The organism is Bradyrhizobium sp. Ghvi, assembly GCF_900115265.1.
Lineage (GTDB): Bacteria > Pseudomonadota > Alphaproteobacteria > Rhizobiales > Xanthobacteraceae > Bradyrhizobium.
The window spans coordinates 505,653-617,699 of record NZ_FOVU01000002.1 but is presented as its reverse complement, the minus strand read 5'-3'; the positions used below and the strand labels follow the sequence as shown (position 1 = coordinate 617,699).

The following is a 112,047-nucleotide window of genomic DNA, read 5'->3' as shown; positions in this document are numbered from 1 at the left end:
CCGGGGCGGTTGAAGACGATCTCGGTCAGGACCGAATTGCCGATGAGGATGCCGACATAGAGACCGACCACGGTGACCACGGGAATCAGGGCGTTGCCCAAGCCGTGGCGCCAGATGATGCCGCGCCGCGACACGCCCTTTGCGCGCGCGGTGCGGATATAATCCTCGCCGAGAACCTGAAGCATCGAGCTGCGCGTGACGCGGACGACATAGGCGGCCATCACGATACCAAGGGTGATAGCCGGCAGGACGAGCTTGTGCAGACCGTCGACCCAATCGCCCGGCCGCGGATTGCCGATCACCGGGAACAGGTGAAGCTGCAGCGCGAACACGATCAGCAGAAAAATGCCCGACACAAATACTGGGAAGGACAGCCCGAGCAACGACAGCAGGCGCGTCAGCACGTCGATCGTGCCGTTGCGATGAAGGGCAGCCCAAACGCCGGAGGGAATGCCGATCAGGCAGCCGATCGCCATCGCCGCCAGTGTCAATACGATGGTGTGCGGCAAGGCTTCGGCAATTTCGGTCCAGACCGCACGATGCGTGACCATGCTGGTGCCGAGATCGCCACGCAGGGCATGACCGAGGAACTCGAAATATTGCGTGCCGATCCAGCGATCGAGCCCGAGTTCGGCACGCAGGGCCGCGAGCGTTTCCGGGGTCGCCCGATCGCCGAGAATGGCGATTGCGGGGTCGCCTGGAACCACGCGCACCAGCAGAAAGACCAGCGTCAACACCGCCAGTAGGGTCGGTATCGAAGTCAGCAATCTCCGGACAACGAAGACAATCACTGGACGATCCCTTGGCTCGGTCGCGCCGACCTCATTTGAAGTGCGTGGCTTCGGTCAGGAGTGGTCCGAGCGACAACGACGCCTTCAAATCGTAGCCATAGTCGAGGTCGGTGCGATGTGCCCAAATCTGCAGGGCTTCGGCGAGCGGAACGGCGCAAACGGCTGCAACGATCTTCTTCTGGGCCTCCACCCAGAGCGCGACCTGCTTCTCGGTATCGGTCTCGGCCTTGGCGGCGTCGATCTCCTTGTCTGCCACGTCGCAGTGGCTGAAATTGGTGACCGCCGTCGGCTTTCCGACGATGCTGGCCGAATGGAAGAACTGAGTGAGGTAGATGTCCGCCACGGGGAAGCGCGCCGCGGCGTAGTAGACGATTGGACTGAGATCCTTGCGGATTTGCTGATGGAAGGTGGCGTGATCGACGACCTGGATGTCGAGATTGATGCCAGCCTTGCGCAGCTGTGCCTGCACGACCTGCATGCTGCCCAGCATCTGCGGCAATTGGGTGTGGATGATCTTGATCGTGACGCCATCGGGATAGCCTGCCTCCTTGAGCAGCGCCTTCGCCTTGGCGATGTCGGTATTGACGAGACCGACATCGTTGGAGGATCCGAGGTAGCCAGCCGGAATCACGCTCTGGCCGGGACGCGCGGTGTCGGCGCCCTGCCACTTCACGAGCTCGGGCCGGTTGACGGCGTAGGCGATCGCCTGCCGCACGCGGATATCGTCGAGCGGTTTCGCCGTGATGTTGAGGTTGAGATTGGCGAGCTCACCCGGCTCGAACACGTCGACCACCGAGTTCGGCAAGGCGCGGATACGGTTGATCCAGGCTTGATCCTGCTTGCCGTAGATGAGGTCGATTTCGCCGTTCTGGAAAGCAAGGTCGCGTGAGGAGTCGGAGGGGATGTAGCGATAGCTCACATGCTCGAGTTTCGGCTTGCCCCGGAAATATCCGTCGAACGCCGCAAGCTCGAGCGACTGGTTCGGAGTGTCGGAGACGAAGGCAAAGGGACCGGTGCCGACCGGATTGCGTGTGAAGTCCGCGCCATATTTCTCGACCGCCTTGCGGCTGACGATGTAGCCGCCGGAGTAGTTGGTGAGGAGCCCAAGCAGGCTTGGCACCTGCCGGGCGAGGACAATGTGGACCGTGTAGGGATCCGTTGCCTCGATGGTCTTGAACGCGGCGAAGTCGGCGGAGAAGGCCGACGTCTTGGCGTCGCTGGCTCTCTTGAGGCTGAAGACGACGTCATCGGCCGTCAGGTCGCCGAAATCGCCGTGAAACTTGACGCCGTGACGCAGATGAAACGTCCAGTCGAGCTTGTCCGAGCTCGAGTCCCACTTCTCCGCGAGATCCGGCTCGATCTGCTTGGGATCCATCGTCCCCGGTTTGAATCGCACGAGGCCGTTGTATATCCAGGCCACGACGGTGCGGTCGATCGTGCTGACCGCGCGGTGTGGATCGAGCTGGCCAACATCCTGGGCCGCCATACCGACCTTCAGGTCGGTCTTCGGTGCCGCCGAAGCAGGCATCGCAACGAGGGTGGCAGCCGCGAGTGCCGCACTAAGCGTGATGCGAAGCGTCATGTGTCTGTCCCTGCTGGTTGATTGATTGGTCCGCTGCGAAACGATCGATACGGAATGGCTCGAGCGGGACATCCGTGTGTCCGTCGAGCACGAGCTCGGTCATGATTGCCCCGATCGCCGGGCCGAGCTGGAAGCCGTGACCCGAGAATCCAAACGCATGAAGCAGGCCGGGCGTCGTGCGGCTCGGCCCGATGACCGGAATATCGTCCGGCATCTCGCCGTCGATCCCGGTCCAGCTGCGGATCACCTGAACGCCCGAAAGCTGCGGGACGAGCTGCAGCGCCTTGGCCATGACGGAATAGCTAGCCTTGGGCGAGGGCCGCGATGATGGAATGTCCGGGTCCGAGTGCCCGCGGCCTCCGCCGAAAATCACGTTGCCGCGTCGGATCTGACGCAGGTAGACGTCGCCGCCGACGACGCCCAGATTTGGCGTGATGAAATAGGGCAGGGGCTCGGTCACGAGCATGTTGGGATTGAGCGGGGACACAGGAACCTGCTCGCCGAATGCGCCTGCAACCGCACCGCCCCAATAACCGGCCGTATTGACGAGATATCGCGCGCGAAATTCGTGCTCGCCCGATGTCACGATGAACTGGGCACCGTCGTGAGCAAACCTGTCGACGGGCATGAACTCGCGGATATCGGCACCAGCATCGCGTGCGGCGCGCGCCAGAGCCGGGCTCAACAGGCGCGGGTTCGCGGCGCCGTCGTCGGGCGCGAACGAGCCAGCCACGACGTCAGGGCCGAGCCACGGATATTGCTGATGGATGGCGTTGCCGCCGATCATGATGAGGGGAAGGCCGTTGGCCTTGGCGACATCGAGATAGGCAACGAGGTCGGCTTCCTCGGTCTTGTTGCGCGCGAGCTTCAGGTGTCCCGTGACCTCGAACTCGCAGTCGGTGCCGATCAGCTCCGGCAGCCTGGTCCAGATCTCGCGGGAGCGTCGGGCGAGCGGCAGTTCCGCCGGATGCCGGCCTTGCTGGCGCACGCCGCCGTAGTTGACGCCGCTGGCCTGTCCGCCAATTTGGCCGCGCTCGAGCAGGATGCATCGCGCACCGCGTTTTGCGAGATGAAGTGCCGTGGAGCAGCCGGCCCCGCCGCCGCCGACGATCAGGACATCGGTCGCCGTCGCACTCATGCGGCCTCCGCGGGTAGGATAGGGATTGGCTTGACCGGTGGCTGTCCACGCAAGCGTCCAACCTCTTCGACCGGGCAGGACAGGGTCGATGCCAGTACTTCGGCTGCGGCCGCGCCGCAGACGCGGCCTTGGCAGCGCCCCATGCCGACTCGGGTCAGGGCTTTCGCCCGATTGACCTCCGGCGGCGGAAGCGTCGCCAGCGTCTCGTTCGCGGCTGCGCGCAATTCACCCGCCGTGATCGCCTCGCAGCGGCAAAGGATCGTATCGTCGGCCATACCGGCGGCGAGCTTTGCCGGAAATGGAAACGCGCGCTCCAATGCGGCGCGGAAGGCGGCGCCGGCTGCAAGCTGCGCATCGAGACGCGCCACGGCGCCGGCGTCAACCGCCAGTCCGCGTGCTGCCAGCACACTCCAGGCGGCGCGCGCGCCAGCCGCCTCGGCGAGATCGGCTCCCCGAATGCCGCTGCCGTCGCCGGCAAGGAACACACCTGCGACGGGGGTTTTCCCGCTCGGATCTTTGCGCGGCACCCAGTTGTGCTGCACGGGATCGAAGTCGAACGGCACACCAGCGAGATCGGCGAGCTGGGCCTCCGGCCTCAATCCAAAACCGAGTGCAACGGCATCGACCGCGACCTCATGCGTGGTGCCGCGCGCATCACGCCAGCTCACGGATTGAACCTGGCCCTCGCCCCCGATTGCGAGAGGCGTCACGCTCTCGGCTATGGGAACACCGTGCGCGCGCAGCCAGGCGATGTAGTAGAGGCCCTTGACGAAAGTCGCGCCGCCGCGCGCCAGCCCGAATGCCTGCGCAGCCTTCCGGGCGAACGCCGTCGTGTCCAGCACGGCCGCGACGTGGGCCCCGGCGCGGGCATATTGGTAGGCGACGAGATAGAGCAGAGGACCTGTTCCAAGAAAGGCGACACGCGCACCGATAGCGCAGCCCTGCGCCTTTAATGAAATCTGTGCTCCACCGAGCGTGAAGACACCGGGCAGCGTCCAGCCGGGCAGCGGGATGACCCGATCCATTGCGCCGGTGCAAAGGATGGTCTGCGCGAAGGGTATTGCTCGCGCCTTGCCGTCGCAGATCGTGTCGATCAGGCCAGGCCGCAAATTCCAGGCGAGCGTTCGCGGGCGGAAGTCGATCGACGCGCGCAGCCGGTCGAAAGTCTCGTGGATGGCACGTGCCTTGTCGGCCTCAAATCCGTAGAGAACACGCGCAACGCGGTGAAACCCGGCCGGTTGGCGCTGATAGATGCGCCCGCCGTTGTCCGGCGCTTCATCGATTACGGTTGGGCGTAGGCCCGCGCCGATGAGGACCTCCGCTGCGCGGGTGCCGGCCGGGCCGGCGCCGACAATCACGACGCTCATGGCTGCACCGTCCCGCGCGACACGCGCATGCCTTCGGTTATCGGGGTGCTGCAGGCGCGCACGCGACCGCTGCCTTCGACGCTGACCCAGCAGTCCTGGCATGCCCCCATCAGACAGAAGCCCGCACGCCGGCCGTCGCCGAATTCGTTCGTCCGGAGATAGGTGTCTTCCGTGAGGATCGCCGTGAGCAGGCTGTCGCCCTCGAGCGCGGCCATGGGGCGACCGTCGAGCGTGAAAGACACCGCGGGGCGATCCGTCTCCGCCAGACGTTGCAATCTCATAGCATGTCCTCCAGCCGGCAATTGACCAGCAGTTCGGCGATGGTGGCGCTGTTGGGCAGCCGCAGGACCGTCGTGATCAGTTCGGCGATGTCGTGCGGATCGCTCATGTTCTCGCGCGGCCATTTGGTGACATTCGCGGTCAGGTCGGTCGCGACGAAACTCGGGCAAATCGCGGTCGCACGAATGCCGTGGTCCCAGCCGTATTGCCGCACGGCATGCGTGAGCGCGACGAGCGCAAACTTGCTCATCGCGTAACCGACGTTGGGATTGCGGACCCGCTTGCCCGACATCGAGGCGATGTTGATCACGCGTCCTTCGCCGCCCTTGGCCAGGTGCGGCAGCGCGAGGCGAATGAGCCGCATCGGCGCCTTGACGTTGATCAGCATCATGGCATCGAGCGCCGTTTCGTCGGGATCGGTGAGGTCGGCTTCCGGATTGATTCCGGCCGCGTTGATCAGTCCGTCGAGCCGGTGGAAACGATTGATCGTCGCTGCAATCCATGCTTCCGCCGAGGGCAGCGACTCCGCATCATAGCGGTGCAGCATCAGCCGATCGGACGCGGCAAGCCCGCGTGCATCGCGTACACCGGCCGAGACGAAATAGCCGCCATCAACCAGGCGCTCCACCACCGCGCGGCCGATCCCGCGCGAGGCACCGGAGACCATTACGACCCGGCCAGAGGCGTCAAGCACGGGCATACTCCTTTGCAAAAGTGTTGGTTGCGACATGGCAACGCGCCAGATGCCCTGGGGCGGCGGCCGCCAGAACCTGTGGCGCCTCGCACCCATCGCGTCGTAACGGGCAACGTGGCGCGAAACGGCACCCTTTCGGCATGTCGTTGAGGGGCGGAACGCGGCCGGGAATGGCGGCGAGGGACTGCTCCGCACGATCCATGCGCGGGATCGCCGAGAATAGCGCGCGCGTATAAGGATGAGCGGGATTCGCGAACACCGCGTGCACCGGCGCTTCTTCCACGATCTGGCCCGCATACATGACCGCAACGCGATCGGCGATCTGTGCGACGACGCCGAGATTATGCGTGATGAACAGCATCGCCATGCCATGGCGGCCCTTCAGGTCGGACAACAGCCCAAGCACCTGCGCCTGGATCGTCACATCGAGGGCGGTCGTCGGTTCGTCGGCGAGCAGCAGGGTCGGTTCGCACGCAAGCGCCATCGCGATCATCACGCGCTGGCGCATGCCGCCCGAGAATTGATGAGGATAATCGTGGAAGCGGTGCCTGGCGGACGGAATTTTCACTTCCTCGAGAACCGCCAGCGCCTTCGCCTGCGCATCCGCCCGCGATAGCCCCCGATGGACGCGGAGCGCCTCGGCAACCTGCGCGCCGACGCTCATCACCGGGTTCAGGCTCGTCATCGGCTCCTGGAAGATCATTGTCATGCGGTCGCCGCGCAGCGCTTCGAGCTTCGTCTCATCGAGCGTTCGCAGATCGGTTCCGTCGAGGAGGATACGGTCCGCCGACACGCGACCTTGCGGCTCCGGGACGAGGCCCATGATGGAGAGCGCGGTGACCGACTTTCCGCAGCCGGATTCGCCGACCAGCGCCAGCGTCTGGTTGCGCTCGAGGGTGAAGGATGCGCCGTCGACGGCCGGGTACCACTCCGCACGAACGCGAAATTCGACTCGAAGATTCTCGACACGCAAGACCGGTTCGCGCATGGGGCTGGACTGCCGGAGCGAGGACGTCACCCGCTATTCAGGTCTTTGCTCCGCGGCGTGTCAATGCAATATTCCAATATGCGCAAACGTGACGAGCAGTTTTTCCGGTATTTGTAATTGGGTGCCGTCATTCAGTGGAGTATTTTCAACTGATGGATGATGTTGGCGCAGGGCCTTCCGGGAGTCTGCCGCGCGCGGTGGCCTTGCTGCGCGTGCTGGCCGCGAGCGGCGGCGAGGGGATGCGGCTGACGGATGCGGCCGAGAGAGCCGGCGTGACGCCGGCTTCGGCGCACAGATTGCTGCGCATGCTGATCGATGAAGGCTTGGTGGAGCAGGACGCGCGCAACAAGCACTATCGGCTCGGCATCGAGTTTTTTTCGCTTGCCGCCCGTGCCGGGAACCCCGGCAATCTGCGCGAAGTTTGTCGACCCGGGCTGTTACGGCTATCGGCGGCGCTCGGCGATACGGCCTTCTTGCTGGTGCGCAGCGGATATGACGCGGTCTGTCTCGATCGCTGTGAGGGACCGGTGCCGATCCGTTCCTTCACCGGAGATATCGGAGGCAGAGTGATCCTCGGGGTCGGGCAGGCCAGCATGGCGATTCTGGCCCACCTGCCGGAAGCGGAACGTGACGAGGTGATCCGCTTCAACCTGCCGCGTCTGCTCAATTTCGGTCCATTCGACGAGGTGTTCTTCCGCAAGGGAATCGAGCAGGTGAGGGAAACCGGCTACGCTGCGCGTGGCAGCGGGCTGCTGCCCGGCATGGCCGGTGTCGCCGTTGCGGTCCTTGATCGCGAAGGGCGACCGCTCGCCGCCATCAGCATTGGCACCACAGTCGAACGGCTGAATGCCGAGCGTTTGCCGACAGTGGTCCAGGTGCTAAGGCGCGAGGCAGAGGCGCTGGCGGCGAAGATCAACCCGTTCGACGCCGCCTTGCGCAAGCCGGGGCATTATGCCGGATCCTATTGAGATGTCCCGAGAGCGGAAAGCGTCGACCGGCGCCGTGTGATGCGTGCTGCAGAGCGAGGCTTTTGTAGCCGCCGCAGCTCGAGCCTATGCCGAAAGCTCCAATGCACCGATGATGCCCGCGAAGCGCGGCTTGAGGATTTGCGCCAAGAAGGGCGAACGATCCGGTGAAGCTGCGCCGCGAGTGTATGTCCGTGATCGTCGTGCGGGCCAAGTTGGCCCACCGGCTTGACTCGCCATCTCATGAAATTCATAGTTACCATGATGCGATTGAATTAATCGTATTGCGATTACGTCAAGAGCGGCAGGGCCATCGTCGGTCCTCCAGGGGAGGCTGGTCGGATGGCACTGATCGAGGCGTTCAAGCGGTTGCTGGGCGACACGGCCGTGCTGACGCGCGAGGAGGACCTCGCTGCCGTCACCGAAGATTGGCGCGGCCGTTTTCGCGCGCCCGCGCTCTGCGCCGTCCTTCCATCCAACACTGAGCAGGTCGCGGCCGTTGTTCGTCTCTGCGTCGAGAGCGGCGTGCCGGTGCTGCCGCAGGGCGGCAACACCAGCCTTTGCGGCGGTGCGACGCCGTCCGACGAAGGCGAGCGCCCCGTCATCGTTCTTCTGACGCGCATGCGCCGGATCCGCTCGCGCGATCCCGTCAACAACACCATCATCGTCGATGCAGGTTGTGTGCTCGCGAGCATCCAGGAAGCCGCCGCAGCCGTGGAACGACTCTATCCCGTCAGCCTGGGCGCCGAAGGATCCTGTCAGATAGGCGGCAATATCGCGACCAATGCGGGCGGCACCGGCGTGCTGCGTTACGGCAACACGCGCGACAACGTGCTCGGTCTCGAGGTCGTGCTGCCGGATGGCTCGATCTGGGACGGGCTCTATGCGCTGCGCAAGAACAACACGGGCTACGACCTCAAGCACCTCTTTATCGGCTCGGAAGGGACGCTGGGCATCATCACGGGGGCGGTGCTGAAGCTGCATCCGCTGCCGACGGCGGAAGCTGTCGCCTGGCTCGCGGTCGAAAATCCGCAAACGGCGCTCGACGTGCTCGGCCTGTTCCAGGCCTCCTGCAATTCACGCCTGTCGGCGTTCGAATTGATGAATGGCGAACAGATTCGACTCGTGCTGGAGCAGGTGCCGGGTCGGCGCTGCCCGTTTGCCGAGATCGATACCTGGCACGTCCTGGTCGAGCTCTCCGACACCGGCGAGCCCGGCGCATTGGCAGCGGCCATGCAAGGCGTGCTCGAGCGCGCGCTCGAAGCCGGCATCATCCGCGACGCCGTCCTGGCGTCGAGCGAAGCGCAGCGCAAAGCGATGTGGCTGGTTCGGCACAGCGTATCGGAAGCCAACAAGAAGGCCGGCGTGGGCCTTACGTCAGATTGCGCGGTACCGGTCTCCGCGGTGCCCGCCTTCATCGACCAGGCGATGGCGTCGGTGCAAGCCATCATCGCAGATGTTCGGTTCGTGATCGTCGGCCACCTCGGCGACGGCAACGTTCACTTCATTCCGTTCTTCAGCTTTGCCCAATGGGACGCGCTGCCGGATCGCGACGCGGTCGCTCAGCGCATCCGCCGTGCCATGAACGAGGTCGCAAGCTCCTTGCGAGGCACTTTCAGCGCCGAGCACGGCGTCGGGCGCACGCTGATCGGCGAGATGACCCGCTACAAGCCGCAGGCCGAGCTGGCCTTGATGCGTGCCGTGAAACATGCGTTCGACCCGAAGGGGCTGTTCAATCCCGGCCGCGTTCTGCCGCCGTCACCGAGTGCCACGCCAAACATCGCAACATCGCAAAGAGGGGACTGAAGACATGAGCCAGCTTCCGAAGATCATCACCTCCCGTCGCCGCCTGCTGCTTGGTGCCGGCGCCGTCGCGCTCGCCGCACCGGCCGTCTGGTCACCGTCACGCGCCGCAGGCAAGCGCATCGTCGTGCGCGACGACGGCGGCATCTACACCAAGGCCTATAGCGCGGTATTCTACCGTCCCTTTACCGAAGCGACCGGGATCGAGGTCGTCGGCGTTCAGGCCAATGCCGAGCCCGTCGCCCAGATCAAGACCATGGTCGACACCAAGAACTACACATGGGACATGGCCAAAATCAGCTGGCCCGCGATCTTGCTGCTGACGACCGGCAACAAGCTTTATCTCGAGAAGCACGGCCTCGAATCCGAGCCGGTGGTCAAATCGATTCCGGCCGAATACATGTCGCCCTACGGCGTCGGCACCAACGTCTACACCACCGTGCTGGCCTATCGCACCGACGCCTTCAAGGGCCGGAAGGCGCCGCAATCCTGGGCGGACTTCTGGAATGTGAACGAGTTCCCGGGCCGCCGCGCTGTGCGTAAATACGCGTTCGACACAATCGAGGAGGCGCTGATGGGCGCGGGCGTGCCGACCGCGCAGGTGTATCCGTGCGATCTCGACAAGGCCTTTGCCTCGCTCGACAAGATCAAGCCGCACGTCGCTGTGTGGTGGACGAGCGGTGCGCAGGTCGAGCAAATGCTGACGTCGGGCGAGATCGACCTGCTGCCAACCTGGGTGTCCCGCCCGCAGGCGGCCCAAGCGGCCGGCGCGCCCGTCGAGATCGTCTGGAGCCAGGGCATTTGGGGCGGCGACAACTGGTCGATCCTCGCAGGCACGCCAAATGCGGACGCCTGTCGCGAGTTCATCAAGTTCGCCTCTGACCCGAAGCGACAGGCGGCACTGACGGAATATTTCCCCGCCGGCCTCACCCAGCCGGAGGCCTTCAATTACGTCAAGCCAGAGATCGCGAAGAATTGCCCGACCTATCCGGACAACATCAAAGTCGGCTTGAAGATCGATGCGAAATACTGGCTCGAGAACCAGGCGGCTGTGATCGAGCGCTTCAATAGCTGGGTGCTGAGCTAATCCGTGCTGCCGCAATCGGAGCTGTCCATGGTCCCGTCGAGCCTGCGCATTTCGAAACTGTCAAAGCGCTTTGGCGACTTCGTCGCACTGGCGCCGACCAGTCTCGACGTCGGCAAGGGAGAGTTCCTCACGCTGCTTGGCCCCTCCGGGTCCGGCAAGACGACGCTGCTCAGCCTGATCGCCGGCCTTGCCCGTCCGGACGAGGGGCGGATCCTGATCGACGACGCGGATGTGACGCATAGCCCTGCCTATGAGCGTGACATCGGTGTGGTGTTCCAGAACTACGCGCTGTTTCCGCACATGAGCGTGGAGGACAACATCGCATTTCCGCTGAAGATGCGGAAGATGAGTGATGCCGAGGCGCGCAAGCGGACGATGGAGGCGCTGGAGACGGTGCGCCTGCCGCACGTCGCAAAGCGCTATCCGCGCGAGCTCTCCGGCGGCCAGCAGCAGCGCATCGCGCTGGCGCGTTGCATCGTCTATCGACCCGCAATCATCCTGATGGACGAGCCGCTCGGCGCGCTCGACAAGAAGCTGCGCGACCAGATGCAACTTGAAATCAAGCGCATCCATCGCGAGCTGCGCACCACGATCGTCTACGTTACCCACGACCAGGAAGAAGCGATGACGATGTCGGATCGCATCTGCCTGATGAATTCAGGCACGATCGAGCAGCTCGGCACGCCCGAGGATCTCTACTTCCGTCCCCGTTCGGTGTTCGTCGCGGACTTCCTCGGTGAGTCCAACCTGCTCAGCGCCACCGTGCGGGATGTCGATGCAGATGGGCTCGACATCGTCCTGACCCATCAACAAGCCGGCTCGCGCGCCGTCGGCAATGGGGCGCGCTTTACCGCCGGCGAGCCGATCAAGGTCATGGTGCGGCCGCAGAACCTGCATGTCGAGTCGGCCACGACCGGCGCGGGCGGTCTGACCGGCAGGCTCGTCGACGTGATGATCAGTGGCAGCCTCACCAGACTCTACATCGCACCGGAGACGGCCGGGCTGCCGCAGCTGGTTGCGGCCTATCCGACCCGCTCGAGCCTGGTCCCTCATGAAATCGGACAGCTCGTGTCGGTGGGCTGGAATCCGTCGGACGCGGTTGCGATCGGCGATAGCGGAGGGCATTGACGTCATGGCGTCTGCCAAATCGCGCGCGTTGCCGCAAGGCCAGGTATGGAGCTGGATCGCCATGGGCGGGCCGCTCGCGCTGCTGCTCGTGTGTTTCCTGGTCTATCCTGTCGGCCAGCTGCTGCTGCTCAGCGTGCAGAACGACAGCGGCTTTACGCTGGCGCAGTATCGTCAGCTCTTCGCGTCCTCCGTCTATGTCGATGTCCTGCTCATCACCTTGAAGATCTCGCTGGTCACGACGCTGGTTTGTGTCGTCACCGGCTATCCCATCGCCTATCTGATCTCGATCGTCGGCAAAGACCGGAAGGCAAGGTTGCTGTTCTTCGTGCTGCTGTCGTTCTGGACGAGCTTTCTGGTGCGCGCCTTTGCCTGGGTTGTGTTGCTCGGGCGCAACGGCGTCATCAACAAGCTGCTATTGTCGCTCGGGATCGTCTCGACGCCGGCGAGCCTGCTTTACAATTTCGGTAGCGTTCTCGTCGGCATGGTCAATGCGCTCCTGCCGCTCGCCGTTCTCACGATGTTGTCGGTCATGGAGAACATCGATCGCAACTTGCCGCGCGCGGCGGCGACGCTCGGGGCAGGGCCGGGCATGGCGTTTTGGAAGATCTATTTTCCGCTCTCGCTGCCGGGCGTCGCTGCTGCCGGCATCATGGTGTTCGTCACGGCCATCGGCTTCTTCATCGTGCCGGCGCTGCTCGGCGGCCGCCGCGAGACCATGATCACGCAGCTCATCATCGACCAGATCCAACAGACCATGAATTGGGGCTTTGCCGGCGCTATTTCGGTGTTGCTCCTGCTCGTCGTGCTGGTCGTGTTCGCCGCCTACGACCGGCTGCTGGGGTTGTCGACCATGACGGGAGCGGCCACCGCACGGAAGGCAGTGCCGTCGCGCCTGAGCGGACCGATCCAGAAGGGCGGCGATACGCTCCTGACGCTGCTCGGCTCGCTGTTCGATGGCATTATCGACCTGCTGCCCTCGCGCAAGCGCGATCGCAATCCGGATCAGCCAGGTCTCGGTCTGCAGATGTTCGTCTGGGCCATGCTCCTCGTCATCAGTCTGCCGACGCTCCTGATGATCCCGCTGTCGTTCGGCAATGGCGGTCTCAATTGGCCGCCGCAGGGCTTTACGCTGCATTGGTACGAGACCGTGCTGGTCTCGCCGCTGTGGACGCAGGCGCTGCTGCGGTCGCTGATGGTCGGCATCGGAACCGGGCTGCTGGCGATGCTGGTCGGCACGCCGGCCGCCTTCTTGCTGGTGCGGAGCGAGATCCCGGGCAAGGCTGCCTGGCTCGCTTTCATCCTGTCGCCGATCGTCGTGCCACGCATGATCATCGCGGTCGGCCTGTTCTACGTGTTCGCACGCATCGGTCTCGTCGGCAGCGCCTTCGGTCTCATCCTCGGGCATACCGTCGTGGCCGTGCCTTATGTCGTGATGACCATGATGGCGGTGCTGCGCAATTATGACACCCGACTTGATCTCGCGGCGCAGAGCCTCGGTGCGAGGCCGTTCGCCACGTTGCGTCATATCACCTTTCCGATCCTCGGCGCCGGCATGATGTCATCGTTTCTGTTCGCCTTCGCGACGTCGTTCGATGAGCTGACCATCGCGCTATTTGCGACCGGCGGCCTCAATGCCACGCTGCCGAAGCAGTTCTGGGACGAGGTCACGCTGCAGGTTTCGCCGGTGATCGCCGCCGTCTCCACCTGCCTGTTCGTCTTCATGGGACTATTGATCTTCGTTGCCGAACATCTGCGTCGGCGCGCTGCCGCAAGATAGCCGTCCCACTCTCTCAGGAAGAGGTTCTCTCATGCTTACTGCATCTCGTCTTCGCGGTCTGTTTCCCGCGATTCCGACCCCGGTCAAGGCCGACGACACCATCGACGCCGCTGCCGTGTCAGCGTTGTTCGCCTGGCTCACCAAACAGGGCATCGATGGCGTGGTGCCGCTCGGCGGCACCGGCGAATATGGCGCGCTGGCACGCTCCGAGCGTATCAGGATGGCTGGCCTGTCGGTGAAGGCCATGAACGGCAAGGGCCCGGTGATTGCCGGCGTGCTGGACGCCGGCTCCCACGATGCGCTGCAGGCCGGCCGCGAATTCGCCGCCGAAGGCGTGGACGGCCTCCTGGTTCTTACGCCATATTATACCAACCCGACTCAAATCGGCATTCGCGACTATTTCCTGCGCTATGCCGATGCCTCGCCCGTGCCTGTCCTGATCTACGAGATTCCCTACCGTACCCGGATCGCGATCGAGCCCAGGATCCTGCATGAGCTCTCCAGGCATCCGAACATCATCGGCATGAAGGCCTGCAATCTCGACATGTATCATTTCCTGCAAGTGGTCGCGGGTGTCGACGAGAATTTCGCGGTGCTGAGTGGCGAGGACAGCCTATTTCCGCTGCATCTGGCGGCCGGCGCCAAGGGCGGCATCATTGTGACCGCGTGCCTGTTGCCGCGCGCCTGGCGGCAGATTTTCGAGACGGCCGTCGCCGGGCGCACCGCAGAAGCGCTGAACCTGCATCGCCGGCTGATCCCGCTCATGAATATGGCATTCGCCGAGACCAACCCGGGTCCGATGAAGGCGGTGATGGATCTCATCGGCGTGGATGCCCCGCACATGCTGGCGCCGCTTGTGCAGCCGGCGCAAGGGCTGGCATCCGCGCTTCGGGTCGAGTTCGGCAAGCAGCTCGCGATTTCCGAGGACGTCGGGTGACAGAGGGACGGAGACATGGCGCGCAGTAGCCGAGGCGGATCAAAGAAATCCGGAAAGGCCATGAGCCCGAAGCGGGCTCGTGCTGAGACGAGCACGGAAAGAAGCGCCGAGCCGACGCGCTCGTCCCTGTTCGTCGGCTCGACCGAGAAGGCCTTCCAGGTTCTGCATGCCTTCGATGGGCCGCGCCGTTTCATGACGCTCGCCGATATCGCGCGCACGGCCAATCTCGATCGCAGTGCCACTCAGCGCCTGGTCTATACGCTCGAAAGGCTCGGCTATCTCAAGCGCATTGAGGGCACGCGCAACTACGGACTGACCTCGAAGGTGCTGCAATTCTCCCACAGCTATCTCAAGGCCAACGAGCTCATCGACAAGGCGTCGCCCTATCTTCTCGACATGAGCCGCAATCTCGGCGAGACGTGCAACCTGCATGAGCTTGACGGCCATGAGGTCGTGTTCGTGGCGCGCTTTCCCGGCCGGCACCTCATTCATATCGATTTCGTGATCGGAAGCCGGCTGCCGGCCTATTTCACGGCGTCCGGCATCGCCATCCTGTCGGCTCTTCCCGACGACGAGCGGCGACAACTCCTGACGCTTACGCGACTCGAGCCGCTCACGCCGCATACGATCACGGATCCCGAGAAGCTCCTGGAGCAGGTTCATATCGCGGCCAAGCGCGGCTATTCGATCCAGATCAATCAAAGCGTCATGGGCGACATCTCCGTCGCCGCGCCGATCATCGACGAGCACGGGCGGGCCGTGGCCGCCGTCAACATCTCCGTGCCCACGACGCGGTGGACCACGGAACGTGCCGAGGCCGAGTTGGTGCAGCATGTTCACGTCGCCGCAACCTCGATCTCGAAGTCCAAGTTCAAACGCTACGCGGCCTGACGCGCCGATGCCGATCCTGCTCAATGCCAGCGACTATCGCGAGCGTGCGCGCCAGTTCCTGCCGCGCGGACTGTTCGAGTACATCGATCGCGGCACGGAAGACGAGGCCGCGCTGCGGCGCCTGCGCGCCTCGCTCGACGCCATTACGCTGCTGCCCGCGGTGCTGACAGGGCATGAAAGCCGCGATCTCGATACAACGCTTCTTGGCCGACAGATGGCCGCGCCGCTCGCCGTCGCACCGACGGCGCTCGCCGGCCTCGTTGCCCATGATGGGGAGACCAAGCTCGCGCGCGCGGCCTCCCGCGTCGGCATTCCCGTCTGCATCTCGACGCAATCGGTCACGACCGTGGAGACTGTCCGGCGCGGCGCGCCGGATGCCTTGCTCTGGTTCCAGCTCTATGTCTGGCGCGATCGCGCCTTGACCGGGCGCCTCCTGGAGCGCGCGAGCGCTTGCGGCTGCGACAATCTGCTCGTCACAGTCGATACGCCGGTATCGCCGAACCGGGAGTATAATGAACGCAACGGTTTCGGGATTCCCTTCAAGCCGCGGCCGCGCAGCGTGGTCGATGTGGCGCTGCATCCCAGATGGGTGTTTGGGGTCCTTGCGCGTTATCTCGTCGGCGAGGGCATGCCGACTTACGGCCACTATCCGGAGGCGTTCCGCACCGCCATTACTCGCGCCGATATTGCGGAGGCTGTCCGGCTCGAACCGCGCCTGAGCTGGGACGACATGCGCTGGCTGCGCGAGATCTGGCCGGGCAAGCTCACCATCAAGGGCGTACTCGCAGTGGAGGATGCGGAAAAGGCGGTCGAGATCGGCGCTGATGGCATCGTGGTCTCGGTCCATGGTGGACGCAATCTGGACTGTCTGCCTGTGCCTGCAGACTGCATTCCGGCGATTGTCGATGCCGTGAAGGGCCGCCTGGCGATTCTGGCCGACAGCGGCGTCAGGCGCGGCACCGACGTCCTGAAATATCTTGCGTTAGGCGCGGAAGCCGTGCTTCTCGGACGTTTGCCGCTGTGGGGTCTTGCGGCCGGGGGAGAGGCGGGCGCCGAAGCCGTCCTGCGCATGGTCCTGCGCGAGATGGATACCGCCATGGCCTTCCTGGGAGCGCATCGCGTTCCGGCCTTGCGGGAAGTGCGCGTGAACGAACGGAACTGAGATCCACTCCAACATTTGGAAAATTACCATGTCCGTCAAGTCCGCACCGACCATTCATACCGCCAATCCCGATCTTGCCGGCGAAGTCGACAGGCTCCTCGCCGCGCTCGGCGCCCGCCGCTCCGAATATACCGAGGGTGCCATCGTGGTTCGTACGCCGATCACTGGCGAGATCATCGGCCGGGTTACGGCGATCGGCGCGGCCGAGGCCGCCGGCGTGATCGAACAGGCGCACGCGGCGTTCCTTGCCTGGAGGTTGGTGCCGCCGCCAAAGCGCGGCGAGTTCGTGCGCCTGTTCGGCGAGGAGCTGCGCGCCAGCAAGGAAGCTTTGGGCCGACTGGTGTCGATCGAGGTTGGCAAGATCGTCTCCGAGGGGCTGGGTGAGGTTCAGGAAATGATCGACATTTGCGATTTCGCAGTCGGTCTGTCTCGCCAGCTCTACGGCCTGACGATCGCGACCGAGCGTGGCGAGCATCGCATGATGGAAAGCTGGCATCCGCTCGGGGTCACCGGCATCATCTCGGCGTTCAATTTTCCGGTCGCCGTATGGGCTTGGAACGCAGCCCTGGCGCTCGTGTGCGGCAACAGTCTCGTCTGGAAGCCGTCGGAGAAGACGCCGCTGACCGCGCTTGCAACGCACGCTCTGTTCGAGCGCGCGCTCGAGCGCTTCAATGAGGCCGGTGGCGGCGCGCCGCAGGGGCTTGCAGCGGTGCTGCTCGGTGGCCGCGAGGTGGGGGAGGCGCTCGTCGATCATCCCAAGGTCCCGCTGGTCTCGGCCACCGGCTCGACGGCGATGGGCCGCGCGGTCGGTCCGAGACTCGCCAAGCGCTTCGCGCGCGCACTGCTCGAGCTCGGTGGCAACAACGCCGCGATCATCGCGCCAACGGCGGACCTCGACTTGACGCTGCGGGGCGTTGCCTTTGCCGCGATGGGAACGGCCGGGCAGCGCTGCACCACGTTGCGCCGTCTCTTTGTCCACGAAAGCGTGTATGACAGCTTCATGCCACGGCTCAAGCAGGCCTATGCATCCGTGACCATCGGTTCGCCGCTGGAGACCGGTACGCTGGTGGGTCCGTTGATCGATGCCGGGGCCTATGGCGCGATGCAGAATGCACTCGAAGCCGCTAGGGCGGCTGGTGGAAAAGTCCATGGCGGCGAACGGATCGTCGTCGAAGGCGCCTCCAATGCTCACTACGTCAGACCTGCTTTGATCGAGATGCCGGCGCAGACAGGACCCGTCGAGCACGAGACCTTCGCGCCGATCCTTTACGTGATGAAATATCGCGATTTCGATTCCGTGCTCGAGCTGCACAATGCCGTCCCGCAGGGACTGTCGTCCTCGATCTTCACCAACGACCTTCGCGAGGCGGAAACTTTTCTGTCGGCCCGTGGCTCCGACTGCGGCATTGCCAACGTCAACATTGGCCCATCCGGCGCGGAGATTGGGGGCGCATTCGGCGGCGAGAAGGAGACCGGCGGCGGACGCGAGTCCGGCTCCGATGCCTGGAAGGCCTACATGCGGCGCGTGACCAACACCATCAATTACGGTCGCACCCTCCCGCTGGCACAGGGTGTCAAGTTCGACGTGCTGTGACGAATTAGGGCTGGCGCGCGCAGCGAGCGAAGGAGGGATCAGATGAGCTCTACTGCGAAGGTCATCCGGCGCGAATGGCTCGACTGGCCGTTCTTCGAGCCGCGCCATCAAGCGATCGGCGCGGCGCTCGACCGCTTCGTGCAATCGGGCGCTCTCGACGAGGCCGATCACAACGATGTCGACGGCACCTGCCGCAAGCTGGTGCGCGCGATGGGCAGGGCGGGGCTGCTCGATTGCGCGGTCGCGGCGCCCGATGGCGATGCGGCGACGATCGATTCCCGCTCGATCTGCCTGTCGCGGGAATCGCTTGCCTATGCCGACGGCCTTGCCGATTTCGCTTTCGCCATGCAGGGGCTCGGCTCCGGCGCGATCGCGCTCGGCGGATCCGCGGAGCTGCGCCAGGCGGTGCTGCCGAAAGTTCGCTCCGGCGAATGGCTCGCAGCCTTCGCGTTGTCCGAGAAGGAAGCAGGATCGGACGTGGCGGCGATGTCTTGTACGGCACGGGCCGACGGCGACGACTACGTCATCGACGGCGAGAAGACCTGGATATCGAACGGCGGCATTGCCGACGTCTATACGCTGTTTGTACGAACCGGCGAGGCGCCCGGCGCGCGTGGCATCTCGGCCTTCGTCATCTTTCCCGATGATCCCGGCTTCAGCATTGCCGAGCGCATCGATGTCGTCGCTCCGCATCCGCTGGCGACGCTGCGTTTCACGAGCTGCCGCATTCCGGCAAGCCGCCGCCTCGGCGCACCCGGTGGCGGGTTCAAGCTCGCGATGCAGACGCTGGACATCTTTCGTGCGTCGGTCGCCGCGGCCGCCCTTGGCTTTGCCCGGCGCGCACTTGACGAAGCGTTGTGGCATGCGAAGAGCCGGCACATGTTCGGGGCGACCTTGAGCGATCTTCAGCTGACCCAGGCCGCGCTTGGCGACATGGCGACTGAGGTCGACGCCGCTGCATTGCTGACTTACCGCGCTGCCTGGCGCCGCGATGTCCAGAAACTGCCGACGACGCGTGAGGCTGCCATGGCGAAGCTGACTGCAACTGAGACCGCACAGCGCGTCATCGACCGCGCCGTGCAGATGTTCGGCGGTCGCGGCGTACGCAAGGGTGAAATCGTCGAAAGCCTCTATCGCGAAATCCGCGCACTCCGCATTTACGAGGGCGCGACCGAGGTCCAGAAGCTGATCGTGGCGCGTGAGCTGCTAAAACCGCGCTGATTGCAGACAGCTTTGGCACAATGAGACAAGCGGAACTGCCTGCCGCAGCCGATGGTCTGCGGGTGCTTCAACCCGGCGGCTGGCCGCAGCCCTAGGCCAACGGCGACTTGACGTTCCTCTGACCCAAACTGCGCTTGCAATGTTTAGTAAATCGTGCATTACTAAACAAATCGAGCCTGCCGGGCCTATAGAATCCGGGTGGCGCGAGGAAACGCTAGTTTAGTTATTCAGCTCGTCACGGACTGTGTCGCTCTGCTCGAAGCATTCGGGCGGGTAGGAACGCCGCGCCATGTCGATGGCCGGTCCACTCGGAGGGAACGTGCAATGAAACGGACAATGAAGACGCTTGTAGTGGCTTGCGGGGCCGTCAGCGCCGCGCTCGGTGTCGGAGCGGGCATCACTCCCGCGCAGGCACAGGGCAAGACCATCACGCTGTGCTGGGCCGCATGGGACCCGGCCAACGCGCTGGTCGAATTGTCGAAGGACTTCACCGCCAAATCGGGTATCGGTATGAAGTTCGAATTCGTGCCGTGGACCAATTACGCCGATCGCTTCCTGAACGAACTCAATTCGCACGGGTCGTTGTGCGATCTCATCATCGGCGATTCACAATGGATCGGCGGTGCCGCGGAGAACGGCCAGTACGTCAAGCTCAACGATTTCTTCAAGAAGGAAGGAATCAGCATGGACGACTACATGCCGGCGACGGTGGTCGGCTATTCCGAGTGGCCGAAGAACACGCCGAACTATTGGGCGCTGCCGGCAATGGGCGATGCGGTGGGCTGGACCTATCGCAAGGACTGGTTCGCGCGACCGGACGTGCAGAAGGACTTCAAGGCCAAGTACGGCCGCGATATCGCGGTGCCGAAGACGCTCGATGAGCTCAAGGACATCGCGCAATTCTTCCAGGGCCGCGAGATCGACGGCAAGAAGGTCTATGGCGCCTCGATCTATACCGAGCGTGGTTCCGAAGGCATCACCATGGGTGTCTCGAACTATCTCTACGACTACGGCTTCAAGTACGATGATCCGAAGAAGCCCTATGCGATGGACGGGTTCGTGAACTCAGCCAGCGCGGTGAAGGGGCTCGAGGCTTACAAGGAGCTCTACAAGTGCTGCACGCCGCCTGGCGCCTCCAATTCCTACATGTCGGAGGGGCTTGACGCCTTCAAGTCCGGCCAGGTCGCGTTGCAGATGAACTTCTTCGCCTTCTTCCCGGGCCTCTACAAGGACCCGAATGTCGGCGGCGACAAGATCGGCTTCTTCGTCAATCCGGCAGGTCCCGCCGCACAGGCGACGCAGCTGGGCGGGCAGGGCATATCGGTGGTCTCCTACTCGAAGAACCAGGCCGAAGCGCTGCAATACATCAAGTGGTTCTCCGGCGGCGACGTCCAGAAGAAGTGGTGGGCGCTCGGCGGCTATTCCTGCGCCAAGTCCGTGCTGAACGACCCGAGCTTCCCTGGTAGCGCGCCCTTCGCCAAGGAGTTCCTGCAGTCGATGGGAATGGTCGTCGACTTCTGGGCCGAGCCGTCCTACGCCCAGCTGCTGCAAGCCGAGCAGAAGCGCGTGCATGACTATGTGGTGGCCGATAAGGGCACCGCCCAGGAAGCGCTGGACGGTCTGGTGAAGGACTGGAAGGCGATCTTCAAGGAAGAAGGCAAGAAGTTCTGATGTGAGCTGCCTGGAGCGCGTGCGCTCGCGCTCCAGGCTTTCCTTCGAGATGACCGGGATCTGTCGCCAGGCGACGGCCCGGGTGCCAGGATCGGCCAGAGCAATGAACGAATTGAGTGCCTCTTCGCGCATCACTTATCGAGCCGTCATGGTCCGGCCAGGCGTCGCGCGTCGTATCCGGGGCCTGTCGGACAGGGCGCTCGCCTGGCTCTTCATCACGCCGACGATCGTGCTGCTGCTGGCGATCAACATCTTCCCGTTGCTCTGGACGATCTATCTGTCGTTCACCAACTACCGTGCCAACCGGGCCAACGTCCCGATGATCTGGCTGGGCGCCGACTGGTACCAGTCGATCCTGACTGACCCGGACATCTGGGCGGCGATGCAGGTGACCGCGCATTTCGTCATCTGGACGGTGGTGATCGAGACCGTGCTCGGATTTGGCCTAGCCTATCTCATCGACAAGAAGTTCCGCGGCCACGGCATGTGGACCACGATCATCCTGCTGCCCATGATGCTGTCGCCCGCCGTCGTCGGCAATTTCTGGACGTTCCTGTACCAGCCCCAGATCGGACTGTTCAATTACGTCGTCGCCTTCTTCACCGGGCGTCCCGCGTCTTCCTTCCAGATGCTGGGCGACGTCACGCTGAGCCCCTGGGCCATCGTCATCGTCGATGCCTGGATGTGGACTCCTTACGTGATGCTGATTTGTCTGGCCGGCCTGCGTTCGATCCCTGATTACATCTACGAGGCGGCAGAGGTCGATCGCGCATCGAAGTGGCGGCAGTTCTGGTCGATCACGCTGCCGATGGCGCTGCCGTTCATCATGTTGGCGGTACTGTTTCGCGGCATCGAGAATTTCAAGATGTTCGACATGGTCAACCTGCTCACCGGCGGCGGGCCGGGATCGACCACGGAAGTTGCCTCGATCACGCTCAAGCGCGCGGCGTTCGAAAGCTGGCGCACCGGATATTCCTCGGCCTTCGCGATCATCCTGTTCGTGACGGTCTTTGGCCTCGCCAACATCTATGTGAAGGCGCTGAACAAGGTGAAAAGCCGATGACCTCAGCCACCACAGCCCATTCGGTCGTCGAACCGTCGGCAACGACACGGCGCTTTGCCGGCTCCCTGGTCGTGCTCTACGCCATCATCACCATGATCCCGCTGGTCTGGATCATGCTCACCGCGTTCAAGTCGCCTGACGATGCGATCTCCTATCCGCCCAAGGTGATGTTCAAGCCGTCGCTCGAAGGCTTCTGCAACCTGTTCACGACGCGCTCGCGCCAGACGCCGGAATTCATCCGCTCGCTGGGACCGCCGCAAGGTCTCTGCGACAGCATCGCGCGCGAACGCAACATGGTGGTCGCAGGTCCCTCGAACTATGTGCCGCGCTTCGTCAATTCGTTGATCATCGCGTTCGGCTCGACCGTGCTCGCCGTCGCGCTTGGCACCCTGTCGGCCTACGGATTCTCGCGCTTCCGCGTGCCGCTGAAGGACGACCTGCTGTTCTTCATTCTATCGACCAGGATGATGCCGCCGATCGCGGTCGCGATTCCGATCTATCTGATGTACCGCACGATCGGCCTGTCGGACACAAGGCTCGGGATGATCCTGCTCTACACCTCGGTCAACGTCTCGCTCGCGGTCTGGCTGCTGAAGGGATTCATCGACGAAATCCCGCGCGAGTACGAGGAAGCGGCGATGATCGACGGCTATACTCGCTTCCAGGCCTTCGTGAAGGTGGTGCTGCCGCAGGCGACGACGGGAATCGCCGCGACGGCGATCTTCTGCCTGATCTTCGCCTGGAACGAATACGCCTTCGCGGTGCTTCTCACCTCCGGCAACGCCCAGACGGCGCCGCCCTTCATTCCGATTATCATCGGGGAGGGCGGACAGGACTGGCCGGCGGTAGCGGCCGGCACGACCCTGTTCCTGGTGCCGATCGTGGTGTTCACGGTCCTGCTTCGCAAGCACCTGCTGCGTGGCATCACCTTTGGAGCCGTCCGCAAATGAGCAATGACGCCACCCCATCCATCGCGCGTCCTGGTCTTGCCGACCGGCTACTGCGCCGCGGCCCGCTTGAGGCCACAGCAACGATGATCATCGCCGCCGGCGTGGTCATGCTCATGCAGCCGTTCTCGCTGACGCTGTATTCGTGGTCGTTTGCGACGACCCTGTTCGGCACGGTGATGTTCACCATCGTGTCCAAGGTCCGGGAGTAGCGCGCGATGGCACAGATCAGGGTCGAGGCGCTCGACAAGTCTTTCGGCGCGTTTCATGCGGTCAAGGCCGCCAGTTTCACGGTGGAAGACGGCCAGTTCCTTTGCCTCCTGGGGCCTTCCGGCTGCGGCAAGACCACGACGCTGCGTATGATCGCCGGCCTGGAGCTGCCGACGTCGGGCACCATCCGGCTCGACGGGGAGGACGTGACGATGAACCGCGCGTCGGCGCGCGATATCGCCTTCGTGTTCCAGCTTTTCGCGCTCTATCCGCACATGAATGTCCGGCGCAACATCGGCTTCCCCCTGAAATGCGAGGGCATCGGTGCGGCCGAGCGTGACCGGCGGGTGGTCGAAGCCGCGCGCATCCTGCGGATTTCTCACCTGCTCGACCGATCGGTGGCCGGCCTGGCGGGCGGCGACCGCCAGCGTGTCGCGCTGGGGCGCGCGATCGTGCGCAAGCCGAAGTGTTTCCTGATGGACGAGCCGCTCGGCGCGCTCGACACCGAGATGCGGGAGGCCATGATTCACGAGCTGCGGGCTCTGCACGACCGCCTGGGCGCGACGACCGTCTACGTCACGCATGACCAGCTCGAGGCCATGGCGATGGCGGACAGGATCGCGGTGATGAACAATGGCGTCGTCGAGCAGGTGGCGAGTCCGCGCGACATCTATGACCGGCCGGCATCGTTGTTCGTCGCCGACTTCATCGGCTCGCCGCCGATGAACTTCCTGCCGTTCCGTGGCGGCCTGCAGACGGGCGCAGAGGCGATCCGGCTCGGCGAACGCGATGTCGCCATTCCTGCCGCGCGGGAGGCGATGACCGACAGCGAGCTCGTGCTCGGGGTGCGGCCCGAGCACGTGCGCTTCACTGATCGCGGCATGGTGCGCGGCGAAGTCTATGGCACGGAATATCTGGGGACGACGCAGATCGTAACGGTGACGACGCACTACGGCGCGCTTAAAGCCCGCTCACCGAGCAGCAGATCCTTCCGGACCGGCGAGATTGTGGGGCTCGACTTCCGGCCCGATACGCTGTCGATCTTCGACAAGGCATCTGGCCGGGCTATACGCACCGCGCTGCACGAAGGAGCTGCGCATGGCTGAAGTCGAGATCATCTCCGTCTCCAAGGCGTTCGGCAAGACGCAAGCCTTGAGCGACCTGTCGTTGACCGTCGGTGACGGCGAGTTCGTCGCGTTGCTGGGGCCGACCGGCGCCGGCAAGACCACGGCGTTGCGCTTGATCGCCGGGCTGGAGCAGCCGGATCGCGGCTCGATCCGCATCGACGGGCGCGACGTGACCGGCGATGCGCCGGCCGATCGCGACGTTGCCTTTGTTTTCCAGCAATACTCGCTATATCCGCACCTCACCGTGTTCGAGAACATGGCATTCTCGTTGCGTGCGCCGACCCGCCGCGTGGCCGAAGCCGACATTCGCGCGAAGGTGCAGGAGGTGGCGCGTCTGCTTCACATCGAGACCAAGCTGGACAACAAGGCGACGCAGCTGTCGGGCGGGCAGATGCAACGCGTCGCGATTGGCCGGGCTCTGGTCCGTTCGCCTTCGATCTATCTGATGGACGAGCCGCTGTCCTCGCTCGATGCCAAGCTGCGCGGCGAGTTGCGGCTCGAGCTCAAGCGCATCCAGGTCGAGCTAGGCGCGACGATTCTCTACGTCACCCACGATCAGACCGAGGCGATGACCATGGCCTCGCGCATCGGCGTGATCGAAGGCGGGCGGCTGATGCAGATCGGATCGCCGCGCGAGATCTATGAGAATCCAATCAACGCGCATGTCGCGGCGCGGCTGGGCCAGCCGATGATCAATCTGCTGCCGGCGGCCCTGTTCGCCGGTGTACCTGACGGCGCCGAGACCATCGGCGCGCGGACCGAGCATCTGACGATTGCGCGCGACGGCGGCGACGTCTCGGCAATTGTCAAGCGGGTCGAACATCTCGGCGATCAGAGCCATCTCCATCTCGACCTCGCCGGCCGGCCGGTTGTAACACTGGCGGATCCCGAGGCGGCCTTCGGTGCCGGAGACATGGTGTCGCTTCGGCTGAACAAGCCGCTGTTTTTCGATGCGAAGGGCGAGAGGGTAGCGGCATGAGCCTTGATCGGATAGCCAGGGAAAGGTTGGTGCGAGCGCTGGCAGCGTCAGTGATCTCGCACGCGGACGAGTTGACGAGCCTCGACCAGGCGATTGGCGATGGGGATCATGGGCTGAACATGAAGCGCGGGTTCGAGGCGGTCCTCGCGGCACTGCCAGACCTTGCCGACAAGTCGCTCCCGGAAATGCTGAAGGCGATTGGAATGACGTTGGTCATGAAGGTCGGCGGTGCTTCTGGGCCGCTGGTCGGAACGTTCTTCATGGAACTGGGCAAGGCGCTTCCGGAGCGGCCGAGCCGGGCCGATCTGGTCGCGGCGACGGAGAAGGCGATCGAGGCCGTCAAGGCGCGGGGTCGCTCCGAAGAGGGGCAGAAGACGCTGCTGGATGTGCTGGTGCCGGTGCACGCCGTTCTCGCGGCAGGCGGCGATGCAAGGGCGATCGCAGCGGAGGCTGTGCAGGCCGCCGATCGCACCACGCCGATGCAGGCGATCCGCGGCCGGGCATCGTTCCTGGGCGAGCGTTCCATCGGTCACATGGATCCGGGCGCGCGCTCGGTGTCTCTTCTGATCGGTGCCGCAGTTGAGACACTGGCATTCGAGGTCAACACATGAGCAACGTCGGAATTGTCATCGTATCGCATTCGCGGAAGATCGCGGAAGGTGCGGCGGATATGGTGCGCCAGATGGTTGGAGACGCGGTGCCGCTGGCCTGGACCGGCGGCGATGTCGATGGCGGCCTGGGTACGAACGTTGCGGGGATTCTCGAAGCGATCGAAACCGCCTGGTCACCGGCAGGCGTAGCGATCCTGGTCGATCTCGGCGGTGCCGAGACCAATTCGGAGATGGCCGTCGAGATGCTCCCCGAAGATCGGCGTGCGCGCGTGCTGGTTTGCAATGCACCGGTGGTCGAGGGGGCTGTGATCGCCGCGACCGAATCTTCGGGCGGCTCATCGCTTGCCGCCGTCAAGCGCAGTGCGGAGGAATTCTATGCATGATGCCAACGTCAACCGGGCGGCCCCCACGTTTGCGCCGCTGACCGCCTCGGCGGTCCTCGTCAATCCGGTGGGCCTGCACGCGCGGCCATCGGTGAAGCTCACGCAATGTGCGAAAGGATTTACCGCAAAGATCGAAATTGCGCTTGCTGCCGAGGGCCCCTGGACGGACGCCAAGAGCCCCGTGAAAGTGATGCGTGTGAAGGCGCCGCAAGGCGCAACGTTGCATTTCCGCGTCGCCGGTCCCGACGGCGAGGCGGCGCTCGCGGCCATGCTGGCGCTGGTGCATGACGGTTTCGGCGAGGCGTAGAATCGTGGGCGAGATCCATCTCACCGGTCATCCCGCCTCGCCAGGCCTCGCCATCGGCCCGGTCGCCGTGCTGACGCATGCTGTGGCGAGCAGGGCGGCGAAGGGCGATCCCGCGCAGGAAGCCGCGGCGCTGAAGGCTGCGATCGAAGGAGCAGCAGTGGAGCTCGCCGATCTGATCGCGACGGTCCATGGCGAGGCTGCGGAGATCCTGGAGTTCCAGGTTGCGATGCTCGGTGACGATGCTCTTTCGGAAGGGGCTTACGAAGCCATAGCGGGCGGTGCTGCTGCCGACGAGGCCTGGCGCGCTGCGCTCGACGTCGAGATCGCGGGCTATCGCGCGGCGGACGAGGAATATTTCCGGGCGCGGGCCGCGGACCTCGTCGATATCCGCGATCGCGTGGTCGCAGGGCTAAATGGCGCGGATGCGATCGCAAAAATCTCCGGCGATTCCGTCGTCACGGGTGATGATATTTCGCCATCGACATTCCTCGCCGTCGACTGGACCCGCGGCGGTGCCATTGCGCTCGCAAGCGGATCGCCTTCGTCGCATGTGGCGATGCTCGCGCGATCGCGCGGCGCTCCCATGGTGGTTGGATTGGGTCCACTACCCTGGAACGGACAGCCACCGTCACTGGCCTTGGTCGATGGCGACGCCGGGACCGTGATCTTCGATCCCCAGCCCGAAACGCGCCGCCTGTTCGAGCACCGCATGGCGGCCGCGAATGCCGCACAGATCGCCGCCGAGGCCGGCCGCTTCAAACCGGCCCTGACGGCTAATGGCCGGCGTATTTCCGTTCTTCTCAATGTTGCCGCGCCCGAAGACGTCGAAGGCCTCGACCCCGCTATCTGCGATGGCGTCGGCCTGGTGCGGACGGAGTTTCTGTTCGAGGGTTCGAGAGGCTTACCCGGCGAGGATGCGCAATATGCGGTCTACCGGCGTATTCTCGAATGGGCCGCAGGACGGCCGGTGACGATCCGCACGCTCGATGCCGGCGGCGACAAGCCGATCCCCGGCGTGACGGTCGATGGCGAGCGAAATCCATTCCTGGGCTTGCGCGGGATCCGCCTGTCGCTGGCGCGGCCGGAGGTGTTTCGCGTGCAATTGCGAGCGCTGTGCCGCGCGGCCGTGCATGGGCCGCTGAAGGTGATGCTGCCGATGATCGCGGTGCCCTCCGAGCTGGACCGCGCCAAGTCCATGCTGGACGCGGAGTTTGCAGCGCTCACGGCAGAGGGCATCGCCTGCGCCCGGCCGCCACTCGGCATCATGGTCGAGGTCCCCTCGGCCGCACTCTGCGCCGAGGATTTTGGCGCGGCGTTCTATTCCATCGGGTCGAATGACCTGACCCAATACACGATGGCTGCGGCGCGCGACGTCGGTGATGTCGCCGATCTCAATGATGCCGGCCATCCGGCGGTGCTGGCGCTGATCGCGCGGACGGTCGAGGCCGGACGCAAGCGCGGCGTCGAGGTTTCGCTCTGCGGCGACGCCGCGGCCGACACGCGCTTGACGAAGGCGTTGCTCGCGACGGGGCTGACGACCCTCTCGGTCTCGCCGATTGCGGTGGCCCGGCTCAAGGCCGCCATCGCCGGGATGACTGCATGAGCGATGATAAAGACGAAGACCCGAGCCGGCCAGGCGACAGCAATGTCGCGGACTACAAGCTCATCTTACGGCGGGCTCTCGACAACCGGCCATCCGGGACGCGGCTGAAGCTCGCCGCGGCGCTCGGCAAGAACCGCTCCTTTGTCAGCCAGATCACCAATCCCGCGTATCTGGTGCCGATCCCGGCGAAGCATGTCGCGATCATCTTCGAGGTCTGCCATCTCTCCGGTACCGAACGGGCGGCGTTCCTCGAAGCCTATGGTCGCGCGCACCCGGGACGGCTGCGCGGCGCCCATCGCGAGGCGCGCACGCGTGTTGTTACGGTGACGGTGCCTGATCTTGGCGAGGACAAGAAGAACCGCGCGCTCGAGCAGCTGATCGTCGACTTTGCGGCTCAGCTCGCGCGCTACGCCGAGAGCATTGGCTGACGAATTCGAAACTGCAAAAAGATAACCGGGAGGACGCCATGAAAAAGCTGATCAACAGCGCCGACACGGTGCTCGAAGAGAGTCTCGACGGGTTGGCGGCCGCGCATGCCGATATCCTGCTACTTGGCGCCGAGCGCAAATTCGTGCGCCGCCGGACCCTGAAGCCGGGCAAAGTCGCGCTCATCTCAGGCGGCGGCTCCGGCCATGAACCGCTGCATGCGGGCTTCGTCGGTCTCGGCATGCTCGATGCCGCTTGCCCAGGGCAGGTCTTCACGTCGCCGACGCCCGATCAGATGATCGAGGCGGCGGAGGCTGTCGACACCGGAGCCGGCGTGCTCTTCATCGTCAAGAATTACGAGGGCGATGTGATGAATTTCACCATGGCCGCCGAGATGGCCGGGCGCGAGGTCGCAAGCGTCGTGACCAACGACGACGTCGCGGTGGAGAAGTCGACCTACACGACGGGACGTCGGGGTGTCGCGGGTACGCTGATCGTGGAAAAGATGGTCGGTGCCGCGGCCGAAAAGGGCATGCCGCTCGGCGCGCTCAAGACACTCGGCGATGACATCAACAGCCGCACCCGCTCGATGGGCGTGGCACTGCTGCCGTGCACGGTTCCGGCGGCGGGTCGGCCGAATTTCACGCTGGCTGACAACGAAATGGAAATGGGCGTCGGCATTCATGGCGAGCCGGGGCGCCGCCGGGTGCCTCTGACCTCTGCCGATGCTATCGCCGCCGACATACTTGGCGCGATCCTGGATGATCTTGCGCCGAGCAAGGGCAGCGAAGTCCTGCTCCTGGTCAACGGATTCGGCGCAACGCCACTTATCGAACTCTATCTGATGGCCAACAGCGCCAAACGTATCCTGGATGAGGCGGGCATCACGGCGACACGTTTCCTGACCGGCTCTTACGTGACGTCGCTCGACATGGCAGGCGCCTCGATCACCGTCTCCGTGCTCGACAGCCAGTCAAAGGAATTGTGGGACGCCCCAGTGCATACCGCAGCGCTCCGCTGGGGAGTCTGATGGTCATAGCGAAAGGGCGCTTCATGATGAAGCAACTTGTGGCGGCGGGGAGGGCTGCGAGACATGGGTTTCGTTTCTTCTAGACGCCCGCGCTCTTGCGGAGCATTACATATCGGCGCCTGTAAGTGCCGTGATCCACATCAGCATCCGCGATTTGCAGAAGAGTTCTGGCGAGGCGATCGACGCGTTGCCCGGGCCTACGCGTAGCGCAGCCGGCTATCCCAAACCGCAAGATCGGTCGAGCACGCCACGGCCATTCCGGCCTAACTCAAGCCGCCACGGAGGAGGGACGATGACGGCGGCACTGCAAAACTATCAGGCCCGGATGCGGCGGGTGCTGGATCATATCGACCGGCACCTCGATGCTGATCTGGACCTGGACGCGGTGAGCGCCGTTGCGGCCTTCTCGAAATTCCATTTCCACCGGCAGTTCACGGCGACCTTCGGCCTGTCAGTGCATCGCTATGTCCAGCTCGCCCGCATGAAGCGCGCCTCGTATCAGCTGGCCCATATGGATGCTCTCGATGTCACCGAGATCGCGATGGATGCCGGTTACGACGCACCGGACGCTTTCGCCCGCGCCTTTCGGCAACGGTTCGGGCAATCGCCGTCATCGTTCCGGAAGTCGCCGGATTGGGAGCCGTGGTTTGCGGCCTTCGGGCCTCTCGATAGCGCGAGGAGCAAGCTCATGAGAACCTTTAACAGTGACGACGTGACGATCCGCGAGGTGCCCACCACACGGGTGGCGATCATGGAACATCGGGGAAGCCCGGCGACGCTCGGGGCCACCATTCAGCGCTTCATCGCCTGGCGCAAAGCGCGCGGCCTGCACCCCGGCATAAGCCCGACCTTCAATGTCTGGCGCTCCGAGCGCAATCCCGCATCGCCTGCCGATTACAGCACGGACCTCTGCGTCGGCACCGACCAGCCGATCACGGGATCCGACGGCGACGTCAAGGCCGGCGAGATCCCCGGCGGCCGCTGCGCCGTGCTGCGCGTCGTCGGCTACACCGACAATCTCGAGCCCGCCGCGCTGTTTCTTTACCGCGAATGGCTTCCAGCCAGCGGCGAGGAAGCGCGCGACTTCCCGATCTATTGCCAGCGGCTGAGCTTCTTCCCTGACGTGCCGGAGCATGAGACGGTCGCGGAGCTTTTCCTGCCGCTGAAGTAGTGCGTGGCATGGCGCGCACCAAGGTATGGCTGCCGGCAAGAGAGCCTGACCGCCGCGGATCCAGAACCCGCGGCAAGGGTTCTCGATCCCGGCTGCCATTGCGGCAGCTGTGGGACCAGCCCGGGCTCATTTCTCCAGATCGAACTGTGGAGACAGCTCAAACAAGCGCGATCCGGACAGCAATTCAACCACGTCCCATCTTCTCGAATTTCTTCACCAGCCGCTCCCGCTTCAGCCGCGACAGCCGCTGGATCCAGAACATCCCGTCGAGCTGGTCGATCTCGTGCTGATGGCAGACCGCGCGCAAGCCGTCGGAGTCCTCGCTCTGCGTGGTGCCGTCGAGATCCTGATAGCTGATCCGGACCCGGGCATGGCGCTGCACCTCGTCGGTGACGCCGGGCATCGAGACGCTGCCCTCCTTGTGCAGGATCATCTCGGGTGAGGCCCATTCGATGTGGGGATTGACGTAGGTCTGCGGACCCGCGGCGGCATCGAACTCGAGCACAACGAGCCGCAGGGGTACGCCGATATGCGGCGCCGTGATGCCGATCCCCGGCGCGGCGCGCATGGTCTCCAGCAAATCGGCCGCAAGCTCGCGCAAGCTGTCATCGAAGCCGGTGACGGGGCGGGCCGGCATGGCGAGCCGGCGGTCGGGGTAGCGGACGATAGGGCGGATGGTCATTCGAGCCTCCTAGCACTCACGGAAGGTTGGTGCATCCATCCTTTTTCGCCTGCGAACCCGCACATTTTGACGCGTCGGCGAGGCGCGTCGGAACACTCGCACCCGAACGCCTTTCCACAGCGCGAAGCGGATTTGCTGCTACAAGGCTCGCGTGGAAGCAGCTATGCTGCGAGCCGGAAGCTAAGCGTCGAATATCTCGTGGAATGGCAAGTGCTTTCGGACGTTCTCAAGCGCAAGGACATCTATAGCTACTTCAGCCGATCGGCGATGGAGAAGGCGCACGTCTACCAGGCCCAGGGGCGCGTCTCGGCGCTGGACGTCAGCGAGGACTTGACCAGCATTGGTTCCAGGATGCGAGGCAGCGAGTCCCAGCAATACCGCGTCGACATCCAGTTGAAATTTGACCACGGCAATCTCGCGGACCTTGATGGCGATTGCACGTGTCCGATGGCCGTAAACTGCAAGCATGTCGCGGCGACCCTGCTCGAAGCGTTGAGCGACAAGGAATCGCCGGGGCGGCCGGCGGCAACCTCCATCAAGGCGCAAACGCCCTTGGCCCCGCCGGTTCTGGGTTTCGAGGTCAACGCCTGGATCGACGATGTCGGCCGCGCGGTCGCGATCAGGGACGCTGTTGGGGACGAAACTCAGAAGCTATTGTACTGCCTGCAGCCGTCGGAGAACCCGATGCCTTGTCTGGTGGTGTCGCTGCGATCGGTTCGCCTTCGCAAGGATGGCAGCTACACCGGCAATTTCACCAGTCCAAGTCCCTACGAGTTCAAGCCGGAGCGGGCACCGAAATATTTTCGCGATGTCGACATCGACATCATGACCGCGGTGAAGGCCCGCGTTCGCGGCTATTCCGATCAGGGACCGCATACGGAACAAGTGTTGCGCCGCATTGTCGAGACCGGCCGGGCGTTCTGGCGCGACCACGAGCGGCCGCCGCTGCGCTGGGGCGAGCCGCGCGAGGGACGGATCGAATGGCGTCCCGTTGCGGCGCGCGGTGCATCACCGCAGCTCGTCGTGCAGGGGGGCGTCGGGCTCAATGCCGAGCCTCCGGTCTATGTCGACGAAGCCATCGGTGTGATCGGGCCTGTCCAGCTCGACTTGCCGCCGCGGCTCGCCTCCAAGTTCCTGTCCGCGCCCTCCATTCCCCGCGCACAGCTTGAAGAGGTGTCGCGTCGCCTGAGCCAACGATTGCCGGAGCTTCATCACGGCCTCCTTCCGTTGCCGCCGGTGCCCCCGGTACCTGTCGACGAGGATCCGCGTCCCGTGCTGCGGTTGAAGGGCGGACATGTCGGCGCGAGCTATTTTTACTATCACACCAAGAACGAAGCTCCTGGTCCCGTTGGGGTCGCCAGCCTCGGCTTCCGCTATGGCGGCTTCGACATCGATCCGGGCCAGCGCGGAAGTCCGCTGGAGCTGGTTCAAGGCGGGCTGGTCTATGCGATCACACGCCGCCCGGGCAAGGAGAAGCGGGCGCGCAAGCGCCTCGCGGAGGCGGGCCTCGTCGTGGCCAAGTCCGCGCTTCCGATGCTCGATCACCGTCATGTCGCGGATTATACGCTGAGCGACCAGCAAGGCTGGTTCGATTTTCTCGCGCTGCATGCCGGCAAATTGCGGTCGGACGGCTTCGAGATTCTGGTCGACGACGACTTTCCGTTCCGGCTGGCGGACTCGTCGGGGGATTTCGATGCGGTACTGGAGGCCAGCGGCATCGATTGGTTCGAGCTCTCGCTCGGCATCGAGATCGAAGGCGAGCGTCGCGATCTCGCGCCGCTTCTGGCCGCGCTGGTTTCGGCTCCCGGCTTCAACCCCCAATCCCTGGCGGCCCTCGCGGACAAGAGCGAGCGGTTCCTTCTGCCGCTTGCCGATGGCCGGCACGTCGCGTTGGCTGCCGATCGCTTCCTCCCGCTCGTGCTGGCGCTGCATGGCCTGCATGCGAGCGGCGCGTTCCAGGATGCGTCGAGCAAGATCAGGCTCTCTCGTGGGGAGGTGATTCCGCTGCTCGGCGTCGAGACCGAGAGCTTCGCCTTTCGGGGAGCGGACAATCTTCGCCACCTTGCAGGTCTGCTTCATGCGCGCGGGTTGGCCGGGCCGGAACTGCCGTCGACCTTTCGCGCCACGCTTCGGCCCTATCAGGCGCAAGGCGTTGCATGGCTCGACCTGCTCCGTGAAAGCGGGCTCGGCGGAATTCTTGCCGACGACATGGGGCTCGGCAAGACCGTCCAGGTTCCTGCCCTGATCGCGCTCAAGAAGGCGCGAGGTCATCTCGCTAATCCCGCGCTCGTCGTCGCCCCGACCAGCCTGATGACGAACTGGTCCGCCGAAGCGCAGAAGTTCGCGCCGGACCTCAAGGTGATCGTGCTGCATGGTCCAGATCGCAAGCACAAGTTTCCTGCCATCGCCGAGCACGACCTGGTTCTGACCACCTATCCGCTGATCGCAAGGGACCGCGACATTCTGCTGGCGCGCGAGTGGCACATGGCCGTGCTCGACGAGGCGCAAACGGTCAAGAATCCCGATGCCAGCACCACGCGATGGCTGCGGGACACCAAGGCGCAGCACCGCTTCTGTCTGACGGGCACGCCGATGGAAAATCACCTCGGCGAACTCTGGTCGATCATGAGTTTCGTCAATCCGGGCTATCTCGGCGACAAGACCGCCTTTTCGCGCCAGTGGCGCAACCCGATCGAAAAGCGCGCCGACCAGGCGCGAGCCAGGGCTCTGGCGCAGCGCGTCAAACCATTTCTGCTACGCCGGACCAAGACGGAAGTGGCGACCGAACTACCGCCCAAGGTCGAGGTCAAGGAGGCCATCGCGCTGGACGGACCGCAACGCGACCTCTACGATTCGATCCGGCTCGCGATGTCGCGCAAGGTTCGCGAGGCGATCGCAAAACGCGGTCTTGCCAAGAGCCACATCGTCGTGTTGGAGGCGCTGCTCCGAATGCGGCAGGCCTGTTGCGATCCCGCATTGCTGAAGCTGGACGACGGCGTCGAACGCCCGTCGGCGAAGCTCGATCGTCTCATCGAGATGGTGGAAGAGCTGCTGAGCGAGGGACGCAGGATCATCGTGTTCTCGCAGTTCACCTCCATGCTCGAATTGATCCGAAAGCGGTTGGACGCCGGAGGCTTGCGCTACAGCGTTCTCACCGGGCAGACCAAGGATCGAAAGCAGGCCATCGAGGCCTTTCAGGACGGCGGCGCCGGGATTTTCCTGGTCAGCCTCAAGGCAGGCGGAGTCGGCCTCAACCTGACTGCCGCCGACACCGTCATCATTTTCGATCCCTGGTGGAATCCCGCAGTCGAGGAACAGGCGATCGACCGCGCCTATCGCATCGGGCAGGACAAGGCCGTTTTCGTTTACAGGCTGGTGGCCGCCGGGACGATCGAAGAGAAGATGGACGAACTCAAAGCCAGAAAGCGCGCGCTCGCCGACGGCCTGTTTGATCGCGACGGCGCGATTGCGTCGGCCCTGACGGAGGCCGATGTCAATGCGTTGTTCGAGGGCTAGCCGGCCGCAGGGTGGGCTGCACCCGTGGCGACGACGGCTTTGGCGGGATGGTGACATTGTGCCGGTGTTTTGCCCGACGAGTCAAATCGCGGCTTGGAATCCCAAGCTCCCGGCATCGCGATTGCCTCCCGGATCGGAAGTCGTTGATTCCGCTGTGGGCGGCTACTGTGCATGGGGTTGTTTTCGGCTTTTGTGGCGAGGGCGCGAATTCGCGGTTCCCATTCGTCTTGCAGGTGAGACAGACCTGACGGGAGACAAAAATGCCTGCTTCCAGATATCGCTGGGTGATCGTCGCTGCTGGCGGCTTGCTTGGCTGCGTCGCCATCGGCGGCATGTTTTCGCTGCCGGTGTTCCTGCAGCCGATCGCCAAGGACACCGGCTGGTCGGTGACCGGCATCTCCAGCGCGATGACCATTGGCTTCCTGGCGATGGCTTTCACCAGCATGGCGTGGGGCACGCTGACGGACAAGTTCGGGCCGCTGCCCGTGGTGCTGACGGGATCGAGCGTGCTGGCGCTCAGCCTGTTCGCCGCGAGCCACGCGACCTCGCTGCTCGTGTTCCAGATCGTGTTCGGCCTTCTGGTCGGCGCCTCCTGCGCGGCGATCTTTGCGCCGATGATGGCGACGGTCACCGGCTGGTTCGACACCCATCGCGGCCTCGCGGTCTCGCTGGTGTCGGCGGGCATGGGCGTGGCGCCGATGACGATGGCGCCGTTCGCGGCCTGGCTGGTTTCGCATCATGACTGGCGCACCGCGATGCAGATCGTGGCGCTGGTCGTCGCAATCATCATGATCCCGGTCGCGTTGCTGGTCCGCCGCCCGCCGGCGCTTTCGCATCCGCCGGCCGCGGCGATGGGCGGGGGCGCCGCGCCTGCCGAGATGTCGCGGGGCGAAGCGCTGCGCTCGCCGCAATTCCTGATCCTGCTCGCCACCAATTTCTTCTGCTGCGCCACCCATTCCGGCCCGATCATCCACACGGTGAGCTATGCCGTGAGTTGCGGCATCCCGCTGATCTCGGCGGTGACGATCTACAGCGTCGAGGGCCTCGCCGGCCTCGGCGGCCGCATCGCCTTCGGCCTCACGGGCGATCGTCTCGGTGCCAAGCGCGTGCTGGTCTCGGGCCTGCTCGCACAAGCCTTCGGCGCGCTCGCTTACGCGTTCGCCCATCAGCTCACGACCTTTTATGCGGTCGCGGCGGTGTTTGGCTTCATCTATGCCGGGACCATGCCGCTCTATGCGGTGATCATCCGCGAGAACTTTCCGCTGCGCATGATGGGCACCGTGATCGGCGGCACGGCGATGGCCGGCAGCCTCGGCATGGCGACCGGTCCTCTCGCCGGCGGCCTGATCTACGACGCGTTCTCCAGCTACGCCTGGCTCTATATCGGCTCCTGGGCGATGGGTCTCGGCGCCTTCCTGATGGCGATGACGTTCCGGCCGTTCCCGAAGCCGCAAGGTGAGGCGGCGCCAGCACCGGTGGCGGCGTGATCCGCGCGAGGCGCAGCAGCTAGAGCTGCGCCTCGATCGCGGTCTTGTCGATCACCGACCACACCTGCCGGATCTTTCCGTCGTCGAACTCGTAGAACACGTTTTCGCAGAAGCGTACGCGCCGGCCGTTCACGGCGAGCCCAAGGAACGTGCCGGCCGGGGCGCAGTCGAATTTCAGCCGCGCTGCAATGCGCGGCGGCTCGGCGATCAGGAGTTCGATGTCAAAGTGCAGATCCGGAATCTCGCGAAAATCCCGCTCCAGCATCGCGCGATAGCCGGACAGTCCGAGCGGCCGCGCATTATGCGCGACCTCGCCATGCACGAACCGGCCGAGCGCAGGCCAATCTTGCCGGTTCAGGCAGGCGATGTAGTTGCGATAGATGCCGGCGAGTTCCTCCCGTGCCATGGCATGTTCCATCCGCGCCTCTGCAAATGCTCGACCAGCGCCCGTAGTTTCGGCGCAACGTTGCGGATAGTACAGATAGAAGCCGGCGAAGACGGGGCAATAGTCTTCGAGGATCGGCACCAGCTCGCCGCGAACGATCGCAGGGCGAAAGCTCGCCTCCATGCCGAACGTGATGCCGGCGCCGGCAATCGCCAGCTTGATCATCAGCGCCGTATCATTGGTCGTGATTTCGGGGGCGACCGCGACGCTGAACTCCTTGCCGCCGTCGGCGAACTCCCAGCGATAGGGCCTGAGCTTCGGCGCCGGCCTCCAGCCGATGCAGCGAAACGACGCGAGCTCGGACGGATGTGAGGGGACGCCGAAGCGGTCGCGAAACGACGGTGCGCAGACCGCGAGCTGGCGCTCGTCGCCGGCGATCGGCACCGCGATCATACCCTGCTCGATGACCTCGCCGAGGCGGACGCCGGCATCAAAGCCTGCGGCGACGATGTCGAATTCCGTGTCGGTTACGTGATGTCGAGTTGCACCTCCGGATTCGCTTCGGTGAAGGACGCAAGCAACGGCCCGAGAGAAAATGCTCGGCGATTGAAGAGACGGCGAGGCGCAGCAGTCCACCCAATGCCAGCGCTCCATGGCGATGAAGACACCGCGCCATGATCGTTTGCTGCATTTTCAGAGCCGCTTTTCGAAGAACAGATCCGGATACGGGTCGTCGTTGAAGCGCGGAATCTCGCGCCAGCCGGTGGTGCGATAGAGCTGACCCGCCTCCGGCAGGGCGCTGTTGGTATCCAGCCGCAACAGCGCGATGCCGAGCGAGCGTGCGGCCTCTTCGGCGTTGTCCATCAGGCGCCTTCCAAGCCCCAATCCGCGCGCGGAAGGGGCAACCCACAGCCGCTTGATCTCAGCGTAGCCGTGATCGGTGCCCTTCAGGCCGACGCAGCCGATCGGCAGCGTATCCGACATCGCGACGATGAAGCTGCCGCGCGGCCGGCGCATGTCCTTGGCGTCAGGATCGCGCGAGAGCGACACGTCAAAACCCTGTTTGAAGCGGCGGCCGAGCTCGGCGTAGTACTCAGCCAGGCAGTGGCGCGCCTCGTCGCTGCGAGGATCCATTTCGTTGAGCGCGATGCGATCGCGTGTCAGCGCGGAGGCGATCAGATCCATCGCCGCCAGCAGCACCTCGCGCTGCGAGTTGCGGGCAAGAAGACCTTCGGCCTGACTATTCGACAAGTCCTCATAGGCTGCGAACTCGCGCTTGCCCGCGCCCGTGAGGCTGGCCACGCGACGGCGCGCATCATCCTCATGCACCTGCGTCTCGATCAGGCCTTCGTCCTCAAGGCTGCGCAGCAGCCGGCTCATCAGCCCGGAATCAAGGCCGAGATAATCGCGGATCTCGCCGACGTCGGAGCGCCCATGTCCGATCGCATTGAGCACCCGTGCCGCCCCGAGTGGCCGCCCGCGCCCGAGGAAGGACGTGTCGAGCGCGCCGACGGCGGAGGTCACGGCACGGTTGAAGCGGCGGACGCGGGAGACGGGATCAAGCATTATCTGACTTTAGTCAGATATATTCCCCCGGTCAATCACCCCTTATTTTCCCAGCATCACGCGTCGCTGGCGCGGTAAGTGTCGGGGACGACGAACACCTCGTCGGCGCGGCCATAGCCGCCGTCGGGCGGAGGACCTCGCCAGCGGCACGCTGGTCGAGGTGCTCGCCGATCACCCGCCGTTGCCGACACCGCTCTTCGCGCTTTATCCGCAAAACCGCCAGCTAGCGCTGCGCCTGCGCGTGTTCCTCGACTGGATATCGGGAATTTTTGCCGGCACATCACCGCCGACGGAATGCAAGAGGCCGCCGATAAGCCAGTAACGCGTCAGTGAGTTGTCCGATCGTTCTCCTGATCGCCTACCACCTCCGGCGCCATCGCGGCCCAGGCACTGGACGCGAATTGCCGCCGCCAGGTCACCACCACCACGGCGGCTGTGGTCACGAACAGCACCCAGGGGCTGACGAACCAGCCGAGATAGCCGAGCGCGAAGAAGAAGGCGCGCTGGCCGCGGTTGAAATGGCGCCCAGCGGATTCGAACACGCGAGAGGTGCGGATCACATGGGCCTCGGCCTCCGGCGTGTCGCGCATGGAGGACGGCGGCATGCCTCCGAACAGGATGGCGACATAGTTGAACAGCCGATAGGCCCAGGCGAACTTGAAGAAGGCATAGACGCAGATCAGCACGAGGCCGACGCATTTCAGCTCCCACAGCGCCGGCGAGGGGCTGAGGTCGATCGGCAGCTTGCCCAGAATGGTGATGGCGTCGTTGGTCGCGTGCAGCAGCGCCAGCGCGCCGCCCAGCGCGAACAGGCTGGTGGAGGCGAAGAAGGCGGTGCCGTTCTGGAGCGAGGCCATGATCTGCATGTCGACCATGCGCGTCTCGCGGTCGAGCAGGCGGCGGACCCAGACCTCGCGATACCTGTTCATCCGCGCCGACAGACTGTCGCGGCCATAGGCGGAGTGCTCGAGCGTGGCGGCATAGGCCAGCCATTCGATGATGAAGAAGCCGACGGCGGCGATGTCGACCCAATGCCTGCTCATATCTCTCTCCTCGCGAGCCGCCACGATTGCCATGCTTGGTGGGGGGGCGGCAACGATTGATTGGCGGCAGGCAATGGCGCTAAAAGCAGCGCATCCAACAGACCTGCGGAAGGATCCGTGACATGGCAGCGCTCAAGCTCGCGATCGGCAACAAGAACTACTCGTCATGGTCGATGCGGCCCTGGCTCGCGCTCCGCGCCAACGATATTCCGTTCGTGGAGACCATGATTCCCCTCTACACGGAGAATCCTGCAGACAAGGAGCAGATCCTGTCCTTCAGCCGCGCGGGCAAGGTGCCGGTGTTGGTCGACGGCGACATCACGGTGTGGGATTCGCTAGCCATCATCGAGTACATCGCCGAGCGCTATCCTGAGAAGAAGCTGTGGCCCGATGACGTCGCCGCACGCGCGTTTGCCCGTTCGGTCTGCGCCGAGATGCATTCCGGCTTCATGGCGCTGCGCAATGAATGCGGCATGAACCTGCATCGTCCGGTTCGTCCCGTGACGCTGTCGGCGGACGCCAAGGCCAACATCGTGCGCGTGCAGGAGATCTGGCGCACCTGCCGGACCCGCTACGGCGCCGGCGGGCCGTTTCTGTTTGGCCGCTTCGGCGCGGCGGACGCGATGTATGCTCCGGTCATCCATCGTTTCCGCACCTATGCGATCGAGGTCACGCCGGAGACCCAGGCCTATATGGACACGATGATGGCGATGCCGGCGTTCCAGGAGTGGACCCGCGATGGGCTCGCCGAAACGCTTGTCATCGAAAAATTCGAGAACGTGTGAGCATGACCCGGAGAAGTGATTGGGCGCCGCTTGACGGTGTGCCGGCTCGCGGCGCTCAATCACGGGGACAACGAAGAGGGGATGGCTATGGGAATTCTGGACTCGCTGGAGAACAACCCCGCATTGCGCAGCGCGCTCGGTCAGCTCGGCGCCGCCGTGCTGCCTGCCGTGCTGGGCGAGGTGATGGGCAACAACAACCAGGGCGGCCTGAGTGCGATCGTTGCCAAGCTCCAGCAGGCGGGCTTTGGCGAGCAGGTCAAGTCATGGCTCGGCAACGGCCAGAACCTGCCGATTTCTGCCGACCAGCTCCGCGCGGTGCTCGGTAACGACACCGTCCGTCAGCTCGCTGCGCGCTACAATATCCCGGTCGACCAGCTCAGCGAGATCCTCGCCCAGGAGCTCCCGAAGGCCGTCGATCAGGCGAGTCCGAACGGCCACCTGCCTCATGGCGCCTGAGCCGGGCCGTTCCGGCGGTATCACGGGACCCCGGGTTCCCTGTCTATCACCCTGAAAACGTTGCGGGATTGGCGCATTTGCCGGGCCCGCATACTGCTGGCCAAAACGCCGCATCGCGTGCTATAGGTCACGCCGGGTTTCAGCCGGTCCGTCGCAGTGGGGACCCTGGGCACGGCCGGCGCTGTTTGAGTGATGGAGATGGGCGTTGAAGCATAAATTCCCCGTGGGATCGCGCGTATTGTTCACGGCCAGCAACGTCGCGCGTCCGGCTGCGAGTGGCTCATACGAGGTCATTCGTCTGCTGCCGACGGAAGGCGACGACTGCCAGTACCGGATCAAGAGCTCCACCGAAGCGTTCGAGCGGGTCGCCAAGGAAAGCCAGCTCGCGCTCTCGTAATGCGCTGACCGCCGCACCCACTGACATCGCGGACGAATTTACGCAGCCCGCCGTCAAAAGGCCCGCTTCGCCTCGGCAAGGTGCGGCCGGGGCAGTTGCCGGTTCGCGGTGCTCGCTTGACCATCAGCTCTTGGCTCGCGTGAGGGGACGTCGCGCATGAACTGGGCATGGGCCTCGTCGCTCGACCAAATCTGGCGGTCGCCGGCGTTTCCGATGTGGATGACGTTGGCAGCTGCCGGCTTCTTCGGCTTGATCCTGCTGATCACGCTCGTGCGCGCCGAGAAATCGGTCGCCAACGGCGCGCTGACTGTCATCACGCTGCTCTCGATCGGCATCGCCGTAGCTGCCACCATGCGCGTCTACGGACCGCTGGGGCACGAAACCTCCACTGCGGAAGCCCGCACCCAAGCCACGGTGACCGCGACGCTGCCGGCACTGGCCTGCCTCGATGATCTCGCCGGCGATGCCGTGGCCATCGGCTGCGAGAAGGCGCTGTTCGGTGCGCCGGACGCGGCGGCTGCGGCTGTCGCCTACACTGCTGCGCGGCTCGATCGGCTGACCGCACTCGGCGACGCCGCATCCGCCGAGAAGGGCCTGACGCTCGAGATGAAGGTGCTGCGCAAGGCGCTGGAGCGTGATCGCTATGGTCTCGTCGCTCAGGTGCTGGTTGCGCGCGACGGCTGTACCCAGTTCGATTGCGCCGCGTTCCGCTCGCTGACCGATCAGCAGCAGGTCGCTGCCAACATGGATACCCATCTCTATGATCAGCTGGTCGCGCGCTACGCGCCGACTTGGAGCGCGCCTGCTGCGGCGCCGGGCGCGTTGCCGCCTAATCCGATCGCCGCGTTGCCGCCGTCTATGCCGACGGGCAAGCCGACCAATGCAGAGTTCCCGAGCGCCTCGTCGACCCCGCCGGTGAGCATTATGAATCCGGAGCCGCCTACGGCTGCTACGCGCCAGGCACCCGCCAGTGCGGCGGCAGGGCCGGCGCTACGTGCCCCAGCTACAGCTCAGGCTGCCCCGTCTGCGGCCCCGGCTGCGAAGAAGCCGCCCGCGCCGAAGGCTGCGCGCGCAGCACCCGCCGCGCCGGTTCCGCTGGCGCCGCCGCCGGCCGTGGCTCCCGCGGCTGCGGATAACAACTAGTTCGGCTTTGAAAACCTGTGGCCGGCCCGCTAATGCTGGGCCATGCCACTCCATTTGATCAAGCTTGCCGTCGGCTGCGACTCCGTCAAGGAATTGAAGGAGTGGATCGCCGAACGGATGCAGACGGCCAAGAAAAAGGGCCTGCCGCAACACCACATCCACATCACCCGCATGGTGCCCAAGCGCGACGCCGAGATTCTGGCGGGCGGTTCGCTCTATTGGGTCATCAAGGGCGAGATCGCCGCGCGCGAGAAGATCATCGGCATCGAGCCGTTCCGCGACAAGGACGGCATCGGTCGCTGTCGAATCGTGATGCAGCCGAAGGTGATCTCGGTGTCGCCGCGGCCGATGCGCCCGTTCCAGGGCTGGCGCTATCTCACCGATGATTCCGTACCGCCCGATATCGGCAAGTCCGCCGCAGGCACCATCGCGGCTATGCCGGAGCCAATGCGGCGCGAGCTGCGCGATCTCGGTCTGCTGTAGCTAGACCGCGATATTGTCGATCAACCGCGTCGTGCCAAGCTTGGCCGCGACCAGAATCCGCAACGGCCCGTCCTTGCGCGAGGTGACCGGCGCCAACGTGTCGGCATGGCGGAGTTCGAAATAGTCGAGCGCGAAGCCGGCCGCCGTGATCGTCTTGGCGCCGTGGGCCATCGCGCTCGCAACGGCTTCGCCGGCCTGGATCCGGCGAGCGCTGTCCTTCATGGCGCGGTACAGGGTGGTGGCAGTCTGGCGCTCCTCGACCGAGAGGTAGACATTCCGCGAGGACATCGCGAGGCCATCGCGCTCCCGCACGGTGCGGGAGCCGATCACCTTCACGCCGAGATCGAGGTCGCGTGCCATCTGCGTCACCACGCGAAGCTGTTGGAAGTCCTTCTCGCCGAAGATTGCGACATCGGGCCGGCATTGCGTGAACAGCTTGCCCACGACGGTTGCGACCCCGCCGAAGAAGTGCGGCCGGAAGCGGTCCTCGAGGCCGGCCAGCGCCGGTCCTTCCGGGACGATGCGCGTCGCAAAGCCTTCCGGATACATCACCTCTACACCGGGGTGCCAGACGATGTCGACGTCCTCCGCCGCGAGCTTGGCGATGTCGGACTTCCAGGTCCGCGGATAGGCGCCGAAATCCTCTGATGGGGCGAACTGGGTTGGGTTGACAAAGATCGAGACCACGACGCGACTCGCGCGCTGCCTGGCGAGGCGCACCAGCGACACATGGCCGTCATGGAGTGCCCCCATGGTCGGAACCAGCGCGATCGTGGCCTTTCGCTTGCAAGGCTGTCGACGGCTCGTCGCAAGGCGGGCACCGTGCGGGCGATCAAAGGACTTGCTGACATCAGGACTCGGAAAGGTTGGGAGCGGGCGCGGCCGGCTAACCTTAACAAGCGACGCTCGTGGACGCCATGCATCGACGTCAGGCACAGAATCATCTGCAGCGAGCAAGTCGCGCCGTTGTGGGCTGGATCACAGACGCGACACGGCGAACGATTCATCAAGACCTATTGGCGCACTGTGATTTCGTCATCCTGTCACGCATTTCACTTGACCGAAGACGCCGTCGACTCGAAGATATTGTTCAGGGGTGTTGAGGATTGCCATGCTTGTGCAGGCCAGCCAAAGCCAATCCGGCTCGGCGCACGTCGTTGTGCTCGGCAATGAGAAGGGCGGCTCCGGCAAATCGACTACCGCTCTGCACATTGCGGTCGCGCTCCTGAAGGCCGGCCAGCGCGTCGCCACCATCGATCTCGACTGCCGCCAGCAGAGCTTCACCCGCTACATCAACAACCGTTCCGCTTGGGCGCGCCGCACCAAGCTCGATCTCGAACTGCCGGTGCATCGCTGCATCAAGCTCGGCGAGACCATGCAGATCGCCGAGAACGAGAATTCCGAGTTCCAGCAGTTTATGGAGGCAGTCTCGGCGGTCGAGAGCAGCTTCGACTTCATCGTGATCGATACTCCCGGCACCGACAGCTATCTGATGCGGCTGGCCCATTCGATGGCCGACACGCTCGTCACGCCGATCAATGACAGCTTCCTCGATTTCGATGTGCTCGGCACCGTCGATCCCGCCAACTACGCCGTGACGGGCGAGAGCCATTACGCGGAGATGGTGCGCGACGTCAGGCGGAAACGCCGCCAGCTCGACGGCTCGACCACCGACTGGATCGTCGTACGCAACCGCCTGTCGATGCTCGGCTCCCGCAACAAGCAGCTCGTTGCCGAGGGGCTGAAGGATCTGTCGCTCCGGCTCGGCTTTCGCTACGTCGACGGCTTCGCCGAACGCGTCGTTTACCGCGAGTTCTTCCCGCGCGGCCTGACGGCCCTTGACGAGATCGACGAGGCCACGCTCGGGATGCGGCCCAATCTCGGTCATCTCACTGCGCGCGAAGAGGTGACGAACCTGCTTCGTCAGCTCAAGCTGCCGCTCGACGAGCGCGGCCGGCGGCGTGCGGCAAATCGCGCCGAGTGGTTCAGCCAGGTGGATAAGCCGCTCGAGGTTCACGACATCCTCGGCGCCTAGCCAGTACGTCGCTAATCTGGTCGTTCATGGTGGCGGGTTCCTGTGGAACCGAGCGCACCCGAAGTCGTTTTCACCAAACATTCACCGTGAAAAAGAAGCTGAACATGACGGGTTGCGTCGGATGGTGCCCTGCATCCGGATGTAGCGGTATCAGAGCAGGGTGCTCCCGAAACGTGTGCGCCGCACAATGAAAGGGCTGTCGGATCACAATATTTAGCCTTCCTGTCACGCGCCTGTGACATATATTAGGGAATAGGCGCGAAGGGGCCGAAGAGCTCCTCGAACAACACGATTTTCAACAGGGATCAGGCCGCAAGGCCTGAGGCTGAGGACGAAAATGAAGCGTGGAATTGCCGTTCTGGTTTCTGTCGGAGCCCTTTGCGGTGTCGCCTATTTCACGGCGAGCAAGTGGGCCATCAAGCACGAGACCATCACTTTCTATGACGCTTCGCGCGACAATCGTCCCGTGCCTGTCGACATCGCGGTTCGTCGCGACAAGGAAATGCAGGCCGATGCCGGCATGATCACGCTGCCGGTCGCCGTCATCAATCACGGCAATACCGTCAAGAACACCGAGTACGGCTTCCTGGCCAACGTCTTTGCGGCGCGCGGTTATCTCGTGGTCAGCCCGCAGCATGATCTGCCGACCGATCCGCCGATGGTGACCAAGCCTGGGGAGCTTTATGTCGGCCGCCTGCCCCAGATCCTGCGTGGCGTCGCCAACATTCATCTTGCAATGCAGGAAATGAGGAAGGTTCAACCCAACGCGGATTACAGCCGGGTGACGATGGTCGGCCATTCCATGGGCGGCGACATCACAATGTATTTCGCCAAGCAGTATCCGGATGAGGTCAAGAAGGTCGTGACGCTGGATAATCTCCGCGTGCCGTTCGTGACCGCCGGCAAGTTCAAGATCCTGTCGTTCCGTTCTCATGATCCGCAGTTCAAGACCGATCCCGGTGTCCTCCCCACTGACGAGGAATGCGAGAAGGCCGGTATTCAGGTCGTGAAGACGGACTTTCAGCACAACGATATGCGCGACACCGGCCCGGACGACGCCAAGAACTCGATCCAGGGCATGCTCGATAAATTCCTGAGCGACACTGACAGCGCCATCGCGCCGGTCGACACCCATTCGGCTCCGCCCAAGATCCTCGAGCCCGGTCCGGTTGCCCTGATGGCGCCTGCCAAGAGTTGATCCGAAGACGAATTGCTCCGAAAAAGCGCTGACGCATTCGGCCATAGAAGACTTCAAAGCCTCCGCCGGCTGCCGCCCGCGGAGGCTTTGCGCATTGACCGGGAAGGGCACGCTATCCACATTGGGGGCGTGAGACCAAATGTGACCTCAGATGCCCGGCGATCCCATCAAACCGCGCGATAGTGATGCCGTGTCGGCGAGGTCCGAAAGCGACGCCGCGTTGCCGCAGGAAAAGACGTCGAGCTCGGCGGACGTCGCGGCCTTCGTCGCCAAGGCGCGTGCGCTGTCGCCGCACGCGCCCGGCGCGAAGGGCCGCCTCATCTTCGCGCTGGATGCGACGATGAGTCGGCAACCGACCTGGGACATGGCCTGTGCGCTTCAGGCCGAGATGTTTCGCGAGGCTGCGGCGCTCGGAAGCCTCGATATCAGGCTCGTCTATTATCGCGGCTACAACGAGTGCCGTGCCACCGGATGGATTTCTGACAGCGGCAAGCTTGCGGCGCTGATGAGCAAGATCGATTGCCGTGGCGGCGACACGCAGATCGGCAGGGTGCTGACCGATGCGCGGCGTGAGGCCGTTTCATCGGGCGTGCGCGCGGTGGTCTTCGTTGGCGACGCTATGGAGGAAAAGATCGACGCGCTCTGCGCCAAGGCCGGCGAGCTCGGCATGTTGAAAGTGCCGGTGTTCCTGTTCCAGGAGGGCCATGATGCGCGCGCCGAGCAGACGTTTAGGGAGATCGCGCGTCTGACCGGCGGCGCCTGGTGCCGGTTCGATCCGGGCGCGGCAGCGCAGCTGCGCGATCTGTTGCGGGCTGCTGCCGCCTACGCTGCCGGGGGCCGCGAGGCGCTGTTGAGACTGGCGAAGACGGCGGGCGCCGCGGCGCAGCTGATTGGACAGATGAAGTAGCGAAGTAGCAGCCTTAAGTCGCCGCAGCCCGCGGCGGAGGCGGACGCCATGCATTTTGCCGGAAGGGCGGCTATATTCCTGCCATGACTCTGATCGCCGGCGTTGTCGCCGTTATCACACTCTATCTATTGCTCCAGATGTTCCGCGCCGCGAATCCGGCGGTGCTGGCGCGCGCCATCAAGGTCGGCGGCGGCGTGGTCGCGCTCGCAGTGGCGGCCTTCACCGGCTTGAGGGGCGAGCTGGCGGTGGCGATTCCGCTCGGGATCTTCGGCGCCGGGCTGCTCGGCTGGACGCCGCTGGCCAATGCGGGCTTCGGTAATATGGGCGGTCTATTCGGCGGCGGTGCAACACGCCCATCCGGCCAGAGCTCGCGCGTGCGCTCGCAATTTCTGGACATGCGGCTCGATCACGGATCCGGCCAGCTCTCGGGCCAGATCGTCGCCGGGCCTTACGCCGGGCGCAGTCTCGATGAGTTCAATCTTGCAGGCCTGCTGGCGATGGTCCCGGCATTCGATGCCGAGAGCGTGGCCTTACTTGAAAGCTATCTGGACGGCCGGTTTCCCGCTTGGCGTCAGAACGCGCAGGGCGATGCGGCAGGGGGGCAGCGCCGCACGGCGGCGAGCGGCAAAATGACGACGGAGGAAGCCTATCAGATCCTTGGCCTGCAGCCGGGAGCGGGGCGCGACGACATCAGCCGGGCGCACAAGTCCCTCATGAAGAAACTGCATCCCGACCAAGGGGGGTCGACGTACCTCGCTGCCCGTGTAAACGAGGCCAAGGATACTCTGCTTCGTACGCATAACGGCTAACTCCGGCACCACGCCACAAACGCCCGTACCGCGTAAGCTCCGCTTACTCTGTTTGCCGTCGCCTCGATGCCCGCCATTGTCGGCGTGGTCGATCCCTTGAGCAAAGTCTTAACCGTAAATTCTTGACGAGAGGTTGTCGCGGAACAGCTTCCGGCACCACCGCACCCCCAAAACAAAAATGCCCGCGCAAGGCACGGGCATTCTGTTGGGGAGGGGTAGAGAGATCAGTTACGAACAGTCATGCAGGAAATGTCGGCGCGCTTCAGCGTCCGACACACCGCTTCGGCCTGGTCCCGCTCGAGCCCGGCGAAGCGGGCGCGGTAGAGCTTGCGATTATCCCTGGCGACGACAGGTTCGGTGAACGGATCGGCCTTGCTGAGCAGGCCGTGGGCCGAACTGCGGGCCGCTTCAATGCGCTGCTGCGCTTCGCTCTCGCTCTCGAGCGCGCCAACCTGAACGATCCAACCGCTATGGGTGACGGCCGGTTTGGTGGTGGCGCTCATCTGGATCGGTTGCGGGGCCGGATCGGCGGAGGCCAGCTTGGCGACCGGGGCCGGCGACGGTGCAGCGGCGGTGACCGCCGGCAGCACGCCGAGGATGCCGTTACCGGTGCCGAAGCCCGCCGGCTGTTGCGGCAATTCGGTCCGGGCAACCTCGGCCCTGGCCGGCTCCGGCTTGTTCATGATGTCGGCCCTTGCAACGACAGCGCCGGACGTCTCCGCGACGTCGGGACGGGGCGAAATCGTATTGGTGACTTGCGGCGCAGCCTGCGTCGGGGCGGCGGACGCCACCTTCACCGCACCAGCCTTGACTTGAACCGTCTTGACCCGAACGGGCTTCATCGGCTCGGACGAACCCGGGATGAGGGAGAGCGGCTGGCTGGCGATTACGCCGTTGGTGAGCGGCGCGGGCTCAGTCTTGGATTCCGTGGTTTTGGCTTCTGGCCTGGGCTGCATCGGCGGCATCGCGGCGGTCGCAGCGGCAAGCGTCGCCAGACGAGAGGGACGCGGCGCGGCTGCCTCGGGGGCAGGAGCGGCTGCGACCTGAACCGGGGGCACGGGGCGAGCAGGGGCCTCAGAAGCATCGGCCAAGTCGGTGCTGGCGTCAGCGCTGTTGCGCTCGGTCACTGCGGCAACGGTGTGGGTGGTTGCGCCCTTGTCGAGGTTCTCCGCAAGCAGGTTGCGCATGATGGCGTCACGCGAGCCGCCGCTCCGGCCGCCCAGCACCACACCGATCAGATGGCGGTTGCCGCGGCGTATCGAGGTCACGAGATTGAAACCGGAAGCGCGGGTGTAGCCGGTCTTGATGCCGTCCACGCCCTCGACGCTGCCGAGCAGGTGATTGTGATTACGGATCGACTCTCCACGCCAGTTGAACGTGGTGGTCGAGAAATAACGATAGTAGCGCGGGAAGCGCTCCTGGATGGCGCGGCCGAGCGTCGCCTGGTCGCGCGCGGTGGTGACCTGCTCGTCATTGGGAAGGCCGTTGGCGTTGCGATAGACGGTCTTGGACATGCCGAGGGCGCGCGCCTTGCGCGTCATCATCGCGGCGAAATCGTCCTCGTCGCCGGCGATCGCTTCCGCGATCACCACGGCCGCGTCATTGGCCGAGCGGGTGACGAGACCCTTGATCGCGTCCTCGACGCGGATGGTCTGGCCGGCACGCAAATTGAGCTTGGTTGGATCCTGGTCGGCGGCATGTTGGGACACCGGCATCTCGGTATCGAGCTTCATCTTGCCGGACTCGAGACGCTCGAACAGCAGATAGAGCGTCATGATCTTGGTGAGCGAGGCGGGATGGCGCAGCCCGTCGGGGCTGGTTGCCTGGAGCACCGCGCCGGAATTGCCGTCGACGATGATCGACGCGAATTGCGGGCTGTAGCTCTCGGAGACGTCGCGGTGCACCCGATGATGGGTGTAATGGCGCCGATAGCGCCGAGCGTCGGCCGAATCGGTCGTGATGATGACGGTTGCGGTGACCGTGAGAAGTCCGAAAACGCCAACCCGCGCCAAGCGCGAGGAAGACCAGATGTTACGAAGCATGGAACCCCGTCCCCGTTTATGACTTGATCACCGGCTCGTGAGGCGAAATTGTGCCCTGCTGACCCGGGATCATTACCTGCTCAGGCTGTCCCTCCGCTGGTGCTCACTGCGGGGGACGTTGGACCTGAGCCGCTGTTCTGGCTAAGGTGATGTTCTAAAACGGCTTTTGGCCGCTTGCGGATGGTGAACACGTCCAGGGAATCAGGGTAGGGGGCCGCGGTTTCCAAAAGCTTAAGGAACCCTTGCGGGAAAGCCCGGGAATCTCCGTCACTTTTATCGATTTTTGTGCGACGCACAATATTCTTGACTTTTTTGTGCATTGCACTAATTGTGAGCAGAGTCAGGGAGCCGGGGCTTCCGGACGCGAGCCAGGGAAAAGGATTCCAAGATGTTCAAGGTTGAAGACTTTCAGAACTACGGAAAAGAGCATTTCGAGAGCTGCGTCGCCTCCGCGACCTCGGTGCAGCACGGCCTCCAGGCCATCGCCAGCGCCTACGGCGACTACACCAAGAAGTCGTTCGAAGACACCAAGTCTTTCGTCGAGAAGCTGTCCGGCGTGAAGTCGCTGGACAAGGCGATGGAAGCGCAGACCGATTTCGCCCGTTCCGCCTACGAGACGTTCGTCGCGGAATCGCAGAAGATCGCCGGCCTCTACAGCGACCTCGCCAAGCAGGCGTTCAAGCCGGTCGAGACGGTCGTGTCGAAGTTCACCCCGGCCGCTCAGTAACTTTCTGAACTTCTGGAATCGAAAAGCCCGGCTGGTTCAGCCGGGCTTTTTTTAGTTTCTGGCTTCGCGCTGCCTCAGCGCGCCGGGCGCAAGTTCGAGATGGAGGTGCTCCGTCTGGTCGAGGGCCGCCGCGATCCAGCGATTTTACCGTCTCGGCCAGCGATTTTTCAGCACGGATACTGCACGGCGGAAGAGACCCGCGGAAACAGATAATAGCTGTCGGTGATCGGGAGGGTCCCGCTGATCGTATAACCGAGGTTGGGTGTGTATTGGTACGTAACCTGGCCGAGTATCACCGATATGTTGGGGGGCGTGGGAGTGCCGAGGGCCGCTGGCAGAGTTACCGGGTCTGTCAGCGGGGTTCCGTTGAGCGCTTTGCTCCAGGTCACGGTCGGCTTGCCATTGGCGTCCGTGGATATTTCCGACACCACCACTGTCGTGTTCGCTGGGGAATACGGAGCGATCGTCGCCGCCGACGCGCCAAGCATGGTGCTTAGCGATGCGTCGTTGACGCATGCATTACGCGACACCAGGTCCGCGACCGTGTGGGCGGTCTCACTGACCTTGACGCTGATCGCAAACCCGTTGCCGAGCTCCACGCCGCCCACATAGAGCAGCAGCATGAACGGCGCCACGATGGCGAATTCCACCGCGGCCACGGCGCGAGTATCGATCCATAAATTCCGCACGCGATGAAGCCTCCAACTCATGAGTTGATATAAGCCTCGTTCATGAAAGCCGTGGAGGCCATGATCAGACGGTTGCCGTTCGCGAGGTTCGAAAGGTTGAAGCCGAGTGGGCCCATGAAAACGGGCCACTGATACATCACCCGCACGACCACGATGTCGCTTTGTTTGCCAGGGTTGAACTGCCAGGTGTTGGTCACGTTTCCGTTGCTGTCGAAGGTCAGCGTTGGCACGCCCGTGTTCGCCGAACTCCATGAGCCGGCAACCTGGACGTCGATCATCAGCTTGCTGCAGTCGAATAGGATCACAAGGTTTGAGCAGACCGCACTGGCAAACTGGGCCTGGGCCTGAGCCTGGGTCAGGTTCTGGGCCAGGGCCTGCTCCTGCCCCGTCAGGATCGTTCGGCTGGATTGGTTCACCGCCGTCTCCAGATACTGCTGCGCAAAGAAAACCAGGAAGCTCTGGATGATCGCTACCAGCAAAGCGAGGAACGGCGCGCCGATCAGCGCGAACTCGACCGCGGTTGCGCCCTTCCGGTCGGCAACGAATGCGCGCCAGCGGCGGCGTTGGGTGATGGGCTCGACGTGCGTGGCGGTCATGACTGCGTTCCCTACTGAGTCAGGCGAGGGTCGGACGCGACCTTGAGGAACAGCTTTTGCAGTGCGTCGGTAATGTTGCCGCCGTTCTGTACGCGAGTGAACAATCCCGGCGAGGCGCAGGATTCCAGATTAGCGGCAATCTGGCTGGTCAATGGTGCTTGGGCGTTGAACGGCGCGATGTGCGCATTGTACCAGGAGTTCGTCGCGAGCGGTACGTATTCGGTGTAAAGCACCGCGATGCGGATATTCTTGTTCTTGATGGTGGTGCAGATCGTGGTGTCGATCGGTTGCTGGCAGCGAGTATAACCACCGCCAGTTGTGACTGTAGGCTGGCTACAGAACGAAATATTTGTCGAGTCGTCGACGCCGTCGGTGACCAGGAACACCACTTCCTGGGGCGTGTCGCCGGACGAGTTGGTGCCGTTCCCGGGCGTCGGCATAAGGCTGTTAAGGCTGGTCAGCGCGCCTTCGATATTGGTGTCCGTGTCGTCGCGATCGCCAGAGATGCAGGGAGCACTACTCATTTCAGTCTTTGCCAATGACGACGTCGATTGGCAACCGGCGTGTCCGACCGCCATGAGTTGGATGTTGGAGGCCGCATTCTGGATTTGCGCGACCGTGTAGCTGGTCGTCGAGGAGGGGGTCAGCGCGGTTTGCACCACCCCCGGTTTTCCGGAGGGCGCGAAGATCGGTGAACTGCTGCCGGTTGTCGGATTGTTGTTCAGAGCGGTATCGAACGTATAGATCGCGACTCCGTACGTGTTTCTGTTGGCGAACGATATGCTTTGGGCGGTAGTCATCAGGGATTGGACCGCCTGCGTCACCAAATCGATACGCAGCGTGATGCTGTTGTTTCTCGCGACGGCGAGGTTGTCCAGGGTCCTGCAATTCGAGCTGGTTTGGCCCTGGTTTTGACTGCTGGAGGGCGCTGGATTGGCGCCCCTGTCGGCGCAGGGGTAGGCTTCATGGCACGCGAAGCCGCAGTTCTTCGAGTTGCCAACGCTCTGGTTCGCCGTGGCGGCAATCAGGGCGTTGATGTCGTTCGGGGTCGCTCCGATGCCCATCGACGGTGAATCATCAAGCAAGAGATAGAAATTGATGTTGGGCGCGCTCTGGTTGCGTGTTGCTGACTGACCCGAGAACGGCCAGCTCGCCTGGTGCAACACGCCAGGGAAGGCATTGGTCGAGGCCGCGTTGTAGCAGACCTGGACGTTGCGAACGATTTGGTTGTTGCTGTTTTTCGGGTCACTATAGACCGCGTTCGTGCCAGGGCAGGGGGGGTAGGTACAGTAGCCTGTTGTGGGGTCGGGGCTGCTGCAATTGACAGCGACCGTGAGAGTTGGCGTTCCCGCCAGGTTTTTGTTCTGGACCAGAGTATTCGCGGTGATGTTGAAAACGTTCCGCGCATAGGTCTGCGCCACCTGCGGGCTCTGCTGCATCATCGCCGAGGTGACCGCGGCGACACCGGCAGCGTCGGTGGCGGAGTCGAGGTTGACCTTCATGTGTTGCGCATGCGTGTAATCCAGCGCCATGCCCAACAGAAACACGGTCGGAACCATTACGAGCGCAGCGATGACGGCGACGTTGCCCTGCTCGGCGGCGGCAAAACGAGCTAGATGTCGACGAATGCTCCGGGCAACGGGCAGACGAAACATGATTTTCCCCGAAAACGATAACTTCTCTCGATTTCAGGGCGCCCGGTTGAATTCCAGGTAAACTTGACCGTACAAAACCGGGGTTAGTGTCGCGCAAAAGGTCGCATTCCCGCTGCCAACGCTGTTTCTGGTTAATGGCGGTGAAACCCGGGGACGGATTGCTTTGTCAAATCGGTCCGAATTGATTAACTTGTCCAGGATCGCCCGGACCGGGAATCGGGACCGCTGCGGCCGCATCGGCTGGACCTCTGCACGCTTGCGGCGAGCCGGGGGCAGGCCCATATTCCCAGCAATCGATCCGGCCTGACCGGACCGGTGGGAAGCGGCGATCAAGACGGCGCGCCTGCGCGAGGCTCCCGAGGGCGGGGCCGGGCGGCGAGCCGTGATACGCTTCCGTGGGGAATTTGAACGCCTGAGCCATGCCGCAACTGACTTCCAGAGTAGACCTGACCACGGCCGCTGCCGCCCACGCTCCCCGGATGGGCAATGACGAGAACCGTTCCGGTGGCCCAGCGGGTCCGAACACGTCTGTCATCACGAAAGTCAAACCGAAGACCAAGCGGCCTAACCTCTATCGCGTGCTGATCTTGAACGACGACTACACGCCGATGGAGTTCGTCGTCCACGTGCTGGAGAAGTTCTTCCAGAAGGACGTCGAGGCCGCGACCAAGATCATGCTGCACGTCCATCATCATGGTATCGGCGAGTGCGGCGTGTTCACCTACGAGATTGCCGAGACCAAGGTGACGCAGGTGATGGATTTCGCCCGCAAGCACCAGCACCCGCTGCAATGCGTGATGGAAAAGAAGTAGGGCGCGTCACGGCGCGTTCGAAGCCGACCTGACGCATGGCGTACTGTCCCGGCGCAGCTATCGGCAAAACTACGGAAATCCGCGCCGGCGAGAATCTGTCTAAGAATCCTGCCCAAATCGGAACGGGTTTTGCATCGAGAATACGGCAGGTGTCGAGCCGCCGAGTCGCGGAACCGGTCTTTCGCCGCGATCTTGTATAACTATATGTGACAAAGGTTGTTGTTGCCTGACCGGGCGATGGCGATCATGATGGTGGGGGCCATAGAGGACGCGAATGCCGACTTTTTCCCAAAGCCTTGAACAATCCCTGCATCGTGCGCTGGCGATCGCCAATGAGCGTCATCACCAATATGCGACGCTCGAGCATCTCTTGCTCTCCCTGATCGATGATTCCGATGCAGCCGCCGTCATGCGCGCCTGTAGCGTCGATCTCGACAAGCTCCGCACGAGTCTCGTCAACTATCTTGAGACCGAATTCGAGAATCTGGTGACGGACGGCGCCGATGACGCCAAGCCGACCGCCGGTTTCCAGCGCGTGATCCAGCGCGCGGTAATCCACGTGCAGTCCTCCGGTCGCGAAGAGGTGACCGGCGCCAACGTGTTGATCGCGATCTTCGCCGAGCGCGAAAGCCATGCCGCGTATTTCCTGCAAGAGCAGGACATGACGCGTTACGACGCCGTCAACTACATCAGCCACGGCATCGCCAAGCGGCCGGGCGTCTCCGAGGCGCGGCCTGTGCGCGGCGTCGACGAGGAGACCGAGACCAAGGGCAACGAGGACGCCAAGAAGAAGGGCGAGGCGCTCGAGACCTATTGCGTCAACCTCAACAAGAAAGCGCGGGACGGAAAGATTGATCCGGTGATCGGGCGCAATTCCGAGATCAACCGCGCGATCCAGGTGCTGTGCCGCCGCCAGAAGAACAATCCGCTGTTCGTGGGCGAGGCCGGCGTCGGCAAGACTGCGATCGCGGAGGGCCTTGCCAAGCGCATCGTCGACAGCGAGGTGCCGGAAGTCCTGGCGGCTGCGACCGTGTTCTCGCTCGACATGGGCACGCTGCTCGCCGGCACGCGCTATCGGGGCGACTTCGAGGAGCGTCTCAAGCAGGTGTTGAAGGAACTCGAGGCGCATCCCAACGCCATCCTTTTCATCGACGAGATCCACACCGTGATCGGCGCGGGCGCGACGTCGGGCGGAGCGATGGATGCCTCGAACCTGCTCAAGCCGGCGCTAGCCTCTGGCACGATCCGCTGTATGGGTTCGACCACCTACAAGGAATATCGCCAGCACTTCGAGAAGGACCGCGCGCTGGTGCGGCGCTTCCAGAAGATCGACATCAATGAGCCGACCGTCGAGGACGCGATCGCGATCCTCAAGGGCCTCAAGCCTTACTTCGAGGACTACCACCGGCTGAAATATACCAATGAGGCGATCGAGGCTGCGGTGCAGCTCTCCTCGCGCTACATCCACGACCGCAAGCTGCCCGACAAGGCGATCGACGTGATCGACGAGTCCGGAGCGGCGCAGATGCTGGTGGCCGAGAACAAGCGCAAGAAGACGATCGGCATCAAGGAGATCGAGACCACGATCGCTTCAATGGCACGGATCCCGCCCAAGAGCGTGTCGAAGGATGATGCCGAGGTGCTCAAGCATCTCGAGCAGACCCTGAAGCGCACCGTGTTCGGCCAGGATAAGGCGATCGAGTCGCTCGCGGCATCGATCAAGCTGGCTCGTGCCGGCTTGCGTGAGCCGGAGAAGCCGATCGGTTGCTATTTGTTCTCTGGTCCCACGGGCGTCGGCAAGACGGAGGTGGCAAAGCAGCTCGCGGCGAGTCTCGGCGTCGAGTTGTTGCGCTTCGACATGTCCGAATACATGGAGCGGCACACCGTGTCGCGCCTGATCGGCGCGCCTCCCGGTTATGTCGGCTTCGACCAGGGCGGCCTGCTCACCGACGGCGTCGACCAGCATCCGCATTGCGTCGTGCTGCTCGATGAAATCGAGAAGGCGCATCCCGACCTTTACAACGTGCTGCTCCAGATCATGGACCACGGCCGGCTCACCGACCATAACGGCAAGCAGGTCAACTTCCGAAACGTGATCCTGATCATGACCACGAACGCGGGTGCTTCGGATCTCGCCAAGCAGGCATTCGGTTTCACGCGCTCGAAACGGGAAGGCGACGACCACGAGGCGATCAACCGGCAGTTCGCGCCGGAATTCCGCAACCGCCTCGACGCCATCGTTTCGTTCGGTCATCTCAGCGTCGAGGTGATCGGCACCGTCGTCGAGAAGTTCGTGCTTCAGCTCGAAGCGCAGCTCGGCGACCGCGACGTCACCATCGAACTGTCCGAGCCCGCCAAGGCCTGGCTGGTCCAGCATGGTTACGATGAGCAGATGGGCGCGCGCCCCATGGCCCGCGTGATCCAGGAGCACATCAAGAAGCCGCTGGCTGATGAGGTGCTGTTCGGCAAACTCAAGAGCGGTGGCCACGTCCGCGTCGTTCTGGTCAAGGACGAGGCCGACGAAACCAAGGACAAGATCGGGTTCGAGTTCGTCGAGGGCCCGGTCACGCCGAAGCAGGAAAAGCTCCCCGGCGCCCGCAAGCGTCCACCGGGTAAGCCCAACAAGCCGGGCGGCGGCTCCAAGGGGCCAACCTCGAAGGGCCCGCTGGTCAAGGTTTGATCGGCATAGCGTGAATCGAAAAGGCCGGCTGAGAAGCCGGCCTTTTTGTTTGCGTCGCAATGCCGGGTTCTAGGTACCGGCTTCGGGTGCCGTTGCGGCCGGCGGCCTTGGTTTCCTCGCCACGGGCGGCCGGGCGCGGGGAGGAGCGGATGGCTGCATCGTCACGATGACCGGATTCGGCTTGTGATCAGTTGCCGCGCCCGTTGCGGCATCGACGCCCATGCCCACGACGCCGCCGAGCAGGAGATTGCCGGCAAAACCGGCGGCCCCTCCGGTCTGGATGTCGCGGCTAAGCGGAACGATCTGCGGCTCATAGCCTTCCTTTTGGAAGGTGATGGAAATATCGGCGTTCCGCTTCACGACGATGGAGCATGGCGTCACGCAGGTGGTTGGTACGTCCATGCCGCTAACGACGGCTTCAGCGCCGGAAGGTGTCGACGCAATGCTGATGTTCTCAGTCGTCCCGCGCGTGACAGACGCGCAGCCGCCCAGCATGACGCTGAGCGCCACAATTTCAAATAAGCGCATGAAATGAAATTCCCCAAACCCTTGCGCAATCAAGCGCAAGCGGGGCGCGAGAGCAATAGGCCATTGTTCTGAATAGTTCAGCCGCGCACAGATTGTGCGTAGACCCTGCTGTAATTTCGGCGTGGGCGCGGCTCATTCGCCGCGGAGGCGCTGGTCGTCTTGCACGCGGACCTGTTCGGCGCCGCGCGAGCCCGCCGGCGATAGCCGCAACATGCTCAGCATGGCGCCGCAGAGGGCAAATCCCACGCCGGTGAGGAGCGCGATGCGGGTCCCATCGATCGGATAGCGGCCGAGGAAGAGCGCGACCAGCGCAGCTCCGGTGGTCTGGCCGAGCAGGCGCGCCGTGCCCAGCATGCCGCTGGCGCCGCCGGCGCGCTCGCGTGGGGCGGCGGCGATCATGGTGCGATTGTTGGGCGTCTGGAACAGGCCGAAGCCGGCCCCCGCCAGCGCCATCCGCCAGGTGACATCGAGCGGCGTCGGGCTTGCCGGCAGGAGGGCGAGCGTGGCGAGGCCACAGGCGAACAGTGCGAGCCCGATGCCGCCGAGCAGGCCGGCCGGATAGTGCTCGACCAGACGGCCGGCCATGGGCGCTGCAAACGCCACCGCGATCGGCCATGGCGTGATCAGCAGGCCCATATGCACGGCCGAATAGCCGAAGCGGCTCTGAAGATAGAAGGGGATCGCAACGAAGGCCAGCATCTGCCCGCAGAACGAGGCGATCGAGGTCGCAATCGACAGCCCGAACACCGGGATGCGCAATAGATCGACCGGCAGCAGCGGAGATTTCATGTGCGTTTCGCGATAGACAAGCAACGCGCCGGCGACGATCGCGATGGCGAACTGGATGAAACAGGTGATCGCCGCCTCGCCGTGGCCGACGCTATCGATCGCGGCGATGCCAACGCCGAAGGTGATCGCCGAAAGCCCCGCGCTCTGCCAGTCGAAGGAATGACTCGCTGGCGTCGTATGCGGCAGGCTGCGTACGCCGAGCACGAGTGTGGCGATGCCAAGCGGGACGTTGATGGCGAACAGCCACGGCCAGCTGCCGACTGAAAGGATGCCGGCAGCGAGCGTCGGACCGACGGCAGCGGAGAAGGCGACCACGAGCGCGTTGAGCCCGATGCCGCGGCCGAGCAGGCTCCGTGGATAGGTAAAGCGTACCAGCGCCGAGTTGACGCTCATGATGCCGGCCGCGCCGAACCCCTGGATGATGCGGGCGATGGTGAGCAACGGCAGCGTATGCGCCATCGCGCAGAAGGCGGATGCGAGCGTGAACAGCACGAGCCCGACCAGATACACGCGGCGGTAGCCGACGATCTCGCCAAGCGAGGCCAGCGGCAGCAGCGAGATGGTGATCGCGAGCTGGTAGCCGTTGACGATCCAGATCGAGAACGCAGGGCTCGCATTCAGGTCGGCTGCGATCGTCGGCAGTGCGACGTTGGCGATAGCGCTGTCGACCACGGCCATGATGATGCCGAGCGCAATAGTCAGCACCGCTTGGTTGCGCTGCGGCTGCGGCAGGCCGTCGACGTGCTCGATTGTGGTTGACGACATCGTAAAGCGTGTTCGGTTGAGGCGCGGTTACTGGTCCGCAACTTGGTCCGACCCGGGATGGTTCCAGCCAAAGCCGCAGGCATTTCAGCCCTATTTCGACCTCCGCTGCTCCTGAATCGCCCTGAGGTAGCTTACCACTGCTTCGGCGTCGTCACGGCCGAATCGAGCCGTCGGCATGGCGCGATGAATGCTGCTGTAGCCATCTTGAAGGCGCTGCATGAAACCGGGATCATAGACTTTGTTCTCGCCGAGATAACGGAACGGCGGCGCCAGTTCGTTCGGGCTCGCGCCGGTCCTGCCGACAGCGTGGCAGCGCGCGCACATCCGCTGCAGTATTGCTTCGGCGCTTCGCTGTTCGAGGTCCAGGGCTTGACTTGCGGTGGTCCACAGAACGCCGATGGCCAGCAGGATCGGCGCGAACCCCTTCATCGTGTGCTCCCGTCATTCCCAGCGCGAGGTTGCCTTGGCCCAGACGTAGAGCGCAATCAAGGCGATCGTTACCCCCGTGGAGAAGATCAGAATGCGGCGATCCCAATCGATCCTCTCTCGCTCCGCTCTTCCGAACGAGAGAACCGTGAACAGGGCCTTCATGGCAAGTCGGCGCATCGGAAGCCTCGCGACGGTCGCAGGATGCCACGACCGACGCTAGCGCGCTTGATTCAGCTCAAGGGCGGGTGGGCGCTGATATGTCGCGACGATGGCTGAGTGGAGGTCAGTGCCGCAGCTGGCTTTGCCTGTAGTCGCGTGGCGACATGCCGAAATGTTCGCGAAAGACGCGACCGAAATGCGAGACGTCGTTGAAGCCCCAGGCAAACGCAATTTCGCCGATGTGGCGGTGGGCGAGCACGGGCGAGGCGAGGTCGCGCTTGCATTGGGCGAGGCGCTCCGCGAGCACATGGCGCTGGAACGAGGTATCCTCGTCGGCGAGGAGATCATTGACATAGCGCGATGAGATGCCGAGCGCGGCGGCGGTCTCGGCCAGCGAGAGATCGGGATCGGCGAGGCGTGTGCGGATATGCGCCTTGAGCCGGCAAAGCAGGGCGGAGCGATGGGTCGAGGAGGGCAGCGAAGTCTTGCCGAGCCGCTCGCTGAGCGCCATCGCCAGCAAGTCGGCGGCCTGCTCGGACAAAGCGGCGGCGCTGTTGGGCGCGAGCCGGTCCGCGCTTTGGCAAAGCCTGAAGATGAAATCATAGGCCAGCCGTTCGAGCGGCGCATCGGCCCCGAACGTGATCGCGGTGAGCGTCTCGGTGCCGCCCAGCCGCCGCTGCAACATCTCGCGGGGCACCTTGAAGATGGTCTGGGAGAAGGTGTCCCGGAACTTCAACTCATAGGGACGCGTGGTGTCGTAAAGCGCGAACTCACCGGGATGGATTACGGTCTCGCGGCCGTCCTGCACCACGCCGCCATCGCCGCGGTTGCCGAGCGCAACCAGGACATAGTCCTGATCCGAGCGCGCGATGCGCGATGGCGTGCGGAAGACGTGTTGGCGGTCGGAGCGCACCTCGGAGCAAACGGCTTTGCCGAGCGGGACCTGCGTGACTGAGCCGTGAAAGGCGCTGCCCAGATCCGACTTGCAATCGAGTCCGACGAAGACGTCGCAAACGATGTCCTGCCAGAGAGCGAGCCGCCGGTAGCCGGGGCTGCCGTCTGTCGTGAACTGGATCGTCATCGGCAGGCCTCCCTTTCTACATCCAGCAAAAACCAGACCAAGCCCGACCGCAGGCAAATTCCGTACCGGGGGCGGCAATCCCTTCCAGTCGAGTTTTTGTTCCGCTGTGGTCGAGCGCATGCCCGCGCAGCTTGGCCCAATAGACTGCATCGGACGTGGTCTTGGATCAACCGGCAAGGAGGTGGCAATGGGCATTGAACATCCGAAATACAAGGTCGCGGTGGTGCAGGCGGCGCCGGCCTGGCTCGACCTCGACGCCTCGATCGACAAGTCGATCGCGCTGATCAGGGAGGCCGCGGAGAAAGGCGCCAAGCTGATCGCCTTCCCGGAGGCCTTCATCCCCGGCTATCCCTGGCATATCTGGATGGACTCGCCGGCCTGGGCGATCGGCCGCGGCTTTGTGCAGCGCTATTTCGACAACTCGCTGTCCTATGACAGCCCGCAGGCCGAACGTTTGCGCGACGCCGTCCGCAAGGCCAGGCTTACGGCCGTGATCGGTTTGTCCGAACGGGACGGCGGCAGCCTTTATCTGGCGCAATGGCTGATCGGGCCGGACGGCGAGACCATCGCAAAGCGTCGCAAATTGCGACCGACCCATGCCGAGCGCACCGTCTATGGTGAGGGTGATGGCAGCGATCTTGCGGTCCATGCACGCCCCGACATCGGCCGCATCGGCGCGCTGTGCTGCTGGGAACATCTCCAGCCACTGTCCAAATACGCCATGTACGCCCAGAACGAGCAGGTGCATGTGGCGGCCTGGCCGAGCTTCTCGCTGTACGATCCTTTCGCGCCGGCCCTCGGTGCCGAGGTCAACAACGCCGCTTCGCGCGTCTACGCGGTTGAAGGGTCTTGTTTCGTGCTGGCGCCTTGCGCGACCGTCTCGCAGGCGATGATCGACGAGCTCTGCGATCGACCGGACAAGAACGCGTTGCTGCATGTGGGTGGAGGTTTTGCCGCGATCTATGGCCCCGACGGCAGCCAGATCGGCGACAGGCTCGCGCCCGACCAGGAGGGGCTGCTGATGGCTGAGATCGATCTCGGCGCCATCGGCGTTGCCAAGAACGCGGCCGATCCGGCCGGGCATTACTCGCGACCTGACGTCACGCGGCTGCTGCTCAACAAGAAGCCGTACAAGCGGGTCGAACAGTTCGCTCTGCCGGTCGACACCATCGAGCCCACGGATATTGCCGCGGCAGCGAGCTGATCACCGAGAGGGGAGAGACGACGATGGAATCCGCAATTCCCGCGCATCTTGAGACCCCACGCACGCGCCACAAGCGCGTGCCGGATGACTACCAACCGCCCTATCCGTCGTTTGTGGCACGGTATAAGCCTGCGGTCGGCCGCGTCGTGATGGCTTATTTTGGCGTGCAGTGTCGCAGGTCAGCAGAGACGGCTGCGACGGACGCGCTCATGGAAATCGCAGGGCTCTTTGCCAGCGAGGACGGCCCCTCGCATTGGGATCGCGCGCACTATATCGACCAGGCCGGCCACGCGAACATTGTCTCAGTGGCCTATTGGGACGACATCACGCGATTCGACGCTTGGTTCGCGCCGGCGCGCGAGGCTTGGACTGGAAAGCAGCGTGAGCACATCGGCACCTTCATCGAGGTGCTGCGTCCCGTCGTAGCGCGGCACGAGACCTTGTTCTCGTCGCTCGGGAGACCCGAAGGTATTGCTGTGATTGCGGACGGCATGAGCGGCGAGGTGCAGGAGCACGCCTATTGGGGTGGCATGCGCGATCGCATTCCGCTGTCGCAGACCGATCCGATGTCGCCGAATGGCGGTCCCGAGCTGATCCGCGACGGCGCACGGATGCGCGTGAAGGCGCACGACAATCTCTGCCTGATCCGTTCCGGGCAAGACTGGAGCGATACCGAGGCGTCGGAACGAAAGCTCTATCTCGACGACGTCGAGCCGGTGCTGCGCGAGGGCATGGATTTTCTCCGCGACGATGGCCTTGCGATCGGTTGCTATGCTAACCGCTATATGCAGGTGCTCTCCGCTGACGGTAGCGCAAGTGAAAAATCCTATGGTCAAAGCTGGTGGAAGAGCCTGGCCGCATTGGAGCGGTGGGCGGAATCGCATCCGACCCACGTGAAGATATTCGGTGCAGCGATGAAGTATCTCTCGACGCTGGGGCCGTCAGCGAAGCTGCGGCTCTATCACGAGGTCACGGTGGCCGCCGCCGATGAGCAGTTCTTCGAATATCTCAACTGCCATCCGAAGACAGGGATGCTCGCGGCGGTCGAGACGATCCCCGCTTAGGCCATGCAGTGGCCGAGCAGTTCCGGATGCGCGGCACAGATGTGATGTGCGCCGGCATCCTTTAGCTCGGCCTCGCTGCCATAGCCATAGAGCACGCCTATCGCCGTCATGCCGTTGGTCCGGGCACCGACAACGTCGTGGCTGCGGTCGCCGATCATGATAGCGCTGCCCGCATCGACCCTGGTCTCCTCGAGCGCGTAGCGGAGCAGGTCACGCTTGTCGACGCGCGTCCCATCGAGCTCGGAGCCGAACACGCGCTCGAAATAGGGCCTTAAGTCGAAATGGTCGACGATGCGGGTGGCATAGACCGCAGGCTTGCTGGTCGCGACAAACATGCGCGGCGTCGTCGCGGCAAGCGTCGCCAGCGTCTCGATGATGCCAGCATAGGCTTCGTTCTCAAATAGGCCGACATCGCTGAATCGCTCGCGGTAGAGCAGCAGCGCCCGGTCAGCCAGTTCCGGGCTACCCGTGAGCTTCTGGAGGCTCGCATGCAGCGGCGGCCCGATGCACCAGGTCAGCTCATCCTGATCAGGGACCGCAAGGCCCAGCCTTTCCAAGGCGTACTGGATCGAACGCGTGATCCCGGGTTTCGGGTTGGTCAGCGTGCCGTCGAGGTCAAAGAAGATCGTTGCCATCAGGAGTCAGCCCGGGTTGAAACTGCCGGCCCGTTGCTAGTCGGATCGGACTTCAAGTCAAGAGCCGTCGCCTCATTGCTGTTTCGCCCATTCCACGATCGCGGCGGCATCTGTGCCCGCCTGCGCTTCCCAAGCGGTGATCGTGCCCGTCGCGGCCGTTCGCAGCGCCGCGATGAGGGACGCAGGTGCTGGCTCGGTGATGTGGACGCCATTGTCGCGCATGCGCGCATAATTTTCGGTCGTGCGATGGGCCAGCAGTGCGAGTTGGCTTTGCTCGGTCTCAGTCGCGGCGGCCAGCACCTCGCGCTGCATCGGCTCGGGCAGCGCGGCGAATGCCTCGTTCCGGACGAAGGCGATCGATATCGGCATTGCGTAGTTGATGGCTGCGAAATAGGGCAGAAAGTCCCACAGCTTGCGTCCTGCGCCGCCATCTCCGGACGTGAGGAATGCGTTCAGCCGGTGCTCCCTGAGCCCGGCAAGCGCGGTGTCCATCGGAAGGAATTGCGTGTTCACGCCGGCCGCCTTCATCACCTCGCTGGAATTGGCATCGTAGGCGCGCAGGTTGAGTTTCGGCAGATCATCGGCGCCCGCGAGCGGCCGGTCTGACCACAGGCCCGTCGCCGGCCAGATCGTCAGGTAAAGCAGCTTGAGGCCGCGGGCGGCGAGGGCCTTTTCGTAAAGCGGCCGCGCACGCGAATTGACGGCGCGGGCGATATCGACCGATTGCACGACGAAGGGAAGAGTTGAAAGACCAAGCACGGGGTCCACGCCAGAAAGCGCGCCCGCGAAGGCATCGCCCCCGGCGATCCGGCCGTCCAGCGCCGCGCGCGGCATCTCGCCCGAACTGATCTTCAGCTGATTGTCGAAAGCGTTGGCCACCGTCACCAAACCGTTCGTGCGCGCGGCGACGCGATCGGCGAAAGTGGCAAGCCCAATCCCGGATATGTTGTTCTCTGGATATTCGGTGGTCATCCGCCAGACGGCTTGAGCGGTACCGTTCGGGCTGATTTGCGCCTTGGTCGGTGCGGCGCAGAACATGAGCGCGGCGAAGACGAAGACAAGGATGGTATGGATCCGTCGGGCAGGGGAAAGCATTGGGAGAATCAGGTCACGCAGCATCGATTGGCAACTCGTCGAACTATGGCACATCGCCGCGATATGGCAGATCGTCTTGTTGCATACCGCGCCCGCGCCCGCCGCAATGATGCGTGGGCAAGGATGGCGCGAGCAGCGTCACTCGTCATCGTCGCAATGCTGGTCCCGGCGACGGGGGGAGCGGCCGAGGACAGCTCGTCGGCAACGGCTGATACCGCGGCCCCGAGCGTCCAAGCGCCTGAGACGCCGCCTGCCACGCCACCGGAGAAGCCTGCGGATGGCCGCGAAAGCGATACGCGGGAATCGATCTGCCTGATCGTGGAAGCCGCCGCGCGCGATGCCAATCTGCCGCTGGAATTCTTTGCCCGGGTGATCTGGCAAGAGAGCCGCTTCCAGGCCGATGCGGTGGGACCCACGACGCGCAGCGGCGAGCAGGCGCAGGGGATCGCACAGTTCATGCCGGGCACAGCAAGCGAGCGGGGGCTGCTCAATCCGTTCAATCCGGTGCAGGCCCTGCCGAAGTCGGCGGAGTTCTTGAACGAGCTGCGCAACCGGTTCGGCAATCTCGGTCTGGCCGCCGCCGCCTATAATGCCGGGCCGCGACGGGTGCAGGAATGGCTCGCCGGCACCGGTGGCATGCCGGAGCAGACCCGCAACTACGTCTATGCCATCACCGGGGCAACGGTCGACGCATGGGCCAAGGCGGGCAGCACCGGCAAGGCGCCGCCGAGCTCCCCGCCGACGAGCTGCCGCGACCTGATGGCGCTGTTGAAGCGCGCGCCGAACCCGTTCGTCGCTGAGCTCGAGCAGCATGTCGAGCTTGCGGCCGCCAAGATATGGGGCGTGCAGCTCGCCGCCGGCTTCGACCGCAACAAGGCGCTGGCGATGTACTCTCGCGCGGTCACACGCCTCAGCAGCGTAATCGGTGACCGCGATCCCAGCCTGTTGAGCTCGGTCATGCGAAGCCGTGGTTCGCACGCCTTCTACCAGGTGCGCATCGGCGCCGACACGCGACCCGAGGCGGACGATCTCTGCAATCGCATCCGGAAAGCGGGCGGGGCGTGTTTCGTGCTGAAGAACCGGGGCGTTAGGGGTTAGGACGTGCTGCGCGCACGCGATCCCGCTGACTCCGCTTTGCGGGCGTTTTGCCGGTGAAGTCTTCATGCTGGCCGGCACGTGGTGGTTAGGCTAAAACCCTCGCGAACAGCCAAGGAACTGGAAATATGGTTCGCGAAAACGAGCTCCGCGAAGGTGAGGTCGCCATCGAGCTGCCTTCGACAGAGGATGCCGGCCTCGTCTTCATCGGCCGCATCCGCACGCCCTGGGCCTCGCGGCTGGAGACGCCGCGGCAGGGACGTACCGATGGCCCGGTCTGCCGCCTGGAGATTTTCGAGCCCTTCGTGCCGGCGATCAAGGGCGTCGACTTCTACAGCAATCTCGAAGTGCTCTATTGGCTCGACAAGTCGCGCCGCGACATCGTGCTGCAAAGCCCCAAGAACAACGAGAAGACCCGCGGCACATTTTCGCTGCGCTCGCCGGTCAGGCCCAATCCGATCGGCACCTCGATCGTGAAGCTCGTTGGCATCGAGGGAAGTGCCATTCTGGTGCGCGGGCTCGATTGCATCGACAATACGCCGCTGATCGACATCAAGCCTGATCGCTGCGAATTCACCCCGCTGGCCGCGCCGCAGCCGGGGGATTTTCAGACGGAGTGACGATCAGCCCGCCTTCAGCGCCGCGATCAGCTTGGTCGCGTTCTCTTCCAGGACCTTGACGTCTTCCTGGCGGCTTGCGGGCGGCAGCATCGCAACGCCGTCGTGGCGGGGCATCACGTGCATGTGGAGATGAAACACGACCTGTCCGCCGGCGGGCTCGTTGAACTGTTGCACGGTGATGCCGTCGGCGTTGAACGCCTTCATCGCGGCGATCGCGATCTTCTTCGCAGCCCGCGCCACATGGGCGTAGTCGTCCGGCGTGACGTCGAGGATGTTGCGGGCAGGGGCCTTCGGGATCACAAGCGTGTGGCCGGGGACGCGCGGCATGATGTCAAGGAAGGCGAAGACGTGTTCGTCCTCGTACACCTTGTAGCAGGGCAGCTCACCACGCAGGATCTTCGCGAAGATGTTGTTGGTATCGTAGGTGGTCATGGCGGCGGCTCCCGAGAGTTTTGCGCTTACTGTCACCAGCCACGGCAGGCCGTCAAGGCGCCTCGTCGGCGCCCTTGCGGAAGGGGCCGAGTTCGGCCAGCTCTCGTCCGGCTTCCGCGACATAGGCGCGCTCGCGCTTGAGGTACTCGTCGATGGCGCGGCGCAGGCCCGGATCGGCGATGAAATGAGCCGAGTAGGTGGTTCGCGGCAGATAGCCGCGCGCGATCTTGTGCTCGCCTTGCGCGCCGGCTTCGACATGAGCGAGGCCGTGGTTGATCGCAAAATCGATCGCCTGGTAGTAGCAGACCTCGAAATGCAGGAACGGATGATGCTCGACCGCTCCCCAATTGCGGCCGAACAGCGTGTCCGAGCCGATGAAATTGATGGCGCCAGCAATCCAGCGATCGTTGCGGCGGGCCATGACCAGCAGCACGTCCTGGCTCATGGTCTCGCCGATCAGCGAGAAGAACTCGCGTGTGAGGTACGGCCGACCCCATTTGCGCGAGCCGGTCTCCATGTAGAATTCGAAGAAAGCGTCCCAGGCATCCTCGGTGATGTCTTTTCCGGTGAGCCAGTGGATGGTGATTCCCGAGGCGAGCGCATCGCGCCGCTCGCGCTTGATCGATTTGCGGTGACGCGAATTCAGCGTGGCCAGGAAATCGTCGAAGCCGGCAAAGCCCTCGTTGTGCCAGTGGAACTGCTGGTCGGTGCGCTGAAGGAAGCCGTGCTGGGCGAGCAGCTTCCACTCGGCTTCGCGCGCAAAGGTGACGTGGACGGAGGAGGCCTTGCTGACGCCGCACAGCGCCACCAGCCCGCTCGCCAGCGCCTCCATGACGCGCTCGCGATCGACGCCGTCGCGGACCAGCAGCCGGGGGCCTGTGGCCGGCGTGAACGGAATCGAGACCTGGAGCTTCGGATAATAGCGCCCGCCGGCGCGTTCATAGGCGTCCGCCCAGCCGCGGTCGAAGACGTATTCGCCCTGACTGTGCGACTTCAGATAACAGGGCACGACGCCGGCGACGCGGCCGTCGATTTTGGCCACCAGATGTCGCGGTCCCCAACCCGTGCGGATCGTTGCCGAACCCGATTTCTCGACCGCCGAAAGAAATGCATGCGAGACGAACGGGTTGTAGGCCGGTCTTAAGACCCCGAGGGAATCGCCTGGAAGGGCGGATGAGGTTCCATAGCTGCCCCCATTGCAGCGGCCAGCGGGATTGGCGCAGGCGTCCCAATCCGCGGGCGAGACTTCGCTCATGGAGGGGACGGCCTCGAGCGTAATTTCGGATGATGCCATTGAGCCCAAGATCGTGCATTGCAGCAGCGACTTCAAGGGGCGGGGAACATCAAGCTTACGGCACGAACCCCTCAAAGATCATCTGATCGGCATGCTGTCCGACCCGCGAGCGCTGCTCGGGCGTGCGCACGGTCCAGCCGAGCAGGGCGCAGCCGAAGATGTTGCGGGCGATCCAGGGGGCGGGCGCCGGGAGGTGGTCGACCTTGAAGGCGACGAAGTGCGGCCGGGTCTGGAAGCCGTGACGAAGGTGCAGCATGCTGTCGCGCTGCTGCTGCGTCAGGTGGGCCCAGTATTCGTCCTCATAGCTCCGCTGCGCGACGATGCCGCGCGGGCGGTTCGGCAGCAAGTCGCGCAGCGCCAGCACCTGGTCGGGATCGAAGGACATGCCGACAGCTGGCCCGTCATAGGACGCCAGCACTTCGGCCATCCGCTTCACCAGCTTGCGGTCGCCGTCAAAACGGCTCTTCACCTCGATCACCAGCGGCACGCGGCCGGCGACCATGGTGCAGAGGTCGCTGAGCGACATCATCCGCTCGGGCGTATCCTTGAACGGGATCGCCTTGAGCTCGGCGGCGGTTTTCGCGACTACCGGTCCGGTGGCCTCGGTGAGGCGGCCGAGCGCATGGTCGTGGTGCACCATCGCCTCGCCGTCAGCCGAGAGCTGGATATCGACCTCGATCGAGAAATTACCCGCGATTGCGGCTTGCACCGCGCCCGGCATGTTCTCGACGATGCCACGGGAAATGTCGTGCAGGCCGCGATGGGCGACCGGCCGGGCTGTCAGCCAATTCGGAGCACGCACGAGTTGCTGACCTCAGGCGACCTCGAACACGCCTTCGACCTCGACGGCCGCATCCGCCGGCAACGAGGCGACGCCGACGGTGGTGCGGGCGTGGCGGCCCTTGTCACCGAAGGCCGCGACCATCAGGTCCGAGGCGCCGTTCAGCACCTTGGGCCCATCCAGGAAATCGGGCGCCGAATTGATGAAGCCGCCAAGGCGCACCACGCGCACCACCCTGTCGAGGTCGCCGACCGCCGCTTTGACCTGCGCAAGCAGGTTGACGGCACAGCCGCGCGCGGCCGCCGCGCCGTCATCGAGCGAGACGCCGGCGCCCAGCTTGCCCTTGGCGATCAGCTTGCCGGCGGGATCGAAGCAGACCTGACCGGAGACGAACAGCAGATTGCCGGTGCGCACGAACGGCACGTAATTGGCGACCGGGGTCGGGGCCTCGTGCAGCTTGATGCCTTGTTCCGCCAGTTTCTGCTCGACCGTGCCCGCCATGTTCGACCTCGTTGTCCAAAATCCGTTCAGGAATTCATCTGCCCGGGCGCGTCCAGAGGAGGCCGGGCGGCGCCATGTTTCGCCCATCGGGCCGCCACATGCAAGCAACCGGAGACGGCGGCAATTTGTTGAGACCGGACCGGCGGATCAAACCCAGCGCCGCAACTTTACGTGAAACGGCCTCAGTTGCGGCGCAATGGAACGGTCATTAAAATGTCGAATCTGCGCTTTCCCCAAGGACGCATCCTCAAGGAACAGACATGGTGCACTTTTTCCGGACTTCGCTCGGTGTGATGGCGCTCGCGGCGGTGGCTTCTGGTCTCGGCGGTGGGGCGCAGGCGGCCAGCGGTCCGTTCCTCGCGCACCAGGCGCTGTATGACCTCAGCCTCGTCAAATCGCGCTCCAACTCGATCAACAGCGCGCGCGGCCGTATCCTCTACAACTTCACCGGAAGCTCCTGCGAGGGCTATACCTCCGAATTCCGCCAGGTCTCCGAACTCGACAGCGGCGAGGGTAAGGTCACGCTCAGCGACCTCCGCTCCAATTCCTGGGAGGACGCCGCTGGGAAAAGCTTCCGCTTCAAGATCGAGACGCGGATGAACGAGACCGAGGCTGGCCTCGTCGACGGCTCTGCGGAACGCGACGGCGATCATATCAACGTCAAGCTGAAATTGCCGGCGCCGAAGAGCTTTACCCTCGACGGCAAGATCGTGTTCCCGACCGAGCAGATCCAGCGCATCATTGCGGCTGCCAAGGAGGGCAAGTCGCTGCTTGAGCTCTCCGTCTACGACGGCTCCGACGACGGCCAGAAGGTCTACAACACGTTGACCGTGATCGGGCAGCCGATCCCGGCCGACCACACCGCTTCGCCAGATCCGTCGACCTCGGACGAGCACATGAAATCGCTGACACGCTGGCCCGTGACCGTCAGCTATTTCGACCACGACGTCCAGCAGAAGGAGGGCGAGCAGACGCCTGTTTATGCGATGTCGTTCGAACTCTACGAGAACGGCGTCTCCCGTCAGCTCGTGCTCGACTACAATGATTTTGTCATTTCCGGTGCGATGGGCAAGTTCGACGTCAAGGACAGCAAGCCCTGCAATTAGGGGGTGAGGCTGGCTCTCGAGACGATCTCCAGCTACGCTCCCTGCCAACCATAAACTCCGGGAGCCAGCCCATGCCCAAGTTCGATCATCTCCGCCCCAGCGGCCTGCACCACAATCCCGCTTATTCCCACGTCGTCACCGCCTCCGGCGCGCGCACGATCTACATCTCCGGCCAGGTGTCGGTGGACGAGGAGGGGCGGATCGTCGGCGAGGGCGAAATCGCCGCGCAGACCACGCAGGTGATGCAGAATCTCGGCCACGCGCTGAAGGCGGCCGGCGCGACCTACGCCAACATCGTGAAGATCACGACCTTCGTCGTCGGCTACAAGCCGGAGTTGCGCCCCATCATCGGCAAGGCCCGCTCGGTCTTCTTCGAAGGCATGGAGCCGCCGGCCTCGACTCTCGTCGGCGTCTCCGCGCTCGCCGCGCCGGAATGGTTGATCGAGATCGAGGCGATCGCGGTCGCGGATTGAGGGCGTCCTACTCGACGCGGGCGACGCGTCGCCCTTGCCGGGCCGCGCCCGCCCGCGCTTTTCGCAAAACGTGAAAACAACCCCATGCACAGTAGAAACGCAATACCGGAACGGCGCGTGAGTTCGTTTTTTTAGAATTGACTTTGACGCGTCGGGCAAAACAGTGGTACTATGCCATGATAGCCATCCGAATATCGCAACGGCCGATCGAGGCGGGCGAGAAGCGGACTCACTTCGTCCGAGCTATTCCTGAGCGGCTGATAGGTTGGCTGACCCACCACCGATCCCACCGGCAGCAGTCCGCGAACTTGAAGAAGAAACCGGCTATTCGCCGAGCAGCATCACGAGCCTAGGAACTTGCTTTGACGATTCAAGCAAGAATTCGAATCTCGTGCATATTTTCCTTGCGAGCGGATGTGTGCTGACAGGAAAGCAATCTCTTGACGAGTTGGAAGAGACGGCAGGCGTTGAAGTCGTGCTGATGTCGCTGCAGGAAGTGATTGAAGCGCTCGAAAACGGAGAAATAAAATCCATGTCTTCAGTTGCCGCGGGCTATAAGGCGCTGCGCGCAATCGGAGCATAAAGCACGAAGGCTGCCCAGCGACCAATCATCCCTGATGAAGTGGCCCGGGGCCGCTCTGACGGCAGGCTGCGGCTCAAGGTAGTCCCTTTGTCATCGTAAAGGGATTGAACCCACGTGCCGCTAGGGCAGCCCACGAAGCTGCGCCAAGATGCGACAATCGGAAATAGTGTCGCGGCTTGCTCGGGTCGGTGTCCAACACGAATCCCGTCGGTAAGGCGCGGACACTCGTGGCATAGAACCCGCCATCGGGTGATCTCTGAGATTCGATGATAGCGATCAAGGATTCTGCCCTCTCAGTCCTGCCGAGCAATCTCATCAAGAGAGCCATTTGGCCCGTTCCTTCGGTCCACATACCGTCCCGGTTCTCACCGTAGGAAAAGCCTCCGCCAACACTCATTCGCTGTTCGGCAGTCGTAATTGCCGATGCAAATTGCCCGGCCGCGCCGTGAAGCGCTGTCAAGGGCCAAATCTGGGCATCCAGAGCCAAAATCGGATTATGCGTGACACCGTCTTCGGCGGTCCCTGCGGCGAAACAGCCGCACCCCGGATCCCACATCGTATCTACGAAGTACTCAGCAAGCATTGCCTGATCGCGCCAGCGCGACTCGCCTGTACGGACGGCAAGAAGGTTAAAAGCGGCGGCGAGGTCAGTATTATGTTCAGTCGATTTCCATGTCCGCACTTCCGGCGTCGGCTCATGCCCAAACGTACCGCCCGTGAAGCCGCCAGTACCGCGCGTGTCGGTCCATTGCATGACCCAGGCGCCAAGCCGTGCGGCACCGTCGCGGAATCGAGAGCCAGTGTTCACATCAATCGACAGCAACGCCAACATGGCCCAGGCCATGTTACCAACGTCGCTGCCCACCTGATATCGATCCTCTAGCCATCTGTTCTGAGTATTGTCCCACCAACCTGGAAGTTTTGCGGGGCCATTCGCGACCACACCCGCGGCGTATGCGTTCCGGAGCCGCCCATCATGCCAGGTGCGGTCGTTATCGATGGCCCAGAGAATCGCCGAGCCAATTCGATACGCCTTGTCTCCCTCGCCGCAACCGACCAATGCGATGGCCGCTACCGCATTGTCATAGAGGTAGGCGGCGCCATGAAGAGGCCCCGATTCGACGGTCGGATAGCTGGACAGGAACAACGGCCGCGATGGCGATGTCGTATCGATTAGACCAGCGAGGTATCGGCACGCTGACGCTTCCGGTGTTGCTTGAGCCCGGAGTGGAGTGGCGACCACAATGAAAGACGCTACGATCCATACGAAGGTTGCTATTCGGCCCACTTGCTGCTCTCCGGGTGGACGATGATGGTCCTATCTATACCCATAGGGCGATGTCTTGAAGCGGCCCTTCAGCGGCCTCGGCAGACGTCCGCTTTCCCGCCGCTGTTGGGGATTGAGCAGACATCAGGTGGCTGCTTGTGACACAGCCTGGGCTCAGTTCGGCCCGCTCCATGTTTTGCAACAGAGTCAGGGTGTCATCGGCCCTGTCGTAAGGCACGAAGAGGTGGTCGTGATGAAACGCTGACACGGCGTTGACGCTGACGCCGGCTGCGGCGAGGCGCGTGGTGATGGCCGCCAGAAATCCGACGGGATACGGATCGGTCGCTCTGTAGCCTACGGGAAGATTGGACGTCCCGTCGACGGCATGACGGCTCCAAGGGTATTGCCACAAATTCCCGGAACGACTGACCGCACGAGCGGTTACCTGCAAGCCGTTCGATCGCTGCTCAGCGAAAGGGAAGTTGGCGCTTGCTTGATCTTTGGTACAAGAACGCCGTCATCTACAGCCTCAACGTGGCCACCTACAAAGATGGCAATGGGGACGGAATCGGCGACTTCAAGGGACTAACCGAGCAGCTCGATCACATCGCCCAGCTCGGCGTAAATTGCCTGTGGTTGCTTCCATTTTATCCCAGTCCCGGACTGGACCACGGCTACGATGTCACGGACTACTACAACATTGCGCCGGCACTCGGCACATTGGGCGATTTCGTCGAGTTCAGTCATCAAGCCCGTTTGCGGGGACTGCGGCTGATAGTCGATCTTCCCATCAATCACACCTCCGACAGGCACCCCTGGTTTCAGCAGGCTCGCGCCGATCCGTCGTCGCCGTTTCGGGAATATTACGTCTGGTCAACCAGCGAACCCGAAAACAGCACAGAAGGCGTTGTATTTCCCGGGGTTCAACTCAGCGTGTGGACCTACGACCTCTGCGCGCAATCGTGGTATTACCACCGCTTCTACCAACATCAACCTGACCTCAACATCGGCTGCGCTGCCGTCCGCGAAGAGATATTCAGGATCTTTGGCTTCTGGCTTGAGCTCGGTGTATCGGGATTCCGAATAGACGCTGCGCCATTCGTTGTCGAGGAAATACGTCCAGACCGTCCGGCGAAGCGCCGGTATGAGTTCTTCGCCGAACTCCGCAATTTCCTTTCCTGGCGCAAAGGTGACGCGGTCTTGCTGGCGGAAGCAAATGTGGCTCCCGCCGAGCTTCAGCATTATTTCGGCGATGGATCGCGGATCCACATGCTATTTGCGTTTCTTTTGAACCAGCATTTGTTTCTCGCCCTTGCACGCGAAAGTGCCGAACCGCTGCGGCGCTGTATGACTCAGCTGCCTCGATTGCCGCAATTCGCGCATTGGGCCCAATTTCTGCGCAATCACGATGAGCTGGACCTCGGCCGTTTAACTTCTGAAGAGCGCGACCAAGTATATGCTGCGTTCGGTCCAACCCGCAAAATGCAACTTTATGGACGGGGAATTCGGCGCCGGCTCGCCTGCATGTTCGGAAACGACCGCCGCCGCATCGAGCTGGCATTCAGCCTACTGTTCAGTCTGCCTGGCACACCGGTCATTTACTACGGTGACGAACTGGGCATGGGCGACGATTTGACGCTTCCGGAGCGATGGCCCGTACGTACGTGCATGCAATGGACGGATGACGAAGACGGCGGATTCTCCACGCGACGGGGACATCGTTTGCTTCATCATGTGATCCGCGAGGGCCAATACGCACCAGCCAAGGTGAATGCGATTGCCCAGCAGCGCGACCCGGACTCGCTGTTCAATTGGTTACGTCGTCTGGTCGAGATGCGCCAGTCCTGCCCGGAGATCGGTTGGGGTGAATGCACCGTTCCCGAAAGTAACTGTCCCGCTGTCTTGATCCAGCATTTCGTGTGGGAAGGCAAATTCGTGCTCGTTCTGCACAACTTGTCGCAAAACGGCTGCTGCACGGAAGTCAAAGACGTTCCAGCGGGACGGAAGCTGACCGATATATTCGGCAACCGGATTTACGACAAACCCAGCGCCGACGGCACCGCTATCGAGCTTGATGGCTACGGCTATCGGTGGTTTCGCCTCGACTAAGCCGATGGACGGCACCTCGACGACAAGCCGCGGCTCCCAAGGTACCGCCAGTGGATACAGGAAGAGTCCTGAACTTCGCTGGATGATGCGAAGTCAAATCCTCACCGCAAGGCGGGCGACCGAATTGGGTGCCTTAACCTTGCGACACTCACGATTGGAAATTACCAATCCTGCTTGGCGTTACAGGCCACCTCGTCCTTCCCAGTAGGTGGGCGCCCCGTAATACCGGTGGGTTCGAGTTTCCCAGTTTCGATCTTCCCACGAGTCATCGCTGAACTCAGGCGCGTCCCTCAGCTGCTGCTCCGTGATGTTGGTTCGGAAGCCTTCTAGTGACGTGTCATACCTCAGAGCGCCCCAGGGAATGGGGTAATGGCTGTGACCCAAGCCGACAAATCCGCCGAAGCTCATGACGGCATAAGCCACGCGGCCTGACACTTTGTCGATGATGAGGTGATCAATCTCACCGATATTCCTTCCATCTGCTCCATACACCTCGGTTCCCTGAATGTCTTCGCTTGAGATACAGTGATGATCCGGGTGGGCTGTTGCGCGGGCCATGACTTTGTCTCCTTCATAGGTAGTTTTGTCGGCTTAACGCCGCTGCTACGAGGGCGTTCCTGCCTTTAGGCGCACCTGTCGCAGGATCAAGATCCTAACGCCCCTGACATGGACCTCGCGTCGTCGACGTGGACTGTAAGAACTCAAACAGAGGGGGCGCTCGGTGGTCCTTGATGTGACTCCGCGAGGAGAAAAACTCCTCTTGAGCGACCCTATCACACAGCTCGTTCAAGCGATCGCTGCGCTTGAACTTGGTGCAAACAACTTTCGTGATTTGCTTCGCCAAATATTGGCGCAACTCGACGCACGCCGGGATCGTCACCACGCAGATAATTGCCGAAAGTGCGTGGCCAATGTCGGCCCATCCGAAGTCGATCTTCTGTGCTTCAACTTCGAACGTAGAGAGAGTGGTGCTTGATTCCCAAGCCGGACGGATTCAGATGTTCGAGTGCGAATGCCGCGAACAAACGTAGTCTTCGCTTATGGCCCTTCGGCCTCGGCAGACGTCCGCTTTCCCGCCGCCGTTGGGGGGTGAGCAGACATCAGGTGGCTGCTTATGACAGAGCTTGGGCTCAGTTCGGCTCGCTCATGCTTTGCAATAGAGCCATTGCTTCATCGGCCTTGTCGTCAGGCACGAAGAGATGGTCGTGATGGAAGGCCGACACGGCATTGACGCTGATGCCGGCTGCGGCGAGGCGCGCCGTGATCGCTGCCAGGAAACCCACGGCATTGAGCGCGGAGTGGACTGTCAACGTGATCAGGCGCGATTCGAATGCATGGGTTAGTCCTGCCGCTTCGGCCACTTCGCGTGGGATGACCAGCGTCGTCCCTTCCTGCTCGCGAAACGTCAGCAGCGGATTGAGCGCCGCCGAAACGGGCCTGTCCGTTGGGATTGTGCAGAACACGAAGATCCCGGGCCGCAGTTCCGGCTTCATGTGCTTCAGCAGTACGTCGAGATCGCGTTCGCCTGTCACGATCATTCCTGTCACAGCTTTCGGCGGAAGGAATCTCCATCATCCTGAGGCGCCGGAGCCTTGCGGCGCAATTGCGCCGCTAGGCGGAGGCCTCGAAGGATGAACGGCCCGGCTGCATCTCGGCCGTGCATCCTTCGAGCCTCGCTAAGGGCTCGCACCTCCAGCGACAACCGCTTCGCGGTTGCGCGAGGATGACGGAACGAACAACGCCGGCGCAGCCAGATCACTCTTGCGTCCTTTCCGGCCCGTCATACGCGATGCCGCGGATGACGGCGGCACTGCCGAACTTCTTGCGCAGGCTGTCGACGGCGCGCTCGGCATGGGCGGCGCGGCGATCGAGCATGTCGGTGTCGTCGGCGGGGGAGCCGTCGCGCAGTGCGCTGACGCCGGCGCCCATGAGGCGGAAGGCGGTTCCGTCGATCTCCTTCGCCAGCATCTCCCGGCAGATCGAGAAGATCTTTGCGGCGAGCTGCGTCGGCGCCGCGATCGACTGCGAGCGGGTGCGTTGGCGGAAATCGGCGGTCTTCAGCTTCAGTGTGACGGTCGATCCCGCAAGCTCGCTGCTCTTGAGCCGCGCCGACGTCTTTTCGCAGAGCCGCCACAGGATCTTCTCCAGCGATGCGAAATCGCGGATGTCCGTCTCGAAGGTTGTCTCGCTCGAAATCGTCTTGGCGCCGCGGTCGGCTTCGACGCGGCGGTCGTCAATGCCGCGGGCAAGCCGCCACAGCCGGCGGCCGTCGCTCGGAAACTGTCGCATCAGCTCGATCTCATCGGCCTTTTGCAGATCGGCGATGATGCGGAATCCGCGCTGGACGAGGCGTTCTTGCGTTGCGGGTCCGACGCCGAAGATGAAACCGACGGGCTTCTCGGCGAGCATCGCTCGCGCTTCCTCCTGGTCGAGCGCTGCAAAGCCGCGGGGCTTGTCGAGATCGGAGGCGATCTTGGCCAGGAACTTGTTGCAGGAGAGGCCAACCGAAACGGTGATGCCGATATCGCGCTCGACGTTGCGGGCAAAGCGCGCCAGCACCTTTGCCGGGATCATGCCGTGCACGCGCTCGGTGCCGGAGAGATCGAGGAAGGCTTCGTCGATCGAGAGCGGCTCGACCAGCGGCGTCAACGCTTGCATGGCCTGCCGCACCTCGCGGCCAACGCGGACGTACTTGGCCATGTCGGGCGGGATCACCGTCGCATGCGGGCAGGCTTCCAACGCCCTAAACATCGGCATCGCCGAACGTACGCCGTAGGTGCGCGCGATGTAGCAGGCCGCCGAGACTACGCCGCGCTTGCCGCCGCCGATGATGACAGGCCTGTCGGCGATCTCAGGATTGTCGCGCTTCTCGACCGTCGCATAGAAGGCGTCGCAGTCGACATGGGCGATGGTGAGTCCGGCGAGCGCCCGGTGGCGGACGAGGCGAGGGGAACCGCAGGCGGAACAGCGCCGCCCGCCAGTATCCAGATCGGCCAGACAATCCCGGCAGAAGCAGCGGGGTCCGGCCGGATCGAGGGCGCTCACGGCACGTCGCGCTCCCAGGTCCGGTCGCCGAGCGCATCGCCGAGCACCTGCCGCGCTGCGGCAACATTGGTCGGATGCAGCTCCGAGGCCTTGGCAAAGGCCTTCACGGTGGCGTCATCGCGCAGCACGAAATCGAGTACGCTGAGCAGGAAATTCGGGTCCGAAGCGGCGTTCCGGAGGGTCTCCGGACCAACCCCTGTCTCGGTCAGAAACAGACCCAGCCTCTCGGGGTCGGCCGCAACAAAGGAGAGCGCCTGAATCGCAACGATTTCAGCAACTTCGCGGGGGTTGTGAACAGGCTTTTTCAAGGGGCCGGTTTGCCTTTCCGTTAACTTTCGGTGTCTACTTTGGACTATGCCCGAGTCTTGGGACTGAGTCTTCTTGGGACTGAGTCTCGGCGTTGCGTCTTGCGGGCCCCAGACAAGCAACTGGAAACCACATCGCAGAAAGTGGCCCCTCGGGTTTAACGAAACTCAAGCGAATCTGAGGCTAGTTTGAATCCAGTTTTCGAAGCGCCGGAAAGCGGCGCCTGAGGCGTCACATGCATCGGTCGTCAGGACCAAACAGGAGGGCGGGATGGCTAAGACCGTCCTGATCGTGGAAGACAACGAGCTCAACATGAAGCTCTTCCGCGACCTGCTGGAAGCGCACGGCTATCAGACATCAGGCACCAGCAACGGCTACGAGGCGCTCGACCTCGTGCGCAAGATGCGGCCCGACCTGGTGCTTATGGATATTCAATTGCCGCAGGTCTCGGGGCTCGAGGTGACGCGCTGGATCAAGGACGATCCGGAACTGCGCGCCATTCCCGTCGTCGCGGTCACGGCTTTCGCAATGAAGGGCGACGAAGAGCGCATCCGCGAGGGCGGCTGCGAAGCCTATTTGTCCAAGCCGATCTCGGTCGGCAAATTCATCGAGACGGTCCGGCGTTTCATCGGATAGGAAGTGAGTTCAAAGTGTCCGCGCGTATCCTTGTGGTCGACGACGTTCCTGCCAACGTCAAACTGTTAGAGGCCCGTCTCTCCGCCGAATATTTCGACGTGATGACCGCCTCGAACGGCACCGACGCGCTGGCGCTGGCCCGCCGCGCCGAATGCGACATCATCCTGCTCGACGTGATGATGCCCGACATGGACGGATACGAAGTCTGCCGTCGGCTGAAGACCGATCCGGCGACCCACCACATTCCTGTCGTCATGGTGACCGCGCTCGACAGCCCGTCCGACCGCAACCGCGGCCTGGAGGCCGGCGCCGATGACTTCCTGACCAAGCCCGTCTCCGACGTCGTGCTGATCGCGCGCGTGCGCTCGCTGACGCGGCTGAAGATGATGACCGACGAGCTGCGCATGCGCGCCATCACCTCGCTCGAGATCGGCATGCAGGCTCCGGAGCGGACCGCCGTGGCTGACACCGGCAAGGGCGGCCGCATCCTGCTGGTCGATGACCGGGCGACTTCCTATGAGCGTCTCGCGACGCTCCTTGCCGCCGAGCACACCGTCGACGTCGAGCCGAATCCAACCGAAGCGCTGTTCCACGCCGCCGAGGGCAATTACGACCTGCTGATCGTCTCGCTCGACCTGAACAATTTCGACGGCTTGCGGCTTTGCAGCCAGGCCCGTTCGCTCGAGCGCACCCGCCACGTGCCGATCCTCGCGATCGCGGAAGCCGAAAACTCCACGCGGCTGCTGCGAGGTCTCGAGATCGGCGTCAACGACTATCTGCTGCGTCCGATCGACAAGACCGAGCTTCTGGCGCGCACGCGCACCCAGATCCGCCGCCGCCGCTACACCGATCATCTGCGCGACAACGTGCAGAACTCGATCGAGATGGCGATCACCGACGCGCTCACCGGCCTGCACAATCGCCGCTACATGGAGAGCCATCTGGCAACGCTCGCCGAGCAGGCCGCGACGCGCGGCAAGCCCCTGGCGCTGATGATCCTCGACATCGACTATTTCAAGTCGATCAACGACACCTATGGCCACGACGCCGGCGACGACGTGCTGCGGGAATTCGCGGTGCGCGTCCGGAAATCGATCCGCGGTATCGATCTCGCCTGCCGCTATGGCGGCGAGGAATTCGTCATCGTGATGCCCGAGACCGATCTTCACGTCGCCGGCATGGTTGCCGAGCGCCTGCGCCGCTCGATCGCGGGCGAACTGTTCGCGGTCCACAAGGGCACCAAGCGCATCGAGGTCACGATCTCGATCGGCCTCACCACGCTGGAGCAGAAGGGCGAGGCGGTTGCCGATGTCCTCAAGCGCGCCGACACGGCGCTGTACCGTGCCAAGCACGATGGACGCAATCGCGTAGTGTCGCACGCGGCGTGAGGAGAGGGGCGTGGTGCGCGCCTAACACTCAGCTGTCGTCCCTGCGAAGGCAGGGACCCATAACCCCACGGAGGGGTTGCGGAGCGAACTGATCACTCCGAGTCTTCGCCAAACAACCGCCTGTGGTTATGGATCCCGGATCTGCGCTCCGCTTCGCTGCGCTTGTCCGGGATGACAGCGGTTATTGGGGTGAGCGCTTGCTCTTCACACACACCGGCTTCACATCACCACCCACATCCACGCCCGCATTTCGCAGCAGTACCTTCGCGGCTTCCTTCGCCGCGCGCGCCATGGCGGGATCGTCACGCACTAAATCCTGCGCAATCGAGCCGTCGACCAGCAGCACGAGCTGGGTGGCGAGCGCATCGGCGTCCGCAACGCCGAGCTCGGTCAACCGCTCGCGAAACCAGAGGCGGCGGCTTTCCTTGAAGGCGATGGCGATCTTCTTCACGGCGCGGTCGGCGGGGCCGAGCTCGGCCACCGCATTCACGAACGGGCAGCCACGAAAATCTTTCGCCGCAAAACGCCGCTCCAGCGAATCGAATGTGGCGAGGATCTGCTCGACCGGCGGCTTGTCCGAGGGGCGGGCGTGGACGAAGCGGCGCTCCAGATAGGCCGCGATCAGCGCGTCCTTGGAAGGGAAGTGGTTGTAGAGCGTGCGCTTGCTGATCCCGACCTCGGCGGCGATGGTGTCGACGCCGATGGCACGAATGCCTTGCAGATAGAACAGCTTGTCGGCGGTCTGAAGGATCCGCTCTTTCATCGTCTGTGGGGCGGGCGGGGGAGCCATGCGGTCGCGCGCGTCCTGTTCGCTTGACAGTACCGGCCATCTATAGCCTAAGTACACAGGTCTGTGTAATCAAAATCGACGGCAAAAGCAGACGCGGCACGCGTGCCCGCGCCCAAAAGGGAGAAGAAAAATGCCCCTGTTGCAGGTCCTGCGTCCGACATTGCCGATCCTGATCGGCGCTTCGATCATGCTGACGCTGAGCATGGGGCTGCGGCAGTCGCTCGGCATCTTCATGCAGCCGCTGACGCACGACATCCACCTTTCGGTGTCGGACTTCACGCTGGCGCTGGCCGTGCAGAACCTCGCCTGGGGCTTTCTCCAGCCGCTTGCCGGCGCGATGACGGTGCGCTTCGGCTTCCGTCCCATCATGATCGCGGGCGCGCTGATGTACATCGCGGGTCTTGCCTTGATGGCGACCGCGGGCGGGCTCGTCAGCATCATGATCGGCGCCGGCGTGTTGATCGGCACCTCGCTCGCCTGCACCGCGGCTGCGATCGCGATGTCGGTGGCGGCGCGCGCGGTGCCTGCGACGGTGCGCTCGACGGTGCTTGGCATCGTCTCAGGCGCGGGCTCGCTCGGCGCGCTGCTGTCGGCGCCGATCGGGCAGATGCTCAACGAGGGCTTTGGCTGGCGCATCGGGCTCGCCGGCTTCGTCGTCATGTCCGTGCTGATGATCCCCGCCGCGTGGTACGCCGGCCGCGTCGACGCCATTCCGCTGCCGAAGCCGGCGGTCGACGACATCGGCGATGCTACGGCTGCCTCCGTGACCAGGGCGGCGTTCGGCAATGCTTCCTTCGTGGTGATGACGTGCGCCTATCTCGTCTGCGGCATGCAGCTCGTATTTCTCACCACGCATCTGCCGTCGTATCTGGCGATCTGCGGCCTCGATCCCATGCTGAGCGCGCAGACGCTCGGCATGATCGGCGGCTTCAACGTGCTCGGCTCGCTGTTCTTCGGCTGGGCCGGCCAGCGCTGGAACAAGCTGGCGCTCCTGGGCGCGATCTACATCCTGCGCTCGCTCGCGCTCGCCTGGTACTTCACGCTGCCGGCGACACCGTTCTCGACGCTGCTGTTCGGCGCCATCATGGGCTTTCTTTGGATGGGGGTCGGCCCGCTGGTCGCAGGCGCCGTCGCCGAAATGTTCGGCCTGCGCTGGCAGGCCATGATCCAGGGCCTCGCCTTCATGAGCCACCAGATCGGCAGCTTCCTCGGCGCCTACGGAGGAGGGCTGATCTATGACGCCCTCGGCTCCTACGCCCTGGCCTGGCGCATCGGTGTCGCGCTCGGCCTTGCCGGCGGCATCATCCAGGTCGCGTTCGCGCTGATCCGCCCCTCACAGCCGCCGGCGCCGGTGCTGCGGACGGCATAGGGGGTGTGTGGTCGACAAGCGCCCGTTTGGAAATCCAGAGCGGACGCTGTCCACAAGGGCAAGTGGACGCCTTTCGATCGCGTCCCACAAGTGTTTGCTCCGGGAACCTAGAGGGATATTATGCGTTGCCGCGCTGCTCTTGAGAGAGGCACGCCGTCGAACCGCAAACCGTCAATGAGCGCATAATGCTGGTGACGAAAGCGCGCATGCGCCCCATCCGGCTCGTGATAGCAGATCGTCGCCCGATCGTTCTGCAGGGATTTGCGTCGCTGTTTGCGGCAGAGCGTGACTTCGCGATCGTCGCTTCGTGTTCTGACGGAGCCGATTGCCTGAAAGCAATTCGGAAATTGGCGCCGGACCTCGTGCTTGTCGAGGACGGATTTTCAGATGTGACGGCTGCTGAGATGCTCGCCCTCGTCAAGGCCGAAAATATTCCGACACGGCTGGTGTTCTACACTGCGTCCCTCGCACAGGGCGATCTCGCCGCCGCCATCGCGGCGGGGGCTTGCTGTGCGATCTCGATGCGCGAGGAACCCAAAGCGTTGTTGCAGTCCCTGAGGCTGGTTGCACCGATCCCGGAGCGGGCGACGGCCGGCAGGGAAGAAAATGGTGTGTTGGGCGAAACTGGATTGGCGGCGCTGACGGATCAGGAACGCAAGATCATGCGTCTGGTCGCTTGCGGCATGTCGAACAAACAGATCGCGCGCCAACTCAAGGTCTCGACAGGCACCATCAAGGCGCGGCTCAATCAACTATCTACACAGCTCGAGATCAAAAGCCGCACCGAGGTGGCAGCGTTCGCTCTGTCTCGCCTTTACGGTGGGATCGGCGCGCTTGCAGCTCTGATCTACGCCGTGCTGAACGACCTCAAGGCCGCCAACGCATCTGCATTCGGCGAGGCGTCGACCGACACTGTTCCGGTGGTGACCGCAGATGGATCCACCGAGGTCATCACCATCAAGATCGACAACAAGAAGGCGACGCCTGCTTCGGGCAAGACGGCTAAATCCGCGCTCAAAGCCGGCCGCGGAGAAACTCCCATCACCGAGACGCCGGTGCGAGCCGGCAAACTCGTGCAATCCAGCACCGATATAGCCCCGCCGACGATCGCGTCGCAGGCAACCAACGCTGCAAGAGCCGTCTTGGGCAGCTACGGTCCTTTCGTAATGACGGCGGTGGGGATCTGGATTTGCGAGCTGCTGAACAGCGTTGCGCACGCGGCCAATTTTGCCGATGCCGTTTTTGCGCCGGCTTCCGGAGGCAGTGCAGGCGAGTCGGCAGCGCTCGGTCTTAGCGGCAACGCCGATGCGAATCTCGGCAGCCTCGACAATCTCGCTTGGTTGCGTCCTGACATTGATCAATCATTTGCGTTCGAAGCTCCCCGAAGCGATGGCATCGCCGGACATGGCGATGCCAGTCAGATCATCGGTGCGGACGCCGGTGAAGTCAGCGCAAGCAGCATCGCCGCCGCACATGTCGGATCCGGAGCCGCCGACGCCCCGATCGATCATGACGGCTTCGCGCAGACGGCCGCGACCGACGTGTCGGGAAATGGCGAGCATGACAGAACGCAGGCGACCGGAGGAGACGAGTCGAAACCCGGCCAGCCGCAACGTGGTTTGCACGACGGCGAGGACGGCGGCCCAGCCTCCAAGCAGCATGACGAGCAGGGCTCACCGGAGTCCAGTCCCAGTCACGGGCAATCGCAGCGTGATGCGCAGGAGTCGAAAGACGAAACCGGGCTCGCCAAGGGGCATTCCAAGTACGCGTCGTCGGGGGACGAGTTCAATGATGCGCAATCGCAGCGCGATTTACACAAGTCCGATCACGATCCGGCCGCTGCCGGACACGATGCGAGGGATGATGCGAGCCCGGCCGAGGGTGGCAAGTCCGGCCAGTCCGAGCGAGACTTGCACGAGAACGCTCAGGGAAATCCGCACGCGGGATTGAGCGCGCACGCTGGAGCCAATGAAAAAGCGAGCGACGACGCGGGTCCAGCACAAAAGGGAGCTACCCCGCAGCCTGAAGATTCCTTTCATTTCAGGAATGAAATTGCGCCTTCCGGAACTTCAACGATTGCTGAGATGCATGGAGGCCACGGACAGGATTTCATTGGCTATGGTCTGCACACAGCCGCACATGACGGACCGCCGCCAGTGCCGGCTTTCGACCTGATTGGCCCTTCAGACGCAGAGCAAAGCGTCCTGAACCACGCAACAGGCGCTGCACACCATCTGACGCACGATCTACTCGTGTAACGGACTTCGTGCTGCCACACACGCCAAGCGTTCGATGTCAGGCCGCTCTAGCTAGGACGGGCGGCGTTCGCCTTGATCGAGACGGACAGCGGAAGGCGAATAGTCGCCGCGCCAATGGAAACGCGCACGTCCTTGCGTCGCCGCGCTCTATAGCTCAAGAGAAAGTCAGCCCGGTTTCGACAACTCATCCCGGCTTCGTCGCGAGTCCGGTTGATCCCGTTCACTGGGGCGCGCTATCGGGGACGGGGGCTGCGGTCCGGATGAGGTGGCCGTTGCGCAAAAGGGTTCAGCAGGCACATGGCCGAAATTCCTGCAGCGCTGGCTCTACACTCGTCCCATGAACTGTACTGGCACGAAATCCAGGTGCTGCCGCCCCATTCCCATCTCTGAAGGCACACCGGAGAGTTGCCGCCGAACCGCTGTGCGGCAGCCGGAGTCGGCGCGGACATGGTGAACCAGGCAATGAGGAGACAGGGAAGGATACGCATCATGGTCAGCGCGTCCGGTATGGTGCCGGTCGCTTGAATCTCACGCGCGGATTCACATCGCAATAGGTGTTCCACCGGCCGGATGCCGAGGCCAGGCACTGCTCTCGCGTCGAATACATGCATTCGGGGGGACGGCCGAGCTCTCCGCCGAAGACGCACCAGGGATAGTCACGCTCGGCGTGGGCGGCGGGAGAAAAGCCGATGATCATGCAGGCAATCAGTAGGGCGAAGCGCATGGCCGATCCTCCATCTCTGTCAGCCGAACGGCGCCGGAAGAGGTGAACCCTCAGAACATACCCACTCGATGATGATGGCTCAACGATTGTTCGGCAGGGGCACGCGTCAATTCTGCCTAGTGCGACATCGTTCCTGACGAATCGCGACAGCTTGTCATCAGCGCTTAGGAACGTCCGCGCGCAACTTCAGTTGACGCGCACAACCTCAAGGGAGTTGAACATGCGAAAGACCATTTTCTCGGTGGCCATGTGCGCGTTGCTTGCCGGCGCGTCGATCGGTTTCGCCCATGCCCAGACGGGCGGCGGTGGAACGGGCGGAGCCGGTGCAAGCGCCGGCGCTGGAACAGGCGCCAGTGTGGGAGGAGCCGGCACGACCGGCGGCGGATCGAGCAACGGCACGACCGGTATGGGCAACGGTAGCAATGCTGGTTCCGGATCCAACGCCGGCACCAATAGCGGCCAGGGCGGGCCCCAGAATGTTCGTCCGGGTCGGCGCCAGGATCCCACAGGTCGCTGATCGTCTGGCTCGCCGCGCGTCTCGGACACGAGAGCGGAAACGAAAACGGGGCCCGACAGGGCCCCGCAAAACGCTTCAACGTTTCCGCCGATCTTACTTGATCTTGGCTTCCTTGAATTCGACGTGCTTGCGCGCGACCGGGTCATACTTCTTCTTGACCAGCTTGTCGGTCATGGTGCGCGAGTTCTTCTTGGCGACGTAGTAGAAGCCGGTGTCGGCCGAGGACACGAGCTTGACCTTGATGGTGACCGCTTTGGCCATGTTCTGAACCTCAGAAATGAAGGGAATCTGGAGCCGGCCAAACGGCCCGCGTTGGCCGGCAACCTAGCCAGAAACCGCCTGATGTCAAGGTTTTAGGGCTGGAAAACCACTCAAATCGGCCCGATCAGGCCTCGAAGAAGCGGTTTTTCGGCCGCGGAAGGCCCAGATTGTCCCTCAAAGTGGTCCCTTCATACTCTTTCCGGAAAATCCCGCGGCGCTGCAGCTCCGGGACGACCTTGTCGACGAAATCGTCAAGACCGGCGGGCAGGAACGGGAACATGATGTTGAATCCATCAGAACCGCGCCCGACCAGCCATTCCTCCATCTGGTCGGCGATGGTCTTTGCCGTGCCGACGAAGGACAGTCCGCCATATCCGCCGACGCGCTGGGCGAGCTGGCGCACGGTGAGCTTGTCGCGCCTCGCAAGGTCGACCATCCGCTGACGGCCGCTCTTGCTGGCATTGGTCTCCGGGACATCAGGCAATTGGCCATCCGGATCGAAGCCGGAGGCGTCGGTGCCGAGGATGACCGAGAGGGAGGCGATCGCGCTGTCATAGTGCACGCGGCTGTCGAGCAGCGCGCGTTTCTCCTTGGCCTCGTCGACGCTGTCGCCGACCACGACGAAAGCGCCGGGCAGGATCTTCAGATGCTCGGGGTCGCGGCCGATCTTCTCCATCCGCCCCTTGATGTCGGCGTAGAGCTTCTGTCCGTCGGCGAGGCTGCCGCCGCCGGTGAAGACGGCTTCCGCCGTCTCGGCCGCGAGCTGCTTGCCGTCTTCCGAGGCGCCCGCCTGCACGATCACGGGCCAGCCCTGCACGGGGCGGGCGATATTGAGCGGGCCGCGCACCTTCAGATATTTGCCGACATGATCGAGCACGTGCATCTTCGCGGGATCGAAGAACAACCCGCTCTCGACATCGCGCACGAAGGCGTCATCGGCGAAGGAATCCCATAAGTCCGTGACGACGTCGTAGAACTCGCGGGCGCGCTTGTAGCGCTCGGCGTGCTCCATGTGATCGTCGAGACCGAAGTTCAGCGCCGCGTCCGGGTTCGAGGTGGTGACGATGTTCCAGCCGGCGCGGCCGCCGCTGAGATGGTCGAGCGAGGCGAAGCGGCGGGCGACGTGATAGGGCTCGTCGAACGTGGTCGAGCCCGTCGCGATCAGGCCGATGCGCTCTGTGACGGCCGAGAGCGCCGACAGCAGCGTGAACGGCTCGAACGAGGTCACGGTGTGGCTGCGTTTGAGGGCGTTGATCGGCATGTTCAACACGGCGAGGTGATCGGCCATGAAGAAGGCATCGAACTTGCCGGCTTCGAGCTTTTGGATCAGCTGCTTGATATGTGCAAAATTGAAATTGGCGTCGGGCCAGGCCCCGGGATAGCGCCAGGCGCCGGTGTGGATGCTGATCGGGCGCATGAACGCGCCAAGCTTGAGTTGCCGTTGTGCCATCACGCCCAATCCCGTCTGGTGTCGTTGCGGAAAGACATAGGCACGCCTGGGAACTCCGCCATTGGGAGAGGCGGGAAGAATTTTTTGTTTTTGGCGACATGCTGAGCACAATCGCGTCATTCCGGGCTCGGAATGACGGGAGGGGCATCGAACCAATCCATAGTTCGCACCGACCAAGCCATGACCTTCATTCCCCGGGAGATTGTTCATGGCCAGCGCAATGAGCGTAGACGGCGGCGTTGTCCGGATCGATCGTCCGATGCCCTGGTTCGGCCGGCTGTTGTCGCTGCCGCTGCTCGCGGCGAGCGCCTATCTGCTCTGGAACGTCGCGCTCGGCCTCCGCCAGGATTTTACCGGCTTCGGCAGGCTGGCGGACGATCTCGTGCCGGTGCTGGTGTTCACGGGCCTTGGGCTGCTGATCGGCATTCCCGGCGTGATCCTGCTGACGTTCCGCTACTTTGTCGTGCTCAACAAGGCGCTCCGCCAGATCGTCATCACCAGGCAGTTCGGCCCTTTGAATATCCGCAAGCAGCGCGATCTCGCCGAGTATCACTTCATCAGCATTACCGACGACTATGATCCTGAGCTGACGACCTACGACGTCAACCTCTGCGGCAGCAAGGGCACCGAGCCGATCATGCTTCAGAGTTTTACCAGGCGCGAGGAGGCGGACAAGCTCGCCAGCGAGATCGGCCGCGTCTTGAAACTGCCGGCGCGGGACTATGTCGGCACCGAGCCGGATGTGGACGAATAGCGCCGTGCCGTCATTCCGGGGCGCGCCTCTTGGCGCGAGCCCGGAATCCATCCAACGTCAGTCTCTGCGGCCCGATGGATTCCGGGTTCGCGCTATGCGCGCCTCGGAATGACCAGAGAGCTGATCAGCTCAAAATGTCCTTCTGCATCTTGCCGCCGTAGAAATGGAAGAACGGCACCGGCGCATCGTGTCGGAGCGGACCGGTGGCAAGGCGCGTGTCGAGCTCGTTCAGCACGTTGCGCGTCATCGGATGCAGATCGGCGAGCGGTTTTGAGCCGAGCTCGACCCAGACCAGCTCCACCAGCTCGGCATCGGCATGGATCACGCCCTCGACGCGATGGGTGATCGCGGAGGCATCCGCCGTGAAGAAGCGCGTGTCGAAGCGTTTGACGCGGCCGGGCGGGGTGATCGCGCGCGCGATCAGGAACAGGCTGGAGGGATCGGGCAAGAGGCCCGCATCCGCGAACGGCTTCCAGGGGCCTTCGAGCCTGGCCTTGCCCTCAGCTTTGCGTCCGAGGCAGAGGCCGGTCTCCTCGCAGGCTTCGCGGATCGCGGCAATTGCCAACGATTTTGCGCGCGAGGCCGGGGTCTTCGGGCTGCCCTTGGCGAGATTGGCTTCCAGCTCCGCGGTGATGGGCGCGGCAACCGGCACACGATGATCGTCCTTGTCGACGCGTCCGCCCGGGAAGACGAACTTGCCGGGCATGAACACCACCTTGTCGTGGCGCTTGCCGACCAGCACCTTTGGCACCGAGCTGCTGCGATCGACCAGGATGAGTGTTGCCGCGTCCCGAGGACGAAAATAGGGATGGTGATCGGCTTCCTTCTCCTCGTGGACCTTGGCCTTGTCAGCTGCCTGCGCCGTATCCGTCATATCCTCACCAGAACTGTTCTTGCTTATTCAGTCTACACGGGCGGAATACCATCCGGCGGATTGTCGTCAAACCCGTGCATGCGCAGAGCCCATTGCAAGCCGACCACAGCTCCCTTCACGGGCTGCAACAGCCCTAGGGAAGCGAAGAAGGTGAAGGGCAAATAGGCGGCAAAGCTGAGCCAAACCGGAGTGGTGTAGTTGGTCTCGATCCAGAGGATCGTGGGCACCACGATATGCCCGACGATGACGATCACGAGATAGGCGGGCAGGTCGTCGGCGCGATGCGGCGTGAAGTCGAGGCCGCAGGCCGCGCAATTGTCGGCGGTCTTCAGGAAAGCACGAAACAGCTTTCCCTCGCCGCAGCGCGGGCAGCGACCGCGAAAGCCGCGCTTCATCGCGGCAAAGACGTCGCGCTTCTCGACGAGGCCGGTCTCGCGCGTCCAGATCTTTGGAGCTGTGCTCATCGTCACCATGCCTTGCCCTTCTTGCCTTTGCTCTTGCCCTTGCTCTTTCCCTTGCCCTTCGCTTTGCCGGATTTTGGCTTAGGCGGCTTGCGTTTCTTATCCGGGCTGCGTCCGGGATGCGCCTTGAACGAGGGGCGGCGTTGCCCGCCGGGACGCCTGCGCTCGCGCGGGCTGGTCTCGCTGGAGGATGACAGCAGCTCGAAACGCAGCGCGCCGGCGACGGGAGCAGCTTCGATCAGGCGGACGTCGACGACGTCGCCGAGCTGGTACATGGTGCCGCTGCGCGTGCCGATCAGCGCGTGGCGGCTCTCGTCGTAGTTGAAATATTCCGTGCCGAGGGATCTGATCGGGATAAGCCCGTCGGCACCGGTCTCGCTCAGCTTCACGAACAGCCCTGCGCGGGTGACGCCGGAGACGCGGCCCTGGAAGCTCGCGCCGATGCGGTCGGCAAGGTGATGGGCGATCAGGCGGTCGACGGTCTCGCGCTCCGCCTTCATCGCGCGCCGTTCTGTGAGCGAAATATGCGCGGCGACCTCGCCGAGCGATTCCGGCGTCTCGCTGTCGGGCAGGGCGCCTTCGCCGAGGTCGAGCGCGCGCACCAGCGCGCGGTGCACGACGAGGTCGGCATAGCGGCGGATCGGCGAGGTGAAATGCGCGTAACGTCGCAAGTTCAGGCCGAAATGCCCGTAGTTCTCGGAGGAGTATTCGGCTTGCGCCTGGGCGCGCAAGACCACCTCGCTGACGAGAGGGTAGTAGTCGTGGCCTTCGAGCTGGGCCAGGACGCGGTTGAACAAGGTCGGACGCAGCGCGCCTGATTTGGCGAAGGGAACGTCGAGCGTCTCCAGGAATTCGGAGAGCGCGTGGACCTTCTCCAGCGTCGGCTCGTCATGCACGCGATAGATCAACGGGAGCGACTTCTTCTCCAGCATCTCGGCCGCGGCGACGTTGGCGAGGATCATGAACTCCTCGATCAGCTTGTGCGCGTCGAGTCGTTCAGGGACGACGACGCGGTCGACCGTGCCGTCGCTCTTGAGGAGAATCTTGCGTTCGGGCAGATCGAGATTGAGCGGATCGCGCTCGTCGCGTGCACGCTTGACGCACGCGTAAGCTGCATAGAGCGGTTTCAGGATCGGATCGAGCAGGGGACCGGTGGTGTCATCAGGCCGACCATCGATTGCGGCCTGCGCCTGCGCGTAGTTCAGCTTGGCGGCCGAACGCATCAGGATACGATGAAAGCTGTGCGAGCGCTTGCGGCCGTCAGGGGCGATGATCATGCGCACCGCGAGCGCGCCGCGCGGCTCGCCCGGCACCAGCGAGCACAGATTGTTGGAGATGCGCTCGGGCAGCATCGGCACGACGCGGTCGGGGAAATAGACCGAATTGCCGCGGTCGAGTGCGTCGCGGTCGAGCGCGGTGCCCGGCCGCACGTAAAAACTCACGTCGGCGATGGCAACGTCGACGATGAAGCCGCCCTTGTTGTTCGGATCGGGATCGGGTTGCGCATGCACCGCGTCGTCGTGATCCTTGGCGTCGGGCGGATCGATGGTGACGAGCGGGACGTCGCGCCAGTCCTCGCGCCCCTTCAGATTGGCGGGCTCTGCCGCTTCCGCGTCGCGCATCGCGGCGGAAGAGAATTGCAAGGGGATGTCATGGGCGTAGATCGCGATCAGGCTGATCGCCTTCTCGCTCTTGACCGAGCCGAGCTTCTCTTTCACGCGGCCGGAGGCGAGGCCAAAGCTGCGGGTGCGGACGATATCGACGCTGACGAGGTCGCCGTCCTGCGCGCCCTTGGTGTCGGCGGCGGCGATGTTCAGCTCGCGGTCCGCCATCTTCTTGTCGACGGGCACGAGCCGTCCGCCGCCCTCGGGGAGCTCGCGGAACACGCCGAGGATGCGGCTCTTGGCCTTGTCGAACACCTTGATGACGCGGCCGCGATAGGCTGGTCCTTCGGTCTCGTCCGTGCGTTCGACCCGCAGCAGAGCGCGATCGCCGACGCCGGCGGCGGTGCCGGGCTTGGGCCGGCGCGGCATCTCGATGAGGATCTTCGGCGGCTCGCCGCTCTCGACTTCGTCCCACTCTGTGGGAGAGGCAATCAGCTCGCCGTCGCGGTCACGGCCGATGATGTCGGCGACCAAGGTCGGCGGCAGGCTGTCCGGCTCGGAGACCGTGTGGCGTTTTTTCTTGATGGTGCCGTCATCGGCAAGCTCGCGCAAAATGCGCTTGAGCTCGATGCGATCGGCGTTCTTCAAGCCGAACTCGCGCGCGATGTCGCGGGTTCCGACCTTTCCTGGATGTGCCTTGATGAAGGCGACGATGGCCTGCCTGTCGGGAAAGCCATGGTCATTCTTGCGTTTCACTTAACCTCTAATTGGTGCCGGCACTCTTCTTGGCCGGAGCTTTGGCTGCGCCAGCCGACTTGGTCGCCGAGGTCTTGACTGCTGAAGTCTTGGCCGTCGGCGCCACGCCTGCGCGCGCCTTGCTGGTGGATTCGGTTTTCGGTTTGGCCGCTTTCTTCGCGGCCGCTTTCTTTGGCTTCGGCGCGGCGTCCTCGCCGTCCGCAGCTTTCTCTGCAGCCTTCCTGGCCTTGGCCGGCTTCGCTGCCTTCTTTGCCTTGGTCTTGCCGCCACCCTTGGCCGCGCGCTCGTCGATCAACGCGATCGCCTGTGCCAGCGTGACGGTGTCCTTTTCGAACTCGGCCGGGATCGTCGCGTTGACGCCGCCCGCGGTGACGTAGGCGCCATAGCGGCCACTCTTCACGGTGACGGTGCCGAGCGTCGGATGATCGCCGAGCGCCTTGCCGGGATCGGCGCCGAAGCGACGGCTCGGCCCCTTGGCGACCTTCTCCGCGATCAGCGTCACGGCGCGGTTGAGGCCGATGTCGAAGACTTCGTCGCCGGCCTCGAGGCTGGCATAGGTCTTCTCGTGCTTCACGAATGGCCCGAATCGGCCGAGGCCCGCCGTGATCGGCTGGCCGGTCTCCGGATGCTTGCCGATCTCGCGCGGCAGCGACAACAGCTTCAGCGCAAGCTCGAGGTCGACATCGCTGGGCGAGGTGCCCTTGGGGATGCCGGCGCGCTTCGGCTTCTCGCCTTCCTCATAATCCTTCTGCTCGCCGAGCTGGATGTAGGGGCCGAAGCGGCCGGCCTTCACCCAGACATCGCGGCCCGTGTCAGGATCCTGGCCGAGCGAACGGTCGGCAGTCTGCTCGCTGTCGGCGGCGAGCTGCCGCGTGTAGCGGCACTCCGGATAGTTGGAGCAGCCGACGAAGGCGCCGAACTTGCCGGCCTTCAAATTGAGCCGCCCAGTGCCGCAGCTCGGGCACTGCCTGATGTCGCCGCCATCGGCACGCGGCGGATAGATGTGCTGGCCGAGCATCTCGTCGAGCACGTCGAGTACTTGTGCGACGCGCAGATCCTTGATCTCGTCGACGGCGCCGATGAAGCCGGTCCAGAAATCCTTCAGCACCTGCTGCCAGGAGATCTCGTTGTTGGAGATGCGGTCGAGCTGCTCCTCCAGATTGGCCGTAAAATCATATTCGACGTAGCGGTTGAAGAAGCTTTCGAGGAACGCGACCACGACGCGGCCCTTGTCCTCGCCGTGCAAGCGCTTCTTCTCCAGCTTGACGTAGCCGCGGTCCTTCAGCACCTGGAGGATCGAGGCATAGGTCGAGGGTCGGCCGATGCCGAGCTCTTCCATGCGCTTGACCAGCGAAGCCTCCGAGAAGCGCGGCGGCGGCTCGGTGAAATGCTGGGTAACGGACAGCGAGTCGCGCTTGATCGCCTCGCCCTGGCTCATCGCGGGCAGGCGGCGGGAGTCTTCGTCCTCCTCGTCGTCGCGGCCTTCCTGGTAGAGCGTCAGGAAGCCGTCGAACTTGACGACCTGGCCGGTGGCGCGCAGCTCCAGGGTGCGCCCGCCGGCCTTCGCCGTGATGTCGACGGTGGTGCGCTCAAGCTCGGCGGATTCCATCTGGCTCGCGATGGTGCGCTTCCAGATCAATTCATACAGCCGCGCCTGATCGGCATCGAGCTTGCGGTTCATGCTATCAGGACGACGGGAGAGGTCGGTCGGGCGGATCGCCTCGTGCGCTTCCTGGGCGTTCTTGGCCTTGGCCTGGTACTGGCGCGGGGCGTCAGGGACATAGGCCTTGCCGTAATCCTCGCCGATCACCTTGCGCGCCTGGGTAATCGCCTCGGGGGCGATCTGCACGCCGTCGGTACGCATATAAGTAATGAGTCCGGTGGTCTCGCCGCCGATGTCGATGCCTTCATACAGGCGCTGGGCGATACGCATCGTGTGTGCGGGCGCAAAGCCGTATTTGCGGCTGGCTTCCTGCTGTAGCGTCGAGGTGGTGAAGGGTGCCTGCGGATTGCGCCGCGCCGGCTTGGCATCGACCGCCGTGACCGCATAGGTCGCCAGTTCCAGCGCCTTCTTGAAGTCTTCGGCTTCCGCACCGGTGCCGATGTCGAGACGCTGGATCTTCTTGCCGTCGGCGCCGACCAGGCGCGCCTCGAAGGCCTCGCCCCGCGGCGTCAGCAGCGTCGCGATCAGCGACCAGTACTCACGCGGCACGAACTTTTCGATCTCGAGCTCGCGGTCGCAGACGAGGCGCAGCGCCACCGACTGCACGCGGCCGGCCGAGCGGGCACCCGGCAGCTTGCGCCAGAGCACGGGGGAGAGGGTGAAGCCAACCAGGTAGTCCAGCGCGCGGCGCGCCATATAGGCGTCGACCAGCGCGCCGTCGATCTGGCGCGGATGCTTCATCGCGTCCGTGACGGCCTGCTTGGTAATGGCGTTGAACACCACGCGCTCGATCTTCTGATCCTTCAGCGCGCGCTTCTCCTTCATCACCTCCAGCACATGCCACGAGATGGCCTCGCCCTCGCGATCAGGGTCGGTGGCCAGAATCAGGCGGTCGGCGCCCTTCAGGGATTTGGCGATGTCGTTGAGCCGGCCGGCCGCCTTGGGGTCGACCTCCCAGATCATCTTGAAATTGGCCTCGGGATCGACGGAACCGTTCTTCGCGGGGAGGTCGCGGACATGGCCGAACGAGGCCAGAACCTCATAGGACGAGCCCAAATATTTGTTGATCGTCTTGGCTTTCGCCGGCGACTCCACAATAACGATATTCATGTAGTTCCAGTAACTTACGGGAAAATCTGAGGCCGAAATCGACAAGATTCGGGTCGGCCGTTTCGCCCCGAACATGGGTGGTGAGGCCGCCGCTGTCAAATCGAGGGGTGTTGAAACCCGGCGAATCAAGAAAAGTTTCATATCGAGAAAGTTGCGAAATACCACCTTGGAGTTGTGGCCGATGTCGGCGTAGTGTCCCGTGGGGGCATGGATTCGGGTGGGGCTGGTGGCAAAGCCGGGAAAGAGACGGGCTCGCGCCGCTTCAGGCGCGCGGGGAGGCTCCAGCAGCGAGGAACCAGGAGAGGGCGGCGTCGATGAAGCCGTGGCCTTCATCGCCGAGCAGGTCGGCGCTTTGCGCAAGCTCGCCGAGCGGCACAAGCTCGATGTGCTGCATTATCTCTTGGGCATGACCAAGCTCGAAGCCGACGAGCACCTGCGGCTCCGGAGCAGGCGCAAGCTGTCCTGAGGGTTGGCTATTGCTCCGCAATCCCCGCGAAAGCTGGGAATCCAGTACGCCGCGGCCTATCGAGGAATCAGGGCCGTCTCTGGAATACTGGATCGCCTGCCCTCGCGGGCGATGACACCGGGTGTGGAGTGGCGGCTGCTCCAGAGTGACTAGCACTCGCTGATCACGCCGACCGCCGTCGAGGCGCAGGGCGCGGCTTCAGCGTGGTCTCGGCCGGGCTGAGCAATCGCCCGTCTTCCGCGCGCATTTCGAGCTTCTTCACCGGGCGACCTTTGGCCCGATCGACGAGGATGGTTGCGATCTCCTCGGGGTGATCGTCGAATTCCTCGCTCCATTGCCGGAGCGCGACCAGGATCGGGAAGGTGCCGTGGCCCTTCGGCGTCAGCACGTATTCCTGGTAGGCGCTGCCGTCAGAGGCGGGTGCGGTCGCGAGAATGCCGTGGTCGACGAGGGAGCGCAGCCGCGCGGCCAAGATGTTCTTGGCCATGCCGAGCTTGTTCTGGAATTCGCCGAAGCGGCGCAGCCCGAACAGCGCCTCGCGAATGATCAGGAGCGACCACCAGTCGCCGAGCGCCTCAAGCGAGCGCGCGATCGGGCATGAATCGCCTTCGAAGCTCGTTCGTTTCACCATCGCCTTCATCCTGTCGCGTTCGCACGGCTTCAGGGCCGATCACGCGCTTGTGTGGTTGCATTATAAAACCATGAAGCCTAGATGGCAATCTGGTTTAATCATGCAACTACTCGGAGGCGAGCGTGAGACTGAAAGGCAAGACGGCCCTGATTACCGGCGGCAATGGCGGCATCGGATTGGCGACGGCAAAGTTGTTCGTGGCCGAGGGGGCAAAGGTGATCATCACCGGACGCAACAAGGCAACGCTGGATGCGGCTGCGAAGGAGTTGGGGCCGCATGCGCTGGCCGTTGTGGCTGATGCCACTGACATCGCCGCGACCGAGGCTGCGATCAAGCAGGGCGCCGAAAAATTCGGCAAGCTCGACATCGTGTTCGCCAATGCCGGCATCCCCGGCAGCACGCCGCTCGGCTCGGCGACGCTGGAGACGTTCGAGAAAGTGATCAGCACCAACCTGACCGGCGTGTTCTTCACGGTGCAATCGGCGCTGCCTTATCTCAACGACAACGCCTCGATCATCCTCAACGGCTCGGTGATCTCAGTGCTCGGCATTCCCGGCTACTCGGCCTACGGCGCGGCGAAGGCGGGCGTGCGGGCGATGGCGCGGATCATGGCTTCGGAACTGTCGCCGCGCGGCATCCGCGTCAACGTGGTCGCGCCCGGCGCGATCCGCACGCCGATCTGGGGCGCGGCCATCGCAACGCCCGAAGCCGAGAAGGCGTTCGAGACGCGGATTGGGCTGATGACGCCGCTTGGCCGCATTGGCGAGCCGGACCACATTTCGAAGACAGTGCTGTTCCTGGCCTCGGACGATGCCGCGCACATTCAGGGCCAGGAGATCTTCGTCGATGGCGGCGCGGTGGCCTCGCCGAGCGGCGCGCCGATCTATCGCGGTTGATCAGGTGATCTGAAAACTGATCGGCTGGCGCACTTCCGCAAACGGTTGCGCCGGCCGGTTCCCTCGTCTGGCGAGATGTATTTTCGGAAGTTTGCGTGATGTATTGAACCTTCGCGTCCAACGCAAAGACCCTTCTACGAGCCGGGGATCAAAAGACTCATTTTTAAAAAGGAGTCCGTTATGCCGAAAGCAGCCCCCATTGCTTCGCCGATTTCAGCACCGCGTATTTACACTGAACACTCCGCGGTTCCGGCCAAACACTCCGAGGCATCAGAGTTCATCGGGGTTGCCATTTTTTCGGGTATCGGCCTGCTCATGTCGCTCGTTGTCGTCATCCTGGGCGTTCAAGGCTTCTGGTTTTAACTTCGTCGGCCATCGGCCGGGCATCAGCCGCCGCAGATACTTTGGCGGCTGATGATGTCGGCGTGGATCAAGCGGCGCGGAGGCCCGTTGCCGCCTGAAGCGCGCCAGTGATCGCTTTCTCGCGATGCTCGGGGCCGAGCTGGATTCCGTCGGCAGGGATGAATTCGACGCTCGTGATGCCGATGAAGCCGAACACCCAGCGCAAATAGGTTTCGAGATGTTCTCCGGCCGCGTAGGGCGTGTCCGCGCCATAATGACCGCCGCGTGAAATCGCCACGATCACACGCTTGCCGCCGGCGAGGCCCTCGGGCCCGGTCGCGCCGTATTTGAAGGTCTTCCCGGCCACCAGGATGCGATCGATCCAGGCCTTGAGCTGGCTTGGGATGGTGAAGTTGTACATGGGCGCGCCGATCACGACGATGCCGGCCGCGAGGAACTCGTCGAGCACCGCTGCGCTCGCGGCGAGGTCGGGTCCGAGTTCCGCCGGCGCGGGCGCGCCCTGGGCCACCGCGAGATGCGATCCGGAGAGATGAGCGAGTGGGGTCTGCGTCAGGTCGCGATAGACGACTTGAAGCGAGGGCGTCGCCTGTTTCAGCCGGTCGACGATGGCGGCGGAGACCTGCCTGGAAACGGAGTGGTGGCCGAGCACGCTGGAGTCGATATGGAGGAGTTTCATGGAGGGCACCTATGGTATAGATTTGTAACCCGCACTACATGAGTGACTGTCAAATTCCCCGCAAGAACGCACTTTTTTGAGCCATGGGCACATCATTGAAACCGAAGCACAGCGATTTGCCTGTCGCGCCAAGGCCTCACCAAAGGCCCGATCCAAACCACGCGGACTGCCGCGGGGTTGCCTCGGTGCTGTCCCGCGTCGGCGACAAATGGAGCGTGTTCGTGATCATGATGCTCAGCGACGGGCCGAAGCGCTTCAACGAGCTGAAGCGCATGATCAACGGCATCTCGCAGCGGATGCTGACCCTGACCCTGCGTGGCCTCGAGCGCGACGGCCTCGTCACGCGCACGATCTTCCCGACCATTCCGCCGCGCGTGGATTACGAGCTAACCGACCTCGGCCGCGGATTGCAGCAGCCGGTGAAGGCGCTTGGCGAGTGGGCGATCACGCATCAGGAGCAGATCGCCTCCGCGCGCACACGCTTCGACGAGCGCAACGGCGGCTAGATCAGAGACACCAATCCGCCGCCGTGCCGCTCGAGCTTTCCGGCAAGCTCGAGCTCCAACAGCACGGTGCGCACGATCGCGGGCGAGGCGCCCGACATCCGCACGAGGTCGTCGATCGAGATGGGAGCGGGGCCGAGCAGGTCAGTGATCTGGTCGCGATCGTGGCTTTGCGGATCGCTCTCGAACGGTTCGCCGTCGGGCTCGCTGATCGGATGCACCAGCGGCCGCTCCATGATCGGCTGGACTGCGTTGATGATGTCGGACGCTTCCGTGACCAGCGTTGCGCCCTGCTTGATCAGATCGTTGGTGCCGGCCGCGCGCGGATCGAGCGGCGAACCCGGGACTGCAAACACCTCGCGGCCCTGTTCGGCGGCCATGCGCGCGGTGATCAGCGAACCCGAGCGGTGCGCCGCCTCCACCACGACCACACCGAGCGCGGCGCCTGATATCAGCCGGTTGCGGCGAGGAAAGTCGCGGGCGCGCGGCTCGTGGCCGAGCGGCATTTCGGAGATCGCAGCGCCCTGATGATCGAGGATCGCGGCGAGCAGATCGCCATGCTCGGGCGGATAGATGCAGTCGTGCCCGCCAGCGAGCACCGCGATCGTGCCGGTCTCGACGCTCGCGCGATGCGCGGCCTGGTCGACGCCGCGGGCGAGCCCCGAGATGACGATGAAGCCGGCTTCGCCGAGTTCGCGAGCGAGCAGGCCGGCGAACTTCAAGCCGGCGCCGGAGGCGTTGCGCGAGCCGACGATCGCGATTATCGGCCGCATCAGCGTTGCGTTGTCACCGCGCACAGCGAGCAGCGGCGGGGCATCGTCGAGCGTTGCCAGCCGTGCCGGATAGCCGTTCTCGCCGGGCGCGAGCCAGGCCATGCCGAATTGGCGGCTCGCAGCGAGCTCGGCTTTCGCTTCGTCCACGCTGCAGATCCGTCCCGATCGTGCCGCGCCGCCGCGGCGCGCCAGATCGGGCAACCGCTCCAGCGCGGCGCGCGCCGTGCCGAAATGATCGACCAGCGAACGGAAGGTGCGCGGCCCGACATTGTCGGAGCGGATCAGCCGCAGGCGGTCGATCCGGTCTTGCTCGGTCAGCTCTACATTTGGATTGATGGCGTCCACGTCGGCTCCTTGTGGAGGCAGCATGGAACAACCTGAGGGCGTTGCGCAACAGGGACGTGCGCTTGCGCGGTCTCGCCCCGATGCTAAAAGCGATGCCAATAAGAAGGATTTTGCCATGATCTCACTTGCCGACCTCCAGCGCCGCATCGAAGCGGGGGAGCTTTCGCCCGAAGCCGCCATCGCCCAGTCGCACGCGGCGATCGAGGCCAAGGAGAAGGACGTTCGTGCCTTCGTCCGTTACGACAAGTCGGCGAAGGCGCAAGGCGCCGGTCCATTGCGCGGCATCGCTGTTGGCATCAAGGACATCATCGACACCGCCGATATGCCGACCGAGATGGGCTCGGAGATCTATCGCGGCTGGCAGCCGCGCAGCGATGCGCCGGTGGTGATGATGCTGAAGCGGGCGGGCGCCACCATCATCGGCAAGACCACGACCACGGCCTTCGCTTCGCGTGATCCGACGCAGACACTCAATCCGCACAATCCCGGCCATACACCTGGAGGTTCGTCATCGGGCTCGGCGGCAGCCGTCGGCGCCGGCATGATCCCGCTGGCGCTGGGCACCCAGACCGGTGGCTCGGTGATCCGGCCCGCGGCCTATTGCGGGGCGGCTGCGATCAAGCCGTCGTTCCGGATGCTGCCGACGGTCGGCGTGAAATGCTATTCGTGGGCGCTCGATACGGTCGGCCTGTTCGGGTCACGCGCGGAGGATCTTGCGCGCGGACTGCTGGCGATGACCGGCCGCACCGAGTTCGCCGGCATCGTCGCGGCGAAGGCGCCGCGCATCGGCGTGGTGAGGCAGGAGTTTGCCGAGGCCGTGGAGCCGGCGGCGGAGGAGGGCTTGCTGGCTGCGATCAAGGCGGCCGAGAAGGCCGGCGCCAGCGTGCAGATCATCGATCTGCCCGAGGCGGTGCAGGAAGCCTGGCGCATCCACCCTATCATCCAGGATTTTGAAGCCCATCGCGCGCTCGCCTGGGAGTTCGACCAGCATCACGACGAGATCGCGCCGATGCTGCGCGCCAGCCTCGATGAAACGGTCGGGCTGACGCCGAAGGAATACGACGAAGCCCGCCGAATTGCCCGCCGCGGCCGCCGGGAGATCGGCGAACTGTTCGAAGGTTTTGACGTGCTGCTGACCTATTCCGCGCCCGGGACCGCGCCGGCCAAGGAGCTCGCCTCGACCGGTTCGCCTCGCTACAACAGGCTGTGGACGCTGATGGGCAATCCTTGCGTCAACGTGCCCGTGATGAAGGTTGGCGGCCTGCCTGTCGGCGTGCAGGTGATCGCGCGTTTCGGCAACGATCCCGGCGCGCTTTCGGCGGCGTGGTTTTTGGAGAATGCGCTGGCGAAATCAGGCTAGCTCGGGCACGGGCACGGGATGTTGCGCTTTCGCGCTGACGGTGCCTTGGCCGAGCCAGCGCGCGGCGGCCTCGCGGCCGCTTCGGTGCAACAGGCGGATGAAGCCGCGGCCGAGATCGGTCGATGAGCGCTGCGCAAGTCCGTCAACATGATCTTCTGCAGCGATCCTCGAGAGGCGCAGCGCAGGCGCGGCGGAACCCTGTGCCCATGCGATCGCCGCGATCTCGGCATTGAGCGCAGCGTTCGCGGCGATCTGGTCGAGGCGGCGATCGATCGCGGCGAGTGTGATCGGCACGTAGCTGTCGCGCGTCGGTGTGACCTGGACCAGCAGCAAATCGGCGGTCGTCGATTGCTGTGCCAGCTTGATCAGCGGCGGATTGCCGCCGAAGCCGCCGTCCCAATAGGCCTCGCCGTCAATTTCGACGGCGCAGTGAACCAGGGGCGGACACGTTGACGCCAGCGCGACGTCGGCGGTGATCGCGTCGGTGCCGAAAATCTGCTGCTGCCCGTCGCGGATCCGCGTCGCCGCGATCAGCAGCTTCGGGCATCTTGCGTCGCGCAGGACCTCGAAATTTATGTCGCGCGACAGCGCCTGGCGCAGCGGATCGAGATCGAACGGATCGAACTGGCCCGAGCGCAGCGTCGGCCCGAACGCGACCGAGCTTCCGGCGGGCGAGAAGCCACCGAGCAGCATCAGCGAGCGAAACGAGGCCTCGTGCATCAGCCGAAGCCAGAACCGGTTCAGCCGCGCGCGCGCCGCTTCCGGGCCGCCTTCGGCGAGGCCGCTCGCGAGGAGCAGCGCATTGATGGCGCCGGCGCTGGCGCCGCTGATGGTGTCGAATTCGATATGAGGTTCTTCCAGCAGCCGCTCCAGCACGCCCCAGGTGAAGGCGGCAAAGGTGCCGCCGCCCTGCAGCGCCAGCGAGAGCTTCCGCGGCGGCCATTGATTGAGACGAGGCTGCTCGACTGGCGCGACCGTCCTTACGGCCGGCGCGGGCGCTTGCACGGCGGGAGCGGGCGTTGGCGCTGGCGGCAGAACAGGAGCGGGTTTCGGCGCGGGAGCGTCGGACCAGATGTTGGTGCTCAGGAGCAGGCGGCTTGCCGCAGTGCCCTGCGAGCCACCGTCATCATGCGCGCCGACAATCTTCTCGCTCATTCTGAGCAACCGCGTAACGCCATTTGTTGTTTGTCAGGATGACAGGCATGGAACCGGTTCGCCACTCCCGTTCCTGAGGCGCACGGAAGTTGCGAACAGGATTCGGAATATAATGCGGAAGGGGTGCGGCGGTATCCGTACTTTTTCCGACTTCTTGTTTCGAGGCGTTGTCTTTGACGCAAGAAACGCGACTTAAGCCTTCTCGCCGATGCGGCCTTCTTTTCCTGATTGCAACCGCTTGATGTTCTCGCGATGCATGTAGAACAGCAGCAGCGTCAGCACGACGGACAGCGAGGCCAGCGCGAGGTGGCCGAACCACCACAGGAACAGCGGCGTGATGAAGGCCGCCACCAACGCCGAGAGCGATGAATAGCGGGTGGTGAAGGCGGTCGCGAGCCAGATCAGGCAGAACACCAGCGCCGCCGGCCAGAACAGACCAAGCAGGATGCCGATATAGACGGCGACACCTTTGCCGCCCCGAAATTTGAGCCAGACCGGGAAGAGGTGGCCGAGGAAGGCGCCGAGACCGGCCACCATCGCGGCATTGGGGCCGGCGATGTAGCCTGAAATTACCACGGCTGCGGTGCCCTTGAGCGCATCGAGCAGCAGGGTCGCTGCCGCAAGGCCCTTGCGGCCCGTTCGCAGCACGTTGGTGGCGCCAATATTGCCCGAGCCGATCGAGCGCAGATCCTGCGTGCCGGCGAGCCTGGTCAGGATTAGCCCGAACGGAATCGAGCCTAAGAGATAGCCGATGACGAAGGCCACCGGCAGGAATGCATCAAGCCCCATGGCGGGATCTCCATGGCCGACATAGCCAGCGCCCATTAGACATGCTCGTACACCGTTCTCCCACCAACGATGGTCCTGATTGCGCGACCCGTAAAGCGGGCTTCGTCGAACGGGGTGTTCTTGCAGGGGGATTTGAGGTCGGCGGGATCAACCACCCAGGGCACGTCGGGGTCGATCACGACGACATCGGCCGGACTGCCGGCGCGCAGGGTTCCGCCCGGCAGGCCAAGCAGTTCCGCGGGCCGGGTCGACATCGCCCGGATCAGCGTCTTGAGGTCCATCTCTTCATTATGGACCAGGCGCAGGCCCGCCGGCAGCATGGTCTCGAGGCCGATCGCGCCGGGAGCGGCTTCCGCGAAGGGCAGGCGCTTGACCTCGACGTCCTGCGGATTGTGGTCGGACATGATGACATCGACGAGGCCGGAGGCGACGGCGGCGACCATCGCGCGCCGATCGTCCTCGGCGCGCAGTGGCGGCGACACCTTCAGGAACGAGCGATACGGGCCGATGTCGTTTTCGTTCAGCGCGAGATGGTTGATCGAGACCGAGGCGCTGACGGCAAGGCCGGCGTCGCGGGCGCGTTTCAAGACCTCGAGCGACTCGATGCAGGACAGCGCGGCGGCGTGATAGCGACCACCGGTCAGCGCGACCAGGCGCATGTCGCGTTCGAGGATCACGGCCTCGGCGGCCTTCGGGATGCCCATCAGGCCGAGGCGCGAAGCGAACTCGCCCTCGTTCATCACGCCTTCGCCGACCAGATCAGGATCCTCGGTGTGATGCACGATCAGCGCGTCGAAATCCCGCGCGTAGGTCAGCGCGCGCCGCATCACCTGCGAATTGGTGACGCTGCGGTCGCCGTCGCTGAAGGCAACGGCGCCTGCCGCCTTCAGCAGGCCGAACTCGGTCATTTCCTCGCCGCGCATGCCCTTGGTGAGCGCGGCCATCGGCTGGATGTTGACGATCGCAGTGTCGCGGGCACGGCGCATTACGAAGTCGACGGTCGCCGAATTGTCGATCACCGGCAAAGTGTCGGGCTGGCAGATGATGGTGGTGATGCCACCGGTCGCGGCCGCCTGGCTCGCCGAGGCAAAGGTCTCGCGATGGCTGAAGCCGGGCTCGCCGACGAAGGCGCGCATATCGATCAGGCCGGGCGCCACGATCTTGCCGGAGCAATTGACGACGTCGGTGCCTTCGGGGATGCCGGCCGCACCGATGCCACGGCGGGTCTCGCGGATGATGCCGTCGGCGATCAGGACGTCGCCGGGGCCGTCGAAATCCCTGGAGGGATCGACGACGCGGGCGTTGGCAAGCAGGATTGGGCGGCGATCGATCAGCATGGGCATCACGCGTTCGGCAGGTTGCGGGCGAGCGCTTCCAGCACCGCCATGCGCACGGCCACGCCCATCTCCACCTGTTCGCGGATCAGGGACTGGGCGCCGTCGGCGACTGCGGTGTCGATCTCGACGCCGCGGTTCATCGGGCCGGGATGCATCACGAGCGCGTCGGGCTTGGCATAGCCGAGCTTCTTCTGGTCGAGCCCGAAATAGTGGAAATATTCAGAGGTCGACGGCACGAACGAGCCGTTCATGCGCTCGCGCTGGAGCCTGAGCATCATCACGATATCGGCGCCGTTGAGCCCCTCGCGCATGTCGCGCGCGACCTCGACGCCCATCCGCTCGATGCCGGGCGGGAGAAGGGTGGAAGGGCCGACGACGCGGACGCGGGCGCCCATGGTGTTGAGCAGGATGATGTTGGAGCGGGCGACACGCGAATGCAGCACGTCGCCGCAGATCGCGACCACGAGGCCCTCGATCCGGCCCTTGTTGCGGCGGATGGTGAGCGCGTCGAGCAGCGCCTGGGTCGGGTGCTCATGCGCGCCGTCGCCGGCATTGATCACGGAACCGTCGACCTTGCGGGCCAGCAGTTCCACCGCGCCGGAGGCATGATGGCGCACCACCAGGATGTCGGGGTGCATGGCGTTCAGGGTCATCGCGGTGTCGACCAGCGTCTCGCCCTTCTTAATGGACGAGGAGGACACCGACATGTTCATGACGTCGGCGCCCAGGCGCTTTCCCGCGAGCTCGAACGAGGACTGGGTCCGGGTGGAGGCTTCGAAGAAAAGGTTTACTTGCGTCCGTCCACGCAGGACGGTGCGCTTCTTGTCAACCTGGCGGTTGAGCTCGACATATTCTTCGGACAGGTCGAGGAGGCCGGTGATGTCGGCCGCGGAAAGGCCCTCGATGCCCAGCAAGTGCCGGTGGCCGAGGACGAAGGTCGATTTCGATGTCATTAAAGCGAGAGCTATAGGCGTGGATGGCTGGGGGAGCAAGGGCCAAAGCCGGGGCGGTGAGTTATCCCCTGATCTGTCTTGCCGTCATTCCGGGGCGATGCGAAGCATCGAACCCGGAATCTCGAGATTCCGGGTTCGGCTCTTCGAGCCGCCTCGGAATGACAGGGGAAAGCGAATGTGCGTCGTTAGACCAATTTTGTTTTCATTTCTCGCATTCACCTCATCCGCCCACGCCCAATCGCTTCCCGGCGGCTTCGTCTATTTGCGCGATATTGATCCCTCCATCATCCAGGACATCCGCTACGCGACGTCCAACAATTTCGTCGGTCGTCCGCTGGCCGGTTACCTCGCCGGAGAATGCGTGGTGAAACAGGAGGTGGGACTGCGGCTGAAAGCGGTTCAGCAGGAGCTGGCGGCACAGAACCTGTCGCTGAAGATGTTCGACTGCTACCGGCCGGCGCGCGCCTCCCTCGACATGGTGAAGTGGTCGCAGAACGGCCGAGAGACAGCCGCCGAGCGGCGCTACAATCCGCAGATCCCGAAAACCGAGCTGTTTCGTCTCGGCTATATCGCAAGCCACTCGCAGCATTCCACCGGTGCCGCGCTCGACCTCACTTTGGTCGATCTCAAGGCCGACAATTCCGCCAAGATCGATCCTTCAAGATCCTACGCGGATTGTACCGCACCGGTCGCGGCACGGTTGCCGGAGGGCAGTGTGGACATGGGCACCGGCTATGATTGCACCGATGCAATGGGGCATACCGCAGCACCGTCGATCACAAGAGAACAGCGCGCCTGGCGCAAGCGGCTGGTGGCCGCGATGGCGAGGCAAGGCTTTGTGAACTATTCGAAGGAGTGGTGGCATTTTTCCCTGCCGGGGGCAGGCGGGGCGGCCTATGATTTCCCAATCCTGCCGCGGCGGAACTGAGTCCGCCAAGGAAACCAGATGACCCAGCCCAGCTTTGCGACCCACGAGGTCTTCAACCAGTCGCCGCCGTTCCAGGACGTCGATCTGTTCGCGGTGGATCGCCCGCTAGTCGAAGCGGTGAAGGCCAATGGCGGCGCAGCGGCGGAACAGGAGCTGTCCGCCTTCGGGAAGCATTGGGGCTCGTCGGCGATGGCCGATCGCGGCCGCGTGGCGAACGAGAACACGCCAAAGCTTCGCACTTTCGATGCCAAGGGCAATCGCCGCGACCAGGTCGAGTTTCACCCCGCCTATCACGAGTTGATGGCGCATAGTGCGCATGCAGGGGTGCACAATTCAACCTGGACAGCGGATGGAAAGCCCGCGGGCGATGCGGCCGAGGTCGTTCGTGCCGCAAAATTCTACATGGCCGCGCAGGTCGAGACCGGCCATCTCTGCCCGATTACGATGACGCGCGCCTCTGTCGCCGCATTGGCGACGCAGCCGGATCTGCTGGCGCGCGTCATGCCGGTGCTGTCGACCAGGAGTTACGACCCCAGCTTCGCCCCGTGGTGGGACAAGCGCGGCATGACACTCGGCATGGGCATGACCGAGAAGCAGGGCGGCACCGACGTGCGCTCCAACATGACGCGCGCGGTCCGCGACGGCGATACCTACCGCATCACCGGCCACAAATGGTTCATGTCGGCGCCGATGTGTGATGCATTCCTGGTGCTGGCGCAGGCGGACGCAGGATTGACCTGTTTCTTCATGCCGCGCTTTGCGCCTGACGGATCGGTCAACGCGATTCAGTTCCAGCGGCTGAAGGACAAGCTCGGCAACCGTTCCAATGCATCCTCGGAAGTGGAGTTCGTCGGCGCCTATGCCGAGCGCGTCGGCGAGGAGGGCAAGGGCATCCGCACCATCATCCAGATGGTGCAGCTGACGCGGCAAGATTGTGCGATTGCCTCAGTCGGCCTGATGCGTTCGGGCCTCGCGCATGCGCTGCATCACGCCCGTCACCGTAGCGTGTTCCAGAAGCATCTCGCCGATCAGCCCTTGATGCAGGCGGTGCTGTCCGACATGGCGCTGCATGTAGAGGCGAGCACGGCGCTGGTGATGCGGCTCTGCCGCGCCTTCGACCGAACGCCGCATGACGCGGCCGAAGCGGCCTATATGCGATTGCTGACGCCGGCGATTAAATACTGGACCTGCAAGAGCGCGCCGCCATTCCTCTACGAAGCCATGGAGTGCCTCGGCGGCAACGGCTATGTCGAGGACGGCATTTTAGCGCGCCACTACCGGGAGTCACCGGTCAACGCGATCTGGGAAGGCTCCGGCAACGTCATGTGCCTCGACGTGCTGCGCGCGCTCTCGCGCGAGCCGGAGGCGGCGATGGCGGTGCTGCAATCGCTGGCGGCCGAGACGAAAGGCTTGTCCGGGGCGAGCGAGGCCGTCGCATTCATCGGCAAGAGCTTCCGCCGCGCCGATGGTGAGCGCGTCGCGCGCCTTGCGGTCGAGAAGCTGGCGCTGCTGGCCGCGGCTGCCGCACTGAACGGTGTTACACCACATCACGCCGAACTTTTCGCCACCACGCGGCTTTCCAGTAGCCATGCCAGCATGTACGGCGCGGTCGAGCTCGACAGCGGCGACGTGCGTGCGCTGCTCGAGCGGTCGCTGCCATGAGTCGTTGTCCGTCATTCCGGGTTCGGTCCTTCGGACCGCCCCGGAATGACGATGTCCACCTAACGAAAGCCTCCTGATGGACTCCCTCAATCCCGACCATCCGCCGCTCATCGAGACGCCGGCGCCGCGCGTCTGGAAATTCTGGGGCACGGCGCTGTGGGGCCTTCTCATCTTTTTCGCCATGTTCGTCGGCCAGATCGGCGCCGTCGTCCTGCTGGTGGCACTGCGCGGCCTGCCGATGGATCTTGCCTCGCTGCAGGTCGTCGGCCGCGAGCCGCAGGCGCTGGCGCTCTCGGTCATCATGGGCCTGCCGGCGACGCTTGCGGCGGTGTGGCTCGCCATCCGCATCAAGAAGGCATCCTTCGTCGACTACCTCGCACTGTACTGGCCGACCTGGCGGCAATTCCTGCTCGGCGCCGCCGGGCTGCTGCTGACCGTGCTGGCCTGGGAAGTGGTTTCGCGATCGCTCGGCCGCGAGGCGACGCCGGGCTTCATGACCGATCTGTTGAAATCCGGCCGCGACAACGGCGCGGCGCTGTCGATGCTGTTCGCCTTCAGCGTGGCCGCGCCGATGTCGGAAGAGGTGCTGGCGCGCGGCTTCCTGTTCCGTGGCTGGTCGGCGAGCTTCCTGCGCGTGCCCGGCGCGATCATCCTGTCGTCGCTGCTGTGGACGGCGGTGCATCTGCAATACGATCTGTACTTCCTCGCCGAGGTTTTCTCCATCGGCCTGTGGTTCGGCTACATGCGCTACCGCGCGGGCTCGCTCTGGCTCACCATCCTGCTGCATGCGCTGAACAACATGACGGCGGTGGTGCTGACGATGTGGCTGGGGAGCTGACGGCAAGCATCCGCCGCTCCAACTTCTGGTCGATGCGGTCGTTGTCCGGCCGACACCGGTGCCATTCCTTATTGACGATAGGCCGCCGGTCTCGTTACTCTGAGTAGAGAGGAAGATTTAAATCGCCAAATAGTTGCTGAAAACAATCCTTGTGACGGATCTCAAAAACATGAGCGATCGCGGCTTGGCCTCTCGGTCGGCGCCGCGCACTTGGGATCTTTGGGAGACAACGCTGGTCGCCTTGCTTGCGGACGGTGCATTCGTTCTGGTCGGCGTCATTGTGGTCAGCATCGCACTCTCCGTCGGCGCTGGATCAAAGGTGTACGCTCCGGGAGAACTCCAGGCGTTGGCGTCGCAAGGGCGCTGGTATGGAGTTTTCCTCGTTTCGGGAACGCCGCCGGCCATTGCAGTGCTCTGGATAGCGATCCGCATGGCCGGGAGAGATTTCGGAGAATATCTCGCCCTGAATTGGCCACCCGGGGGCGAAATCGTCCGAGCTCTCGCCATCACGACAATCTTTATGTCGATAGAAGGGGATTCGTGTTGTCGCAGATGGGCGCGGGCGGATATCGATCCGATCCCACGCTCATCGTAGGAGGCGTCGGTGGATTGCTCGTGTGGCTCATCGGTGGCTGCATCGCTGGCCCCGTCACGGAGGAGTTTATCGTTCGTGGTTTCCTGTTTCGCGGTTGGTCGGAGTCTTCTCTCGGTCCGATCGGTGCCATCTTCCTGACATCGGCTGTATGGGCGCTGTATCATACCCAGTACGATTGGTTCGGACGCGCAATCATTTTCGCTTTTGGGCTTGTTCTTGGCCATCTGCGATGGACCAGTAAGTCCACATGGACGACGGTGGTCGCCCATTCTGCCTGCAACACCTTCATCCTTTTCACGCTAGGACGCTACATCTAGCGCTCACGCCACCAGCGCGATCGCGATCGGCATGGTGATCGCCGCCAGGATCGTTTGCAGCGTGATGATCTGCGCCAGCAGCGGCGCGTCGCCGCCCATCTGGCGGGCGAGCACATAGGCGCTGGGCGAGGTCGGTACCGCCCCGCAGATCGCGACGATCGCGAGGTTGGTGCCCGACAGCCCGAACCAGACGGCAAGCGCCAGCGCGAGCACCGGCATCAAGACCAGCTTGAACGCCACGCCGAGAGTTGCGCCCAGGCTCAGACGAAGCAAGCCCTTGAGCTGCAGGCCGGCGCCGGTGACGAGCAGGCCGATGGCGAGCGAGGAGCGGCCGAGCGCGTCCGCGACCTCGTGCCAGATTTTTGGCAGCGGCAGATGGAGGACGTTGATCGCAAGACCGATCGCGCAAGCCCAGATCAGCGGATTGCGGATCACCGTCATGACGATGGCGCGGGCGGATTGCTTCTCGGGCGAAGCGTAATGCGCGAGCACGGCAACGCTGAATACGTTCACCAGAGGGATGATCGCGACCATCGCGACCGAAGCGAGCGCAAGTCCGACCTCGCCGAACAGGTTGGCGGAGACGGACAGCGCCACATAGGTCTGCCAGCGCGTTGCGCCCTGGAAAATCGAGGTGAAGGCGGGGCCGTCGATGCCGAGCCGCGCCAGGGCAGGGCGCAGCGCGAGGCAGAGCAGGGACATCGCCAGCGCCGACAGCAGCAAGGCGCCGCCGACGCCGGCGACCGGCACTTTTGAAAGGTCTGCCTTCACCAGCGTCTGGATCAAGAGCATCGGAAACAGCACGAAATAGGTCAGCCGCTCCAGCCCGTGCCACTGGGTGTCGAGCCGCATCAGGCTGTGCCGGAGCACCACGCCGAGCACGATGAGGATGAAGACCGGCAGCAGCGCCGCGATCACGACGGCCATGGATCAGCCATTCCCCGAGGCCGTGCGGAGATTTGCCAGCCGGTCGAGTGCGCCCTGCAGGATGAAGATCGCGGCGTGCTCGTCGATCACCTCGGCGCGCTTGGCGCGGCTGACATCCATGCCGATCAACTCGCGCTCGACCGCCGCGGTCGAGAGGCGCTCGTCCCAGAGGCCGATGGGCAGCGTCGTCAAATTGGCGAGATTGCGGGCAAACGCGCGGGTCGACTGCGCGCGCGGCCCCTCGCTGCCGTCCATGTTGATGGGCAGGCCGAGCACGAAGCCGACGACCTTGCGCTCAGTGGCGATCGCGAGAAGACGAGCGGCGTCCTGCTTGAACTGCTTGCGCTGGATAGTCTCGACACCGGTCGCTAACCGGCGGTCCGGATTGGACACGGCAACGCCGATCGTCTTGGTACCCAAATCAAGGCCGATCAGCCCGCCGCGTTCGGGCCAGTGGGTTGCAGCTTCGACGAGAGGCAGGATAAGAGCCGGCATGGACTAGCGCATATCAGGCCGCGATGATGTCGTCATCCCCGGTCAGGCAGGACAGGAAGCCGCTCAGCGCGCTGTATTGATGTCCGGCGCGGCGCTGGATGAACAGCGTCTCGACGCGGGCATGCGACGGGCTCAAGCCATGCATCGTCACGGCACCATTCATCGCGCTGCGCTCGACCACGGCGCGCGGCAGCAGCGTCACGCCCATGTCGGCGGCGACGCAGCCGATCATGCCGTCGAGCGTACCGAGCTCGAAGCGCGCTGCCGAAGGCCAGCCGAACTCGACGAAAATTTGCTCGAGGCGCTGGCGGTAGGTGCAGCCGGTGCGGAACACCAGCGCGGTGGGGCCCGATTCAGGCGTGCCGGCGCGCAACTCGGCGAGCGAGGCCCAGCGCCGCGCGCTGACCAGCACCAGCTCTTCGCGAAACGCGCTTGTTGCGGCGAGGTCGGCATGCGCGATGGGCCCCGCGACGAACGCGCCGTCGAGCGTGCCTTCGAGCACGCCGGCGACGAGATCGGCCGTCGGTGACGTGCGCAGGCTGAGGCGCACGGCCGGAAAGCGGCGGTGGAAATTTGCGAGCAGCGGTGGCAGCCGCACGGCGGCCGTCGTCTCCATCGAGCCGATCGACAGCGGTCCCTTCGGTTCGCCATCGTCACGCGCGGCGAGCACAGCCTCGTGCGACAATGCCGTCATTCGATGCGCGTAAGGCAAAAGGCGCTTGCCGGCGCCGGTTAGCGCCATGCCGCGGCTGTGGCGCTCGAACAGCGGCGTGCCGATCTCGGCCTCCAGCGCCTTGATGCGCTGGGTGACGTTGGATTGCACCGTGTTGAGCTCTTCGGCGGCGCGGGTGATGCCGCCGGTGCGGGCAACCGCGGCAAAGGTCTTGAGGTCGCTCAGTTCCATGGCGTCGTTTCGCTTTTGTGATGGCAGCGTTCGCATCAATTCATTTTTCGAGAATGCTAGTTGCGCCTAATGTTCCTGTCCAGAGCGGGAGACCTCATGCCGATCACCACGCCTTTGACGGAGCTCCTTGGGA

The 112,047-nt window shown here is 63.9% G+C and carries 111 protein-coding genes and 4 pseudogenes (2 of these 115 running past the window's edge); 62 read left to right on the top strand and 53 right to left on the bottom strand.

Annotation, left to right across the window (positions count from 1 at the left end; genetic code table 11):
- The 7 genes in view from BM374_RS09740 to BM374_RS09710 are tightly spaced (at most 31 nt apart) and all read right to left on the bottom strand, a layout consistent with a single transcriptional unit that may run on beyond the window.
- A protein-coding gene (locus BM374_RS09740; RefSeq protein ID WP_092291310.1) for an ABC transporter permease crosses the window boundary here: on the bottom strand, window positions 1-791 show its 5' portion. It extends 148 nt beyond the left edge of the window; only the first 791 of its 939 coding nucleotides appear in the window; its start codon is at window positions 789-791; its stop codon lies beyond the left edge, outside the window.
- Between the two features lie 31 nt (window positions 792-822).
- Window positions 823-2,373 (bottom strand): ABC transporter substrate-binding protein, encoded by a 1,551-nt coding sequence (locus tag BM374_RS09735; RefSeq protein ID WP_092291308.1) that lies wholly within the window; start codon window positions 2,371-2,373, stop codon window positions 823-825.
- A complete protein-coding gene (locus BM374_RS09730) occupies window positions 2,351-3,511 on the bottom strand; it encodes an NAD(P)/FAD-dependent oxidoreductase (RefSeq protein WP_092291306.1) in 1,161 nt (386 codons plus the stop codon). Before BM374_RS09730 ends, BM374_RS09735 begins: the two co-directional genes overlap by 23 nt.
- Window positions 3,508-4,878, bottom strand: coding sequence for an FAD/NAD(P)-dependent oxidoreductase (locus tag BM374_RS09725; protein ID WP_092291304.1), 1,371 nt, complete (start codon window positions 4,876-4,878; stop codon window positions 3,508-3,510). The genes BM374_RS09730 and BM374_RS09725 overlap by 4 nt, the downstream gene beginning before the upstream one ends.
- Window positions 4,875-5,159, bottom strand: coding sequence for a (2Fe-2S)-binding protein (locus tag BM374_RS09720; RefSeq protein WP_092291302.1), 285 nt, complete (start codon window positions 5,157-5,159; stop codon window positions 4,875-4,877). The genes BM374_RS09725 and BM374_RS09720 overlap by 4 nt, the downstream gene beginning before the upstream one ends.
- Window positions 5,156-5,857 (bottom strand): SDR family NAD(P)-dependent oxidoreductase, encoded by a 702-nt coding sequence (locus BM374_RS09715; protein ID WP_349509985.1) that lies wholly within the window; start codon window positions 5,855-5,857, stop codon window positions 5,156-5,158. Before BM374_RS09715 ends, BM374_RS09720 begins: the two co-directional genes overlap by 4 nt.
- Window positions 5,844-6,839: an ABC transporter ATP-binding protein gene (locus tag BM374_RS09710; protein ID WP_092291300.1), complete on the bottom strand. Its 996-nt coding sequence runs from the start codon at window positions 6,837-6,839 to the stop codon at window positions 5,844-5,846. Before BM374_RS09710 ends, BM374_RS09715 begins: the two co-directional genes overlap by 14 nt.
- A 152-nt stretch (window positions 6,840-6,991) precedes the next feature.
- On the opposite strand from BM374_RS09710, the gene BM374_RS09705 reads away from it, so the two are divergent.
- The 23 genes from BM374_RS09705 to BM374_RS09595 all read left to right on the top strand — a co-directional run bounded on the left by BM374_RS09705 (window position 6,992) and on the right by BM374_RS09595 (window position 30,932).
- Window positions 6,992-7,807: an IclR family transcriptional regulator gene (locus BM374_RS09705; protein WP_092291298.1), complete on the top strand. Its 816-nt coding sequence runs from the start codon at window positions 6,992-6,994 to the stop codon at window positions 7,805-7,807.
- 339 nt (window positions 7,808-8,146) lie between these two features.
- On the top strand, window positions 8,147-9,610 hold the full coding sequence (locus BM374_RS09700) for an FAD-binding oxidoreductase (protein ID WP_092291296.1): 1,464 nt from the start codon (window positions 8,147-8,149) through the stop codon (window positions 9,608-9,610).
- Between the two features lie 4 nt (window positions 9,611-9,614).
- A complete protein-coding gene (locus tag BM374_RS09695; RefSeq protein ID WP_092291294.1) occupies window positions 9,615-10,694 on the top strand; it encodes an ABC transporter substrate-binding protein in 1,080 nt (359 codons plus the stop codon).
- A gap of 27 nt (window positions 10,695-10,721) precedes the next feature.
- Window positions 10,722-11,822, top strand: coding sequence for an ABC transporter ATP-binding protein (locus tag BM374_RS09690; RefSeq protein ID WP_092291910.1), 1,101 nt, complete (start codon window positions 10,722-10,724; stop codon window positions 11,820-11,822).
- 4 nt (window positions 11,823-11,826) lie between these two features.
- Window positions 11,827-13,599 carry an ABC transporter permease subunit gene (locus tag BM374_RS09685; RefSeq protein WP_092291292.1) on the top strand — a complete coding sequence of 591 codons (1,773 nt, stop codon included), beginning with the start codon at window positions 11,827-11,829 and terminating at the stop codon, window positions 13,597-13,599.
- Between the two features lie 31 nt (window positions 13,600-13,630).
- Complete coding sequence (dapA, locus tag BM374_RS09680) at window positions 13,631-14,536, top strand: 4-hydroxy-tetrahydrodipicolinate synthase (protein WP_092291290.1); 906 nt, start codon at window positions 13,631-13,633, stop codon at window positions 14,534-14,536.
- A 60-nt stretch (window positions 14,537-14,596) separates the two neighbouring features.
- Window positions 14,597-15,427 carry an IclR family transcriptional regulator gene (locus BM374_RS09675; RefSeq protein ID WP_244552564.1) on the top strand — a complete coding sequence of 277 codons (831 nt, stop codon included), beginning with the start codon at window positions 14,597-14,599 and terminating at the stop codon, window positions 15,425-15,427.
- Window positions 15,428-15,434: 7 nt separating this feature from the next.
- A complete protein-coding gene (locus BM374_RS09670; protein WP_092291286.1) occupies window positions 15,435-16,589 on the top strand; it encodes an alpha-hydroxy acid oxidase in 1,155 nt (384 codons plus the stop codon).
- A gap of 28 nt (window positions 16,590-16,617) precedes the next feature.
- A complete protein-coding gene (gene amaB, locus BM374_RS09665) occupies window positions 16,618-18,183 on the top strand; it encodes an L-piperidine-6-carboxylate dehydrogenase (protein ID WP_092291284.1) in 1,566 nt (521 codons plus the stop codon).
- A 42-nt stretch (window positions 18,184-18,225) separates the two neighbouring features.
- Complete coding sequence (locus BM374_RS09660) at window positions 18,226-19,404, top strand: acyl-CoA dehydrogenase family protein (protein ID WP_092291282.1); 1,179 nt, start codon at window positions 18,226-18,228, stop codon at window positions 19,402-19,404.
- A gap of 336 nt (window positions 19,405-19,740) precedes the next feature.
- A complete protein-coding gene (locus BM374_RS09655; RefSeq protein WP_502689421.1) occupies window positions 19,741-21,075 on the top strand; it encodes an ABC transporter substrate-binding protein in 1,335 nt (444 codons plus the stop codon).
- Window positions 21,076-21,178: 103 nt separating this feature from the next.
- A complete protein-coding gene (locus BM374_RS09650; RefSeq protein ID WP_092291908.1) occupies window positions 21,179-22,138 on the top strand; it encodes a carbohydrate ABC transporter permease in 960 nt (319 codons plus the stop codon).
- On the top strand, window positions 22,135-23,088 hold the full coding sequence (locus tag BM374_RS09645; RefSeq protein ID WP_092291278.1) for a carbohydrate ABC transporter permease: 954 nt from the start codon (window positions 22,135-22,137) through the stop codon (window positions 23,086-23,088). The genes BM374_RS09650 and BM374_RS09645 overlap by 4 nt, the downstream gene beginning before the upstream one ends.
- Complete coding sequence (locus BM374_RS09640) at window positions 23,085-23,297, top strand: hypothetical protein (RefSeq protein WP_092291276.1); 213 nt, start codon at window positions 23,085-23,087, stop codon at window positions 23,295-23,297. Before BM374_RS09645 ends, BM374_RS09640 begins: the two co-directional genes overlap by 4 nt.
- Window positions 23,298-23,303: 6 nt before the next feature.
- Entirely contained in the window at window positions 23,304-24,401 is a 1,098-nt protein-coding gene (locus BM374_RS09635) for an ABC transporter ATP-binding protein (protein ID WP_092291274.1), read from the top strand.
- A complete protein-coding gene (locus BM374_RS09630) occupies window positions 24,394-25,401 on the top strand; it encodes an ABC transporter ATP-binding protein (RefSeq protein ID WP_092291272.1) in 1,008 nt (335 codons plus the stop codon). Before BM374_RS09635 ends, BM374_RS09630 begins: the two co-directional genes overlap by 8 nt.
- On the top strand, window positions 25,398-26,012 hold the full coding sequence (dhaL, locus tag BM374_RS09625) for a dihydroxyacetone kinase subunit DhaL (RefSeq protein WP_092291270.1): 615 nt from the start codon (window positions 25,398-25,400) through the stop codon (window positions 26,010-26,012). The genes BM374_RS09630 and dhaL overlap by 4 nt, the downstream gene beginning before the upstream one ends.
- Window positions 26,009-26,395, top strand: a complete 387-nt coding sequence (dhaM, locus tag BM374_RS09620) for a dihydroxyacetone kinase phosphoryl donor subunit DhaM (RefSeq protein WP_092291268.1) — start codon at window positions 26,009-26,011, stop codon at window positions 26,393-26,395. Before dhaL ends, dhaM begins: the two co-directional genes overlap by 4 nt.
- Complete coding sequence (locus BM374_RS09615) at window positions 26,388-26,702, top strand: HPr family phosphocarrier protein (RefSeq protein WP_092291266.1); 315 nt, start codon at window positions 26,388-26,390, stop codon at window positions 26,700-26,702. The genes dhaM and BM374_RS09615 overlap by 8 nt, the downstream gene beginning before the upstream one ends.
- A 4-nt stretch (window positions 26,703-26,706) precedes the next feature.
- Window positions 26,707-28,305: a phosphoenolpyruvate--protein phosphotransferase gene (gene ptsP / locus BM374_RS09610; RefSeq protein WP_092291264.1), complete on the top strand. Its 1,599-nt coding sequence runs from the start codon at window positions 26,707-26,709 to the stop codon at window positions 28,303-28,305.
- Window positions 28,302-28,733, top strand: coding sequence for a hypothetical protein (locus BM374_RS09605; protein ID WP_092291262.1), 432 nt, complete (start codon window positions 28,302-28,304; stop codon window positions 28,731-28,733). Before ptsP ends, BM374_RS09605 begins: the two co-directional genes overlap by 4 nt.
- Window positions 28,734-28,771: 38 nt before the next feature.
- On the top strand, window positions 28,772-29,761 hold the full coding sequence (gene dhaK, locus BM374_RS09600; protein WP_092291260.1) for a dihydroxyacetone kinase subunit DhaK: 990 nt from the start codon (window positions 28,772-28,774) through the stop codon (window positions 29,759-29,761).
- 292 nt (window positions 29,762-30,053) lie between these two features.
- Window positions 30,054-30,932, top strand: a complete 879-nt coding sequence (locus tag BM374_RS09595) for an AraC family transcriptional regulator (protein ID WP_092291259.1) — start codon at window positions 30,054-30,056, stop codon at window positions 30,930-30,932.
- Window positions 30,933-31,116: 184 nt separating this feature from the next.
- Here the strand turns inward: BM374_RS09595 and BM374_RS09590 are convergent, their stop codons facing one another.
- A complete protein-coding gene (locus BM374_RS09590; RefSeq protein ID WP_092291257.1) occupies window positions 31,117-31,614 on the bottom strand; it encodes a peptide deformylase in 498 nt (165 codons plus the stop codon).
- Window positions 31,615-31,824: 210 nt separating this feature from the next.
- Here BM374_RS09590 and BM374_RS09585 point away from each other — a divergent pair, with 210 nt between their 5' ends.
- Window positions 31,825-35,130, top strand: coding sequence for a DEAD/DEAH box helicase (locus BM374_RS09585; protein ID WP_092291906.1), 3,306 nt, complete (start codon window positions 31,825-31,827; stop codon window positions 35,128-35,130).
- Window positions 35,131-35,390: 260 nt separating this feature from the next.
- Complete coding sequence (locus BM374_RS09580; RefSeq protein ID WP_092291255.1) at window positions 35,391-36,617, top strand: MFS transporter; 1,227 nt, start codon at window positions 35,391-35,393, stop codon at window positions 36,615-36,617.
- Between the two features lie 19 nt (window positions 36,618-36,636).
- On the opposite strand, the gene BM374_RS09575 is transcribed toward BM374_RS09580, so the two are convergent.
- The 3 genes and pseudogenes from BM374_RS09575 to BM374_RS09565 form a co-directional block, all read right to left on the bottom strand.
- Window positions 36,637-37,023: an ester cyclase gene (locus tag BM374_RS09575; RefSeq protein WP_092291253.1), complete on the bottom strand. Its 387-nt coding sequence runs from the start codon at window positions 37,021-37,023 to the stop codon at window positions 36,637-36,639.
- Window positions 36,972-37,636 (bottom strand): annotated as a pseudogene (locus BM374_RS09570) (LysR substrate-binding domain-containing protein); the annotation flags it as partial. The pseudogene BM374_RS09570 and the gene BM374_RS09575, both read right to left, overlap by 52 nt.
- A gap of 59 nt (window positions 37,637-37,695) precedes the next feature.
- Window positions 37,696-38,568: a helix-turn-helix domain-containing GNAT family N-acetyltransferase gene (locus BM374_RS09565; RefSeq protein WP_092291251.1), complete on the bottom strand. Its 873-nt coding sequence runs from the start codon at window positions 38,566-38,568 to the stop codon at window positions 37,696-37,698.
- Window positions 38,569-38,689: 121 nt separating this feature from the next.
- Between BM374_RS09565 and BM374_RS39345 the strand changes: the two are divergent.
- A pseudogene (locus tag BM374_RS39345) lies at window positions 38,690-38,890 on the top strand (hypothetical protein); the annotation flags it as partial.
- 4 nt (window positions 38,891-38,894) lie between these two features.
- Here the strand turns inward: BM374_RS39345 and BM374_RS09555 are convergent.
- Window positions 38,895-39,611, bottom strand: coding sequence for a DUF599 domain-containing protein (locus BM374_RS09555; RefSeq protein WP_092291249.1), 717 nt, complete (start codon window positions 39,609-39,611; stop codon window positions 38,895-38,897).
- Window positions 39,612-39,733: 122 nt separating this feature from the next.
- Between BM374_RS09555 and BM374_RS09550 the strand changes: the two genes are divergently transcribed.
- The 5 genes from BM374_RS09550 to BM374_RS09530 all read left to right on the top strand — a co-directional run bounded on the left by BM374_RS09550 (window position 39,734) and on the right by BM374_RS09530 (window position 42,875).
- On the top strand, window positions 39,734-40,396 hold the full coding sequence (locus BM374_RS09550) for a glutathione S-transferase family protein (protein WP_092291247.1): 663 nt from the start codon (window positions 39,734-39,736) through the stop codon (window positions 40,394-40,396).
- 87 nt (window positions 40,397-40,483) lie between these two features.
- Window positions 40,484-40,852, top strand: coding sequence for a YidB family protein (locus tag BM374_RS09545; protein ID WP_177248193.1), 369 nt, complete (start codon window positions 40,484-40,486; stop codon window positions 40,850-40,852).
- A gap of 205 nt (window positions 40,853-41,057) precedes the next feature.
- Window positions 41,058-41,249, top strand: coding sequence for a hypothetical protein (locus BM374_RS09540; protein WP_024341041.1), 192 nt, complete (start codon window positions 41,058-41,060; stop codon window positions 41,247-41,249).
- 156 nt (window positions 41,250-41,405) lie between these two features.
- Window positions 41,406-42,392, top strand: coding sequence for a hypothetical protein (locus BM374_RS09535; RefSeq protein ID WP_092291243.1), 987 nt, complete (start codon window positions 41,406-41,408; stop codon window positions 42,390-42,392).
- Window positions 42,393-42,434: 42 nt separating this feature from the next.
- On the top strand, window positions 42,435-42,875 hold the full coding sequence (locus BM374_RS09530) for a DUF1489 family protein (RefSeq protein ID WP_092291241.1): 441 nt from the start codon (window positions 42,435-42,437) through the stop codon (window positions 42,873-42,875).
- Here the strand turns inward: BM374_RS09530 and panC are convergent.
- A pseudogene (panC, locus tag BM374_RS09525) lies at window positions 42,876-43,726 on the bottom strand (pantoate--beta-alanine ligase).
- 260 nt (window positions 43,727-43,986) lie between these two features.
- Here panC and BM374_RS09520 point away from each other — a divergent pair.
- The 4 genes from BM374_RS09520 to BM374_RS09505 all read left to right on the top strand — a co-directional run bounded on the left by BM374_RS09520 (window position 43,987) and on the right by BM374_RS09505 (window position 47,824).
- Window positions 43,987-44,910 carry a division plane positioning ATPase MipZ gene (locus BM374_RS09520; protein ID WP_092291239.1) on the top strand — a complete coding sequence of 308 codons (924 nt, stop codon included), beginning with the start codon at window positions 43,987-43,989 and terminating at the stop codon, window positions 44,908-44,910.
- Window positions 44,911-45,247: 337 nt separating this feature from the next.
- The gene (locus BM374_RS09515) at window positions 45,248-46,108 is read left to right on the top strand and encodes an alpha/beta fold hydrolase (RefSeq protein WP_092291237.1); all 861 of its coding nucleotides are present in this window, start codon (window positions 45,248-45,250) and stop codon (window positions 46,106-46,108) included.
- Window positions 46,109-46,259: 151 nt separating this feature from the next.
- Window positions 46,260-47,015 (top strand): hypothetical protein, encoded by a 756-nt coding sequence (locus BM374_RS09510; RefSeq protein ID WP_092291235.1) that lies wholly within the window; start codon window positions 46,260-46,262, stop codon window positions 47,013-47,015.
- 83 nt (window positions 47,016-47,098) lie between these two features.
- Window positions 47,099-47,824: a DnaJ domain-containing protein gene (locus BM374_RS09505; RefSeq protein ID WP_092291233.1), complete on the top strand. Its 726-nt coding sequence runs from the start codon at window positions 47,099-47,101 to the stop codon at window positions 47,822-47,824.
- A 224-nt stretch (window positions 47,825-48,048) separates the two neighbouring features.
- Here the strand turns inward: BM374_RS09505 and BM374_RS09500 are convergent, their stop codons facing one another.
- A complete protein-coding gene (locus BM374_RS09500; RefSeq protein WP_092291231.1) occupies window positions 48,049-49,866 on the bottom strand; it encodes a D-alanyl-D-alanine carboxypeptidase in 1,818 nt (605 codons plus the stop codon).
- 388 nt (window positions 49,867-50,254) lie between these two features.
- Here BM374_RS09500 and BM374_RS09495 point away from each other — a divergent pair, with 388 nt between their 5' ends.
- Entirely contained in the window at window positions 50,255-50,593 is a 339-nt protein-coding gene (locus BM374_RS09495) for a phasin family protein (protein ID WP_092291229.1), read from the top strand.
- Window positions 50,594-50,760: 167 nt separating this feature from the next.
- Here BM374_RS09495 and BM374_RS09490 read toward each other — a convergent pair whose 3' ends face one another.
- The 3 genes from BM374_RS09490 to BM374_RS09480 are packed head-to-tail and all read right to left on the bottom strand — an operon-like array spanning window position 50,761 to window position 53,533.
- A complete protein-coding gene (locus BM374_RS09490) occupies window positions 50,761-51,252 on the bottom strand; it encodes a TadE/TadG family type IV pilus assembly protein (protein ID WP_244552563.1) in 492 nt (163 codons plus the stop codon).
- 47 nt (window positions 51,253-51,299) lie between these two features.
- On the bottom strand, window positions 51,300-51,878 hold the full coding sequence (locus tag BM374_RS09485) for a TadE/TadG family type IV pilus assembly protein (protein WP_092291225.1): 579 nt from the start codon (window positions 51,876-51,878) through the stop codon (window positions 51,300-51,302).
- An 11-nt stretch (window positions 51,879-51,889) separates the two neighbouring features.
- Complete coding sequence (locus BM374_RS09480; RefSeq protein WP_092291223.1) at window positions 51,890-53,533, bottom strand: TadE/TadG family type IV pilus assembly protein; 1,644 nt, start codon at window positions 53,531-53,533, stop codon at window positions 51,890-51,892.
- 479 nt (window positions 53,534-54,012) lie between these two features.
- Between BM374_RS09480 and clpS the strand changes: the two genes are divergently transcribed.
- Complete coding sequence (gene clpS / locus BM374_RS09475; RefSeq protein ID WP_177248230.1) at window positions 54,013-54,345, top strand: ATP-dependent Clp protease adapter ClpS; 333 nt, start codon at window positions 54,013-54,015, stop codon at window positions 54,343-54,345.
- A 274-nt stretch (window positions 54,346-54,619) separates the two neighbouring features.
- On the top strand, window positions 54,620-57,025 hold the full coding sequence (clpA, locus tag BM374_RS09470) for an ATP-dependent Clp protease ATP-binding subunit ClpA (protein ID WP_092291219.1): 2,406 nt from the start codon (window positions 54,620-54,622) through the stop codon (window positions 57,023-57,025).
- Window positions 57,026-57,094: 69 nt separating this feature from the next.
- Here the strand turns inward: clpA and BM374_RS09465 are convergent, their stop codons facing one another.
- From BM374_RS09465 to BM374_RS09450, 5 genes are all read right to left on the bottom strand, one after another.
- Window positions 57,095-57,553: a PEGA domain-containing protein gene (locus tag BM374_RS09465; RefSeq protein ID WP_092291217.1), complete on the bottom strand. Its 459-nt coding sequence runs from the start codon at window positions 57,551-57,553 to the stop codon at window positions 57,095-57,097.
- A 132-nt stretch (window positions 57,554-57,685) separates the two neighbouring features.
- Window positions 57,686-59,107: an MFS transporter gene (locus BM374_RS09460; protein WP_092291215.1), complete on the bottom strand. Its 1,422-nt coding sequence runs from the start codon at window positions 59,105-59,107 to the stop codon at window positions 57,686-57,688.
- Between the two features lie 90 nt (window positions 59,108-59,197).
- On the bottom strand, window positions 59,198-59,536 hold the full coding sequence (locus BM374_RS09455; protein WP_092291213.1) for a c-type cytochrome: 339 nt from the start codon (window positions 59,534-59,536) through the stop codon (window positions 59,198-59,200).
- Window positions 59,537-59,548: 12 nt separating this feature from the next.
- Entirely contained in the window at window positions 59,549-59,713 is a 165-nt protein-coding gene (locus tag BM374_RS38500; RefSeq protein ID WP_177248192.1) for a hypothetical protein, read from the bottom strand.
- Between the two features lie 106 nt (window positions 59,714-59,819).
- Entirely contained in the window at window positions 59,820-60,776 is a 957-nt protein-coding gene (locus tag BM374_RS09450) for an AraC-like ligand-binding domain-containing protein (protein ID WP_092291211.1), read from the bottom strand.
- 187 nt (window positions 60,777-60,963) lie between these two features.
- Between BM374_RS09450 and BM374_RS09445 the strand changes: the two genes are divergently transcribed.
- A complete protein-coding gene (locus BM374_RS09445) occupies window positions 60,964-61,980 on the top strand; it encodes a carbon-nitrogen hydrolase family protein (protein WP_092291209.1) in 1,017 nt (338 codons plus the stop codon).
- A 23-nt stretch (window positions 61,981-62,003) separates the two neighbouring features.
- Entirely contained in the window at window positions 62,004-63,044 is a 1,041-nt protein-coding gene (locus tag BM374_RS09440; protein WP_092291207.1) for a phenylacetaldoxime dehydratase family protein, read from the top strand.
- Here BM374_RS09440 and BM374_RS09435 read toward each other — a convergent pair.
- Together BM374_RS09435 and BM374_RS09430 are read right to left on the bottom strand one after the other, a co-directional pair.
- Window positions 63,041-63,679, bottom strand: coding sequence for an HAD family hydrolase (locus BM374_RS09435; protein WP_092291205.1), 639 nt, complete (start codon window positions 63,677-63,679; stop codon window positions 63,041-63,043). The genes BM374_RS09440 and BM374_RS09435 overlap by 4 nt on opposite strands.
- A gap of 72 nt (window positions 63,680-63,751) precedes the next feature.
- Complete coding sequence (locus BM374_RS09430) at window positions 63,752-64,798, bottom strand: TRAP transporter substrate-binding protein (protein WP_177248191.1); 1,047 nt, start codon at window positions 64,796-64,798, stop codon at window positions 63,752-63,754.
- Window positions 64,799-64,897: 99 nt separating this feature from the next.
- On the opposite strand from BM374_RS09430, the gene BM374_RS09425 reads away from it, so the two are divergent.
- Window positions 64,898-65,872 carry a lytic transglycosylase domain-containing protein gene (locus BM374_RS09425; RefSeq protein ID WP_177248190.1) on the top strand — a complete coding sequence of 325 codons (975 nt, stop codon included), beginning with the start codon at window positions 64,898-64,900 and terminating at the stop codon, window positions 65,870-65,872.
- Window positions 65,873-65,997: 125 nt separating this feature from the next.
- Window positions 65,998-66,489 carry a tRNA (N6-threonylcarbamoyladenosine(37)-N6)-methyltransferase TrmO gene (tsaA, locus tag BM374_RS09420; protein WP_092291201.1) on the top strand — a complete coding sequence of 164 codons (492 nt, stop codon included), beginning with the start codon at window positions 65,998-66,000 and terminating at the stop codon, window positions 66,487-66,489.
- Between the two features lie 3 nt (window positions 66,490-66,492).
- Here tsaA and BM374_RS09415 read toward each other — a convergent pair whose 3' ends face one another.
- From BM374_RS09415 to BM374_RS09400, 4 genes are read right to left on the bottom strand one after another with little or no spacing between them, the layout of a single operon-like run.
- On the bottom strand, window positions 66,493-66,921 hold the full coding sequence (locus tag BM374_RS09415; RefSeq protein ID WP_092291199.1) for an HIT family protein: 429 nt from the start codon (window positions 66,919-66,921) through the stop codon (window positions 66,493-66,495).
- Window positions 66,922-66,973: 52 nt separating this feature from the next.
- Window positions 66,974-68,215, bottom strand: coding sequence for a GNAT family N-acetyltransferase (locus BM374_RS09410; RefSeq protein ID WP_092291902.1), 1,242 nt, complete (start codon window positions 68,213-68,215; stop codon window positions 66,974-66,976).
- A gap of 55 nt (window positions 68,216-68,270) precedes the next feature.
- Complete coding sequence (locus BM374_RS09405) at window positions 68,271-69,017, bottom strand: glycerophosphodiester phosphodiesterase (protein ID WP_092291197.1); 747 nt, start codon at window positions 69,015-69,017, stop codon at window positions 68,271-68,273.
- Between the two features lie 12 nt (window positions 69,018-69,029).
- A complete protein-coding gene (locus BM374_RS09400) occupies window positions 69,030-69,497 on the bottom strand; it encodes a RidA family protein (RefSeq protein WP_092291195.1) in 468 nt (155 codons plus the stop codon).
- 260 nt (window positions 69,498-69,757) lie between these two features.
- Here BM374_RS09400 and BM374_RS09395 point away from each other — a divergent pair, with 260 nt between their 5' ends.
- The 3 genes from BM374_RS09395 (at window position 69,758) to BM374_RS09385 (ending at window position 71,659) form a co-directional block, all read left to right on the top strand.
- Window positions 69,758-70,603 (top strand): cell envelope integrity EipB family protein, encoded by an 846-nt coding sequence (locus BM374_RS09395; protein WP_092291193.1) that lies wholly within the window; start codon window positions 69,758-69,760, stop codon window positions 70,601-70,603.
- 71 nt (window positions 70,604-70,674) lie between these two features.
- A complete protein-coding gene (locus BM374_RS09390) occupies window positions 70,675-71,076 on the top strand; it encodes a RidA family protein (RefSeq protein WP_092291191.1) in 402 nt (133 codons plus the stop codon).
- Between the two features lie 265 nt (window positions 71,077-71,341).
- Entirely contained in the window at window positions 71,342-71,659 is a 318-nt protein-coding gene (locus BM374_RS09385; protein ID WP_092291189.1) for an NUDIX hydrolase, read from the top strand.
- A gap of 73 nt (window positions 71,660-71,732) precedes the next feature.
- On the opposite strand, the gene BM374_RS09380 is transcribed toward BM374_RS09385, so the two are convergent.
- The gene (locus BM374_RS09380) at window positions 71,733-72,806 is read right to left on the bottom strand and encodes a hypothetical protein (protein WP_092291187.1); all 1,074 of its coding nucleotides are present in this window, start codon (window positions 72,804-72,806) and stop codon (window positions 71,733-71,735) included.
- A 304-nt stretch (window positions 72,807-73,110) separates the two neighbouring features.
- Window positions 73,111-73,254 (bottom strand): annotated as a pseudogene (locus BM374_RS39340) (ACT domain-containing protein); the annotation flags it as partial.
- 161 nt (window positions 73,255-73,415) lie between these two features.
- On the opposite strand from BM374_RS39340, the gene BM374_RS09370 reads away from it, so the two are divergent.
- Window positions 73,416-75,035, top strand: coding sequence for an alpha-amylase family protein (locus BM374_RS09370; RefSeq protein WP_092291185.1), 1,620 nt, complete (start codon window positions 73,416-73,418; stop codon window positions 75,033-75,035).
- Between the two features lie 180 nt (window positions 75,036-75,215).
- Here the strand turns inward: BM374_RS09370 and BM374_RS09365 are convergent, their stop codons facing one another.
- The 4 genes from BM374_RS09365 to BM374_RS09345 form a co-directional block, all read right to left on the bottom strand.
- Window positions 75,216-75,593 carry a PRC-barrel domain-containing protein gene (locus BM374_RS09365; protein ID WP_092291183.1) on the bottom strand — a complete coding sequence of 126 codons (378 nt, stop codon included), beginning with the start codon at window positions 75,591-75,593 and terminating at the stop codon, window positions 75,216-75,218.
- A gap of 572 nt (window positions 75,594-76,165) precedes the next feature.
- Window positions 76,166-76,567 carry an ACT domain-containing protein gene (locus tag BM374_RS09355; protein ID WP_092291900.1) on the bottom strand — a complete coding sequence of 134 codons (402 nt, stop codon included), beginning with the start codon at window positions 76,565-76,567 and terminating at the stop codon, window positions 76,166-76,168.
- Between the two features lie 223 nt (window positions 76,568-76,790).
- Window positions 76,791-78,080 (bottom strand): DNA polymerase IV, encoded by a 1,290-nt coding sequence (locus BM374_RS09350; protein ID WP_092291179.1) that lies wholly within the window; start codon window positions 78,078-78,080, stop codon window positions 76,791-76,793.
- Window positions 78,077-78,388 carry a DUF3572 domain-containing protein gene (locus BM374_RS09345; protein WP_092291177.1) on the bottom strand — a complete coding sequence of 104 codons (312 nt, stop codon included), beginning with the start codon at window positions 78,386-78,388 and terminating at the stop codon, window positions 78,077-78,079. The genes BM374_RS09350 and BM374_RS09345 overlap by 4 nt, the downstream gene beginning before the upstream one ends.
- 268 nt (window positions 78,389-78,656) lie before the next feature.
- Between BM374_RS09345 and BM374_RS09340 the strand changes: the two genes are divergently transcribed.
- Complete coding sequence (locus BM374_RS09340) at window positions 78,657-79,022, top strand: response regulator (RefSeq protein WP_008566616.1); 366 nt, start codon at window positions 78,657-78,659, stop codon at window positions 79,020-79,022.
- A 14-nt stretch (window positions 79,023-79,036) separates the two neighbouring features.
- Window positions 79,037-80,410, top strand: a complete 1,374-nt coding sequence (locus BM374_RS09335) for a PleD family two-component system response regulator (RefSeq protein ID WP_092291175.1) — start codon at window positions 79,037-79,039, stop codon at window positions 80,408-80,410.
- A 181-nt stretch (window positions 80,411-80,591) separates the two neighbouring features.
- On the opposite strand, the gene BM374_RS09330 is transcribed toward BM374_RS09335, so the two are convergent.
- Window positions 80,592-81,200, bottom strand: a complete 609-nt coding sequence (locus BM374_RS09330) for a TetR/AcrR family transcriptional regulator (RefSeq protein WP_092291173.1) — start codon at window positions 81,198-81,200, stop codon at window positions 80,592-80,594.
- 130 nt (window positions 81,201-81,330) lie between these two features.
- Between BM374_RS09330 and BM374_RS09325 the strand changes: the two genes are divergently transcribed.
- Complete coding sequence (locus tag BM374_RS09325) at window positions 81,331-82,569, top strand: MFS transporter (RefSeq protein ID WP_092291171.1); 1,239 nt, start codon at window positions 81,331-81,333, stop codon at window positions 82,567-82,569.
- A gap of 185 nt (window positions 82,570-82,754) precedes the next feature.
- Window positions 82,755-84,827, top strand: a complete 2,073-nt coding sequence (locus BM374_RS09320) for a LuxR C-terminal-related transcriptional regulator (RefSeq protein WP_092291169.1) — start codon at window positions 82,755-82,757, stop codon at window positions 84,825-84,827.
- Window positions 84,828-85,060: 233 nt separating this feature from the next.
- Here the strand turns inward: BM374_RS09320 and BM374_RS09315 are convergent, their stop codons facing one another.
- Window positions 85,061-85,276: a DUF3551 domain-containing protein gene (locus BM374_RS09315; protein ID WP_244552573.1), complete on the bottom strand. Its 216-nt coding sequence runs from the start codon at window positions 85,274-85,276 to the stop codon at window positions 85,061-85,063.
- A 44-nt stretch (window positions 85,277-85,320) separates the two neighbouring features.
- The gene (locus BM374_RS09310) at window positions 85,321-85,551 is read right to left on the bottom strand and encodes a DUF3551 domain-containing protein (RefSeq protein ID WP_092291167.1); all 231 of its coding nucleotides are present in this window, start codon (window positions 85,549-85,551) and stop codon (window positions 85,321-85,323) included.
- A gap of 220 nt (window positions 85,552-85,771) precedes the next feature.
- Between BM374_RS09310 and BM374_RS38495 the strand changes: the two genes are divergently transcribed.
- Window positions 85,772-86,068, top strand: a complete 297-nt coding sequence (locus BM374_RS38495) for a hypothetical protein (RefSeq protein ID WP_177248189.1) — start codon at window positions 85,772-85,774, stop codon at window positions 86,066-86,068.
- Between the two features lie 93 nt (window positions 86,069-86,161).
- Here BM374_RS38495 and rpmG read toward each other — a convergent pair whose 3' ends face one another.
- The gene (gene rpmG, locus BM374_RS09300; protein ID WP_057756569.1) at window positions 86,162-86,329 is read right to left on the bottom strand and encodes a 50S ribosomal protein L33; all 168 of its coding nucleotides are present in this window, start codon (window positions 86,327-86,329) and stop codon (window positions 86,162-86,164) included.
- A 124-nt stretch (window positions 86,330-86,453) separates the two neighbouring features.
- On the bottom strand, window positions 86,454-87,779 hold the full coding sequence (locus BM374_RS09295; protein WP_092291163.1) for an LLM class flavin-dependent oxidoreductase: 1,326 nt from the start codon (window positions 87,777-87,779) through the stop codon (window positions 86,454-86,456).
- 208 nt (window positions 87,780-87,987) lie between these two features.
- On the opposite strand from BM374_RS09295, the gene BM374_RS09290 reads away from it, so the two are divergent.
- Window positions 87,988-88,533, top strand: a complete 546-nt coding sequence (locus BM374_RS09290; protein WP_092291161.1) for a hypothetical protein — start codon at window positions 87,988-87,990, stop codon at window positions 88,531-88,533.
- 124 nt (window positions 88,534-88,657) lie between these two features.
- Here the strand turns inward: BM374_RS09290 and BM374_RS09285 are convergent, their stop codons facing one another.
- From BM374_RS09285 to topA, 4 genes are read right to left on the bottom strand one after another with little or no spacing between them, the layout of a single operon-like run.
- Window positions 88,658-89,407, bottom strand: coding sequence for an NUDIX hydrolase (locus tag BM374_RS09285; RefSeq protein WP_092291159.1), 750 nt, complete (start codon window positions 89,405-89,407; stop codon window positions 88,658-88,660).
- 32 nt (window positions 89,408-89,439) lie between these two features.
- Entirely contained in the window at window positions 89,440-89,880 is a 441-nt protein-coding gene (locus BM374_RS09280; protein WP_092291157.1) for a DUF983 domain-containing protein, read from the bottom strand.
- Window positions 89,874-92,228: a ribonuclease R gene (gene rnr, locus BM374_RS09275; RefSeq protein WP_092291155.1), complete on the bottom strand. Its 2,355-nt coding sequence runs from the start codon at window positions 92,226-92,228 to the stop codon at window positions 89,874-89,876. Before rnr ends, BM374_RS09280 begins: the two co-directional genes overlap by 7 nt.
- Before the next feature lie 7 nt (window positions 92,229-92,235).
- Window positions 92,236-95,001, bottom strand: a complete 2,766-nt coding sequence (gene topA / locus BM374_RS09270) for a type I DNA topoisomerase (protein WP_092291153.1) — start codon at window positions 94,999-95,001, stop codon at window positions 92,236-92,238.
- Between the two features lie 322 nt (window positions 95,002-95,323).
- On the opposite strand from topA, the gene BM374_RS39335 reads away from it, so the two are divergent.
- Window positions 95,324-95,467 carry a hypothetical protein gene (locus BM374_RS39335; RefSeq protein WP_244552562.1) on the top strand — a complete coding sequence of 48 codons (144 nt, stop codon included), beginning with the start codon at window positions 95,324-95,326 and terminating at the stop codon, window positions 95,465-95,467.
- 163 nt (window positions 95,468-95,630) lie between these two features.
- On the opposite strand, the gene BM374_RS09260 is transcribed toward BM374_RS39335, so the two are convergent.
- The gene (locus BM374_RS09260; protein ID WP_092291894.1) at window positions 95,631-96,098 is read right to left on the bottom strand and encodes a winged helix-turn-helix transcriptional regulator; all 468 of its coding nucleotides are present in this window, start codon (window positions 96,096-96,098) and stop codon (window positions 95,631-95,633) included.
- Window positions 96,099-96,220: 122 nt separating this feature from the next.
- On the opposite strand from BM374_RS09260, the gene BM374_RS09255 reads away from it, so the two are divergent.
- Entirely contained in the window at window positions 96,221-96,994 is a 774-nt protein-coding gene (locus tag BM374_RS09255; RefSeq protein ID WP_092291151.1) for a glucose 1-dehydrogenase, read from the top strand.
- Between the two features lie 180 nt (window positions 96,995-97,174).
- On the top strand, window positions 97,175-97,357 hold the full coding sequence (locus BM374_RS09250) for a hypothetical protein (protein WP_092291149.1): 183 nt from the start codon (window positions 97,175-97,177) through the stop codon (window positions 97,355-97,357).
- A gap of 67 nt (window positions 97,358-97,424) precedes the next feature.
- On the opposite strand, the gene BM374_RS09245 is transcribed toward BM374_RS09250, so the two are convergent.
- Window positions 97,425-98,033: an FMN-dependent NADH-azoreductase gene (locus tag BM374_RS09245; protein ID WP_092291147.1), complete on the bottom strand. Its 609-nt coding sequence runs from the start codon at window positions 98,031-98,033 to the stop codon at window positions 97,425-97,427.
- A gap of 83 nt (window positions 98,034-98,116) precedes the next feature.
- Here BM374_RS09245 and BM374_RS09240 point away from each other — a divergent pair, with 83 nt between their 5' ends.
- Entirely contained in the window at window positions 98,117-98,539 is a 423-nt protein-coding gene (locus BM374_RS09240) for a winged helix-turn-helix transcriptional regulator (protein ID WP_092291145.1), read from the top strand.
- Here the strand turns inward: BM374_RS09240 and dprA are convergent.
- Window positions 98,536-99,678, bottom strand: coding sequence for a DNA-processing protein DprA (dprA, locus tag BM374_RS09235; protein WP_092291142.1), 1,143 nt, complete (start codon window positions 99,676-99,678; stop codon window positions 98,536-98,538). The genes BM374_RS09240 and dprA overlap by 4 nt on opposite strands.
- Window positions 99,679-99,769: 91 nt before the next feature.
- Here dprA and BM374_RS09230 point away from each other — a divergent pair, with 91 nt between their 5' ends.
- Window positions 99,770-101,014, top strand: coding sequence for an amidase (locus BM374_RS09230; RefSeq protein ID WP_092291140.1), 1,245 nt, complete (start codon window positions 99,770-99,772; stop codon window positions 101,012-101,014).
- Here the strand turns inward: BM374_RS09230 and BM374_RS09225 are convergent.
- From BM374_RS09225 to BM374_RS09210, 4 genes are all read right to left on the bottom strand, one after another.
- Window positions 101,006-102,169, bottom strand: coding sequence for a patatin-like phospholipase family protein (locus tag BM374_RS09225; RefSeq protein ID WP_177248188.1), 1,164 nt, complete (start codon window positions 102,167-102,169; stop codon window positions 101,006-101,008). The genes BM374_RS09230 and BM374_RS09225 overlap by 9 nt on opposite strands.
- Window positions 102,170-102,361: 192 nt before the next feature.
- Window positions 102,362-102,958 (bottom strand): glycerol-3-phosphate 1-O-acyltransferase PlsY, encoded by a 597-nt coding sequence (gene plsY / locus BM374_RS09220; RefSeq protein ID WP_092291892.1) that lies wholly within the window; start codon window positions 102,956-102,958, stop codon window positions 102,362-102,364.
- A gap of 35 nt (window positions 102,959-102,993) precedes the next feature.
- Window positions 102,994-104,295 carry a dihydroorotase gene (locus tag BM374_RS09215; protein ID WP_092291890.1) on the bottom strand — a complete coding sequence of 434 codons (1,302 nt, stop codon included), beginning with the start codon at window positions 104,293-104,295 and terminating at the stop codon, window positions 102,994-102,996.
- 5 nt (window positions 104,296-104,300) lie between these two features.
- A complete protein-coding gene (locus BM374_RS09210) occupies window positions 104,301-105,248 on the bottom strand; it encodes an aspartate carbamoyltransferase catalytic subunit (RefSeq protein WP_092291136.1) in 948 nt (315 codons plus the stop codon).
- 175 nt (window positions 105,249-105,423) lie between these two features.
- Between BM374_RS09210 and BM374_RS09205 the strand changes: the two genes are divergently transcribed.
- From BM374_RS09205 to BM374_RS09185, 4 genes are all read left to right on the top strand, one after another.
- A complete protein-coding gene (locus BM374_RS09205) occupies window positions 105,424-106,176 on the top strand; it encodes a M15 family metallopeptidase (RefSeq protein WP_092291134.1) in 753 nt (250 codons plus the stop codon).
- A gap of 18 nt (window positions 106,177-106,194) precedes the next feature.
- On the top strand, window positions 106,195-107,838 hold the full coding sequence (locus BM374_RS09200) for an acyl-CoA dehydrogenase family protein (protein ID WP_092291132.1): 1,644 nt from the start codon (window positions 106,195-106,197) through the stop codon (window positions 107,836-107,838).
- Window positions 107,839-107,914: 76 nt separating this feature from the next.
- Window positions 107,915-108,676 (top strand): CPBP family intramembrane glutamic endopeptidase, encoded by a 762-nt coding sequence (locus tag BM374_RS09195; protein WP_092291130.1) that lies wholly within the window; start codon window positions 107,915-107,917, stop codon window positions 108,674-108,676.
- 540 nt (window positions 108,677-109,216) lie between these two features.
- A complete protein-coding gene (locus BM374_RS09185; protein ID WP_244552561.1) occupies window positions 109,217-109,588 on the top strand; it encodes a CPBP family intramembrane glutamic endopeptidase in 372 nt (123 codons plus the stop codon).
- 3 nt (window positions 109,589-109,591) lie between these two features.
- On the opposite strand, the gene BM374_RS09180 is transcribed toward BM374_RS09185, so the two are convergent.
- Genes BM374_RS09180 through BM374_RS09170 form a run of 3 tightly spaced genes read right to left on the bottom strand, consistent with a single transcriptional unit; the run spans window position 109,592 to window position 111,914 of the window.
- Window positions 109,592-110,515 (bottom strand): AEC family transporter, encoded by a 924-nt coding sequence (locus BM374_RS09180; RefSeq protein WP_092291123.1) that lies wholly within the window; start codon window positions 110,513-110,515, stop codon window positions 109,592-109,594.
- A gap of 3 nt (window positions 110,516-110,518) precedes the next feature.
- Window positions 110,519-111,010, bottom strand: a complete 492-nt coding sequence (gene ruvX / locus BM374_RS09175; RefSeq protein WP_092291121.1) for a Holliday junction resolvase RuvX — start codon at window positions 111,008-111,010, stop codon at window positions 110,519-110,521.
- 13 nt (window positions 111,011-111,023) lie between these two features.
- On the bottom strand, window positions 111,024-111,914 hold the full coding sequence (locus BM374_RS09170; protein ID WP_092291120.1) for a LysR family transcriptional regulator: 891 nt from the start codon (window positions 111,912-111,914) through the stop codon (window positions 111,024-111,026).
- Window positions 111,915-112,010: 96 nt separating this feature from the next.
- Between BM374_RS09170 and BM374_RS09165 the strand changes: the two genes are divergently transcribed.
- A protein-coding gene (locus BM374_RS09165; protein WP_092291888.1) for an NAD(P)H-dependent flavin oxidoreductase crosses the window boundary here: on the top strand, window positions 112,011-112,047 show its beginning. Its footprint extends 1,004 nt past the window's final position; the window shows 37 of its 1,041 coding nt (coding positions 1-37); its start codon is at window positions 112,011-112,013; its stop codon lies beyond the right edge, outside the window.

Bases quoted from the DNA above. Each gene is read 5' to 3' on its own strand.
- BM374_RS09735 (WP_092291308.1), bottom strand. From the start codon at position 2,373: ATGACGCTTCGCATCACGCTTAGTGCGGCACTCGCGGCTGCCACCCTC.
- BM374_RS09730 (WP_092291306.1), bottom strand. From the start codon at position 3,511: ATGAGTGCGACGGCGACCGATGTCCTGATCGTCGGCGGCGGCGGGGCC.
- BM374_RS09725 (WP_092291304.1), bottom strand. From the start codon at position 4,878: ATGAGCGTCGTGATTGTCGGCGCCGGCCCGGCCGGCACCCGCGCAGCG.
- BM374_RS09720 (WP_092291302.1), bottom strand. From the start codon at position 5,159: ATGAGATTGCAACGTCTGGCGGAGACGGATCGCCCCGCGGTGTCTTTC.
- BM374_RS09715 (WP_349509985.1), bottom strand. From the start codon at position 5,857: ATGCCCGTGCTTGACGCCTCTGGCCGGGTCGTAATGGTCTCCGGTGCC.
- BM374_RS09710 (WP_092291300.1), bottom strand. From the start codon at position 6,839: ATGCGCGAACCGGTCTTGCGTGTCGAGAATCTTCGAGTCGAATTTCGC.
- BM374_RS09705 (WP_092291298.1), top strand. From the start codon at position 6,992: ATGGATGATGTTGGCGCAGGGCCTTCCGGGAGTCTGCCGCGCGCGGTG.
- BM374_RS09700 (WP_092291296.1), top strand. From the start codon at position 8,147: ATGGCACTGATCGAGGCGTTCAAGCGGTTGCTGGGCGACACGGCCGTG.
- BM374_RS09695 (WP_092291294.1), top strand. From the start codon at position 9,615: ATGAGCCAGCTTCCGAAGATCATCACCTCCCGTCGCCGCCTGCTGCTT.
- BM374_RS09690 (WP_092291910.1), top strand. From the start codon at position 10,722: ATGGTCCCGTCGAGCCTGCGCATTTCGAAACTGTCAAAGCGCTTTGGC.
- BM374_RS09685 (WP_092291292.1), top strand. From the start codon at position 11,827: ATGGCGTCTGCCAAATCGCGCGCGTTGCCGCAAGGCCAGGTATGGAGC.
- dapA (WP_092291290.1), top strand. From the start codon at position 13,631: ATGCTTACTGCATCTCGTCTTCGCGGTCTGTTTCCCGCGATTCCGACC.
- BM374_RS09675 (WP_244552564.1), top strand. From the start codon at position 14,597: ATGAGCCCGAAGCGGGCTCGTGCTGAGACGAGCACGGAAAGAAGCGCC.
- BM374_RS09670 (WP_092291286.1), top strand. From the start codon at position 15,435: ATGCCGATCCTGCTCAATGCCAGCGACTATCGCGAGCGTGCGCGCCAG.
- amaB (WP_092291284.1), top strand. From the start codon at position 16,618: ATGTCCGTCAAGTCCGCACCGACCATTCATACCGCCAATCCCGATCTT.
- BM374_RS09660 (WP_092291282.1), top strand. From the start codon at position 18,226: ATGAGCTCTACTGCGAAGGTCATCCGGCGCGAATGGCTCGACTGGCCG.
- BM374_RS09655 (WP_502689421.1), top strand. From the start codon at position 19,741: ATGAAGACGCTTGTAGTGGCTTGCGGGGCCGTCAGCGCCGCGCTCGGT.
- BM374_RS09650 (WP_092291908.1), top strand. From the start codon at position 21,179: ATGAACGAATTGAGTGCCTCTTCGCGCATCACTTATCGAGCCGTCATG.
- BM374_RS09645 (WP_092291278.1), top strand. From the start codon at position 22,135: ATGACCTCAGCCACCACAGCCCATTCGGTCGTCGAACCGTCGGCAACG.
- BM374_RS09640 (WP_092291276.1), top strand. From the start codon at position 23,085: ATGAGCAATGACGCCACCCCATCCATCGCGCGTCCTGGTCTTGCCGAC.
- BM374_RS09635 (WP_092291274.1), top strand. From the start codon at position 23,304: ATGGCACAGATCAGGGTCGAGGCGCTCGACAAGTCTTTCGGCGCGTTT.
- BM374_RS09630 (WP_092291272.1), top strand. From the start codon at position 24,394: ATGGCTGAAGTCGAGATCATCTCCGTCTCCAAGGCGTTCGGCAAGACG.
- dhaL (WP_092291270.1), top strand. From the start codon at position 25,398: ATGAGCCTTGATCGGATAGCCAGGGAAAGGTTGGTGCGAGCGCTGGCA.
- dhaM (WP_092291268.1), top strand. From the start codon at position 26,009: ATGAGCAACGTCGGAATTGTCATCGTATCGCATTCGCGGAAGATCGCG.
- BM374_RS09615 (WP_092291266.1), top strand. From the start codon at position 26,388: ATGCATGATGCCAACGTCAACCGGGCGGCCCCCACGTTTGCGCCGCTG.
- BM374_RS09605 (WP_092291262.1), top strand. From the start codon at position 28,302: ATGAGCGATGATAAAGACGAAGACCCGAGCCGGCCAGGCGACAGCAAT.
- dhaK (WP_092291260.1), top strand. From the start codon at position 28,772: ATGAAAAAGCTGATCAACAGCGCCGACACGGTGCTCGAAGAGAGTCTC.
- BM374_RS09595 (WP_092291259.1), top strand. From the start codon at position 30,054: ATGACGGCGGCACTGCAAAACTATCAGGCCCGGATGCGGCGGGTGCTG.
- BM374_RS09590 (WP_092291257.1), bottom strand. From the start codon at position 31,614: ATGACCATCCGCCCTATCGTCCGCTACCCCGACCGCCGGCTCGCCATG.
- BM374_RS09580 (WP_092291255.1), top strand. From the start codon at position 35,391: ATGCCTGCTTCCAGATATCGCTGGGTGATCGTCGCTGCTGGCGGCTTG.
- BM374_RS09575 (WP_092291253.1), bottom strand. From the start codon at position 37,023: ATGGCACGGGAGGAACTCGCCGGCATCTATCGCAACTACATCGCCTGC.
- BM374_RS09565 (WP_092291251.1), bottom strand. From the start codon at position 38,568: ATGCTTGATCCCGTCTCCCGCGTCCGCCGCTTCAACCGTGCCGTGACC.
- BM374_RS09555 (WP_092291249.1), bottom strand. From the start codon at position 39,611: ATGAGCAGGCATTGGGTCGACATCGCCGCCGTCGGCTTCTTCATCATC.
- BM374_RS09550 (WP_092291247.1), top strand. From the start codon at position 39,734: ATGGCAGCGCTCAAGCTCGCGATCGGCAACAAGAACTACTCGTCATGG.
- BM374_RS09545 (WP_177248193.1), top strand. From the start codon at position 40,484: ATGGGAATTCTGGACTCGCTGGAGAACAACCCCGCATTGCGCAGCGCG.
- BM374_RS09535 (WP_092291243.1), top strand. From the start codon at position 41,406: ATGAACTGGGCATGGGCCTCGTCGCTCGACCAAATCTGGCGGTCGCCG.
- BM374_RS09530 (WP_092291241.1), top strand. From the start codon at position 42,435: ATGCCACTCCATTTGATCAAGCTTGCCGTCGGCTGCGACTCCGTCAAG.
- BM374_RS09520 (WP_092291239.1), top strand. From the start codon at position 43,987: ATGCTTGTGCAGGCCAGCCAAAGCCAATCCGGCTCGGCGCACGTCGTT.
- BM374_RS09515 (WP_092291237.1), top strand. From the start codon at position 45,248: ATGAAGCGTGGAATTGCCGTTCTGGTTTCTGTCGGAGCCCTTTGCGGT.
- BM374_RS09510 (WP_092291235.1), top strand. From the start codon at position 46,260: ATGCCCGGCGATCCCATCAAACCGCGCGATAGTGATGCCGTGTCGGCG.
- BM374_RS09505 (WP_092291233.1), top strand. From the start codon at position 47,099: ATGACTCTGATCGCCGGCGTTGTCGCCGTTATCACACTCTATCTATTG.
- BM374_RS09500 (WP_092291231.1), bottom strand. From the start codon at position 49,866: ATGCTTCGTAACATCTGGTCTTCCTCGCGCTTGGCGCGGGTTGGCGTT.
- BM374_RS09495 (WP_092291229.1), top strand. From the start codon at position 50,255: ATGTTCAAGGTTGAAGACTTTCAGAACTACGGAAAAGAGCATTTCGAG.
- BM374_RS09485 (WP_092291225.1), bottom strand. From the start codon at position 51,878: ATGACCGCCACGCACGTCGAGCCCATCACCCAACGCCGCCGCTGGCGC.
- BM374_RS09480 (WP_092291223.1), bottom strand. From the start codon at position 53,533: ATGTTTCGTCTGCCCGTTGCCCGGAGCATTCGTCGACATCTAGCTCGT.
- clpS (WP_177248230.1), top strand. From the start codon at position 54,013: ATGGGCAATGACGAGAACCGTTCCGGTGGCCCAGCGGGTCCGAACACG.
- clpA (WP_092291219.1), top strand. From the start codon at position 54,620: ATGCCGACTTTTTCCCAAAGCCTTGAACAATCCCTGCATCGTGCGCTG.
- BM374_RS09465 (WP_092291217.1), bottom strand. From the start codon at position 57,553: ATGCGCTTATTTGAAATTGTGGCGCTCAGCGTCATGCTGGGCGGCTGC.
- BM374_RS09460 (WP_092291215.1), bottom strand. From the start codon at position 59,107: ATGTCGTCAACCACAATCGAGCACGTCGACGGCCTGCCGCAGCCGCAG.
- BM374_RS09455 (WP_092291213.1), bottom strand. From the start codon at position 59,536: ATGAAGGGGTTCGCGCCGATCCTGCTGGCCATCGGCGTTCTGTGGACC.
- BM374_RS38500 (WP_177248192.1), bottom strand. From the start codon at position 59,713: ATGCGCCGACTTGCCATGAAGGCCCTGTTCACGGTTCTCTCGTTCGGA.
- BM374_RS09450 (WP_092291211.1), bottom strand. From the start codon at position 60,776: ATGACGATCCAGTTCACGACAGACGGCAGCCCCGGCTACCGGCGGCTC.
- BM374_RS09445 (WP_092291209.1), top strand. From the start codon at position 60,964: ATGGGCATTGAACATCCGAAATACAAGGTCGCGGTGGTGCAGGCGGCG.
- BM374_RS09440 (WP_092291207.1), top strand. From the start codon at position 62,004: ATGGAATCCGCAATTCCCGCGCATCTTGAGACCCCACGCACGCGCCAC.
- BM374_RS09435 (WP_092291205.1), bottom strand. From the start codon at position 63,679: ATGGCAACGATCTTCTTTGACCTCGACGGCACGCTGACCAACCCGAAA.
- BM374_RS09430 (WP_177248191.1), bottom strand. From the start codon at position 64,798: ATGCTGCGTGACCTGATTCTCCCAATGCTTTCCCCTGCCCGACGGATC.
- BM374_RS09425 (WP_177248190.1), top strand. From the start codon at position 64,898: ATGGCGCGAGCAGCGTCACTCGTCATCGTCGCAATGCTGGTCCCGGCG.
- tsaA (WP_092291201.1), top strand. From the start codon at position 65,998: ATGGTTCGCGAAAACGAGCTCCGCGAAGGTGAGGTCGCCATCGAGCTG.
- BM374_RS09415 (WP_092291199.1), bottom strand. From the start codon at position 66,921: ATGACCACCTACGATACCAACAACATCTTCGCGAAGATCCTGCGTGGT.
- BM374_RS09410 (WP_092291902.1), bottom strand. From the start codon at position 68,215: ATGGCATCATCCGAAATTACGCTCGAGGCCGTCCCCTCCATGAGCGAA.
- BM374_RS09400 (WP_092291195.1), bottom strand. From the start codon at position 69,497: ATGGCGGGCACGGTCGAGCAGAAACTGGCGGAACAAGGCATCAAGCTG.
- BM374_RS09395 (WP_092291193.1), top strand. From the start codon at position 69,758: ATGGTGCACTTTTTCCGGACTTCGCTCGGTGTGATGGCGCTCGCGGCG.
- BM374_RS09390 (WP_092291191.1), top strand. From the start codon at position 70,675: ATGCCCAAGTTCGATCATCTCCGCCCCAGCGGCCTGCACCACAATCCC.
- BM374_RS09365 (WP_092291183.1), bottom strand. From the start codon at position 75,593: ATGGCCCGCGCAACAGCCCACCCGGATCATCACTGTATCTCAAGCGAA.
- BM374_RS09340 (WP_008566616.1), top strand. From the start codon at position 78,657: ATGGCTAAGACCGTCCTGATCGTGGAAGACAACGAGCTCAACATGAAG.
- BM374_RS09330 (WP_092291173.1), bottom strand. From the start codon at position 81,200: ATGGCTCCCCCGCCCGCCCCACAGACGATGAAAGAGCGGATCCTTCAG.
- BM374_RS09325 (WP_092291171.1), top strand. From the start codon at position 81,331: ATGCCCCTGTTGCAGGTCCTGCGTCCGACATTGCCGATCCTGATCGGC.
- BM374_RS09320 (WP_092291169.1), top strand. From the start codon at position 82,755: ATGCTGGTGACGAAAGCGCGCATGCGCCCCATCCGGCTCGTGATAGCA.
- BM374_RS09315 (WP_244552573.1), bottom strand. From the start codon at position 85,276: ATGTCCGCGCCGACTCCGGCTGCCGCACAGCGGTTCGGCGGCAACTCT.
- BM374_RS09310 (WP_092291167.1), bottom strand. From the start codon at position 85,551: ATGCGCTTCGCCCTACTGATTGCCTGCATGATCATCGGCTTTTCTCCC.
- BM374_RS38495 (WP_177248189.1), top strand. From the start codon at position 85,772: ATGCGAAAGACCATTTTCTCGGTGGCCATGTGCGCGTTGCTTGCCGGC.
- rpmG (WP_057756569.1), bottom strand. From the start codon at position 86,329: ATGGCCAAAGCGGTCACCATCAAGGTCAAGCTCGTGTCCTCGGCCGAC.
- BM374_RS09295 (WP_092291163.1), bottom strand. From the start codon at position 87,779: ATGGCACAACGGCAACTCAAGCTTGGCGCGTTCATGCGCCCGATCAGC.
- BM374_RS09290 (WP_092291161.1), top strand. From the start codon at position 87,988: ATGGCCAGCGCAATGAGCGTAGACGGCGGCGTTGTCCGGATCGATCGT.
- BM374_RS09285 (WP_092291159.1), bottom strand. From the start codon at position 89,407: ATGACGGATACGGCGCAGGCAGCTGACAAGGCCAAGGTCCACGAGGAG.
- BM374_RS09280 (WP_092291157.1), bottom strand. From the start codon at position 89,880: ATGGTGACGATGAGCACAGCTCCAAAGATCTGGACGCGCGAGACCGGC.
- topA (WP_092291153.1), bottom strand. From the start codon at position 95,001: ATGAATATCGTTATTGTGGAGTCGCCGGCGAAAGCCAAGACGATCAAC.
- BM374_RS09260 (WP_092291894.1), bottom strand. From the start codon at position 96,098: ATGGTGAAACGAACGAGCTTCGAAGGCGATTCATGCCCGATCGCGCGC.
- BM374_RS09250 (WP_092291149.1), top strand. From the start codon at position 97,175: ATGCCGAAAGCAGCCCCCATTGCTTCGCCGATTTCAGCACCGCGTATT.
- BM374_RS09245 (WP_092291147.1), bottom strand. From the start codon at position 98,033: ATGAAACTCCTCCATATCGACTCCAGCGTGCTCGGCCACCACTCCGTT.
- BM374_RS09240 (WP_092291145.1), top strand. From the start codon at position 98,117: ATGGGCACATCATTGAAACCGAAGCACAGCGATTTGCCTGTCGCGCCA.
- dprA (WP_092291142.1), bottom strand. From the start codon at position 99,678: ATGCTGCCTCCACAAGGAGCCGACGTGGACGCCATCAATCCAAATGTA.
- BM374_RS09230 (WP_092291140.1), top strand. From the start codon at position 99,770: ATGATCTCACTTGCCGACCTCCAGCGCCGCATCGAAGCGGGGGAGCTT.
- BM374_RS09225 (WP_177248188.1), bottom strand. From the start codon at position 102,169: ATGAGCGAGAAGATTGTCGGCGCGCATGATGACGGTGGCTCGCAGGGC.
- plsY (WP_092291892.1), bottom strand. From the start codon at position 102,958: ATGGGGCTTGATGCATTCCTGCCGGTGGCCTTCGTCATCGGCTATCTC.
- BM374_RS09215 (WP_092291890.1), bottom strand. From the start codon at position 104,295: ATGCTGATCGATCGCCGCCCAATCCTGCTTGCCAACGCCCGCGTCGTC.
- BM374_RS09210 (WP_092291136.1), bottom strand. From the start codon at position 105,248: ATGACATCGAAATCGACCTTCGTCCTCGGCCACCGGCACTTGCTGGGC.
- BM374_RS09205 (WP_092291134.1), top strand. From the start codon at position 105,424: ATGTGCGTCGTTAGACCAATTTTGTTTTCATTTCTCGCATTCACCTCA.
- BM374_RS09200 (WP_092291132.1), top strand. From the start codon at position 106,195: ATGACCCAGCCCAGCTTTGCGACCCACGAGGTCTTCAACCAGTCGCCG.
- BM374_RS09195 (WP_092291130.1), top strand. From the start codon at position 107,915: ATGGACTCCCTCAATCCCGACCATCCGCCGCTCATCGAGACGCCGGCG.
- BM374_RS09180 (WP_092291123.1), bottom strand. From the start codon at position 110,515: ATGGCCGTCGTGATCGCGGCGCTGCTGCCGGTCTTCATCCTCATCGTG.
- ruvX (WP_092291121.1), bottom strand. From the start codon at position 111,010: ATGCCGGCTCTTATCCTGCCTCTCGTCGAAGCTGCAACCCACTGGCCC.
- BM374_RS09170 (WP_092291120.1), bottom strand. From the start codon at position 111,914: ATGGAACTGAGCGACCTCAAGACCTTTGCCGCGGTTGCCCGCACCGGC.